At 49.3% G+C, this 115,343-nt stretch carries 98 protein-coding genes and 1 pseudogene (2 of these 99 running past the window's edge); 81 read left to right on the top strand and 18 right to left on the bottom strand.

Translation table 11 applies throughout. The annotated features are described in order from the left end of the window. The 13 genes from V3C10_20155 to V3C10_20095 all read left to right on the top strand — a co-directional run. Positions 1-167 carry the final stretch of a TRAP transporter substrate-binding protein gene (locus tag V3C10_20155; GenBank protein ID WVP61590.1) on the top strand. 925 nt of this gene lie to the left of the window's left edge, so the window shows 167 of its 1,092 coding nt (coding positions 926-1,092); the start codon falls outside the window, past its left edge; it ends in the stop codon at positions 165-167. Between the two features lie 38 nt (positions 168-205). Further along, positions 206-724 (top strand): TRAP transporter small permease, encoded by a 519-nt coding sequence (locus tag V3C10_20150; GenBank protein WVP61589.1) that lies wholly within the window; start codon positions 206-208, stop codon positions 722-724. Then, entirely contained in the window at positions 721-2,001 is a 1,281-nt protein-coding gene (locus V3C10_20145) for a TRAP transporter large permease (protein ID WVP61588.1), read from the top strand. Before V3C10_20150 ends, V3C10_20145 begins: the two co-directional genes overlap by 4 nt. 22 nt (positions 2,002-2,023) lie before the next feature. Then, positions 2,024-3,145: a 4-hydroxybutyrate dehydrogenase gene (locus V3C10_20140; GenBank protein ID WVP61587.1), complete on the top strand. Its 1,122-nt coding sequence runs from the start codon at positions 2,024-2,026 to the stop codon at positions 3,143-3,145. Positions 3,146-3,219: 74 nt separating this feature from the next. Beyond that, the gene (locus tag V3C10_20135) at positions 3,220-4,239 is read left to right on the top strand and encodes a M14 family metallopeptidase (GenBank protein WVP61586.1); all 1,020 of its coding nucleotides are present in this window, start codon (positions 3,220-3,222) and stop codon (positions 4,237-4,239) included. Between the two features lie 199 nt (positions 4,240-4,438). Beyond that, entirely contained in the window at positions 4,439-4,723 is a 285-nt protein-coding gene (locus V3C10_20130; protein WVP61585.1) for a hypothetical protein, read from the top strand. Between the two features lie 152 nt (positions 4,724-4,875). Continuing rightward, positions 4,876-6,210 (top strand): Sapep family Mn(2+)-dependent dipeptidase, encoded by a 1,335-nt coding sequence (locus V3C10_20125; protein ID WVP61584.1) that lies wholly within the window; start codon positions 4,876-4,878, stop codon positions 6,208-6,210. A 36-nt stretch (positions 6,211-6,246) separates the two neighbouring features. Continuing rightward, complete coding sequence (locus V3C10_20120; GenBank protein WVP61583.1) at positions 6,247-7,335, top strand: dipeptide epimerase; 1,089 nt, start codon at positions 6,247-6,249, stop codon at positions 7,333-7,335. Between the two features lie 81 nt (positions 7,336-7,416). Then, on the top strand, positions 7,417-8,724 hold the full coding sequence (locus V3C10_20115) for a Na+/H+ antiporter NhaC family protein (protein ID WVP61582.1): 1,308 nt from the start codon (positions 7,417-7,419) through the stop codon (positions 8,722-8,724). Between the two features lie 12 nt (positions 8,725-8,736). Further along, positions 8,737-9,522: a serine hydrolase gene (locus V3C10_20110; GenBank protein ID WVP61581.1), complete on the top strand. Its 786-nt coding sequence runs from the start codon at positions 8,737-8,739 to the stop codon at positions 9,520-9,522. 245 nt (positions 9,523-9,767) lie between these two features. Further along, complete coding sequence (locus V3C10_20105; protein WVP61580.1) at positions 9,768-10,088, top strand: DUF3870 domain-containing protein; 321 nt, start codon at positions 9,768-9,770, stop codon at positions 10,086-10,088. A 1-nt stretch (position 10,089) separates the two neighbouring features. Then, entirely contained in the window at positions 10,090-10,848 is a 759-nt protein-coding gene (locus V3C10_20100; GenBank protein ID WVP61579.1) for a threonine/serine exporter family protein, read from the top strand. Further along, a complete protein-coding gene (locus V3C10_20095; GenBank protein ID WVP61578.1) occupies positions 10,845-11,303 on the top strand; it encodes a threonine/serine exporter family protein in 459 nt (152 codons plus the stop codon). Before V3C10_20100 ends, V3C10_20095 begins: the two co-directional genes overlap by 4 nt. A gap of 63 nt (positions 11,304-11,366) precedes the next feature. On the opposite strand, the gene V3C10_20090 is transcribed toward V3C10_20095, so the two are convergent. The 4 genes from V3C10_20090 to V3C10_20075 form a co-directional block, all read right to left on the bottom strand. Further along, entirely contained in the window at positions 11,367-12,362 is a 996-nt protein-coding gene (locus tag V3C10_20090; protein ID WVP61577.1) for an MBL fold metallo-hydrolase, read from the bottom strand. 1 nt (position 12,363) lies between these two features. Beyond that, entirely contained in the window at positions 12,364-13,722 is a 1,359-nt protein-coding gene (locus V3C10_20085; GenBank protein ID WVP61576.1) for an MATE family efflux transporter, read from the bottom strand. Positions 13,723-13,755: 33 nt separating this feature from the next. Then, positions 13,756-14,187, bottom strand: coding sequence for a MarR family winged helix-turn-helix transcriptional regulator (locus V3C10_20080; GenBank protein WVP61575.1), 432 nt, complete (start codon positions 14,185-14,187; stop codon positions 13,756-13,758). A 650-nt stretch (positions 14,188-14,837) separates the two neighbouring features. Next, entirely contained in the window at positions 14,838-15,779 is a 942-nt protein-coding gene (locus tag V3C10_20075; GenBank protein WVP61574.1) for a 2-hydroxyacid dehydrogenase, read from the bottom strand. Positions 15,780-16,175: 396 nt separating this feature from the next. On the opposite strand from V3C10_20075, the gene V3C10_20070 reads away from it, so the two are divergent. Continuing rightward, entirely contained in the window at positions 16,176-16,877 is a 702-nt protein-coding gene (locus V3C10_20070) for an RraA family protein (GenBank protein WVP61573.1), read from the top strand. 233 nt (positions 16,878-17,110) lie between these two features. Here V3C10_20070 and V3C10_20065 read toward each other — a convergent pair. The 3 genes and pseudogenes from V3C10_20065 to V3C10_20055 form a co-directional block, all read right to left on the bottom strand. Continuing rightward, positions 17,111-17,674 (bottom strand): annotated as a pseudogene (locus V3C10_20065) (DUF6282 family protein). An 84-nt stretch (positions 17,675-17,758) separates the two neighbouring features. After that, positions 17,759-17,962 (bottom strand): substrate-binding domain-containing protein, encoded by a 204-nt coding sequence (locus V3C10_20060; protein WVP61572.1) that lies wholly within the window; start codon positions 17,960-17,962, stop codon positions 17,759-17,761. Positions 17,963-18,032: 70 nt separating this feature from the next. Next, a complete protein-coding gene (locus V3C10_20055; GenBank protein WVP61571.1) occupies positions 18,033-19,316 on the bottom strand; it encodes a Zn-dependent hydrolase in 1,284 nt (427 codons plus the stop codon). 343 nt (positions 19,317-19,659) lie between these two features. Between V3C10_20055 and V3C10_20050 the strand changes: the two genes are divergently transcribed. The 9 genes from V3C10_20050 to tuf all read left to right on the top strand — a co-directional run bounded on the left by V3C10_20050 (position 19,660) and on the right by tuf (position 28,527). Beyond that, positions 19,660-20,805: a hypothetical protein gene (locus V3C10_20050; GenBank protein ID WVP61570.1), complete on the top strand. Its 1,146-nt coding sequence runs from the start codon at positions 19,660-19,662 to the stop codon at positions 20,803-20,805. A gap of 111 nt (positions 20,806-20,916) precedes the next feature. After that, entirely contained in the window at positions 20,917-21,381 is a 465-nt protein-coding gene (locus tag V3C10_20045) for a cupin domain-containing protein (protein WVP61569.1), read from the top strand. Continuing rightward, positions 21,382-22,362 (top strand): GNAT family N-acetyltransferase, encoded by a 981-nt coding sequence (locus tag V3C10_20040; protein WVP61568.1) that lies wholly within the window; start codon positions 21,382-21,384, stop codon positions 22,360-22,362. A gap of 53 nt (positions 22,363-22,415) precedes the next feature. Further along, positions 22,416-23,063: a class I SAM-dependent methyltransferase gene (locus tag V3C10_20035; protein WVP61567.1), complete on the top strand. Its 648-nt coding sequence runs from the start codon at positions 22,416-22,418 to the stop codon at positions 23,061-23,063. 10 nt (positions 23,064-23,073) lie between these two features. Next, positions 23,074-23,607 (top strand): GNAT family N-acetyltransferase, encoded by a 534-nt coding sequence (locus tag V3C10_20030; GenBank protein ID WVP61566.1) that lies wholly within the window; start codon positions 23,074-23,076, stop codon positions 23,605-23,607. A gap of 359 nt (positions 23,608-23,966) precedes the next feature. Beyond that, the gene (gene rpsL / locus V3C10_20025) at positions 23,967-24,386 is read left to right on the top strand and encodes a 30S ribosomal protein S12 (protein WVP61565.1); all 420 of its coding nucleotides are present in this window, start codon (positions 23,967-23,969) and stop codon (positions 24,384-24,386) included. 180 nt (positions 24,387-24,566) lie between these two features. After that, positions 24,567-25,037, top strand: a complete 471-nt coding sequence (gene rpsG / locus V3C10_20020) for a 30S ribosomal protein S7 (GenBank protein ID WVP61564.1) — start codon at positions 24,567-24,569, stop codon at positions 25,035-25,037. Between the two features lie 15 nt (positions 25,038-25,052). Beyond that, positions 25,053-27,173, top strand: coding sequence for an elongation factor G (gene fusA / locus V3C10_20015; protein WVP61563.1), 2,121 nt, complete (start codon positions 25,053-25,055; stop codon positions 27,171-27,173). Positions 27,174-27,333: 160 nt separating this feature from the next. Then, on the top strand, positions 27,334-28,527 hold the full coding sequence (tuf, locus tag V3C10_20010) for an elongation factor Tu (GenBank protein ID WVP61562.1): 1,194 nt from the start codon (positions 27,334-27,336) through the stop codon (positions 28,525-28,527). Positions 28,528-28,905: 378 nt separating this feature from the next. On the opposite strand, the gene V3C10_20005 is transcribed toward tuf, so the two are convergent. Next, complete coding sequence (locus V3C10_20005) at positions 28,906-30,057, bottom strand: PucR family transcriptional regulator ligand-binding domain-containing protein (protein WVP61561.1); 1,152 nt, start codon at positions 30,055-30,057, stop codon at positions 28,906-28,908. A gap of 247 nt (positions 30,058-30,304) precedes the next feature. Between V3C10_20005 and V3C10_20000 the strand changes: the two genes are divergently transcribed. Continuing rightward, on the top strand, positions 30,305-31,384 hold the full coding sequence (locus V3C10_20000) for a DUF917 domain-containing protein (GenBank protein WVP61560.1): 1,080 nt from the start codon (positions 30,305-30,307) through the stop codon (positions 31,382-31,384). A gap of 15 nt (positions 31,385-31,399) precedes the next feature. Continuing rightward, positions 31,400-32,767 (top strand): cytosine permease, encoded by a 1,368-nt coding sequence (locus V3C10_19995; GenBank protein WVP61559.1) that lies wholly within the window; start codon positions 31,400-31,402, stop codon positions 32,765-32,767. Positions 32,768-32,991: 224 nt separating this feature from the next. Here the strand turns inward: V3C10_19995 and V3C10_19990 are convergent, their stop codons facing one another. The 4 genes from V3C10_19990 to V3C10_19975 all read right to left on the bottom strand — a co-directional run bounded on the left by V3C10_19990 (position 32,992) and on the right by V3C10_19975 (position 37,057). Further along, complete coding sequence (locus tag V3C10_19990; protein WVP61558.1) at positions 32,992-34,068, bottom strand: substrate-binding domain-containing protein; 1,077 nt, start codon at positions 34,066-34,068, stop codon at positions 32,992-32,994. A gap of 144 nt (positions 34,069-34,212) precedes the next feature. Next, positions 34,213-35,118, bottom strand: a complete 906-nt coding sequence (locus V3C10_19985; GenBank protein ID WVP61557.1) for an SMP-30/gluconolactonase/LRE family protein — start codon at positions 35,116-35,118, stop codon at positions 34,213-34,215. 17 nt (positions 35,119-35,135) lie between these two features. Continuing rightward, the gene (gene dgoD, locus V3C10_19980; protein WVP61556.1) at positions 35,136-36,284 is read right to left on the bottom strand and encodes a galactonate dehydratase; all 1,149 of its coding nucleotides are present in this window, start codon (positions 36,282-36,284) and stop codon (positions 35,136-35,138) included. Continuing rightward, a complete protein-coding gene (locus V3C10_19975; GenBank protein WVP61555.1) occupies positions 36,281-37,057 on the bottom strand; it encodes an SDR family oxidoreductase in 777 nt (258 codons plus the stop codon). Before V3C10_19975 ends, dgoD begins: the two co-directional genes overlap by 4 nt. A 525-nt stretch (positions 37,058-37,582) precedes the next feature. On the opposite strand from V3C10_19975, the gene V3C10_19970 reads away from it, so the two are divergent. The 10 genes from V3C10_19970 (at position 37,583) to V3C10_19925 (ending at position 51,202) form a co-directional block, all read left to right on the top strand. Then, complete coding sequence (locus V3C10_19970; protein ID WVP61554.1) at positions 37,583-39,097, top strand: sugar ABC transporter ATP-binding protein; 1,515 nt, start codon at positions 37,583-37,585, stop codon at positions 39,095-39,097. 28 nt (positions 39,098-39,125) lie between these two features. Further along, positions 39,126-40,127 (top strand): ABC transporter permease, encoded by a 1,002-nt coding sequence (locus tag V3C10_19965; GenBank protein WVP61553.1) that lies wholly within the window; start codon positions 39,126-39,128, stop codon positions 40,125-40,127. A gap of 45 nt (positions 40,128-40,172) precedes the next feature. Continuing rightward, complete coding sequence (locus tag V3C10_19960) at positions 40,173-41,258, top strand: substrate-binding domain-containing protein (protein WVP61552.1); 1,086 nt, start codon at positions 40,173-40,175, stop codon at positions 41,256-41,258. A 283-nt stretch (positions 41,259-41,541) separates the two neighbouring features. Then, positions 41,542-42,330, top strand: coding sequence for a creatininase family protein (locus V3C10_19955; GenBank protein ID WVP61551.1), 789 nt, complete (start codon positions 41,542-41,544; stop codon positions 42,328-42,330). A 14-nt stretch (positions 42,331-42,344) separates the two neighbouring features. After that, on the top strand, positions 42,345-45,686 hold the full coding sequence (locus V3C10_19950) for a DUF5107 domain-containing protein (GenBank protein ID WVP61550.1): 3,342 nt from the start codon (positions 42,345-42,347) through the stop codon (positions 45,684-45,686). Positions 45,687-45,699: 13 nt separating this feature from the next. After that, positions 45,700-46,710, top strand: coding sequence for a DUF5107 domain-containing protein (locus V3C10_19945; protein WVP61549.1), 1,011 nt, complete (start codon positions 45,700-45,702; stop codon positions 46,708-46,710). Continuing rightward, positions 46,707-47,369 (top strand): bifunctional 4-hydroxy-2-oxoglutarate aldolase/2-dehydro-3-deoxy-phosphogluconate aldolase, encoded by a 663-nt coding sequence (locus V3C10_19940; GenBank protein ID WVP61548.1) that lies wholly within the window; start codon positions 46,707-46,709, stop codon positions 47,367-47,369. The genes V3C10_19945 and V3C10_19940 overlap by 4 nt, the downstream gene beginning before the upstream one ends. Next, a complete protein-coding gene (locus V3C10_19935) occupies positions 47,369-48,397 on the top strand; it encodes a 2-dehydro-3-deoxygalactonokinase (GenBank protein ID WVP61547.1) in 1,029 nt (342 codons plus the stop codon). Before V3C10_19940 ends, V3C10_19935 begins: the two co-directional genes overlap by 1 nt. A gap of 531 nt (positions 48,398-48,928) precedes the next feature. Beyond that, positions 48,929-50,371, top strand: coding sequence for a DUF2812 domain-containing protein (locus V3C10_19930; GenBank protein WVP61546.1), 1,443 nt, complete (start codon positions 48,929-48,931; stop codon positions 50,369-50,371). Positions 50,372-50,392: 21 nt separating this feature from the next. Next, a complete protein-coding gene (locus V3C10_19925) occupies positions 50,393-51,202 on the top strand; it encodes an MBL fold metallo-hydrolase (GenBank protein WVP61545.1) in 810 nt (269 codons plus the stop codon). 48 nt (positions 51,203-51,250) lie between these two features. Here V3C10_19925 and V3C10_19920 read toward each other — a convergent pair whose 3' ends face one another. After that, entirely contained in the window at positions 51,251-51,895 is a 645-nt protein-coding gene (locus tag V3C10_19920) for a Crp/Fnr family transcriptional regulator (GenBank protein ID WVP61544.1), read from the bottom strand. Positions 51,896-52,053: 158 nt separating this feature from the next. Between V3C10_19920 and V3C10_19915 the strand changes: the two genes are divergently transcribed. From V3C10_19915 to V3C10_19890, 6 genes are all read left to right on the top strand, one after another. Next, positions 52,054-52,956 carry a DMT family transporter gene (locus V3C10_19915; protein WVP61543.1) on the top strand — a complete coding sequence of 301 codons (903 nt, stop codon included), beginning with the start codon at positions 52,054-52,056 and terminating at the stop codon, positions 52,954-52,956. A 19-nt stretch (positions 52,957-52,975) separates the two neighbouring features. Further along, entirely contained in the window at positions 52,976-53,773 is a 798-nt protein-coding gene (locus V3C10_19910; protein ID WVP61542.1) for a GNAT family N-acetyltransferase, read from the top strand. Positions 53,774-54,150: 377 nt separating this feature from the next. Beyond that, the gene (locus tag V3C10_19905; protein WVP61541.1) at positions 54,151-54,360 is read left to right on the top strand and encodes a FeoA family protein; all 210 of its coding nucleotides are present in this window, start codon (positions 54,151-54,153) and stop codon (positions 54,358-54,360) included. A gap of 47 nt (positions 54,361-54,407) precedes the next feature. Further along, positions 54,408-54,638 (top strand): ferrous iron transport protein A, encoded by a 231-nt coding sequence (locus tag V3C10_19900; protein ID WVP61540.1) that lies wholly within the window; start codon positions 54,408-54,410, stop codon positions 54,636-54,638. Positions 54,639-54,742: 104 nt separating this feature from the next. Further along, positions 54,743-56,929 (top strand): ferrous iron transport protein B, encoded by a 2,187-nt coding sequence (gene feoB, locus V3C10_19895; protein WVP61539.1) that lies wholly within the window; start codon positions 54,743-54,745, stop codon positions 56,927-56,929. Positions 56,930-57,185: 256 nt separating this feature from the next. Next, a complete protein-coding gene (locus tag V3C10_19890) occupies positions 57,186-57,605 on the top strand; it encodes a FeoB-associated Cys-rich membrane protein (protein WVP61538.1) in 420 nt (139 codons plus the stop codon). Positions 57,606-57,705: 100 nt separating this feature from the next. Here the strand turns inward: V3C10_19890 and V3C10_19885 are convergent, their stop codons facing one another. Further along, a complete protein-coding gene (locus V3C10_19885; protein WVP61537.1) occupies positions 57,706-59,031 on the bottom strand; it encodes a YjiH family protein in 1,326 nt (441 codons plus the stop codon). Positions 59,032-59,305: 274 nt separating this feature from the next. On the opposite strand from V3C10_19885, the gene V3C10_19880 reads away from it, so the two are divergent. After that, a complete protein-coding gene (locus tag V3C10_19880; protein ID WVP61536.1) occupies positions 59,306-61,117 on the top strand; it encodes a sensor histidine kinase in 1,812 nt (603 codons plus the stop codon). A gap of 28 nt (positions 61,118-61,145) precedes the next feature. Here the strand turns inward: V3C10_19880 and V3C10_19875 are convergent, their stop codons facing one another. After that, positions 61,146-61,826, bottom strand: a complete 681-nt coding sequence (locus V3C10_19875; protein ID WVP61535.1) for a response regulator transcription factor — start codon at positions 61,824-61,826, stop codon at positions 61,146-61,148. Between the two features lie 772 nt (positions 61,827-62,598). Between V3C10_19875 and V3C10_19870 the strand changes: the two genes are divergently transcribed. The 9 genes from V3C10_19870 to V3C10_19830 all read left to right on the top strand — a co-directional run bounded on the left by V3C10_19870 (position 62,599) and on the right by V3C10_19830 (position 74,424). Further along, positions 62,599-64,719, top strand: coding sequence for an ADP-ribosylglycohydrolase family protein (locus V3C10_19870; GenBank protein WVP61534.1), 2,121 nt, complete (start codon positions 62,599-62,601; stop codon positions 64,717-64,719). A 132-nt stretch (positions 64,720-64,851) separates the two neighbouring features. Then, positions 64,852-65,745 (top strand): ribokinase, encoded by an 894-nt coding sequence (locus V3C10_19865; protein WVP64674.1) that lies wholly within the window; start codon positions 64,852-64,854, stop codon positions 65,743-65,745. A gap of 115 nt (positions 65,746-65,860) precedes the next feature. Next, positions 65,861-66,904 carry a LacI family DNA-binding transcriptional regulator gene (locus V3C10_19860; GenBank protein ID WVP61533.1) on the top strand — a complete coding sequence of 348 codons (1,044 nt, stop codon included), beginning with the start codon at positions 65,861-65,863 and terminating at the stop codon, positions 66,902-66,904. A gap of 548 nt (positions 66,905-67,452) precedes the next feature. Continuing rightward, positions 67,453-68,382, top strand: coding sequence for an ABC transporter permease subunit (locus tag V3C10_19855; GenBank protein ID WVP61532.1), 930 nt, complete (start codon positions 67,453-67,455; stop codon positions 68,380-68,382). Between the two features lie 2 nt (positions 68,383-68,384). Continuing rightward, on the top strand, positions 68,385-69,269 hold the full coding sequence (locus tag V3C10_19850; protein ID WVP61531.1) for a carbohydrate ABC transporter permease: 885 nt from the start codon (positions 68,385-68,387) through the stop codon (positions 69,267-69,269). 97 nt (positions 69,270-69,366) lie between these two features. Then, complete coding sequence (locus tag V3C10_19845; GenBank protein ID WVP61530.1) at positions 69,367-70,902, top strand: extracellular solute-binding protein; 1,536 nt, start codon at positions 69,367-69,369, stop codon at positions 70,900-70,902. Between the two features lie 120 nt (positions 70,903-71,022). Beyond that, positions 71,023-72,012 carry an ADP-ribosylglycohydrolase family protein gene (locus tag V3C10_19840; protein ID WVP61529.1) on the top strand — a complete coding sequence of 330 codons (990 nt, stop codon included), beginning with the start codon at positions 71,023-71,025 and terminating at the stop codon, positions 72,010-72,012. A gap of 272 nt (positions 72,013-72,284) precedes the next feature. Next, positions 72,285-73,136, top strand: a complete 852-nt coding sequence (locus tag V3C10_19835; protein ID WVP61528.1) for a DNA adenine methylase — start codon at positions 72,285-72,287, stop codon at positions 73,134-73,136. After that, a complete protein-coding gene (locus V3C10_19830) occupies positions 73,120-74,424 on the top strand; it encodes a hypothetical protein (protein WVP61527.1) in 1,305 nt (434 codons plus the stop codon). The genes V3C10_19835 and V3C10_19830 overlap by 17 nt, the downstream gene beginning before the upstream one ends. Before the next feature lie 15 nt (positions 74,425-74,439). Here the strand turns inward: V3C10_19830 and V3C10_19825 are convergent, their stop codons facing one another. Further along, positions 74,440-74,934: an S-ribosylhomocysteine lyase gene (locus V3C10_19825; protein WVP61526.1), complete on the bottom strand. Its 495-nt coding sequence runs from the start codon at positions 74,932-74,934 to the stop codon at positions 74,440-74,442. Positions 74,935-75,965: 1,031 nt separating this feature from the next. Further along, positions 75,966-76,880 carry a hypothetical protein gene (locus V3C10_19820; GenBank protein WVP61525.1) on the bottom strand — a complete coding sequence of 305 codons (915 nt, stop codon included), beginning with the start codon at positions 76,878-76,880 and terminating at the stop codon, positions 75,966-75,968. Positions 76,881-77,310: 430 nt separating this feature from the next. Between V3C10_19820 and V3C10_19815 the strand changes: the two genes are divergently transcribed. From V3C10_19815 to V3C10_19755, 13 genes are all read left to right on the top strand, one after another. After that, on the top strand, positions 77,311-77,562 hold the full coding sequence (locus tag V3C10_19815) for a hypothetical protein (GenBank protein WVP61524.1): 252 nt from the start codon (positions 77,311-77,313) through the stop codon (positions 77,560-77,562). Positions 77,563-77,734: 172 nt separating this feature from the next. Further along, positions 77,735-78,481, top strand: coding sequence for a hypothetical protein (locus V3C10_19810; GenBank protein ID WVP61523.1), 747 nt, complete (start codon positions 77,735-77,737; stop codon positions 78,479-78,481). Between the two features lie 64 nt (positions 78,482-78,545). Beyond that, positions 78,546-78,908, top strand: coding sequence for a hypothetical protein (locus V3C10_19805; protein WVP61522.1), 363 nt, complete (start codon positions 78,546-78,548; stop codon positions 78,906-78,908). Positions 78,909-79,219: 311 nt separating this feature from the next. After that, positions 79,220-79,486 carry a hypothetical protein gene (locus V3C10_19800; protein WVP61521.1) on the top strand — a complete coding sequence of 89 codons (267 nt, stop codon included), beginning with the start codon at positions 79,220-79,222 and terminating at the stop codon, positions 79,484-79,486. Positions 79,487-79,558: 72 nt separating this feature from the next. Further along, complete coding sequence (trpS, locus tag V3C10_19795) at positions 79,559-80,563, top strand: tryptophan--tRNA ligase (GenBank protein WVP61520.1); 1,005 nt, start codon at positions 79,559-79,561, stop codon at positions 80,561-80,563. 94 nt (positions 80,564-80,657) lie between these two features. Continuing rightward, entirely contained in the window at positions 80,658-81,557 is a 900-nt protein-coding gene (locus V3C10_19790) for a fumarylacetoacetate hydrolase family protein (GenBank protein ID WVP61519.1), read from the top strand. A gap of 11 nt (positions 81,558-81,568) precedes the next feature. Continuing rightward, on the top strand, positions 81,569-82,810 hold the full coding sequence (locus V3C10_19785) for a MerR family transcriptional regulator (protein ID WVP61518.1): 1,242 nt from the start codon (positions 81,569-81,571) through the stop codon (positions 82,808-82,810). Positions 82,811-83,468: 658 nt separating this feature from the next. After that, a complete protein-coding gene (locus V3C10_19780; GenBank protein ID WVP61517.1) occupies positions 83,469-84,995 on the top strand; it encodes an ABC transporter substrate-binding protein in 1,527 nt (508 codons plus the stop codon). Between the two features lie 32 nt (positions 84,996-85,027). Continuing rightward, on the top strand, positions 85,028-86,971 hold the full coding sequence (locus tag V3C10_19775) for a S9 family peptidase (protein WVP61516.1): 1,944 nt from the start codon (positions 85,028-85,030) through the stop codon (positions 86,969-86,971). Between the two features lie 40 nt (positions 86,972-87,011). Then, on the top strand, positions 87,012-87,980 hold the full coding sequence (locus V3C10_19770; protein ID WVP61515.1) for an ABC transporter permease: 969 nt from the start codon (positions 87,012-87,014) through the stop codon (positions 87,978-87,980). Beyond that, a complete protein-coding gene (locus tag V3C10_19765; protein ID WVP61514.1) occupies positions 87,973-88,875 on the top strand; it encodes an ABC transporter permease in 903 nt (300 codons plus the stop codon). The genes V3C10_19770 and V3C10_19765 overlap by 8 nt, the downstream gene beginning before the upstream one ends. 17 nt (positions 88,876-88,892) lie before the next feature. Beyond that, positions 88,893-89,894: an ABC transporter ATP-binding protein gene (locus V3C10_19760; GenBank protein ID WVP61513.1), complete on the top strand. Its 1,002-nt coding sequence runs from the start codon at positions 88,893-88,895 to the stop codon at positions 89,892-89,894. Then, entirely contained in the window at positions 89,887-90,855 is a 969-nt protein-coding gene (locus V3C10_19755; protein WVP61512.1) for an oligopeptide/dipeptide ABC transporter ATP-binding protein, read from the top strand. The genes V3C10_19760 and V3C10_19755 overlap by 8 nt, the downstream gene beginning before the upstream one ends. A 43-nt stretch (positions 90,856-90,898) precedes the next feature. Here the strand turns inward: V3C10_19755 and V3C10_19750 are convergent, their stop codons facing one another. Continuing rightward, positions 90,899-92,230 carry an FAD-dependent oxidoreductase gene (locus V3C10_19750; protein ID WVP61511.1) on the bottom strand — a complete coding sequence of 444 codons (1,332 nt, stop codon included), beginning with the start codon at positions 92,228-92,230 and terminating at the stop codon, positions 90,899-90,901. Between the two features lie 352 nt (positions 92,231-92,582). Here V3C10_19750 and V3C10_19745 point away from each other — a divergent pair, with 352 nt between their 5' ends. The 17 genes from V3C10_19745 to V3C10_19665 form a co-directional block, all read left to right on the top strand. Then, on the top strand, positions 92,583-93,773 hold the full coding sequence (locus tag V3C10_19745) for a carbamoyl phosphate synthase small subunit (protein ID WVP61510.1): 1,191 nt from the start codon (positions 92,583-92,585) through the stop codon (positions 93,771-93,773). Next, on the top strand, positions 93,760-97,062 hold the full coding sequence (carB, locus tag V3C10_19740; protein ID WVP61509.1) for a carbamoyl-phosphate synthase large subunit: 3,303 nt from the start codon (positions 93,760-93,762) through the stop codon (positions 97,060-97,062). Before V3C10_19745 ends, carB begins: the two co-directional genes overlap by 14 nt. A 31-nt stretch (positions 97,063-97,093) precedes the next feature. Beyond that, entirely contained in the window at positions 97,094-98,704 is a 1,611-nt protein-coding gene (locus tag V3C10_19735) for a CTP synthase (protein WVP61508.1), read from the top strand. A 13-nt stretch (positions 98,705-98,717) separates the two neighbouring features. Next, positions 98,718-99,899 carry an LL-diaminopimelate aminotransferase gene (locus tag V3C10_19730; GenBank protein WVP61507.1) on the top strand — a complete coding sequence of 394 codons (1,182 nt, stop codon included), beginning with the start codon at positions 98,718-98,720 and terminating at the stop codon, positions 99,897-99,899. A gap of 542 nt (positions 99,900-100,441) precedes the next feature. Beyond that, positions 100,442-101,596, top strand: coding sequence for a mandelate racemase/muconate lactonizing enzyme family protein (locus V3C10_19725; GenBank protein WVP61506.1), 1,155 nt, complete (start codon positions 100,442-100,444; stop codon positions 101,594-101,596). Positions 101,597-101,637: 41 nt separating this feature from the next. Further along, positions 101,638-103,017, top strand: a complete 1,380-nt coding sequence (locus V3C10_19720; protein WVP61505.1) for a sodium:solute symporter family protein — start codon at positions 101,638-101,640, stop codon at positions 103,015-103,017. Between the two features lie 87 nt (positions 103,018-103,104). Further along, the gene (locus V3C10_19715) at positions 103,105-103,917 is read left to right on the top strand and encodes an enoyl-CoA hydratase-related protein (GenBank protein WVP61504.1); all 813 of its coding nucleotides are present in this window, start codon (positions 103,105-103,107) and stop codon (positions 103,915-103,917) included. Between the two features lie 21 nt (positions 103,918-103,938). Further along, the gene (locus V3C10_19710; protein WVP61503.1) at positions 103,939-105,234 is read left to right on the top strand and encodes an acetyl-CoA hydrolase/transferase C-terminal domain-containing protein; all 1,296 of its coding nucleotides are present in this window, start codon (positions 103,939-103,941) and stop codon (positions 105,232-105,234) included. Between the two features lie 254 nt (positions 105,235-105,488). Then, positions 105,489-106,718: a lactate racemase domain-containing protein gene (locus V3C10_19705; GenBank protein ID WVP61502.1), complete on the top strand. Its 1,230-nt coding sequence runs from the start codon at positions 105,489-105,491 to the stop codon at positions 106,716-106,718. Between the two features lie 56 nt (positions 106,719-106,774). Continuing rightward, a complete protein-coding gene (locus tag V3C10_19700) occupies positions 106,775-107,983 on the top strand; it encodes an aconitase X catalytic domain-containing protein (protein WVP61501.1) in 1,209 nt (402 codons plus the stop codon). Between the two features lies 1 nt (position 107,984). Continuing rightward, on the top strand, positions 107,985-108,386 hold the full coding sequence (locus tag V3C10_19695; protein WVP61500.1) for a DUF126 domain-containing protein: 402 nt from the start codon (positions 107,985-107,987) through the stop codon (positions 108,384-108,386). Positions 108,387-108,627: 241 nt separating this feature from the next. Further along, a complete protein-coding gene (locus tag V3C10_19690; protein ID WVP61499.1) occupies positions 108,628-109,308 on the top strand; it encodes a GntR family transcriptional regulator in 681 nt (226 codons plus the stop codon). 22 nt (positions 109,309-109,330) lie between these two features. Beyond that, positions 109,331-110,296, top strand: a complete 966-nt coding sequence (locus V3C10_19685; GenBank protein ID WVP61498.1) for a D-2-hydroxyacid dehydrogenase — start codon at positions 109,331-109,333, stop codon at positions 110,294-110,296. A gap of 134 nt (positions 110,297-110,430) precedes the next feature. Then, on the top strand, positions 110,431-111,342 hold the full coding sequence (locus V3C10_19680) for a LysR family transcriptional regulator (GenBank protein ID WVP61497.1): 912 nt from the start codon (positions 110,431-110,433) through the stop codon (positions 111,340-111,342). Between the two features lie 241 nt (positions 111,343-111,583). After that, complete coding sequence (locus V3C10_19675; GenBank protein WVP61496.1) at positions 111,584-112,663, top strand: TAXI family TRAP transporter solute-binding subunit; 1,080 nt, start codon at positions 111,584-111,586, stop codon at positions 112,661-112,663. A gap of 97 nt (positions 112,664-112,760) precedes the next feature. Beyond that, positions 112,761-114,686 carry a TRAP transporter permease gene (locus V3C10_19670; protein WVP61495.1) on the top strand — a complete coding sequence of 642 codons (1,926 nt, stop codon included), beginning with the start codon at positions 112,761-112,763 and terminating at the stop codon, positions 114,684-114,686. 48 nt (positions 114,687-114,734) lie between these two features. Further along, positions 114,735-115,343: the 5' portion of an NAD(P)-dependent oxidoreductase gene (locus V3C10_19665; protein WVP61494.1), read on the top strand. Its footprint extends 354 nt past the window's final position; only the first 609 of its 963 coding nucleotides appear in the window; the start codon lies at positions 114,735-114,737; the stop codon falls past the right edge of the window.

Raw genomic sequence — 115,343 nt, 5'->3', positions numbered from 1 at the left:
CCGAGATCGAAGCCGAGGGTGTTGAGGTGAACGAGGTCACCGAAGAAGACTACCAGCGCTTTGTGGAAAAGGTAGAGGCATATTGCTACGATAAAATGCGCGAAGATATCGGAGCAGAAGTCTGGGATCAGTGTGTAGCGTGGCTTAAGGAGTACCGCGCCCGATAGATTAATCCATTCCGCTGTGCTTTTGATAGGAGGGTTGTATGAAAAAAATATACCAAATTTATAATCAGATCGAAAGGACAATCCTGGGACTGATTTTGATTGTGTTGATTTTTATGGGTTTTATTTCTGTGGTCTGCCGCTTTGTCCTCAGGGTGCCTCTGGCCTGGGCGGAGGAATTTATGCTCTTCTGCATGGTATGGATCGCATATCTGGGAGCCAGCGCCGCAGCGAACGAGCGTAAGCATGTCCGGGTCGGCCTCTTTGTCGGATTTATGCCGAAGCCGGTCCAGAAAGTGGTATCTTTGCTCGCTGATATCCTGTGGGTAATCTGCGCCCTGTTTTTAATCTATTTGGGATATATCGTCACTTCTGGATATATTGCCCATAAGGCTGCGTCTCTGGGCGGAGGGTATCCCTATTGGATTGCATCAATTTCGATTCCCGTCGGCATGATTTTGATGTCAATCCGCGTCATTCTTGCCATGGTGGATACAGTGCGCGGGAAGAGCGATGAGCGCTCAATCGAAGAAATCATTAAGGAGGAGACTGACGCATGAATACGGCATTGATTCTCGGACTATTTTTTATACTTATCATTTTGAAAGTGCCTGTAGCCTTCGCCCTGGTTCTTTCCTCGATTATCAGCTGCTTTATTCTGCAGTTGGCTCCGCTCAGCACAGTTGCCGCGGCTGCCATGAACTCGCTGTTTTCTTATCCGCTGCTGGCAATCGCCTTTTACATTTTTGCCGGTTCGGTCATGACCCGCGGAGGAATCTCCAGAAAACTGTGCAAATGGATCGATACAATGTTTGGACGGTTTACCGGTGGACAGGGTATGGTCACAATCGTGACTTCCGCTTTCTTTGCCGCGCTTAGCGGCTCCGCCTCCGCCACCTGTGCTTCTATCGGTTCCATGATGGTGCCTGAGATGGAAGAGCAGGGGTACCGTAAGCCCCAGGCTCTGGCTATTGCTGCTGCGGGCGGCGTCATCGGCCCCGTAATTCCGCCCAGCAACATGTTCGTACTGTACGGCGTTGCGTGCGGCGTGGGTGTGGGCGAGCTGTTTTTAGCCGGCATTGTCCCTGGTATTTTAATGGCTGTGTTCCTGTGCATAGCTGTTTCCATAACTGCAAGAGCGGAAGGGCTGAAGGGCAGGGGCAATAAGTTCAGCATCTCTGCATTCCTGCACACACTGTATGACGCAAAGTGGGCGATTATGGTTCCCGTAATCATTCTGGGCGGTATCTATTCCGGTGTTTTCACACCGACGGAGGCCGGGGCCGTTGCCTGTGTCTATGCCATAATCGTGGGCCTGCTCATCGAACGGACGTTGAATCTTAAAAGCCTGCTGGACTGTGCTGCAGAAGCTGCCATTACCAGCGCTACCATTTTCATTCTGCTTTCTGCCGCAGGTATTTTTGGCAAGATTATGACACTGGCCCAGGTACCCCAACAGTTGTCGGCAGCGATACTTTCTGTTTCACAAAACAAGTTCGTTGCCCTGATGCTCATCAATCTCCTTCTGCTGTTGATTGGCTGTATTATGGACGGCGGCGCCGCACTGGTCATTCTGGCGCCCCTGCTGCTCCCCGTTGCGGTGGCCATGGATATCAACACGATCCAGTTCGGTATCATCCTGTGCCTGAACCTGAGCATCAGCGCAATTACGCCTCCGGTAGGCACCTGCCTGTTTGTCGCGTCGGTCATGGGCGAAATGCCTTTGGAAAAGATAGCGAGGGAGATTCTGCCCTTCCTGATTGCCGAGGTGTTAGTGCTGGTGGTTGTCAATGTGTTTGAACCGGTCACACTTGCCCTGGTAACCCTGTTGAGGTAGGGAAGAGACAAAGGAGGATAACATGGTTCAGATTTTAATGAGGCCGGAGCTGCACAAGTTCGGAAGCTGTAAGGAATTTGCCGAAGAACTGCATCTGTGCGGCGAAGACCTGGTACTTACCAACCAATATATTTACGAGCCGTATTTTGGGAAACTCGGTCTGGATGTAAAGCTGGTTTATCAGGAGAAATATGGAGCTGGGGAGCCCACGGATGTTATGACGGAGCAGATTATCGCGGACGCCGCGAAACTGGGCGGGTACAGGCGTATCATCGCCATCGGCGGCGGGACAGTCATTGATATCGCCAAGGCCATGGCGGTCGGTTCTCAGGACGGGAACATGGACGGACTCTACAATTCCATGCCGGATCTTAAGAAAAACTGTGAGCTGATTATTGTGCCCACGACGTGCGGCACCGGAAGTGAGATGACCAATGTGGCTGTATTCAGCCGGACCAGGATGGGGACGAAGATGGGGCTGGTCGGCGAGGCGATGTACGCGGATAAAGCGGTTCTGATTCCGGAGCTGCTAAGCGGCCTGCCCTTCGGTGTTTTTGCCACCAGTTCCATCGATGCGCTGGTTCACGCGGTGGAGTCCTGTCTCTCACCAAAAGCCACCGTGTACACGAAGACCTTTGGGTATCAGGCCATCGAGATGATTCTCTCCGGGTATCAGAAAATGGCAGAGTGCGGCCTGGAAAGCAGGAATGGCCTGCTGGAGGATTTCCTGACTGCTTCGAATTTTGCAGGCATCTCCTTCGGTACCGCAGGCTGCGGGGCGGTGCATGCCATGGCATATCCTCTGGGTGGAAAATACCATGTACCTCACGGGGAGAGCAATTACGCCATTTTTACCGGAGTGATGAAAAATTATATGGAACTCAAATCAGACGGGGAGATCGCCGTAATGAACAGCCGGCTTGCCGGACTGCTTAACTGCGGCAAAGACAATGTATACGACCGTCTGGAAGACTTGCTAAACCGGATTTTACCGAAAAAGAAACTGCGCGAATACGGCGTCACCGAGGAGGATTTGAGTGCGTTTTCAAAGAGCGTGATGGAGACCCAGGGCAGGCTGATGGCCGGCAGTTTCGTCCCGCTGGACTATGACCGCGTGCTGAAAATCTACACAGAGCTCTACTAAACCGGGACGGTGTACGGCGAAGAATCATTGAAAAGCAAATAAATAATTATAAATATGAAATGGAGGAAACAACAATGGATATTACAGATTGCAAGGATTTCAATTACGAGGATTTGGTGAAAGAGAGAGGCACGAAGAAGTTCGGTTATGTTAACATCGCCAAGAAGGTCGATGGATCGGATGTCCGCATTCCGTACATGGTCGTGACCGGCGCCGAGGAAGGTCTGACGATTCTGGTGGAGGCCTGCTGCCACGGTGACGAGCAGGAGGGAACCGAGGGGCTGATTAAGCTTTACAAGGAGCTGGATCCCATGAAGCTGAAGGGAACTCTGGTGGGCATTCCGGCCCTCAACCTGGAGTCATTCAATGCCGGTGACCGCAGCGCCCCGCAGGATTGGTCCCATCAGGATATGAACCGCTGCTTCCCGGGAGATCCAAGCAGTTTCATTACAAAAAAGGTTGCTCACTACTATTGGGAGAACTTTGTCAAGAATGCAGATCTCTCCATCTCGTTCCACGGCGGCGGAAATCACCTTTGGATCGAGCCTCTGTCTCTGTACCCATGCGGTTCCGATCCGAAGCTGAATGACATGGTCAGGAGGATGGCTTATGCCACAGGAACGAAGCTGATTTGGATCGAAACCATGGAAAGCACCGAAGGCTGCGGATTCCAGGAGTCGAATGCCTATGCGGACGGCGTGGCCAGTATCACCGTAGAACTGGGCGGCCAGTGCATCCGTCATGAGCACAGGGATGAAATGGTTGCGATGGCGGCCGACACCATCAGAAACGTAATGATGGAGTTTGATATGCTGGAGGGAGACGTTCCCTATATCGACGAACACATTGAGATCGAGACGCTCTACCTGCATACCCTGGACGGCGGCTTCCACAAAGTAAAAGTAAAACCGATGGAGTTTGTCAAAGAGGGCACCGTGTTGTCGGAGATCGAGGATCTGTTCGGCAATAAGGTGAGCGAGATGATAGCTCCCTTTGACTGCTACATCTGTTCCTATTGGTGCTACCCTGTAATCCAGCCGGGCAACTGGGGCTTTATCCTCGGCAAGCCGCTGCATCCTGAAAATATCCGATAGTAACACTGAAACAAGAATACGGCCAATACTACAGAACTTTCCGCCTGACACCGTTTTTAAATGGTGCCGGGCGGAAAATGTTTGCCTGGCAAGGAAGAAGTCTTCATCATCCTCAATGGCTGGCTGGCCTCCGTTGCTGTCGTATAAAGTCTGATATCCATCCGGAAAAACAGATTTTGTCAAAATCGGGAAAAATAAATTGTCAAATATTTCAGAAGAATTGACAAGCCTGTTTTTTTATATTATACTTAACCTGTGGTTAATCACTTACATAAGACAGCTTACGAAAGATAACTTACAGAAGAAAAAAGCAGAAGATACCAAAGAACAGCATCAGAAAGTACATAAGAACTACTCAGGTACAGAAGACAGAAAGCTACACCAAGCGTTCACAAAAGACAAAAAGTACAAAAGACAAATTTTCAAAATACAAAAGATAAAGCACAAACCAAATACAGATGAAGAGCTGCTTCATTTTGTATGATATAGCAATCACTATATTGGAGCAAATGAAACCCAGCAAAGAACAGGTAATCCTGTTTTTTGCTGGGCTTTTTTTCGTCCTGCCGGGAAGTGACCGGGGGATGCCATCATGTGCCAGAGTGATTTTCAAACACGCTCTGGGAAGGAGGGAACTTGAAATTTGAAGAATTGATCTGCAAGGATTCGGATGCGATGATCCGCGATCTGAAGAAGCTGATTGCCATCAAAAGCGTAGGACAGAAAGGGGAGGGCGGATATCCTTTTGGAACCGGGGTTCACCGGTGTCTTAAAGAATGTCTTTCCCTGGCGGAAAAGATGGGATTTCAGACCGCCAATATCGACAACATGCTCGGATACTGTGAATACGGCAGCGGAGAAGAGATGACGGCTGTGCTGGGACATCTGGATGTGGTTCCGGAAGGGGAGGGCTGGACGCGTCCTCCCTATGGAGGGGAGGAAGAAAATGGGCGCATTTACGGACGCGGAGCCATTGACGACAAAGGCCCTTTGATAGCCGCCATGTATGCTCTGAAGGCGGTAAGAGAGTCGGGGATCCCACTTAAACGCCGGGTCAGGATTTTCTATGGCCTCAATGAGGAGACCGGCAGCGCCGACATGAAGTATTATCTGTCCCACGGAGGCGAGGTTCCCGTCATGGGATTTACACCCGATGGGGAATTTCCCTTAATCAATGGGGAGAAGGGCATTGTCAACGCAGTCTATGAAAAGAAGATTCCACAGAAGGAGCCGGTATCCGGTAAAGGAATACGAATCCTGGAAATCCATGGGGGCACGGCGGTCAACGTTGTACCGGCCCTGGCGTCCGCCGTCATAGAGGAAGACGGAGAGACAAAAACAGTGTGGGAGGAGGGGACGGGAGCCCACGCCAGCATACCGCATAAGGGCGTCAATGCCGTTGGTAAGCTCCTTGCAGGGCTGGACGGATTGGAATCAGGAGGAAAACTGCATGACACCATTCATTTTCTTGCTGAAAGATTTGGAACGGAATGGGACGGACAGAGCGCGGGAGTGAAATGCTCCGACGCTGTTTCAGGGGATCTGACCCTGAACCTGGGAACCATCGCCTATGACGGGGAGACGCTCCGCGTCGGGTTCAGTATGCGCTATCCCGTGACCCTGGACTTTGAAACCTGTGGGCGGAAGCTGGAAGAGCTGATGCACGGGGCGGGATTTGCGACAGCGGAACTGGTACATAAAAAAAGCCTCTATATGGAGGAGGACAGCCCTCTGGTGAAAATCCTTTCATCCGTCTACGAGGAAGTGACCGGTTTTTCCGGAAAACCCAAGTGCATCGGAGGAGGCACATATGCCAAGATGATGCCGAATATTCTGGCCTTTGGCCCCGTATTTCCCGGGGATCCGGTCTGTGAACACGAACCGGATGAGTACGTGGAGCGGGAAAAATTAATCCGCGCCTGTACGCTCATGGCACATGCAATCAGCCGGATGGCCGGTGAAGAAGATTAACATGGCGACATAAAGAAAACAGAAAGCAGGGAGAACATGAAGATAACAGAGATAAGAACAGGCACGCTGTCGGTGCCGCTCCATGTGCCGTTTAAAACGGCGCTGAGAACCGTGACCCATGTGGAGGACATCATCGTTGAGGTCCACACCGATACGGGAAATACCGGATATGGGGAGGCGCCGCCTACCGGGGTGATCACGGGAGACACCAGGGGGAGCATCCTGGGAGCAGTTAACGAGCATATGAGGCATCTCCTGATCGGGCGCGAAGTAGATGATTTTGAGTCGCTGCTGAAGGACCTCAATGCCTGTATGGTCAAGAACAGCAGCGCCAAAGCCGCGCTTGATATGGCGCTATACGATCTGTACGGCCAGCTCTACGGCATACCGGTGTACAAGCTGCTCGGCGGCTGCAGGGATACCATCCGGACCGATATCACAATCAGCGTGAATTCCCCGGAACAGATGGCGGAGGACACAAAAACAGCGCTGAAACGCGGGTATGACTGCCTGAAGATTAAAGTTGGAAGCGACCCGTCCATGGATGTGGAGAGGCTCCGCGCCGTGAGGGAGACGGCGGGGAAGGATATCTGTATCCGGATCGACGCCAACCAGGCGTGGACACCCAGAGAGGCGGTAAAGCTTCTGAACCAGATGCAGGAATACGGTCTGGATATCGAGTTTGTCGAACAGCCGGTAAAGGCCGCCGACTTCGAGGGCATGAAATATGTAACGGAACATTCCTGCATTCCGGTGCTGGCCGACGAGAGCGTATTTTCACCTCAGGACGCCGTGAAAATCATGCAGATGCGGGCCGCCGATCTGGTCAATATCAAGCTGATGAAATGCGGGGGAATCTACAATGCGCTGAAGATAGCTTCGGCCGCCGAGATATACGGCGTCGAGTGTATGATCGGCTGCATGCTTGAGACCAAGGTAAGCGTCAATGCCGCGGTCCATCTGGCCTGTGCAAAACAGGTAATTACGAAAGTCGATCTCGACGGTCCCGTACTCTGCAGTGAAGATCCCGTAATCGGAGGAGCCGTATTCAACGAGAAAGAGATCCGTGTAAGCGGCAGACCGGGAATGGGGATTGAAGGAATCAGGGGAGTTGTATATCATTAAAAATGCCGCCAATCAAGTGACAAAGCACAATAAAATGTATTGAGACTGATCAGATAAAGAAATGTCTTTAAGGAGGATACTATGGAATCTACAATGATATTTGGAATTTCACCCATATTTGCATTGCTGCCGTTAATTATTTACATCATACTGGCGTTTAAGGATATCAACCCGGTGCTGAATGTGGTTATCTGCGTTGTGTTAAGCGCAATCATGACAAAACAGCCGTTTTCCGCCATGGGCGGCGTGCTGGCCGACTCCATCGGCTCATTCCTGGGCATGATTGGATTCATTATCATGCTCGGTTCGGCTCTGGGGGCCGTGTTAAAGGAAACCGGCGTTGCGGAATTCCTGATTATGGCCCTGATGCATAAAATCGGCATTGACAGTGAGAAGAAGGCAATCATTGCATCGATGATTACTTCTATCGTGGTTGTGGCTCTTCTCGGAACACTGGCCGGAGCCAATGCAATCATCGCGCCGCTGATTATTCCGCTGGTGGCGATAATTGGACTGACGCCGTCCACAATGGCGGCGGTACTGATGGGAGCGGGAATCACGGGCCTTTTTATCGGGCCGTACTCTCCCCAGGTGGTGACGATTATGTCCCTTACGGGCATGACATACGGAAATTATTTTATCCAGGTCGGCCTTCCCGTGGCGGCGCTCTGCTGGATCACGACATTCGTTTGTTCCATCAGAATCCAGAATAAAACGAGAAACGTGTATAAATATGAGGACGTGGAAGAGGCAAAAACAGATTATTCCGCAAGTCCGGAAGCGAAACGCGCGACAGCCGTATTTTTTGCCTGTATGGTACTTCTGATTGGTTATGGAATCTACCTTCAGTCGGGATCTTCCTATGCGATCCTGGTCATCTCCGTGACGGCGATTATCACCGGTCTTGCAGGCGGAATTCATCCCGACAAGCTGTTCGACGTCATGATCGAGGGCGCCAGCAGGATGATGTGGCTCTTTATCATGTTCGTATTATTTACTCCGTTTATCGGCTTTGTTTCCGAGGCGGGAGCATTTGATGCGCTTGTAAAATTGATCGAGCCGCTGCTCCGTTCCAACAGTAAAATTATTGTTTCTTTAATCACCGCGCTGACGGGAATCTTCGGCGTGGGCGGAGCCGCTGCGGCACAGTCGGTTGTTATGGACAGCATGTTTAAAGAACTTGTAAATAATATCGGAATGTCCACGGGACTTTGGGCAACCGTACTGCTGGTAGGCTCCCAGATTACATCCTTTGCCTATCCCGAGGCGGACATGCTGGGACAGATGGGACTCGCCCGCTCCAAGGATCTGAAGAATATGGTGAAATTCGGCGTCACGATCACCATCGTTACGATTATCTATGTAGGCGTACGCGCAATTTTCGGATAGGGGAGAAGAAGGATGACATACAGGGAGAACCTTTTAAGAAAGATAAACGAATATACCGAATCACAGAGCGGAACGATTTCCGTCTCATTTTACGACCTGAAAGAACAGGACGGATTTTCGATAGACGGCGGCCGGCGCGTTCCCTCCGCCAGCACGATCAAGCTGGTTATCATGGCGGAGCTGATGCGCCGCGTCCGCAGGGGAGAACTGTCGCTGGACGACAAAATTACCGTTACCGAGGAGATGAAGACGGGCGGCGACGGAATACTTAAGGAACTGGCTCCGGGACATTGCTTTACGATAAAAGAGATTATGACGCTGATGATTATTATCAGTGACAATGAGGCTACCAATATCCTGATAGAAATGCTGGGAATGGACGGCATTAATAAGATGGCGGGGGAACTGGAACTGAAAGAGGCCTCGCTGGGGCGGAAGATGATGGATTCCGAGGCCAAAAAGCAGGGGCGTGATAATTACATCTGCGCCGACGACATTGCCCTGATTCTCAGGAAAATCTATACGGGAGACTGCGTGGACGGTGAGGCCAGCGCTATGATGCTTGATATCCTGAAAAGGCAGCAGCAGTCCGGCCGCCTCCAGCTCTATCTGCCCGAAGAGGTGGAGGTGGCGCACAAGTGCGGAGATCTGGATTTCCTGGAAAATGACGGCGGGATCATCCTGCTTCCGGATCATCCCTACATTCTTGTGATCCTTACCAGCGGGATGCCGACAAATAAGGACGGCAGAGAGGCAATCGGCAGAATATCCAGGATCGTATACGAGGAACTTTCATAGGCCGCGCGGCCTGTGTGGAAAGTCAGGAATATTTATGGAGGCAGCCGCAAATGAAGTTTATTTGCGGCTGCATTTCTTGACAGGAAAATGATACCTGCCGTATAATAAATAACAGTTCAGCTATGATGCAATCCGCGAGGCGTTTTCGCAGAGTTCTGTGAATATCACGAGTTATGCGGAGCGATGCGACGCATACTTTAAACTGCTGTTCGCGGACAGTATACAGTTTAATGGGGGTAGGGGAGATGAATCAGGAGGAGACGGTGTACATCATCGGTGAGTCCAGGACGAACCTGGATAATGCGATTACAAAGGTCTATGGGACATTCTACATTGCCTTTGAAATCATACCGGAGACAGAGGAGATTGTGGACGTGGACTGTTCACGGACTCTGGAGCTGACAAAGGATTTCATACGGAGGCTGTTTCTGGGGAAAAGAATAGAACTCGATTCGGAGAAAATTGAGGCGGAGGTTAAAAGACGGTATTTTGGTTCATCGACAAAGGCGATCATCGTCGCTTACCGTGATGCACTGAAACGTTTTCAGAAGATTAAGGAATCATAATATGACGAATGAACAGATACTGACCTGTGCGATCAATATAGGGGAACAGCTTCTGGTGAACGGTGCGGAGATCAGCCGTGTGGAGGATACCATCAGCCGCATCTGCAGGGCATACGGGGTGCGCCAGAGCCATATTTTTTCCATTGCCTCCTGTATCATAGTCTCTCTGGAAACGGCAGATGGCGAATGGATTACCCAGACGAGAAGGATCCTGAATTACGGGACCAATATGTATAGACTGGACAGGCTGAACAACCTGTCCCGGAAAATCTGCGCCGGGCGTCCGTCCTGGGACACGGTGGAAGAGGAGTTTGAGGCAATTGTGCAGAGCAGGGAGTATTCCCCTGCGGTACAGGTCGCGGTCTGCGCGATGGTGGCCGCCGCTTTCACCATTTTTTTCGGGGGAACCTTAAGAGACGGGCTCGCCGCCGCCTTTGTCGGAGTGCTCTTAAAAATGACACTGTTCGGCCTGCAGGCCATGAAAATGAAACAGATTTTTTCCAATATTATCTGTTCCATCCTATCGGGTCTCGGCTGTATCTTTGTATGCTTTGTGGGCCTTGGGCGGAACCTGGATGCAATCATGATAGGAAATATCATGCTGCTGATTCCGGGAGTCCTTCTGACAAACTCATTCCGCGACTTCATCAGCGGTGACATGATCAGCGGCCTTCTTCACTTTTCAGAGGCGATCATCACGGCAATCTGTGTGGCCGGCGGATTTATCATTGCGATTATCCTGACGGGAGGCAGCTTATGAGAGATGCATGTTTTTCAATCGCCGCATCCTTCTTCGGATCGCTGGGCTTTGCCATTCTTTACAACACCAGAGGCAGGCGAATCCTGATTTCCTCCCTCGGAGGAGCCGCTTTCTGGGGACTCTACCTGGTCTTTTTTCACTATGTGCAGAATGACTACCTCGGCTTCTTCACCTCAGCCATCCTGATCACAATCTACGCCGAGATATGGGCCAGAATATTAAAAACACCGGCGACCACGGTCCTGATGCCGACGGTCATTCCCTTCATCCCGGGAGGTGCTCTCTACTACGCCGTAAGCGCGGCCCTGAAGATGGACATGCCCGTCTTTGCCGAAAAAGCCCGCTCCGCCCTCGGCCTGGCGGTAGCCCTGGCAGCCGGGATCATGGTCGTGACATCACTTCGCGGACCGGTGGATATGCTGTTAAAAATGGCAAACAGCAAAAGACGTAACTAAACAAACAGGGAGCTGTCACTGAACCGTGACATGCTCCCTTTATCTTTCGTCAGGCGCCTTCTGTCAGGCATCCGCCCGGTACCTCCAGACGCCGTCCTCAAAATAACGGCTGATTTTTCCAAGTTTCTCCAGATGATCCACGTGAGCCATGCATTCCCCTACTGCAAACCACTTTTGGGCCGCGGGAAATTCCTCCCAGCTGTTTGCCCGGATCTTCCAGCGCATTTTTCCGGTCAGCTCATAAATTGTCATATCCGGTTTTTCCTTCAGAAGTTTTATGACCTCCTCCAGACGTTTTTCATGGTGAAGCAGAAGCTGTTCAATCCTCTCCCCATAATTTCCCGTCTTCCTGTGACCCGGGAATGCAAAAACCACCGGATACTTCTTTGCTTTCTTCAGGCTGTCCAGATAATTACCCAGAGAGTCCTCCACACCCAGCCAGGATGTAATATTTGGAGAAATGTCAAACAGGATATGATCTCCTGTAAACATAAAACGCTGATTTTCTTCCCAGAACATCGCGTTGCCGGGCGTATGTCCGGGCACGGAAATCATAGTCAGGCTGTATGGACCGGCCTGAATCTTATCGCCTTCATGCAGCGGGCAAAAGCGTCCGTCCAGTGCATCCAGTTTATAGCGGGACGCCGGATTAACCGCCTCTGTTTCATTTAACAGCTCCTCGGGGAAACCGGCCTCCAAAAACTGGCGGTGGCGGAGCAGACTCCGCTGCGGAAGAAATCCCTCCTGTAATACCTTGAAATCCGTCTCGCTGATATAAATCCGTCCGTCCGGGGCCGCTGCCTCCCTGGCAAGTCCGGTGTGATCCGAGTGGAGATGCGTGAGAAGCACATCGATCCGGCTTGTACTGCTGCCGGCTTCTTCAATGCCTGCCATCAGCGCCTCCCGGCATTCCGGACGGCGGAATCCCGTATCAATTAGAAGATCCCGCTCCCCGCCCCGGATCAGGTAGCTGTTGAGCTCCCTTAAGGGATTCTGAGGCAGCGTGACGCCCAGCCTGAATATATTTTCTTTTATCTGTTCAACCGCATGCTCTCCCATATCAGAATTCCTCCTCAGCGCCGTTGCGGTGCGACATTGCCTTAAACAGCCAGAAACAAATGATAATGCCCAATATAATTGATAAATAATCGGCCGCAGGCTGCGCATAAATTACACCGTCCAGTCCAAACATCCGGTTCAGCATAAATACGAGAGGGATAAAAATCAGGCCCTGACGGCAGACTGTAAGTACCAATGACGGAAGCGCCTTTCCCATTCCCTGGATTGTGTTGATACAGAGAAAGAGAATGCCGATAAACGGGCCGGAAAGCTGAAGGGCAATGACCATCTGGATTCCATAGGCGATAACCTCGGGATCGTTTATAAATACCTGGATCAGAGTCCGGCGTGCAATCATCATGATAATCGTCAGCACCGTACCCATGATCACGGCGCAGATACCGGTAAAACGAAAGACCTGCATCAGACGCTTTTTATTTCTGGCTCCGTAATTATAACCAATCAGCGGCTGGATGCCGGCACAGAGGCCAATCTGAAGAAGCACAACCAGCATATTCGACTTCATCGCCACGCCCATGGCGGCAACCGGAGTGTCTCCGTATCCTACCAATGCCAGATTTAAAATAATATTGGCAAAGCTCATCAAAATATTATTCAGGGATGCCGGAATTCCAATCGAAGCCACGCCGGATGCGATCCGTCCGCCCATCTTAAAATCCTTAAGCTTAATGGAGAGGGAAGATTTTTTCCTGAGGAAATAGACAAGATAAAAGGCGCTGGCCGCGATATTTCCGATAACGGTGGCAATGGCTGCGCCGCTTACACCCCAGCCCAGTCCCAGAATCATAACCGGATCCAGTACGATATTGACCACGGTACCAATCAGATTTCCAATCATTGATTCCCGGGCTGCTCCCTCGCCCCGGAGAATGTTGCCGAAGGCAGTGGCGAAGATGATAAAGGGGCCTCCAAAGGAGATGTAGGTCAGATACTGTCTGGCATACTCAATTGTATTCGCGCTGGCTCCTATCAGCTTCAGAATCAAATCCATTGCGGCTATAAAGAGCACCGCAACTATTACGCCCAGGCCGAGAGAGCCGTAGCAGCAGAAGGACGACAGGTTCCTGGCCCGATCCATCCGCTTTTCTCCCAGCGCCCGCGATATGGCGGAGCTTCCGCCGATACCGAACAGGTTGCCCAGCGCCATGTAAATCATAAAAACCGGTGTAGCCAGAGAAACGGCCGCCACCTGAAGGGGATCTCCGGTCTGTCCGATAAAGAATGTATCGGCCATGTTATAAATAACTACCACCAGCATGGAAATCATGGTGGGGACAGCCATGAGGGCTACCGCTTTGGGGACCGGCGCCTCCTCAAATAATTCTCTGTTTGTGTTCATGTAAATCATTCTCCTTTTCGTTGCCTGCAATAACTACTTGATATTTTCTTCCAGCTTTCTTATCGTGCTCGTAAGCTGATTAAGCTCCTCCCGGGATATTCCGGACTGAAGCTCTGCCTCAAACCGGTTCAGACGGTCGATCATTCTCGCCCGTGCCTCGGCTCCCTTCTCCGTCACGACCAGCTTTTTTAACCTGGCGTCATAGGAAACCGGCTCACGGCGGATATATCCGTTGCGCTCCATCAGCTGCAGAGTCCGGCTGGCCGTGGAGCGGCGGATTGAAAATTCCTTTTCAATATCCCTCTGCATGATATCCCTTCCCTGCGACTGAATTAAAAAGTGCAGAACCCAGTCCTGATTCGCGGTCAGCGTCTCCCCTTCCTGGGCCGACATCTGATTGATTCTGCGGTAAATAAGATTGGATAATACGCGGATTTCAAATCCGACATGGGTGTTTACTGTCATCTTTATTTCCTTCCTGGATGCTTATTTCATATATTTAAAGAGATAGGGCCTGTTCCGGGAGCGGCCGCCTGCGCCTTAAATCAATCCGAATCAGCTTTTCCGCCCCTGGCTTTACTGAAAAGATGTAAGCACCCTAACATTCTAAACGAACATATATTCTTTGTCAACTCCGTTTTTCAATCGGGCAGCAACCGGGAGCCATCCCTTTGCACCGCAAAGCGTATAAAAGAGAAAGGAACCGTGAGGTTGATTAAAGTACAAAAAAACGGACGAAATCCCTTAAACAGGGGAGCCGTCCATTTTTTATCCATAAAAACAAGGGTATCGTTCCATCACTTTATTTTGTGATTTAGCGATACCCTTCCGCTTATTCATCAACAATAAAATACAATCCGCCAAAAGGGCAGTTTATAAGCAAGCAGTGGCCGCGACAATACCTCTCCCCCATTTGGCGGAAGAGACAGTCAGCCGATGCCGGAATGACGGACGGGCCGATCCCTGCCTGAACTTCAGTCCCATCAATAAATTATGCGGGAAAGTTTTCTCCCGGATTTCCCCTCACCACAACCTCACATAGGGACTGAAGACACAACCAATCCCTAACTCACCCCGTCCGCCATCCATCCATCAACGTCCTTCCCCCAACTAAATCACATCACATTCACAGGCGTTCCATCCACCCATTTCGCCACATTTTCAAACACAATCACAGCCCTCTTCACCAGCGCTTCTTTTGTAGCAAACGCAATATGAGGCGTCGCAATCACATTTTTCGCATTCAGCAGCGGGTGATCTTTTTTCACCGGAGGCTCATTTTCAAATACGTCGATTCCGGCTCCGGCGATCCGGCCGGCATTCAGCGCTTCGGCCAGGGCCTCGCTGTCCACTACAGGGCCGCGGGCCGTATTAATCAGGATTGCCGTTTCCTTCATCCTGGCCAGTTCTTCTTTGCCAATCAGGCCCTTTGTCTCCGGCGTAAGCGGTGTGTGCAGTGAAACAATGTCGCAGGTGGGGAGAAGTTCATCCAGGGAAACATATTTGATTCCCTCAATTTCTTTCACCGTTCTGCTGTATGCATATACTTCGCAGCCAAAGGCCTGTGCAATCTTTGCCGTGCGCAGCCCGATGGCGCCAGTTCCCACGATACCAAACTTCTTGCCTTCCAGCTCAAAGCCGACAAGGCCGTCTTTTGTTCCCTCTTTTCTGACCACATCATTGCATGGGATGATATTTCTGTAAAGTGCGATGACCATGCCAAATACAAGGTCGGCTACGGCTACGGTGGAATATCCGGCACAGTTGCAGACCATGACGCCGTTGTTGCGGCAGTGATCCATGGCAATGTGATCAACTCCCGTAAATGCGACGGACAGGAGCTTTAAGTTTTTGCATCCGTCGATTACTTCGCCGTTCATCGGAAGGTTGGACACAACGATGATATCAGCGTCTTTGCCTCTCTCAATCAATTCCTGCGTACCTGTAACGCGGGTGTCGTAATATACGATCTCCAAATCCTTCGGAAGCGCTTCGCGCGCCATGGACAGGAGCTTTTCCTGCGGGACTCCAAGAGGTTCAATGATAACAAGTTTCATAATAACAGATCTCCTTTCGCGGCTCTACTTATAGGCTTGAAAAACGTCAAAATTCGTATCATAACGGCGTTTTTGTAAAGTTAAAATAACTCTTTACGGAGGACGGAAAGCCGAACCGCGTGATGGCGGCCGGACGTGTCCGCCGGTAAAAGAATTATGCTTTTATGATACCACACAAACGTCTTTTTGTGGCGGCAGATTTTACGGATTACTAAAATTTATCAGAGATGAATGTGGAAGGTATAATGATTTTTGACATGCTGGAAATTTTAACAAATTTTTATTGTTAACTTGGCTTGTTTTTCTTTGTTTGATTTATGAATATGCCTAGATTAGAATGAAATTAAGAAAAAACATAGCTATGGAAATCGATTAAAAATACAGGAGGAATTAAAAATGTCAGTGGGAAAAAGAATTTACTTAAAGAGAGAAATGCCGGATCCGGAAATTATGGAAGAGTTTAAAAGTATTCCGGCATCAAATACAGCGGATGTGATGGGCCGTAACTGTGCCATGAATCCCAGAATTAAGCTCGTGAGCAGTCCAAAAAACCAGATGATGGTGGGACCGGCTTATACGATAAAGGGCAGAGCCGGCGATAATCTGGCGCTTCACGCGGCGCTGAACTTCTGCGAAGAGGGAGATGTGCTGGTTGTTTCCAATGAAGAGGATAATACCAGAGCCCTGATGGGAGAGATAATGATGGCCTATTTAAAATATACGAAAAAAATTGCCGGAATTATTCTGGACGGCCCTATCCGTGACATCGATGAAATCGGAAAATGGGATTTCCCTGTTTACTGCACCGGCACGACACCGGGAGGCTCATATAAGGAGGGGCCAGGTGAAATCAACGTTCCAATTTCCTGTGGCGGCATCAGCGTGAATCCGGGAGACATTATTCTGGCGGATCCGGATGGAGTGATTTGTATTCCGAGAAAGGACGCGGCTGTGATTCTGGAGGAGGCAAAGAAATTTCAGGCTGCCGATGAGAAAAAACTGGAGGCGGCGAAGAATGGAACGGCGAACCGCGGCTGGGTTGAGAAGTCCCTGGAAGAAAAAGGATTTGAAATTATCAATGATGTATACAGACCATAATGTGACGGAAGAATAAGAAATACCGGGAAGAAACGATAACAGCCAGGGCGCTGACGCGGCAGCGGTATCAGAGAAGTAAAACAGCTGCAACGCAAAAGAGAGTAATAGAAAAAGATATAATAAATTAAGGAAAAGAAAGAGCCGGGTATGGCATACAGACACCCGGTTCTTTCTTTATATTTATGTAGATTGATTATAGTAAGATGCCGTTGAATAAAGGGTTGATTTCCGCCCTACCCCTGCAGCAGTTCTTCCGGATTGCGGCGTATCATGAGATCCAGTTCCTCCGGTGTAATCCCGTGCTCTAAAAGACCATTTGCATACAATTCCATGCCCTCGTCGGAGAAGGGGGACTCTGTCTGCCCGAAATCCGTGGTCAGGTAGATGTGGGAAGCGCCGATCCCATGGATTTGTGCGGTTAAATCCTCCCAGGAGGTGCGGTTATAGTAGGTAGTAAAATAAGAGTGTTCAACAACGGCTCCCATCGAAACGCATTCCCGCTGCTCTTCAAGGGAATAACGGTTGGCCGGGTTATCCGCATGGGTAATTACCATTCTTTTTATTCCGCAGCGGCTGGCCTCGCGCAGCAGTATCATTCCTTCCGCAGGACCTAGATGACCGGTACAGAGAATCATGCCATACTGTTTTACGGCTTCAAAGATTTCATACACTTGAGGCAGCAGCCGTCCGTCCCCGTCCAGGACAGAGAGGTAAGAGGAAAGGTCACAGCCGGTATCATGTCCGCGGCGAAAAGACTGGTAGCAGCGGGCATCCAGTGTAGGAAACCATAAAAAGCGTCCCCCCGGCCTGTCCGCAGCGTTCTACCGCAACAGGATTCAGCCCTCCGGCCTGCCGGTTCAGCACGAGACCGCCCACGACGGTTAATTACCGTTGAACAGCATCGCTTCCATTTTTTCGGAGGTTTCATGGACCAGTTGAATATGAACATGGGGCCATTTCTGATAAAAGCGGGGGAGAATCTTGGGAAGACAGATCTGGCCGCGGTAGGTGGGAATCCCTCTTTCGTTGGTAACATGAAGCTCCTTTGCCAGCTCTACAAAATAATAAAGGCTGATTAAGTTCATATAAATTCCTCTTATCTTTCCGTAAGTGTGCCATCAGCCGGCGGGAGGAAAGAACCGGCTGTTATGAAACCTACCGGGAGGCAGCTTTTACGACAGTCCGGAGCAGCACATCGGCTCCGTCGCTAACCTGCCGGTAATCGGTCCATTCCTGTGGACAGTGGCTTCTTCCGCCCCTGCTTGGGACAAAAATCATGGCCAGAGGGCATATCCCTTTGAAATTCATGGTGTCGTGTCCGGCTCCCGATAAAAGATGCATGGAGGATAAGGACAACTCATCGGCGGCCTCCTCAATCAGCTTTTTCAAGGTTTCATCCATCATCGCAGGCTCCGCCTGGAGATTCCTTTTAATCTCGAATGACAAATCTGGGAAGGCCCCGGCGCTTTCCCGCAGACTTTCCCTAAAGGTTTCCATGACCCTGCCTATTGATGATACGTAGGGGCTTCTGCAGTCTGCGGTAAACCGTACTTCCGACGGAACGACATTGGCGGACTCCGGAACCGATTTGATACAGCCAAAGGTGACGACTGTTCCGTCACCGAGCGCCACCGCTTTGTCGGTGGCGGCGGAAATAGCCTTTGCCGCAGCTGCCAGGGCATCCGCACGCATCGCCATCGGGGTGCTGCCTGCATGGTCGGCTCTCCCTTTAATCAGGATATCAAAGCCCTCCAGACTGACGATTGCATCTACAATACCGATATCTTTGCCGTTTTGTTCCAATACGGGCCCCTGTTCGATGTGCAGTTCAATAAAGGCTGCAATATCGTCGGGCCGCATTCTGGCATTTCCTATTTCATCGGGATTCAGGCCGTAGTTTTCCAGTGCCTGGTATAGCGAGACTCCGTCCGCATCCTTAAGGGTTTTCAGTTCATCTGTGGAAACACCGCTGCATATGGCCCTGCTTCCAAACAGGCCTCCGCCGAATCTTGCGCCTTCTTCCTCCGGCATGGCGATAAAATCAATAGGATGACAGGGAGTAAAGTTGTTTTCCCCAAGTATCCTGGCGACCTCTATCGCCGCGCATACGCCGGCCTGACCGTCAAAATTGCCTCCGTGGAATACGGTATCAAAATGACTGCCCGTCATGATAACGGGCTTATCCAGTTTCCCGGGATAGCGCCCGATGAGATTGCCGGCCGCGTCCTCGCGTACCTTAAGACCGGCCGCCTCCATTTCGTTCCTGATATAATCCCGGGCCAGGGCGAATTCCCTCGTATAGGAGAGCCTGGTACAGCCGTCACCGGGAGTCATGTTAAATTCGGCCAGGGATTCCAAATCATGCCGTATCCGTTCTATTTTACATCTCATATTGTATGCTGCCGGTGGAAGGAGTCTTCCAGCGGTTTTTCCTTTCATATTTATATTTGGTGCCTCCTGATATCTGCAAGCTTTAATCAGCATCCGGTTTCTCTTTGCTCTCTGCGGCGGATACGAAAAAAGAATAGGCAGGATTATAGGAGTATAAGGATTTCTGCAGTGAATTTCTGTTGAGAATACAGAAACCGTAATATGCCGGTAAAAAACGATTCTATAAAAAATTATACCACATATCCGCCTGTGGAGGGGATATCATGATTCATAATTTTGTAATCAGGTATTTCTTTATTTATAGTAGCTTATTTGAATAAAGTTATGTAGAATAGAAGTTAGGTATCGGGATTTATTAGGACAGCAAATTTGAAATTAAGGGGGGATTCCTATGAAAAAAATATTATTAGCCGCAGCGCTTTCAGGATGTCTTATGAGTACGGCGTGTGCCGGCAGCGGTGTTTCTGATACGGTGCCCCAGTCCACATCGGGAGCAATAGCGACGGTGCAAACCTCGGGTTCCGGTAAAGAGAGTACCGGAAGCAGTACGGCAGTAACGGATACCAGTACGGCAGCGATGGATATGCAGCACGCCGTTACTTCCTATTATGAAGGCCAGAGCTCACGGGCTTATAAGATGCTGCAGAAATCAATTTTTAAGAACCTGATAGGCGGCTGGACGGAAGAGGGAATCTCAAATCCGGTCTGGAATTATGACAGTTTTGCCCGCTATGAGGTTCTGAACCGGGATCTCACCGGGGTTGAGAAAGATGCAGAGCTTTATTACTGCACATTTTCGGCCGACAATGGGAAATGCGGTTACGGCGTATTGGCCTACCATGGGGAAGGCATGTCGAGGGTAAAGGTGGTGGAAACATCATACCTCTATGATCTTCAGGCCAATATGGAAGCAATCTCCGACGCACTTGGAAAGACGGAACTGGATCCAGCAACGGCCAGGGCCGTGCGTGTGGAGGTAAATGGAGCGGCCGCGGGAGAAGCTGAAGAAGCGATTCGGATCTCCGATGATAAGGGCCACGACTATCTCTATTATTTTTCAGATTCATCGTTAAAACCGGCGGAGGCAATTCGCACAGGCGCGGTGTCTGAGGTTGAGAAAGCTGTTGGAGGCCAGGAACAGGGGAACAAAAAGCAGAGTTATTATAATGAATTTGAAAGTAAATCAAAGGGAGATGCATACCTCCTGAAGGGCATTATCCATCAGAATCAGGATAAACGCGGCCTGGTGCGTGTGGAAGCGCCCAAGGGGACGGAGATTTCGGTGAAAGGCAGCATGGTAAGAGAGAGCGGTGAAATCAAGCTTGTTTACAGAGATTCCGACGGAACCATTACCGTCCTGGCCGAAGGAAAAGGGGACGGAACCGGGGAACACGCCATTGATATGACCGTCAAGGTAAAAGACGGGAAGGGAGACTTCTATTTTGAGGGAGACGCCGCCGTCTATCAGTTTGAGCTGTCCCTCGGCCTTAATAAGGAGATAAAGTATTATCTGACCGGGAATAATCCGATACAGTAGGAGGAAAACCTTCCTGCGGCGGAATTTTTTCCATTCATGACAGAGAATGCAGTGAGTGCCGGAGAAAACAGGAACCAGAGTGAGAAAAATTTATTTTAAAGGAGACAATATATGAATTATATAGGAAATATTAATCAGATACCGGACGGATTTACCATGAGCGACAGCGTGGGACTGGTTACGAAAGAGCTTGGCAAAAGTGTGGGAAGTGAAAAGATTTATGTAAATCTGGACAGTGTGCCTGTTGGGGCGTACAGTACTAAATATCACAGCCACACGCAGCAGGAGGAGTTCTTCTATGTCCTGTCGGGAAAGGGGACACTCCGGTTTAACGATACCGAACAGGAAGTGACGGCAGGTGATTTTATTGCAAAACCGTCGGGAAAAGAAATTTCCCATACATATTATAATTCGGGTTCGGAACCGCTGCTGATACTTGATATCGGGACGGTTGAAAAGGAAGATACGTGTTACTACCCCGATGACGATGTCTATCTGCATAAATCAAACGGAAAGAGCCATGCATTCAGGGGAATTGTGTTCCTGGAAGACTGGACATCGGAGCCGAATCTGTGATTGAGCGGAGAAGAGACGGAAGAGAGGAGACTGGAAGTGATGACACCGGAAGAAATGACGCTGGAATACAGAAAAGCCGTGAAAGAAGATGCATCACAGATAACCGGCCTGGTACAGGAGACAATTAAAACGGTCTATCCAAAGTATTACCCGGAAGAGGTGGTGGGATTTTTCTGTGAGCTCCATTCACAAGAGTCGGTCGGCGAAGACATCAATGACGGAAATACCTGGATTCTTTATGAAGGACAGCGTCCGGCAGGGACAGGAAGCCTCCGGGGAGACCACATTACCAGAGTTTATGTCCATCCCGATTTTCAGGGAAAGGGATATGGCAGCTTTATTGTAAGAAAGCTGGAGAAAGAGATCTTTTCAAAGTATGACAAGGTATTTCTGGATGCGTCCCTCCCGGCCTGCCGATTGTATGAGGCGCTTGGATATAAAACGTTGAGGCACGATAAATGGCTGGTTGGGAACGGTGTGGCGCTGGTATATGAGATAATGGAAAAAGGAAGACATGAATCGGGAGCGCTGGTGAGGACCTGGGATTACCGGGACAGAGACGGTGAGTTAACCGAGAAACTGTTTCAAATATGGAAAAAGTCGGTGAAGGAGACCCATCTGTTTCTGTCGGAACAGGAGATAGGGAAGATAGCCGGATATGTGCCGGAAGCGCTCAAAACGGTGCCTTATCTGATGACCATAACGGATGAGAACGGCGCGCCTGCCGGTTTTATGGGAATCTCGGAAAGAAAGCTGGAAATGCTCTTCTTACTGCCCGGGGCGAGGGGGAAGGGACTGGGACACCGCCTGATCCGGTATGCTGTTGAGAAATACGCCGTGAATGAGGTGTGCGTCAATGAACAGAACCCACAGGCCAGGGGATTTTATGAGCATGAAGGATTCAAAGTTTACAGGAGGACGGAGCACGACGGGCAGGGAGCTCCGTATCCGCTTTTATATATGAAGCTTCAGGAACCGTAAAAAGGTTTTAAATATTTATGAAACAAAAACAATAGGAGAAGGGGATTAGTAAAATGAAACAGGAAGAATATGCAGAGAATGAAGCGTACTGGAACAAAAGGTCGGAGATATTTGACACGCAGATTTTAAAAACCTACGAGGATGCGTACAGAAAGACCATCGACAACACCAAAAAATACCTGAAAGAGACGGACAAAGCGCTGGATATCGGCTGCGGCACCGGTGTGACGACGATCGAGCTGGCCGGCAGTGTGGCGGAGATGACGGCTGTGGATACGGCGCCGGAGATGCTTCGCCAGGCGGTTGAAAAGACAGAAAAAGCGGGCGTTCATAATATCAAATATATGCAGGGCGACATGTTTATGGAAAAACTGGAACCAGGGACTTTTGACACGGTAATGATTTTTAACGTGCTTTTATACATGCCGGATCAGGACGCAGCGATGAAACGCCTCAAAGAACTGGTGAAACCGGGCGGCTATCTGGCGGTGGCGGCCGATTGCCTGAAGCACAGTTTTACAAAAGAAGCAATTCGGAAATGGTACCGCAGCCACACCGGTAAGATGCCGTTTGTGGAATTCTACTCACCGGAGAGCCTGGAGAAGATGATTGAGGCGTACGGGTTTGAGATAGTGGAGAGGGAAAAATTGTTTCTGCATCCTGTGAACTACTTTTTAGTGGCGAAACGATGCGCAGATTAAAGGGAAGGCAGTGAAAGGCAGAATCATGCGCGATTATTTTATGGAGACGGAACGAATCGGATTTTCACATTGGAAATCCGAGGACAGGGAGCTGGCGGCGCTTCTCTGGGGAGACCCGGATGTAACCCGCTATCTCTGTGCAGACGGAAGATTTACAAAGGAAGAGATAGAACAGCGGCTGGAGACGGAAATCAGCAATTTTGAAAAATATAAGATACAGTATTTCCCCATGTTTGAGCGAAACAGCGGAAAACTGATAGGATGCTGCGGACTGCGTCCCTTTGAAGACGAAACAGAGATTTTCGAAACGGGATTTCATCTGCGGAAAGAGTTCTGGGGAAAAGGGCTGGGCGAGGAAGCCTCCCGTGCGGTTACGGCCTATATGCCCACGGTTATAAAGGTAAAAGAACTGAGGGCGGGCCACCATCCGGAGAATGCGGCATCGGCGAAACTTTTAAAGAAGCTGGGATTTGAGCATATCGGGGACGGCTATTATCCTCCGACCGGGCTGCGCCACCCCTGGTACAGGAAAAACATAGAATAGTAGAGACACCGGGCTTCTAAAATACGGCAGTTCACAGCAATGTTTTAAACTTTGAAAGTGCAACAAATTCAAAGCAAAACCACGGCTGTGACTGCCTTTTGCGATCTAAAATAAAAAAATGAAATGAATATTTTCCCTCCATATTGTCAATAATCCATTCAGATTTCATGTTCTGTGGCCGGATACCGGAAAAAACATGATAAATACGCCGAAAAAGCCGGATTTTTTTACATTTTATGCCTTGACACAAATTGACAAACTGATTATAATAAGTAGGCGTGTAAAAATGCAATGATTTTTGTACGTAAAAATATCAGCTTTTAAAGCAACCACAGACAATATCACAGGAGGTGAAAAGGATGCCAACATTCAACCAGTTAGTAAGAAAAGGAAGACAGACATCTGAGAAGAAATCTACAGCACCGGCTCTGCAGAAGGGATACAACTCTTTACAGAAGAGAGCTACCAATATCTCTGCACCGCAGAAGAGAGGTGTGTGTACAGCCGTTAAGACTGCTACACCTAAGAAACCTAACTCAGCTCTGAGAAAGATCGCCAGAGTACGTCTTTCCAACGGAATCGAAGTAACAAGCTATATCCCAGGTGAGGGACACAACTTACAGGAGCATAGCGTTGTTCTGATCCGTGGCGGTCGTGTTAAAGACTTACCAGGTACAAGATACCATATCATCAGAGGTACTCTTGATACAGCAGGCGTTGCTAACAGAAAACAGGCCCGTTCCAAATACGGCGCTAAGAGACCGAAAGACAAAAAGTAATTAAACGTTAATTTAGGTAAAATTCGTTAGAATTTAGTGCCGGACTTTGATATTGACCCTGTAGGTTGCAGGTAATCATAGATTCGAGCGCGAACGCACATTGTATGCGAGTACCTAAGATCTAATGAAACGCTTCGGCCCGTTTCCGGAGCTGGAGCAGATATTAAGGAGGGAAGTAACGTGCCACGTAAAGGACATACTCAGAAAAGAGACGTATTAGCAGATCCGCTTTACAATAACAAGGTTGTTACCAAGTTAATCAACAACATCATGTTAGATGGTAAAAAGGGTGTTGCCCAGAAGATCGTATACGGCGCATTTGACCGTGTAGCAGCTGAGACAGGTAAAGAGGCTGTAGAAGTATTCGAAGAGGCTATGAACAACATCATGCCTGTACTGGAAGTTAAGGCAAAACGTATCGGCGGCGCCACATATCAGGTTCCGATCGAGGTTAAGCCGGAGAGAAGACAGGCTCTTGCGCTTCGCTGGATCACTCTCTACTCCCGTAAGAGAGGCGAGAAGACTCAGGAAGAAAGACTTGCAAAAGAGATTCTGGATGCTTCCAACAACACAGGCGCATCTGTAAAGAAGAAAGAAGACATGCATAAGATGGCAGAGGCTAATAAGGCATTTGCACATTACAGATTCTAATAGGAGGAAAAAGCTTTGGCTGAAAGAGAATATCCATTAGAGAGAACCAGAAACATTGGTATTATGGCTCATATTGATGCCGGTAAGACCACTACTACGGAGCGTATCCTGTATTACACCGGTGTAAACTATAAAATCGGTGATACACATGAAGGTACAGCTACCATGGACTGGATGGCTCAGGAGCAGGAGAGAGGTATCACCATCACCTCTGCAGCTACCACATGTCATTGGACTCTGCAGGAATACTGCAAAGAAAAGCCAGGCGCTCTGGAACACCGTATCAACATTATCGACACTCCAGGACACGTTGACTTCACAGTTGAGGTTGAGCGTTCCCTGCGTGTACTTGATGGCGCTGTAGGTGTATTCTGTGCAAAGGGCGGTGTAGAGCCACAGTCCGAGAACGTATGGCGTCAGGCCGACACTTATAATGTACCTCGTATGGCATTCATCAACAAGATGGATATCCTGGGTGCAGACTTCTATGGAACTGTAGAGCAGATTAAGAACAGACTTGGTAAGAATGCCATCTGTCTGCAGCTCCCAATCGGTAAGGAAGATGAGTTTAAGGGAATTATCGACCTGTTCGAGATGAAAGCATACATCTACAACGACGACAAGGGCGAGGATATCTCCGTAATTGATGTTCCGGACGATATGAAAGACGACGCTGAACTGTACCGTACAGAGCTGGTTGAGAAAATCTGCGAGCTGGATGACGAATTAATGATGCAGTACCTTGAGGGTGAAGAGCCTTCTACAGAGGAACTGAAGAAAGCATTAAGAAAGGCAACATGTGAGTGCCTCGCTATCCCGGTTTGCTGTGGTACAGCTTACAGAAACAAGGGCGTTCAGAAATTACTGGATGCAGTTATCGAATTCATGCCTTCACCGGTAGACGTTCCTTCTATTAAAGGAACCGACCTGGACGGCAACGAAGTGGAGAGAAAATCTTCCGATGCTGACCCATTCTCCGCACTTGTATTCAAGATTATGACAGACCCGTTCGTTGGTAAACTGGCTTATTTCCGTGTTTACTCAGGTACTATGAACTCCGGTTCTTACGTACTGAACGCAACAAAGGGCAAAAAAGAGCGTGTAGGACGTATCCTTCAGATGCATGCGAACAAACGTCAGGAGTTAGATAAAGTTTTCTCCGGCGATATCGCAGCAGCAATCGGATTCAAGTTCTCCACAACAGGTGATACAATCTGTGACGAACAGCATCCTGTAATCCTGGAATCCATGGTATTCCCGGAGCCGGTTATCGATATCGCTATCGAGCCTAAGACAAAAGCAGGACAGGATAAGATGGGTGAGGCCCTTGCAAAACTTGCAGAAGAGGATCCTACTTTCCGTGCTTATACAGATAAAGAGACAGGACAGACGATTATCGCAGGTATGGGCGAGCTCCATCTTGAAATCATCGTTGACCGTCTTCTCCGCGAGTTCCACGTTGAGGCCAACGTAGGCGCTCCTCAGGTAGCATACAAGGAGACATTTACAAAGGCAGTAGACGTAGACAGCAAATATGCAAAACAGTCTGGTGGACGTGGTCAGTACGGACACTGTAAGGTACGTTTTGAGCCGATGGACGCTAACGCTGAAGAGACATTCAAATTCGAGTCTGCCGTTGTCGGCGGTGCTATTCCGAAGGAATACATTCCGGCTGTAGGCGAAGGTATCGAAGAGGCTGCAAAAGCAGGTATCCTTGGCGGATTCCCGGTACTGGGCGTTAAAGCTACTGTATATGACGGTTCCTATCATGAGGTCGATTCCTCTGAGATGGCATTCCACATTGCTGGTTCCATGGCATTTAAAGATGCTATGCACAAAGCAGGAGCTATCTTACTTGAGCCGGTTATGAAGGTAGAAGTAACAATGCCTGAAGAGTATATGGGTGATGTTATCGGTGATATCAACTCCCGTCGTGGCCGTATCGAAGGAATGGAAGATATCGGCGGCGGAAAGCTTGTAAGAGCTTACGTTCCGTTATCCGAGATGTTCGGTTATTCCACAGACTTACGTTCCAAGACACAGGGACGTGGTAACTACTCCATGTTCTTCGAGAAATACGAGCAGGTACCGAAGAGCGTTCAGGAGAAAGTTCTGGCTGCAAAGTCAGACAAATAAAGAGAAAAACAAATCGTTGTAAACTTTCCAGGCAGTGAAGAAACTGCCCGGAAAGTAAATAATAGGCTTGAAAAACATGCTCTGATCGAATATAATTAGAGACAGCCTAACATAAATTATGAAGCCCCTGATGGGTGCAAATTAAGGAGGACGTTATAAAATGGCAAAAGCAAAGTTTGAAAGAAACAAAACGCATTGTAACATTGGTACCATCGGACACGTTGACCATGGTAAAACAACATTAACAGCTGCTATCACAAAAACTCTTCATGAGAGATTAGGTACTGGTGAGGCTGTTGCATTTGAGAACATTGATAAAGCTCCGGAAGAGAGAGAGCGTGGAATTACAATCTCTACATCTCACGTTGAGTACGAGACAGAGAACAGACACTACGCACACGTTGACTGCCCAGGCCATGCTGACTATGTAAAGAACATGATCACTGGTGCTGCACAGATGGACGGCGCTATCCTTGTAGTAGCTGCTACAGATGGTGTTATGGCTCAGACAAGAGAGCATATCCTTCTTTCCCGTCAGGTAGGCGTACCTTACATTGTAGTATTCATGAACAAGTGTGATATGGTTGACGATCCAGAGCTTCTTGAATTAGTAGAGATGGAGATCCGTGAGCTTCTTAACGAGTACGAATTCCCGGGCGATGATACACCAATCATCCAGGGTTCTGCTTTAAAGGCTCTTGAAGATCCTAAGAGCGAGTGGGGCGACAAAGTTCTTGAACTTATGGCTGCAGTTGACAGCTATGTTCCGGACCCAGTTCGTGAAACAGACAAACCTTTCCTTATGCCAGTAGAGGACGTATTCTCTATCACAGGCCGTGGTACAGTTGCTACAGGCCGTGTTGAGCGTGGTACTCTTCATGTATCCGATGAAGTTGAAATCGTTGGTATCCATGAAGAAGTTCGTAAAGTAGTTGTAACTGGTATCGAGATGTTCCGTAAACTCCTTGATGAGGCTCAGGCTGGTGATAACATCGGTGCTCTTCTTCGTGGCGTTCAGAGAACAGAGATCCAGAGAGGCCAGTGTCTCGTTAAACCAGGTTCTGTAAAATGCCATAAGAAATTTACAGCTCAGGTTTACGTTCTGACAAAAGACGAGGGTGGCCGTCATACACCATTCTTCAACAACTACCGTCCACAGTTCTACTTCAGAACAACAGACGTTACAGGTGTTTGCGATTTACCAGAAGGCGTTGAGATGTGTATGCCTGGTGACAACGTAGAAATGACAGTTGAACTGATCCATCCAGTAGCTATGGAGCAGGGACTTCGTTTCGCTATCCGTGAAGGCGGACGTACAGTTGGTTCAGGTAGAGTAGTTTCTATCATCGAATAACAATCGGTTATAAAACCGAGGTGCGATAAATTTAATTGAGCGGAATCCGGGAAGGAGCTTGCTCATTTCCGGATGGTGTTCAGTTGAATTTATCATAGCGCTGTTAAGCGCGGCTTCTTGTGCGCAAAGTGGACAAGAAGAGGCACCGCTCCATATAGATATACCCGTACCCGTTCTATGCAGGTACATTGTGTCCAAGCGTAAGATAACCCCAGAGATTTCGGTCTCTGGGGTTTTTCTGTGTGCGCCTGGCGGCGCGCGTTTCCCATCTTACATTTCCGGCTCTGCATTCTCCGACCCAATGTTTTTCGCCCGGAGTTTCCCCTTCAGCGTTCCCCTCCGCTCAATTGTGCCTCAGGTTCCTTATCCCCTGCCCTCTTATTCTTCCGAGAATTTTTCCACATTCCGCGCCTGAAGCGCCAGCGCAACCTGTTCAATAAACTTATAATGGGAATGTTCCATGCCCAGCAGGCTTTTTGCCTTATTAATCCGGAAACGGATAGTATTCTCATGCTGTTTCATCCTGACGGCGGCCGCCTTATAATCGCCGTCGCAGGCAAGGTAAGTCTCAATTGTCTCAATCAAATCCACATTGTGGCGTTTTTCATACCCGATAAGAGGCTCCAGCGTCATTGTATAAAATTTCTTTAAGGCCGCATTGTCATGAACTGCCATCAGCAGGTTATAAATATGCAGATCATCGAAATAAGTGACATTCTGTTTCAGCATCATACCGATCTTCAGGGAAGAGCAGGCCTGGCGGATACTTTGCTGGAAGTCGGAGGCATTCTCAAAAGGACCGCTGATTCCGGCGGAGTATCCGGCGCAGTAATAGGCGAAGAGTTTCCGGATTCCGGGCAGAGCGGCTTCAAACTCCGTGTGCTCCTGATAATTAAAGATGAGAAACCCACCGTTCTGGTACCGGCGCAGACGCAGCTGATACTGTGTCTTTAAATCGGATTGGAGGCTGTAGAATCTGCGGCTGTTCAGCGCCGGAAGATGAAAACACAGGGTAATATATTCCCTTTTAAAAATCGGGTTGACGTACTTCCCGATTTCCAATATTTCCGAAAGGGAAAGAGTTTCATACAGCAGACGGTTCAGCTTATTTTCAAAGAAAAGCTCGGACTGTTCGGTCATCAGCAGCTCCGAGATATCACGTATCAAATCGCCATAAGGGACATTGCTGCTGATTTTTATAACAGGATAATGATTCTTTTCCGTCAGCTCCAGGATATTCTCCGGAAATTCCGTCAGATACTCATTTGTCACAATACAGCAGGAGCTGCCGCTCGTTACATAAAAATAAAAGGTATCATACAATTCTTTTTCATCGTCCTTCACCGAATAAAGGCTCCTGATGTACAGATCCCCTTTCAGCGCCAGGCTGTATTCCAGATCATTAAATTTTATGGGACAGTCGGTAAAGTTAACCCTTGTCACCTCGCGATCCAGGCCGCCTGCGCCGGAAACGATCTCAGAGTCTTTTAGCAGGCTTAATTCCAGAATATCACGAACTGTTATGCTCATAGCAATCCCCCGTTCCATTTGTGCTAATCATAGGTATTCTATTCCCATTATACATGAAAAACGGGGTGCAAACCAGAGTACAGAATATGCATTGTGAAATTTACAATGAAATTCCGGTTGAACTTGTACTGCACTATAATGAAGTGCTAAAGGATGACTGTTATACTGATACCATCAAAGAGAATCATTGATGAGAGACAAAGCGTTAATGAAAAGAGAAGAGTAAATGAAAACGGAGGGGTAAGAAATGAGAAAACTGGATTATCAGCAGATAAAAGATATCCTGACAGGATGTACCATTCTGGGTACGGGGGGAGGCGGTTCACTGCAGAGCGGAATGGAAGCGGTGGAGAAAGAATGGAACGGTGGAAAGGAGTTCAGGCTGCTGGAATTTGACGAGATTGAAGATGAGGCCTGGTTTGCCAATCCCTACTTCTGCGGTTCAATCATGCCGGAGGGACAGGAGGTGGAGATCACCGGCGAGGAGATTCCGGCTGCCGTGACGGCCCTCGAGGAGCATATGGGCATTACTTTCGACGGCCTTGTTTCCATTGAGTACGGCGGAGGCAATACAGGTGAGGCAATGGCCGCCGCCGCCCATCTGGGAAAATATGTGGTGGATGCGGACGCAGCCGGCCGCGCGGTTCCGGAACTTCAGTTTTCCACCTATTATGTCACGGAACAGCCCATCACGCCGTTTTCGGTCACAACGCAGTATGGGGATGTTGTGATTGTAAAACAGGTGGAGAGCGACGCCAGAGCGGAAGCGCTGTCGAGGTTCATGGCCGTTGGTTCTGATAATCTGGTGGGAATGGCGGATCATCCAATCCGGGGCAGGGAGCTGAAACACTCGGTAGTGCCCTCGGCTCTTACCTATGCAGAGAAGGTAGGAAAGGCCAGAAGACAGGCCTGCGAAGAGGGAAGGGATCCTGTTGCGGCTATCCTGGGCGCAGCGGAGGGAAAGCTCCTCTTTGAGGGAATTGTGACGGGAGAAACTGCCTGGGAAATCAAGGACGGCTTTACCCTGGGCGATATTTATCTGCAGGGGCAGGGTGAGTTTAAAAACTCTCTGGGAAGAGTTTGGTATAAGAATGAAAATATGGTATTCTGGATAGATGAAGAGGTGAAACTGACCTGTCCCGACTTAATCTGCATTGTGGAGAAGAAGACGGGAATGCCCGTGACAAATCCCAACTGTAACGAGGGGATGGAATTGTGTGTCCTGGGATTTAAGTGTCACGAACTTTGGAGAAGAGACAGGGGAATGGATATTCTGAATCCGCGCTTTTTCGGATTTGATATGGACTGCAGGTTCTTAGATGATTGAGAGGGGGATATACGGATGAGTGAAACAATCAGGGAAAATTCATTAGCGGAACTATTTAACGATTACGAGAAGACACCGGTTCCTCCAAAAGCCAGGCAGACCTGGTTTGAGCAGGGAATGGTATGGCTGGGTTCCGGTTTCGGCCTGAGCGGCCTGGCAACGGGAGGCTTACTCGCCAACGGGTTATCATTTAAAAACATGCTGCTTGTCAGTGTGCTCGGCTCCTTGATTATTATGGTCCTGGGGATTTTAAACGCTGCGGTAAGCACACATACGCATCTGTCCACTTCGTTTACCGCCAGAAGGCCCTTTGGCAGGCAGGGAGCAAAGATTATCGGTATCATCCTGTGCTTCTCCAACTTTGGCTGGTATGCGTTCCAGGCGGATTTGTTCGGCAATACGGTTTCCTCTATTATCAGGGAAATGAAGGGAACCGCAATCAATCCTGTCATTTTCACAATTATAGGCGGACTGGCCATGTCCCTGACCGCGATTATGGGATTCAAGGCAATTAAAAAGCTGAGTGAGATCGGGCTTCCGCTCTTATTTGTCTTATGTATTGTCGCCGTATGGAAGACGGCCGGCATCATCCCGATGAACAGCATCATCGAGGCGGGTCCCGTAGGGGAGCCGATCACAATTCCGATGGGCATCTCCATCGTAGTGGGCAGCTTTGCGGTAGGAATTGCGATGATAGGCGACTTCAGCCGTTTTTCCACCACAAAGAGGGACTGCGCAATCGGAGTGAGCATCGGCCATTTCTGGGGATACATTCCGGTGCTGATGTGCGGAGCTTTCTTCAACTACGCCTTCCACAACTGGAATATCGTGGAGATCATGATAGAATCTCTGGGGCTTGGATTCTTCGGCGCAATCGTGCTGATTATCGGCCAGTGGACTACGAATGACAACAACCTGTATACAAGCGTTTTGGGACTGATGAATACGCTGGACGGCGTAGTGAAAATTTCCCGTATGAAGCTGACCTTTATCGTGGGCATTATCAGCACAATGATAGCCGGACTGGGCGTATACAAATATTTTGTAACTTTTTTAAGCCTGCTGGGCGTGTTTATTGCTCCGATTACGGGGATTCTGATAGCCGACTTCTATCTGTGCAACAGAAAAAGCTATGACAAGGAAGGCGACGGCGGCGTGGAGGGCTGCAAATACGGCGCGCTGGCCTCCTGGGCAATCGCTTCCTTTGTCGGAATAACAATGACGGCAAAACCGGTGGGGCTTGGCTGGTTTACATCCGTTGGCGATATTATTCCGACTCCGATTGTATGTATTATTGTTGCGGTTCTCTGTTATTGTACGGCGGAAAAGCTTTCTGTTAAACAGCGGGGAACTTTGCAGGATATATTGCCGGTAAAAGAATAGAACCGTCTGGTGTTGTATGGCATTAACGGAAAAATAACAGGAAAGAACCGGTGTGAGGAGTAAAAAGAGTACGGTTGAGACGGTTTGTAACTATAGTTGGCAGACGGTATAGTATGACCCTGCTGAAGCGTTTTAAACTTCAGCAGGGTCATACTATACCATTTTATCGATGCCGCTTTTTAGTGCGTCCGCAGGCTCACTTTGCGTTTCGTTTCACCGGGCCGTTATAAAAGATCCACCCCGCTCACCTTAATAAAAGGAAGAGTCTCTTTTACAATAATACTGCATTCCGTCGTGCAGATCGGCTGGGTGACCGTGCGTTCTTTACTCAAAACCTCGTACAGCATACAGATGGCCTGATACCATTCGGAAGCCGGCTTCTGGTACAGAGAGGCGGCGATTGTTCCGTTCTGTATATAGCGGTACATATTAGAGGTATATTCGTGTCCGAATAAAAGAATTTCTCCACCTTTGCCTGCGTCTTCCACGGCTGCGGCAGCCTGTTCGATCAGGCCGTTGGTCACATAGATGGCATTCAGGCCGGGATAGTTCGCAACGCAGTCGGAAGCAGCCTGATAGATGTTGCGGTAGACGCTTTCCTCCGAATCGTCGGACTCCACCGGAATCACGCGCTGAACCTGGATATCCAGTCCTTCCTGGTTGATCTTACTGAGAAAGCCGGAGATCCTCTGCTGTGTGCCGTTAAAAAGTGCGTTAGGGGAGAGGATGGCGGCATGACAACGGCCGGGTACGTACAGGCTGACCAGTTTGGCGGCAAGCCTTCCCAGTGCGAAATCGTCAGGTCCTACGAAAAAGGTGCGCCGGCCGCCGACCGTATCATTAATCACGGTGGCGTAAGGAATATCCTCGGGAATGTGTTCGTCAATCTGGCCGGAAGTACCGTCGTCAACTGCGGTTAAGACAATTCCGTTCACACCCTCCGTCAGCAGCCGGTCGATGGAAGCGATCTGCGCTTTAATATTATACGCCGGAAATGAATCCACAACCAGTTTGACGCCGAAAGCTTCCAGTTTGGAGCAGGCGTACTGGATGCCGATCTGCGCTTCCTGCCAGAAATCACGGTCCACCATTGGGTAGGTAATGCCCAGGGTAAGGGGATTCTTTCGTGAGACCAGGGCGCGGGCGATCTGGCTGGGGCGGTAATTCAATTGTTCAATAGCCTGAAGTACGGCCTCTTTATTTTTGGCAGAAACGCGCCCTCTGTCATGCAGAACCCGGTCTACCGTGCCGATGGAGACGCCGGAAATTCTGGCAACATCTTTTATCGTTGGATGCAGCATATTATATAACTCCTAATTGTCATTTTTGAGTGCTTGAAATACATTGATTATACAGGATTTTGGCCTAAAAGTAAAGAAAGCGGAATAATGCCGGCTCCTATTTGTACCGGGGAGTTACTGTTTACTCGGGATGTATTCCGCGTGTTATTGTTCACAGCCCAATGCGGTGTGAATAGTAAACACCAGGTATTCCGATTTCCCGCAGCCGGCTCCGTCCAGCAGATAGGAGGGGCCTCCCGGAAAGGCCGCAGGAGGCTCTCCGGCTCCGATGGAAGCGGAGGTTACAAACAACTGATCCATGTTTGCTCCTCCAAAACAGACGCTGGATACCTGGGAGGCATCCAGGGGATAACGGCAAAGTATATTGCCGTCTGGGGAAAGCTTCAGCACACAGCCGCCTCCCCAGATGGCAGTCCAGATATTCCCCTGTGTGTCTACGGTCATTCCATCCGGCACTGCCTGAGGATCGGAAGCCTGATAAACGACGCCGATTTTTTCTGGCACATTCTCCGGTTTATAGCGGTAGGCGGTGATTGTTCCCGGTTCCGAGTCAGTATGGTAAAAGACGGTTCCATCGGGAGAAAAGCCCATGCCGTTGGAAATCTGTAAGTGATTCAGAAGAATATACGGTTTCCTGCCCGGTTCGAAGCAGTACAGCGCGCCGTCCTTATTATTTTCTCTTTTACTTCCGGCCATGATGCGCCCGTCCGGTCCGCAGATGGCATCGTTAAAACGTTCTCCCTTTATGAAGGGGATATCGCGGGGAACCTCCCAGAGTTTATGCAGAGCAGTGTCGTATTTGTCCCCGGTCCAGGAGGACAGAAATATTCCCCGCTCTGTAAACAGCAGGAGATCCCAGGATGATGTAAACAGGAAGGCGCCTGTCTGGTACGGCGTTTCCAATACGGGATATGCCGGTTTTTGGCCGGAGGCCGGGACGGCATAGATTATCCCATTCACGATATCAGTCCAGTAAAATTCTTCCGTATCGGCCCTCCACATCGGGTTTTCACCCAGAGTGCAGGACGGTGCGTCTATCGTACGAATCAATGCGTTTTTCCTCCTTTCTACCATTCGGTTACGCTGCCGTCCGGCATGTGATAGATTGGATTCTTCCAGTGATGTTTTTCCCTGGAGGCGGCTAAAACTGCCTCCTCATTGATCTCAAGCCCCAGACCGGGTCCCGTGAGCGCATGTACAAAGCCGTTTTCATACCGGAATACGGAAGGATCTCTTACATAGGTTGTAATTTCCGTCCCCTGGTTGTAAGCCATATTAAGGCTCTGTTCCTGGAGACATGCATTAATCGAGGTGAAGTCGATTTGCAGGCAGGAGGCCAGCGCGATCGGACCCAGCGGACAGTGGGGAGCCAGGGCAATATCGCAGGCTTCCGCCATGGCGGCGATCCGGCGGACCTCGGAGATTCCTCCGGCGTGGCTCAGATCCGGCTGGATAATATCTACGTATCCGCTATGGAGCATACGTTTAAAATCCCATCGTGTATAGCAGCGTTCCCCTGTGGCTAAGGGAATGTGAGTGCAGCCGTGCAGTTCTGCAAAGGCTTCCTCATTATCTATCAGAACCGGTTCTTCGACAAATAGTAGTTTAAAAGGTTCCAGCTCATGCAGCAGCGTTTTGGCGGTGGATTTATGGGCGCGTCCGTGAAAGTCGATGGCAATGCCGATGCCGTATCCCACCGCATCGCGGATTGCCTGGACCTTTGCCAGCAGTGCGTCGATCTGGGCGGAATCATTGATCCAGCCTATCTGATCCACACCGGTCATCTTGATATTCCGGAAACCGTGGGCCACGCGGTCTTTGGCACAGGCGGCAGCCTCTTCGGGGGTACCGGAGTCAATCCAGCTGTAAACTTCCATTTTATCCCGTACCTTTCCCCCTAACAAATCATAGACGGGAGCGCCGAAATATTTTCCGCGGATATCCCACAGAGCCTGGTCGATTCCGGATAAGGCGCTGGTTAGGACAGGGCCGCCGCGGTAGAAGCCGCCCCGGTATATGGTCTGCCAGATATCCTCGACCTGTCTGGGATCGGAACCTTTCAGCAGAGGAATGAGTTCCTGGACGGCTGTCTCCGTTGTATCGGCCCGCCCCTCCACGACGGGTTCGCCCCATCCGACAAAGCCGTCATCGGTCTCGACACGCAGGAAAAGCCAGCGGGGAAGGACGTGATATGTATCTATTTTGGTTATTTTCATACTAACTCCTCCATCGGTTCGTAATCGTTCTCGGGCAGGATTGGAAGCAGGGACCCTCCATCGATGGTGACACAGTTTCCTGTCATATAGGCACAGGCGTCTGAGGCCAGAAATGCGATAATTCGGGCAATTTCTTCCGGCTGGGCAAAACGTTTTAACGGGATTTTAGGAGCAGCCCGGTGGATGGGATCCGACTTATCCCAGCCGACGTCGGTGTAGCCCGGGGCGGCGGTAATAACGCGGATTCCGTAAGGAGCCAGTTCCATGGCGGCATTCCTGCCGAATTTGGTCAGGGCAGCTTTCGTAGGGGCGTAAATGTTGGCGTTGGGCCAGCAGCCGTCGGCATGGTTGGAGGAAATGTTGATAATCACCCCGGATTTATTCTGACTGATCATGTTTTGTGCCGCGCGCTGAGTACAGAAGAAAGCGCCTTTCCAGTCCGTCCGGGTGATTTCTTCCCACTGCTCTTCGGTGACCTCTAAAAATGGGTAAAATTTGCTGATACCCGCATTGTTGACCAGCAGGTCAATAGAAGGGAATTCCTCAAAAAATGAATCAAACATCTGGTTCAGCTGTTGAAAGTCTGAGACATCGGCGCAGATAGGGACGGCTTTCCCACCGTATTCGCCGATGATCCGGCAGACCTCCATAGCTCTTTCCCTGCTGTGGAAGTAATTCACCCCAACATCATAGCCGTTTTTAGCGAGTTCAATGGCGATGGCCCGGCCGATGCCACGTCCTGCTCCTGTAACGAGAGCTGTTTTTCTGTACATAACAAACCTCCATTCTGATTGTGACTGGCAAAGTGTTAACGATAACACTTTTAACGTTTAAAAAATGTGATGATAATAAAAATAGCGGATATAAGCCCGATTCATCACAATATGTTAATGGTATTATACGAATAATATAGATTTATGTCAAGGAAAAGCAATCTTTTCACTTCGTTAATTAACTGACGGTATAAAGGTATTGAGATAAAAATTAGATAAAAAAGGCAAAATACACAAAAAACAATTGACAACTATTATTCAAAAAGTTATAATCACAACATAAAGTGTTAACGAACACACAATAAAATTGAGAAAGTTAACTAAAAATATTGGAAAGAAAATGGTTTATAGGTGCAGATGGCACAACAGATAAAGCGATGTAGGCCGAATCAGAGGATGAGACCGAATCAGAAGCGGAGGCGGGGTAAAACAGAGGAATGAAACCACAGCATACAGCACAAGAAAAAAATAGATAGACGAAAAGACAGAATTATAAAGCAAAAGTCAAAGGAGGTGGCGGAAACAGTGGATACCTATGTGGAATTCAAACACATCAGCAAATACTTCCCCGGAGTTAAGGCGCTGGATGACATCTGTTTTAAGGCTGAAAGCGGCGAAGTATATGCCTTTTTAGGCGAAAACGGAGCGGGAAAGTCAACTCTGCTGAAAATCCTGAACGGCGATTATCAGCCGGACGAAGGAGAATACATTATTGACGGACAGGCCAGGCATTTCAGCTCCCCTCAGGAGGCAATCGCAGCGGGAGTGAGCGTTATCTATCAGGAACGTCAGATTTTAATGGAGATGACCGTCGCGGAAAATGTATTTTTAGGCTCCTGGATCAAGAAGAACGGGATGGTGGATTTTGAGACGATGAACCGGCGCACGAAGGAGATAGCCGGGCGGTTTGGGCTTCATTCAATTGAACCGGATGCCAAGGTAGGAACGCTCAGTATCGCCCATCAGCAGATGGTGGAGATTATGAAAGCGGTTAACCGGGATTCCCGGATTATTGCATTTGATGAGCCTACCGCCAGCCTGAGCGATGATGAAATTGAAATCCTGTTCCGTATTATCAGGGAGCTGCAGGCGGAAAAGAAAATTATATTTTACGTGTCCCACAGGATGAATGAAATTGAACAGATTGCCCAGAAGGTAGTGGTTTTTAAGGATGGAAAAACAGTGGATCTGGTGGAACGCGATAAGGTGAGCAATGACGAGCTGATACGGATGATGGTGGGGCGTCCCCTGGGGAGTATCTTTGATTCCCTGCCGCGCAATACGGATTTCGGAGAAACCGTGCTTGAGGTGAAAAATCTGACAACCGCCTTTGTGAAGGATATCTCCTTCCGGATAAGGCGCGGCGAGATACTGGGTTTTTCCGGTCTGGTAGGTTCTGGAAGAACCGAGATTATGCGCGCCATATTTGGAATTGATAAGGTACTGTCCGGTGAGATTCTGATGGACGGTAAAGCCATTTCTCCCCGGTCGCCGAAACAGGCGGTCGATTTGGGAATTGCACTGGTTCCCGAGGACCGCAAGGAACAGGGGATTCTGCCGAATATATCGGTCAGGGGCAATATCACGGTGTCCGTGCTCAGGAGCTATTGTAACAGGCTTGGCGTGCTGAATGAGGCAGGGGAGCAGGAGACGGCGGACGGAGATATAAAGAAATTTAATATTAAGACGCCGGACAGTGAAAAACTGATCGCCCAGTTGTCGGGAGGAAACCAGCAGAAGGTAATTCTGGCCAGGTGGCTGGAAACGAAGCCGAAGGTGCTGATCCTGGATGAGCCGACAAAGGGAATTGACGTGGGCGCGAAGTCGGAATTTTATAAGATTATCTGCGAATGTGCCAGGGACGGTATTGCGGTGATCGTGATTTCTTCGGAGCTGCCGGAGATCATCGGCCTCAGCGACCGGGTGATTGTGGTAAGGGAAGGCCGTATCAGCGGTGAGATTTTAAGAACGGATGCTACCGAGGAACATATACTCGCTTATGCAATGACGGATAAGACAGGAGAACGGGCTGTGGTGTAACCGGAAGGCCTGATATATGGGGGTAAACATGGATCATTTTATGACGAAACTGAAAAAAAGCGACTTTGCGGAAAAGATCAGCCTGATCATTGCGCTTGCACTCCTCGTGGTTGTATTTTCCGTATTTAATAAGAACTACCTTACAGTGCAGAACTTTATCAATATTCTGGTGGCCTGTTCCCTGACCGGGTTTGTGGCGATTGCAGAGACGAATCTGATCATTGCCAACCAGATTGATTTATCGGCCGGGTCGGTGGCGGCTTTTGCCGGCGTGCTTGGAGCCGTTTTGGTAAAGGCAGGTTTTCATCCGGTTCTGGCCATACTGGCCGCGGTGCTGGCCGGGTGCGTGATCGGGGCGTTTAATGCGGTAGCCGTGAATTTCCTGAATCTGCAGCCGTTTATTGCGACGCTGGCCACGATGTCCATCGTGAGGGGATTTGCCTATATTATCTGCGGCGGCAAAGCGGTAGCCGTCAGCAGCCAGATGTTTATTAAGTTCGGCACATTCCGGCTGTTTGGAATTATTCCTCTGCCGGTCATTATATTAATTGTGGCGTTTCTTGTGTTTGGATTTGTGCTGAAAAAGACATTTTTCGGCCGGAGCATCTACGTACTGGGAGGTAATCCGTACGCAGCCCGCCTGGCCGGGTTAAGTCCCATGCTGATTCGTTTTAAACTCTATATTATGTCGGGAGGGCTGGCAGCCCTGGCCGGAGTGCTTTTGGCGGCCAGGATGAATTCGGGGCAGCCTTCGGCCTGCAACGGTCTGGAATTTGACGCGGCTACGGCGGCGGTACTGGGCGGCACGGCGTTCACCGGCGGCGTGGGGACCATGCTGGGGACATTTATCGGCATGCTGATCTTACAGTGCTTTAATACGGGTCTTGTCATGCTGAATGTGCAGGTTTTCTGGCAGAACGTAGCCCAGGGTTCCCTGCTTGTAGTGGCGCTGGCATTCGACTTCTACCGTAAGAGAATGAGGAGTAAAAAACTGTTGGAGGAGAGTATGAAGGTTACTGCTCAGCCCTGATGCTGAGATAAACATATCATATTATGAAAAAAAGGAGAGAGTAAAATGAAGAAAATGCAGATTGCAAAGATGGCGGCAGCGGCAGCAGCGTTCAGCCTGCTGACGGCATGCGGAACAAGCCAGACGGCCGGCACGGCGGCGCCGGAGACAAAGGCGGAGGCGGTGGAAAGTACCGCAGCAGAGGATACGAAGGCAGCGGAGGAAACACAGGACGGTACAAAAGAGAATTATGTCATTGCCGGTATTTATAAGATGGGAGACGCTACCTGGTTCATCCAGGAGGGGAAGGCCTCCCAGGAAGTAGTGGAAGCGGCAGGCGGAACATGGAAGTATATGGATGCCAAACAGAACGGCGCCACCTATATGCAGATGATTGACAACTGTATCGCAGACAAGGTGGACGGCGTACTGGTGTGCCTTCCGGATCAGAACCTGAGCCAGACGACGGTGGATAAATTAAAGGAAGCCAATATCCCGGTAATTGCAGTGGATGATGCGCTTCAGACGGAGGACGGCACCCTGCTTGCGCCGTGGGTTGGAATCGACGGATATAATATCGGCGCGGCAGTAGGCGAATGGGCCGCCAAGTATATAACAGAGAACGGACTTGATAAGGATGATACGTTTGGCGTGATGCTTCTTACGGCGGACACTGTTTCAAGCTGTGTGCCGCGTACGGAAGGCCAGCTTGCCAAGTTAAAAGAGGCGATTCCGGACTTCCCGGACAACCGTATCTTTAAGGCGGATCACGACACCAGCACGGAGCAGGGCAACACGGCAGCTTCCACGGTTATTACAGGCAATCCCCAGATTAAAAAATGGCTGGTGTTAGGCGTTTCCGACGAAGGCGCCCAGGGCGCGGCCCGGGCACTGGAAGCGGCCGGACTTGAAAAAGATTCCGTATGCGTAGGACTCGGCGGATATCTGGCTCCTGACGAATTTGCAAAAGAGAATTCCCCATTCAAGGCGGCGGCATATTTTTCCGCAAAGGGCGTTGGCGGAACAGCGGCTCAGGCCATGCTGGATTACCTTCAGAACGGAACCCCGATTCCGGAAAAATACGCGGTGGACGCTGTGATTGTGGAACCTGGCGACGATCTGGCAGCCATTATGCCGGAGTATGTGAACTAGAGTCTGTTTCTATCCGGCCGGACAGCAATGTCTGAGCGAATAAAAACAGGTCGATATACCACTAAGGACAGGTCAATAGAAAGTACGCTGCGGCGTACTTTCTATCGTTACAGTTCAGCCTTCGGCAAAACTGCAACAAAAGATGCACAGAAACGGCAAAAATGCCGTTTCGCGCCGCATAACTCGGGATTTTCACGAAAAACAGGTGAAAACACCTCGCGGAATGCATCAAGGCTGAACTGTTCCTTTCTATCTTTTCAGAGCCTGACGGAAGGTGAATAAAATGAATATAATCAAGTTTGAAGAGATGATCCCGTCCCGGCTTGAGGCGGCGAAGAGGGAAAAACCGCTTGTTTACCTGCCGGTCGGGTCGATGGAATGGCACGGTCCCCACATGGGAATGGGGATGGATACGGCAAATGCCTATGAAGTGGCAAAACGGTCCGCCGCCCGCACGGGAGGGACGGTCTATCCTCCCCTCTACATCGGGACGGAAAGCCCCAGAACGCCGGAAACGCTCCGGAAACTGGGCTTTCAGGGAAATGAGCAGATTACGGGGATGGATTTCCCCGGGAACGCGGTAAAGAGCATGTACTGGCCGCCGGAGCTGTTTGAGGCGGTAATCCGCCAGCATATAGAGTTTCTATGCCGGATGGGATATAAATTAATCGTTTTGCTGAACGGCCACGGAGCGGACCGGCAGATAGAGATTTTGGAGCGTCTGTCGGAAGAATATACGGAGCGGGGGAAGGTCCGCGTTCTTACAATCCTGGCCCTGTTTGACGGCTGCGGGGTGGGAATCGGACATGCAGGACTGGCGGAGACTGCAATTATGCAGGCGGTATGCCCGGAGGGGGTGGATTTATCGGCCCTCCCGCCAAAACCGGAAAAGTTATATAATACGAAGTTTGCCATTGTAGACAATGAGACCTTTATAAACGGACCGAATGAGGATTACAGTGTGCGCTATGATCCGAGAGATTCCACGGCGGAGCTGGGAGAGCGTCTGCTGGAATTTGCGGTTCTGCAATGTACCGCCGTTGTATCAGAGGCCATTGAGAATTTGAAATGACAGGAGGAAACGTCATGCTGGAACAAGTGCTGCGTCATGTGGAGCAGGGAGTCCGGATATGGGAGCAGGAAGTGATCATCCCGACCTACCAGGTGGGAAAGCCGGACAAGAATCCCATGTTTCTGGAAAAACGGGTGTATCAGGGAAGCTCGGGAAAAGTATATCCCCACCCGGTGATTGATAAAATTACGGATGAGAAGAAGGACCAGTCTTACAAGGCTCTCTGCCTGGAGAACCGGTATCTTTTTGTCATGGTACTGCCGGAACTGGGAGGCAGAATACAGCGCGCCTACGACAAGACAAACAAATACGATTTTGTTTACTATAATCACGTCATAAAGCCGGCGCTTGTCGGTCTTACCGGGCCGTGGATCTCGGGCGGGATTGAGTTCAACTGGCCGCAGCACCACCGTCCCAGCACCTTTGATCCGGTGGATTATAAGCTGACTGAGTCGGAGGACGGAAGCTGCACCATCTGGGTGGGGGAGATTGAGAATATGTTCCGCACCAAGGGAATGGCAGGGTTTACCCTGTTTCCGGACAAGGCCTATATCCGGATTGACGCGCAGCTTTTTAACAGGATCAGTGTGCCGCAGACCTTTCTCTGGTGGGCCAATCCGGCGGTACCGGCCGGCGATGATACGCAGTCGGTCTTCCCTCCGGATGTCCACGCGGTGATGGATCACGGAAAAAGGGCCGTATCGCGTTTTCCTGTTGCAACGGGAACCTATTATAAGCAGGATTATTCGGCCGGCGTGGATATTTCCCGCTATAAAAATATCCCCGTTCCCACCTCTTATATGGCGTATCATTCCGATTACGATTTTGTTGGCGGATACGATCACGGAAAAAAAGCCGGAATTCTGCATGTGGCGGACCACCATATCGCGCCGGGAAAGAAACAGTGGACCTGGGGCTGCGGAGATTTCGGCAAGGCATGGGATCGGAATTTAACGGATACAGACGGACCTTATATAGAGTTAATGACGGGGTGCTATACCGACAACCAGCCCGATTTTTCATGGCTGGCGCCTTATGAGGAGAAGGTATTCACCCAGTATTTCATGCCTTATAAAGATGTGGGAATGGTAAAGAACGCCACACATAAGGCGGCGGCCGGCCTGGAGATAACGGATGGAACCGCCCGGTTTACCGTGTACGCCACAGCGGTTTATCCGCATTGCACGGTGACGCTGACGGCGGAAAACGGAACGGTTGTCCTTTATCACGCCGAGACGGATTTGTCGCCGGTGCAGACGTTTGCGGATGAGGCTCCCACAGGCGGACATGCGCCGGAGGCGATTACTCTGACGGTTTGTGACAATACCGGCGGCGAGCTTGTTTCCTATACCCCGGAGAGTAAGGAGATCCCGAAGATTCCGGACCCGGCCGTCCCAATTCCGGAGCCGGAGGCGGTGAGGACCAATGAGGAGCTGTTTTTAGCCGGACAGCATATTGAGCAATACCGTCACGCCACGTACCGGCCGGAGGCATATTACAGCGAGGGGCTGCGCCGCGATCCGACGGATGCCAGGATAAACTGCGCCTACGGAAAGCTTCTCATGGGACAGGGGCAGTTTTCGCGGGCGGAAAAATATCTGGAGAGAGCGGCAGAAAAACTGACGCGTCTGAATCCCAATCCCGGCGACGGAGAGCCGTTCTATCTTCTGGGAGTTTGCCGGAAACTCATGGGAAAACTGCCGGAGGCATACGACAGCTTCTATAAGGCGGTCTGGAATGACGCCTGGCAGTCGGGCGGATTTTACCATATGGCCTGTATCTGCGCGATGGAGGGAAAATTCGGGGAGGGGCTGGCCCATGCTGAGCGTTCCCTGAGCACAAAAGCCCATAATCTGGAGGCCAGGACGCTTAAGACGGCGCTGCTTCGGAGGCTTGGCAGAACAGAGGAGGCGGCCGCCGCGGCAAAGGAAACGCTTTTAATCGACGGAATGGATTTTGCGGCCTGCTATGAGCTGTGTCTGATAAATAGGGACGGGGAGGGCAGAAAAGCCCTGGCGCAGCGTCTCTCTGTGAGTCCCAACTGGACCATTGAGCTGTCGCTTGAATACAGTGACGCCGGTCTTTACCGTGAAGCGGAGGATATTCTTGGTCTGCCGTGTGAATTGTGGGGGGACAAGATATATCCGCTGATCCACTACCACCTGGCTTATGTCTGCAAAGAAGCGGGAAAGGAGCAGGAGGCGGAGAGATACCGTCTGGCAGCGGCCCTGGATGATGCCGCTTACTGTTTCCCGCACCGCCTGGAAGATTTGATTGTCCTTCAGAGAGCCGTGGAGGAAAACCCGGAGGATGCAAAAGCATTTTACTATCTGGGAAATCTCTGGTATGACAAGAGACAGTACGAAGAAGCGGTAACTTGCTGGGAGAAGAGCCGGGAACTGGAACCCGGTTTTGCCACGGTACACCGCAATTTGTCACTGGCGTATTACAACAAAATGGATCGGAAACAGGAGGCGGCGGAGGAACTAAAAAGGGCGTTTGAACTTGATCCGTCCGACGCCCGGGTGTTCATGGAGCTTGACCAGCTCTGTAAAAGAATGGGAGTAACGCCGGAGAAACGGCTTGCCGCTTATGAGGCCCATCTGGATGTGGTGACGGAGAGGGATGATCTGTATCTGGAGTATATTACACTCTGCAACTACTTTGGAAGACATGATAAGGCCCTGGAATTAATTGAGGGCCGCCATTTTCATCCATGGGAGGGCGGAGAAGGCAAGGTACCGGCTCAGTATGTCTGCGCGGTATCGGGTCTGGGAAGAGCGGCCCTGCGGGCCGGGGATGCCCCGGGGGCGCTGGAACTGTTTAAACGGGCGCTCTGCTATCCGCATAACCTGGGTGAAGGAAAACTTGCGGGGGCGCAGGAAAATGACATCTATTATTATATGGGAAAAGCATATCGGGCGATGGGAAAAGAGAAGGAAGCGGAGGAATGCTTTCTCCATGCGGCCTCGGGCCTGTCGGAGCCGGCCGGGATGATGTATTATAATGACCAGCCGCCGGAAACAATCTTCTATCAGGGCCTTGCGCTGGCCGCGCTGTCTAAAAAGGCGGAGGCGGACGGAAGGTTCCACCGGCTGATCGACTATGGCGAGACGCATCTGGATGATCATGTGACGATCGACTATTTTGCCGTTTCCCTGCCGGATTTAATGATTTTTGAGGATGATTTGGACCGCCGTAACCGGGTGCACTGCCTGTTTATGCGCGGCCTGGGCCTTCTGGGCAAACGGGAGACAATGGAAGCGGAACGCTGTTTTGCCGAGGCTGAGGCGCTTGACATAAACCATCCGGGCGTGCATCTGCACCGGGAGCTTTTGAGGACCGGAAACTTTTAAGGATGGGGATCGAATGATGGATCATGCAAAGGAACCGGCCGGATGGGCCGATAAAGTAAAGCAGATAGAATTTTTTGGGGAACCGGCCTGGGAACTGAACAGTGAACGGTTAACCTGCATCGTTTTCCCAGGCCACGGAGGAAAAGTATTGTCTTTAAAATCCAGGGAAACCGGATTTGAATTATTGTTCCAGAATCCCAGGAAGGACTTTAAAAAGGCGGAGCCGGGAAGTCCGTTTGAGGAATTTGAGGCTTGCGGCTTTGACGACGCATTTCCGTCGATTGATCCGGGATTCGTTACCATAGGCGGACGGGAGGTGGCTTATCCGGATCACGGTGAAATCTGGTCTGCCGGGTTTGACTGCCTGGCAGACGGAGAGGGACTTTGTTTAAGCTATCAGAGTAAAATACTGCCGTACCGGTATGAAAAACGCCTGTCGCTCCGCGGGGATACGCTGCATTGCAGCTACCGGATAGAAAATCTGGGCAGGGATGCTCTTCCCTGTATTTGGGCCTGTCACTGCCTGGTTGTCTATATGCCGGATATGCGGCTGGTATATCCGGCTGGGACGAGGGAGATCGAGGCGGTTCTGGATTCGGGGCATCTCGGTCCGGCCGGGACGGTTCACCAATTTTCCCACTCGCCGGAACCGGGTGCCTGGGATTTTACCCGGGTGCCGGGAGCGGAGACGGAAGGAATGGAGAAATATTACGTGCGGGGAGAGGTAAAGGAAGGAAAATGCGGTTTTATCTATCCTTCGGCGGGGATGGCGGCAGACCTTAAGTACGATGAGAAAGAGCTGCCCTACCTTGGATTCTGGATTACAACGGGGGGATACAGGGGCGATAAAAACTGTGCATTTGAACCGGCCAGCGGCTATTACGACAGCATCGGGACGGCCGCGGCCAATGAACGCCTGCGGGTGCTGCAGCCGGGAGAAGTGATGGCGTTTGACCTGGAAATCCGGTTGTATCCGTGGAAACCGGGATGGCAGATGGGGGAGGGAAGGAGAGAAATCCGTTGAAGAGAGAAGAAATGATTCGTGTGGTTGAGGAACACAAGCTCATCGCGATTATGCGCGGAGTGGAGAAGGCGCGGGCGGTACCGGCTGCGGAGGCAATGTACCGGGGCGGCATCCGCTGTCTGGAGGTAACGTTCAACCAGAAGTCGGATACCAGGATTGCAGATACAAAAGAGATCATCTCTGAGCTGAAACGAAGCTTCGGCGGCCGGATGCGGATTGGCGCGGGGACCGTCATGTCGGCCGCTGAAGTTCAGGCGGCATATGAGAGCGGGGCGGAGTTTATCCTGGCGCCCAATGTGAACATATCCGTGCTGGAAGAGGCGGATCGGCTGGGGCTTTCGTCCGTCCCCGGAGCGCTTACCCCGTCGGAGATTGCCCTGGCATATGAACACGGCGCCGCCCTTGTGAAGCTGTTCCCGGCCGGCAATATGGGGCTTTCGTACTGCAAAGCAATTTTTGCACCCGTAAATCATATCCCGATGCTGGCAGTAGGCGGGATTGGACTACATAACCTGACCGATTATCTGCGGGCCGGATTTACCGGGGCCGGGCTGGGCTCATGCCTTACGGATGCCAGGCTGATTCAGGAAGAACGCTACGAGGAGCTGGAAAAGCTGGCCGGACAGTTTGTGGAAAAGGCACGGGAAGCGGGTGGCTGATGAAGAAGTATACAATCGCGATCGACGGAGGGACGACTAATACCAGAGCCGTTCTCATCGACGGAAACCGGGAATTCGTTGCGGCCGAGATGTCCCGGACGGGAGTAAAAGATACGGCCGTGGATGGCCATAACGGGAAACTGAAGGAGGCGGTCAGAACCTGTATTCACCGTCTGGTGGAGAATCATCTTACCGGTTTTGACGAGGTGGAGCAGGTGATTGCCAGCGGAATGATCACGTCCGGCTCCGGCCTGTATGAGATTCCGCATGTGACGGCTCCGGCCGGAGCCCTTGAGCTGGCAGGGCGGATGCGGGAAGTTCGGATCGAGGATGTATGCCCGCTTCCAATCCTGTTTATCCCCGGCGTGAAAAACTGTAATGCTCCGCTTACAATGGATCATTACCGGACAATGGACATGATGCGCGGCGAGGAAGTGGAGAGCATTGCCGTATTGGAGGCGTATCCCAAGGGCAGGCCCTGTCTGCTTGTATTGCCCGGTTCTCATATGAAGCTTGTGGCAATGAATGAAAAAGGGCAGATCAGCGGCTGCCTTACCACGCTCAGCGGGGAGCTGCTGTCAGCGGTGACGCATCACACGGTCATTGCCGATGCGGTAGGGAACGGTTTTGTGGAGCCGGATGCCTATGATCTCTCAATGGTGCTTGAGGGCAGCAGGGCGGCGGCAGCGGCCGGTTTTTCCCGTGCATGTTTCCAGGCCAGAATTTTGAATCAGTTTGTGGAGCCGGATCACCGGAAGATTGCGTGTTTTCTTCTGGGAGCCGTTTTGCAGAATGATATCGAAGCGCTGAAAAGGTCCGGGAGGCCCTGGACGGACTGTGACGTTCCCGTTATTGTCAGCGGGAAATTCCCGCTTGGAAGGGCATTTGCGGATTTGCTGAGAGAGGACGGCTATTATAAGGATATCCAGGAATTTTATCCCGATTCGAAGCTCCCGCTTTCGGCTCTGGGCGCGCTGATTGTGGCGGATGCGGGCAGGGGAGCCCATGTTCGGGATACTTACGTTTAATAAGATATAAAATGATATAAAATATTGAAAGATGGTTGGGAAAGAGTGAAAAGCTTATCCCGGCCATTTTTTATTGAGTGGCAATGAAAAGTTCGCGAAGCGTGCTTTTCGTTGTTGAGTGGCAATGAAAAGTTCGCAAAGCGTACTTTTCGTTGTTTCATAGGACACCTATGCTATAAAAAGCCATCCGGGCAGGATGCGCACTCGAGCGAAACTGTAAGAAATTCACTCTTTTTGTAAGGATCTTCCAGCAGCCCGGTATGATAAGATAAGAGTAGAAGAAGGATGTGCTCAGAAGTAATATCCGGTTACTATTCACAGCCGTTATTCCGCGAGGTGTTTTCACGCGTATTTTGCGTGAAAATCCCGAGTTGTACGGCGCGAAACGGTGCTTTTTACCGTTTCTGTGCATCGCGAAGCGTGATGCTGTTTACAGAACTGCGTTTTTTTGCAGGGCTGTGAATAGTAACAATATCCGGAGTAATAAGGGTGGATTTTCATGCGTCTGAAATACAGAAAGGAGGACTCCATATGTCCGGACTGGTAAAAGATTATGACTCATTCCGCATTCCGTACAGCCTTACGGAGACGGAACAACTGGAACGCTTTTTTGAACGGAAAGCGGCAGAAGGCTATCTGATTAAGATGCTCTCCAATTTTGGCCAAAGAGGGGATTTCCTGATGACGGCTCAGGGGAAATACCATTTTTCAATCGGAATATACGGTAAGAAGGTGACAAAGGAAGAGGAAAAGACGGAGCAGTTTTTGGAGTTTCGGCAGCGGTGGGAGGAGAGCGGCTGGATTTATGACGCGGCGCTTAAAAACCTCGTGGTTTTCTACAGTAGGGAAGAGGAGCGTCCCACTGTGCCATACACGGTATATCCTCCCTGCTGTCCGGAGGGACCACGTGAAGTGACCGTAAAAGAGGAGAATAAGGCCCTGCTTGGCATGGTCCTGATGAATTTACTGCTGGCGATTCCCTACCTGTTCCTCTTTGCCATCAATCCGATTCGCCGAAATCATCATTATGAACCGTTGGAGTTCGTGTCCTGCCTTTGTATCGCTCTTACACTGTTCTGGATTTGGGAGACTCCCGCCGCCGCGACGAAGCTCAGACAGAGGGAAGCAAAACGGTACCGGAGAGAGACGGGAAGCGTTCCGGAATTCTATCTGTTTTGGGATGAGATGACGCTGAATACAGTGGGAAGCATGGTGGTCGGTATCATCGGGATTACCTGCGGACTGAAGAGTCTGGCATTCAGGACTACGGCTCTTTCTGCGGCGGCATTTCTGGTGACGGCGGTATATATGATATTTCTGTATCAGGAATATAAAAAAAAGAGGGATCGGAATTATGGCGTGAAGCGTTTTATTTCCATAATACCGTCCCTGCTGCTGATTGCGGCGTTCTGCTTTTATCCGTACCAGGGAACGTACCGTTACGCGCCCTCGGGTGCGGACTGGCTCATGGGGAGCACGGCGCAGGAGCGGGAAGTGATTTCCCTGGGACTGGGACCGGAGGAGCTGGGATGGGGAGAAGAGGAATACAGTTTCTATATCGACACATCCAATATGGCATGCCGGTCGGAGCGGGTTATCTTCTACAGGCAGGATACGGAGGATGCGCGGGATATAAGAAAAGAGGATTACGAAAAAAACAGCAGATATATAGGGACGGTTCAGGCCGAATTAAAAAAAGAAACATATCTGAACCTCTATCTCAAACAGAAGAAGCTGTCCCTTGATGGCGGCGTTCTGCTGGACACGAAAGGAGAAATGAAGTACTATCTTACTCAGACGGCCAAAGAAATCATAGGGGTGAGCGGAGAAAAGGTGGTCATTTATTTTCTCAATACCTATGATGAGCGCTCGTTTAATCCTCAGGACGGAAAGCTTCTGAAGGAACTGGAAAGACTGGAAGAAAAACAACAGAGCGCCGAAAACGGATCCGTCAGGGCAGCGGCGCAATCATAAGACAGGGATGGTTTTAATAAGATGGAAATCAGGGTATTAGCAGACAATAATACGTATATCGATCAATATTTTCTGGGAGAACCGGCAGTCAGCTATTATATAGAAGCAGACGGCTGCCGCATCCTCTTTGATACCGGTTATTCTTCGGCATTCATCTCGAATGCGTCGAAGATGGGAATCGAACTGGAAGCAATCACGCATCTGGTGTTTTCGCATGGACACAATGATCATACGAGAGGTTTTTGTTGGCTGGCGGAGAAGAATGATTTAAGGAATGTGGAAATCATTGCACATCCCGGGTGTTTCGACGAGAAGACGGATGAAACCGGCCTGGATATCGGTTCGCCCCTCACGGAAGACGAGGTGAGGAGGGCAGGCAGATACAGACCGAGCGCCGCTCCGTATTTTATTACTGAAAACTGTGTCTTCCTGGGGGAAATCCCGCAGAAGAATGATTTTGAAACGAGAAAACAGATTGGAACCTGCAAAATACGGGGAATAAAGGAGCGGGATTATGTGATGGATGATTCGGCGCTGGCGCTGAAAACGGATCAGGGCCTTTTCATTGTCACGGGCTGTTCCCACAGCGGGATCTGCAACATAACGGAATATGCGATGGAAGTTTGCGGCGAGAGGCGCATTGCCGGAATTCTGGGCGGTTTCCATCTGTTTGACACGGACAGCCGGCTGGAACGGACGATAGAATACCTTGGGAGGCTGAATGTAAGTTCCTTCTACCCCTGCCACTGCGTTTCCTTCAGGGCCAAGGCGAAAATGAACGAGGTTCTTCCCGTTGAGGAAGTGGGAGTAGGGCTTAGGATTGTTTTGTGATTTAACTGCCGTGAGGCGGCAGTCTTTCACCGCCGCGGGCGGAACTGGTCAGGGGAAGAGACTTTCCAGGCCTGTTCGGTCTGTGACGGTGATTTTGCGGTATCCCAGGCCAATGTAGCCGAGACCGCAGAATTCGTTCAGGATTTTTGTCACGGTCACGCGGTTCAGTCCGACACAGATTGCCAGCTCCTCATGGGAATAGGGCAGGGTGGAACCGATGATGCCCTTGTCCGGATTCGGGTATTCCGTTTCTTCCAGAAGAAAACTGGCCACCTTCTGCCGCCGGTCATAGAGTGTCAGGCGTTTTACCTGACTGCAGAGGTGGTTGCAGGAATCGGTGAGAAGCTGAAACAGAATGAGGCACAGTTCCTCCGATTTCATCAGGTACGGCATAAGGCTCTGGGCCGTGCATGAGATAAGAGTCACTTCATTGACCGCGCTTACCGTGGTGGGACGGGAGGATTGGGACAGGAAGGAGGAATCTCCTACGAGACGGCCCGCCTCCATGACGGCGAGTGTAATTTCCCTGCCGTCGTCGCCCATATAGTAGATCCGGACGCGGCCTTTTTTGATCAGGTAGATGGTTCCGGCCGGTTCGCCCTGCATATAGACGATACCGCCGGGAGGAACCGTTCTTGTGATTCCGGCCCGTTCAAAATAGAAGAACAGGGACTCCGGTACTTTTATCATCATTTTTTTCCTTTCCGCTTTTCCTTTTCGCGCATCATTTATTACAGTTTAGCCGAAGGCCGGACTGTAACGGATTCTGTGATAATTGTAGCATAGATTACAGTTTGTGAAAAGCCCTTGCGTTATACTGTAAAGCAGTAATAACAAAAGGGAGAACGGGGATGAAGAAAGAGTATATGATGGCGGGGGGAACCATTATTCTGTGGGGAATGATGCCGCCTTTTGCAAAACTTTTATTAAACGGACTGAGCAATGAGAAAACGGTATTCTTAAGCTCTCTCATTGCCTTTATATTTCTGGCTGCCGTCAATCTGGCGACGGGAAAAGGTAAAAAATTTTTAGAGTACGGGGTAAAAGACTACGTGAAAATGGCTGCCCTTGGTTTTCTGGGAAAGTTCATGTACTCGGTGCTCTATTTCTATGGGCTTTCCGTACTGACCGCCGGTGACGCCTGTATAGTCAATTATCTGTGGCCGGTTATGACCGTGATATTTTCCTGCCTTTGGCTGGGAGAAAAATTTACGGTCAGAAAGAGTATGGCAATCGCCATCTCGTTTACCGGTGTCGTCCTTGTGGCGTCCAAGGGGAGTCTGGCCGGGCTTTTGGGCGGAAATCTGAAAGGCATATTAAGCTGTGTCCTGGCGGCGGTCTGCTATGGGGCGTTCAATGTTTTGAATAAGAAGGACAACAGGGATCAGTTTGTCAGCATGACGGTCTATTTCTTCACGGCGGCGCTGTTCTCCGGAATCTGGTTCTTCGCAAAGGGAGAATCCGCTGCCCTGACGGGGGTACAGACGGCGGGGATCATCTGGCTTGGAGTCTTTATGGACGCCGCGGCATTTCTCATGTGGGCCCTGGCCCTTCAGAAGGGGGACACGGCCAGTTTGTCAAATTTTGTTTATATTACACCATTCATGGCAGTCCTGTTTTCGGCTCTGTTCCTGAAAGAGGAGATTGATATCTATTCCGTGATCGGCCTGATGTTTATCGTGGCAGGTATTTTCGTGCAGATGGGGCTCTCCGGCAGGAAATCCAGTTCGCGGGGGCGGGAGAGGGTTGCCTGAATTTAACTGGGGAGAAATCATGGCTATCTATCATATAACGGGTGAGAACCTTAAAAAATTGGAACCGCTGTACCTGGGATGGGAAGAGACGATGATATGGTCGGTTCTTCAGGGAGAAATGGGCAGCGCCTGGGCGGATTCCCTCACGGAGCCGCGTTCGGCCAGGCTGGCGATTGCGGATTTCAGCTTTCTGGCGGGAGAGCCTGCCGGGGAACTGGCTGAGTTCTGGCCGGAGGAGGCCGCTTCCGGCTTCACGATCATGGTTCCGGAGAATGAAGCATGGTCGGAGGAAATCCGGCGGATCTATGGGGAAAATGCAAAGCAGATTGTGCGCTATGCGATCAAAAAAGAGCCGGATATCTTTGACCGGGATAAGTTAAGAAAGATGGCTGCCGCGCTTCCGGCCGGCTATGAGCTGAGGATGATGGACGAAGCGGTTTACCGCATGGCCCGGGCGGAAAAATGGTCGGAGGATTTATGCTCCCAGTTCCCGGACTGGGAAACTTACAGAAAAAGAGGCCTGGGAACGGCCGTTCTGCATGACGGCATTCTTGTGGCGGGGGTATCCTCCTATACGGTATATCTGGGCGGAATTGAGATCGAGATAGACACGAAGGAAGAACACCGCAGAAAAGGCCTTGCCCTGGCGGGTGCTGCCAGGCTCATTCTGGAGTGCCTGGACAGGGGGCTTTATCCGGGCTGGGATGCACAGAACAGGGGTTCACTGGCGCTGGCCGAGAAGCTCGGATACCACTTTGAGCGGGAGTATACGGCGTTTGAGGTATACAGGCCGCAGAGGGTTACTGTTCACAGGTAGTATTCCGCGAGGTGTTTTTTGTGAGTGGAGCGTAGCGAAAGTCACAGAAAACCCGAGGGTTGCGGCGCGAAACGGCGTTTTTTGCCGTTTCTGTGCATCGCGCAGCGTGTTACTGGGCACGGAGTGAACAGTAACCGCAGAGGATCGCCGGAGCATTGGCAGTAGAGTGGCAGGGCAATGATTACAAGACAGAAAGAAGATAGAAACGGGGACACAAAATGCAGTGCTCTGGAAGATAGTGGAAAAAAATCTCAAAAAGAGATTGACAATAAAGTTAGTATGTGCTAACCTTATCAATGAGTTAGATATAACTAATTTTGGTTTGTCAGTCCTAATGTTATGCACGAAAGGGTGATGACATGGAAAGGGAGGTAAGTATGCCGATTTCTATGGGTACGGTTGGATCATCTTACACAATTAAGAAGGTGAGCGGTAATACAGAGGTGCGCTCCCATCTTCAGTCTATGGGATTTAATGAGGGAACTCCGGTCAAGCTGATTACACAGTTAAACGGTGATGTAATCGTCCACGTGAAGGAGTCCAGAGTGGCAATTAATAAAGAACAGGCCCGTCATATCCTGGTCTGACCGGGAGGACGGTTTTAGAGAATGAATGGTAAGGAAGGAGCACTGTCATGACATTGAAAGAAGCAAAAGTGGGTTCCACTGTAAAGGTGGTCAGGATCCACGGAGAAGGCGCCTATAAGCGACGCATTATGGATATGGGAATTACGAAGGGGAGCGAGATCTTTGTCAGAAAAGTAGCGCCTCTCGGAGATCCGGTTGAAGTTACAATCCGGGGGTATGAGCTTTCACTGCGTAAGGATGATGCTGATTGCGTGGATATCGAGGAGGTAAGCGCCTGAGACACGACGGCATAGTATTTTGCCGGATGGTTAGTTATGAATAACCTTTGTTTGAATGAGTAGTTCCGTTAATATCATTGCAAGAATGGCAGGAGGATGAAAAAATGGCAATACATATTGCATTGGCAGGAAACCCGAACTGCGGTAAAACAACCATGTTTAACGCGCTGACGGGAGCAAATCAGTATGTCGGAAACTGGCCGGGGGTAACGGTTGAGAAGAAGACGGGAAAATTGAAAGAGGGAAAGACGGGGGAGGAAGTCAATGTAACCGATCTTCCGGGTATCTACTCCCTGTCCCCTTATACACTGGAGGAAGTCGTATCCAGAGATTTCATTTTAAAGGAAAAACCGGATGTCATCGTAGACATGGTGGATGCGACTAATATTGAAAGAAACCTTTATCTGGCGACACAGCTTCTCGAGACCGGAATTCCGGTGGTGATCGCCCTCAACATGGCCGATCTGATGAGAAAGAATCATATCATGATTGACGTAAAGACATTGTCAAAGAGGCTGGGGTGCCCGATTGTGGAGACGTCTGCGCTCAGAAAAACAGGCCTTAACGAGGTTGTGGAGACGGCAATCCACCAGGCAAAAGCATCAAAGACGCCGGAAGTACAGGCGATTTTCGGCAACTGGGTCGAGACGAGAGTAGAGCAGATCGAATCGGAGCTTCCTGCCGGAATCCCGGAGGGAGAAAAGAGATGGTACGCAATTAAACTTCTGGAACAGGACAACAAGGTCCTGGAACAGTTTGGGCTGGAGAAAGACAACCGGTATTCCAATTATACAAAAGAACTGGAAAACGAGTATGATGACGACGCTGAATCCGTAATCACGGATCAGAGATATCAGTACATACAGAAACTGATTGAGGACACCGTAAAGAAACCGGCGGCTAAAATGAGCGTTTCTGACCGGATTGACAGCATTGTGACGAACAGAATTCTGGGTATTCCGATTTTCGTGCTTGTTATGTGGGGCGTTTACTACGTTTCCGTGACAACGCTGGGAACCTTTGTAACAGACTGGACCAATGATACCTTTGTAGGAGCCGTTCAGGGCTGGGCCGGCGGCCTGCTTGAAATGGCAGGGGCGTCGGATCTGATTATGAGCCTTGTGGTGGACGGAATAATAGGCGGTGTGGGAGCCGTTCTCGGATTCGTTCCTCAGATGGCCATCCTGTTCCTCTTCCTCTCCATCCTTGAGGACTGCGGCTACATGGTCCGAATTGCATTTGTTATGGATCGTGTGTTCCGTCATTTTGGACTTTCGGGAAAGAGCTTTATCCCACTGCTGATTTCTTCCGGCTGCGGGATCCCTGGAATTATGGCAAGTAAAACAATTGAGCAGGACAATGACAGAAGGCTTACGATCATGACCGCCACCTTTGTTCCCTGCGGCGCCAAACTTCCTGTAATCGCACTGATGGGCGGCGTTATGGCAGGACATCTGTCGGGCAGCGCCGTCATTGGCGGGATGATGGCTCCGCTGATGTATTTCCTTGGTATCGGCGCGGTGCTTGTCTCGGCTATTATGCTGAAAAAGACAAAACCATTTTCCGGAAAACCGGCTCCGTTTGTTATGGAACTTCCGGCTTACCATATCCCTTCCGCCAAGACGGTGCTCCTCCATGTGTGGGATCGTCTGAAGGGATTTATCATCAAGGCAGGTACCATCCTGTTCCTGGCCTGCGTGGTTATGTGGGTATTATCGACCTTTGGCTTTGAAAATGGGGCCTTCGGCATTGTGGAAGATTCTTCTGCATCCCTTCTCTCCATAATTGGCGGCGCAATTGCCATTTTGTTCCGTCCGCTCGGCTTCGGCGAGTGGCAGCCGGTTGCGGCCTCCATTTCCGGTTTTACGGCGAAAGAAGCGATTGTAAGTACAATGGGTGTTCTGGCCAATGTGTCGGAAGAGCTTTCAGAGGATCCGGATGCGGTTGCGATGGCGATCCAGACATGGTTCCCGTCCGCGGTTGCGGCATTCTCCTTCCTGGTATTTAACCTTCTGGATTCTCCGTGTCTGGCGGCAATTGCCACGATGGCACAGCAGTTCCAGTCCAGAAAATGGTTCTGGTTCGCAATTCTTTACCAGAACATCTTCGCTTACGTAGTTGCGCTCTGCATCTATCAGTTGGGCGGCCTTGCCGCCGGTGTTGTTGCATTTAACGCTTGGACGGTTATTGCATTAATCTGCCTGGCATTCATGCTCTACATGTTGTTCAGGCCGGATCCGTACAAGGCGCAGAAATCCTATTCCAGAAGTTCCGTGGAAGCTGCTGCATAAGCAAAGACAGGTAAGTCTCAGCGTTTTCAGGATACGTTTTAAAGGGAGAAAAGAGATGGGAGATTCATCCGGATCAATGTTATATGCCGTTGCCGGTTTCCTGATTTTATATTTTGCCGGAGTGATAATCTATAAAGTATATGATATAATAAAAAGGACAATCGGCAGGAATTTGAAAAGACAGCGGAAGTCCTGACGGCACAGACAAAGGTAACAGAAACGTAATCACACAGAGTAACAGAAAAGAGGATGCGGTATGCAGGCTATCGATATTATCATTTTAACGGTTGTGGCGGCGCTGCTGTTCCTGGCACTCCGCTCCACCCTGAGGCATTACAGCGGTAAGGGCGGCGGTTGCTGCGGCTGTTCCGGCTGCTCGGGGGGAAGTTCCTCCTGCAGTATGCAGAACAGCGTAAAGACCGTTCAAAGCGCCAGGGAGTTCACCGGAGGAAACAGCCTTTCTAAAACTCTTCAGATTAACGGCATGCACTGCAGTACCTGCAAGCAGTCCGTGGAGAGCGCTTTGAGCCATGTAAACGGCGTCATCTGCGCAGATGTGGATCTAAAGGCAGGTACAGCCGAAGTGTTCATGAAGGAGGAAGTGACGGACTCAAAGCTTAAGGAAGCAGTGGAAAATAAAGGATTTGAAGTGAAGGAAATCCGAAAGGCGGGCTGACCGCGGATTCGGAACCGTAAAAATACCGGCGGTACGGAAAATTTCCCATACCGCCGGTATTTTTATGAATAGGATGATGTCCCGGTTTTAACAAATCCGGCTAGAAACGGAACAACAGGAAGACTACCGGTGTTGCCAGAATGAGTGACAGCACGACTCGTTCAAACCAGATAATCAGTATATCTTTAATGCTGAGTTTGATATCGGTTCCGAGGATACACGGAATGGATGCCGAGAAGAACAGAATCTCGGAAACACACACGATAGCGATCACAGCCTGGGAAGCCGGAGAACCTGCGGCTACGATGTTAGCCGGAAGGAACATTTCGGCAAGGCTGATGGCGCAGCCCTTGGCGACCATAGCAGCCTCAGAGCCAAAGCCCAGCAGCATGGCAAACGGAAGGAATAAATATCCCAGAATATCAAATACAGGAGTGAAAGCCGCAAGTACAAGGCCGAGGAAACCGATTGCCATCAGCGTAGGCCCGATGTTGAGCGCCATATTGAGTCCGTCGATAAAGTTTTTCACAAGGCCGTCAACAAATTTCGGCGCGCGTGCACAGGCACGTAAACCTTCATCCACGGCAGTGGACACCAGTTTTCCTTTTTCAACCTTCGGCTCGGGAATGACTTCCATATCGTTATAGCCCTTATCCGATTTTTTGCAAAGCGGATAGATGCGGGTAGTGATGGCGGTAACCACAAAGGTGATAATCAGGGTAGCCCAGAAATACAGGTTCCAGTGATCCATCAATCCCAAGGTTTTTGCAACCACGATCATGAAGGTGGCGGACACGGTGGAAAAACCGGTAGCAATGATGCTGGCTTCTTTTTCGGAGTAAAATCCTTCTTTATAAACGCGGTTTGTAATCAGAAGACCTACGGAATAGCTGCCTACGAAGGAGGCCACCGCATCGACTGCGGAACGCCCTGGAGTCTTCCAGATTGGACGCATAACCGGTTTCATGAATACACCGATGAATTCCATGAGGCCGTAATTGATCAGGAAAGAGAGGAATACGGCTCCTACGGGTACGAGGATTGTAACCGGGATTACTACTTTGTTAAATACGAACGGCAGCATGTCGGGAGTGTGGAAGCTCTCCGGTCCCCAGCCGAAGATCGCCATGCCTACGACACCGATGCCGATTACTTTAAAGATTGAAAAGATGGTTGTTACCACGTCTTTGTTCCAGGTTTTGCGAACGAATGGGAGGATTGCTCCCACAACGACAACCAGTCCCGCATAGACCACCTCAAAGTGAGGGATGGAGCGGAGCGCCGTCACAATATGATCGATGGGAATTGATTTTTTACCGCCTACACTGATTGTGATGAAGAACATAAAGATGCCAATCAGATTTAACAGGACGAATTTCATTACGTTGGAGCTGCTTCTTGAATTGTCAGTCATTTTCTTTTCCATGTCTGTTTCCCCTTTATCATTATTTTTCCGATACGTATCAAGTGAATAAAGTATAACATAAATAAAGTCTAAAACGTTTTTTTACACAATATTAACAGCCGTTGTCTATCATAATGACATTATCTTATATGAAATGTACATAAATCTATAGGAGATTCATGGTATAATTGGGCAAATAGTAGTAAAGAAGTTAAGAATATGATAAAATCGAAGGGACAAACCGGAAAAATAGGAAATGAAAACACCCTAAAAAAAGAAAAAGGACTGGTCCGTGATGAAAATGAACCTGAAGAACAAGATTACATTGAATATCTGTATCATTGTTATTTTATCCCTCGTTGTCATGTGCACTTCTCTCTATGCAATGTCTGCTTCGATTCTGAGTGAGGATTCCAATACATTTACCGAGGTCCAGATTTTAAGGGCCCAGGAAAAAATAGAACTGCAGGTGGATAAGATACGCCTGGAAACACTGGCCCTGTCCAAAGATCAGCGCGTCAGGGATTTTTTCAAGGGGAAGCTTAAAACGGAGGAAATGAACCGCTATCTCACGGATGAGATGGAGGTCATGAACCAGGAGGCGGAAAGCTATTATTATAAAGATCTTTTCTGCGTGGCCCTGGACGGCGTCATCACCTCATCGACGATGCCCAACGCTATGTATGTGGATCTTTCGAGCAGAAAATATGTCCAGGAGAGCTTAAAACGCAGTACGACGGCGACAAGCGATATTCTGATTGCCCTGACCGACCAGGCCAGCATCGTTAATACGACACATCCTGTATTTGACGAGGATGGACGGATGCTGGGACTGTTCGGAATTGCTATCCGGGCGGAGAAGTTTGTCGGTTTCATTAAAAACTTTGCCATTGGGGAAAACGGCTATTTCTCCATTGTCGATTCGAACGGGCTGGTGCTGTCCCACCGTGATCCGGCGCTGATTGGCCATCCGGCCGATGAAGTGCTGCCCTTTTTCTCCGAAATGAACGGGGAGGAACCGGGAGAAATTTACAAGCATGTGGACCATGACTATGTGTGCTCCTACAAGAAAATGGATCAAAATGACTGGGTGCTGTATACGGTGATGCCGAGGCGGGAACTGGCTGCGAAATCGCTCCAGCTTTTAAAGTCCGTTATCATATTCGGCACGATTATATCGGGCTGCGCCATATTTGCCAGTATCTATTTTTCCAACAAAATTTCGTCGCCGATCGACAGTATCACGGAATATATCAACAGTGCGGAGAGTGGGAATGATTTTCTGGGAAATTCGATCAGCGAGACGATAGAAAATGTGAATACGAATGTGTTTGCCAAGGAGGCCCATGCACTGATTCAGAAGTCCAGGACACTGACGGCGTCCCTGGAGATGAAATCCTATCTGACGGCGCGTTTCCTGTCCGCCTTGTCCCACGACATCAGAACGTCCCTGACCCTGATTAAGGGATATTCAAAAGGGATACTCTCGGGCCTGGTGGAAGACGAGGAGACGAAGGAGCGGTTTATCCAGGAAATATACAGGAGCGCCGACACGCTGGAACGGATTTCCTATGATGTGCTGGACAGTACTTATGAGGCGCAGAACAGCGAACAGATTAATAAGGAGACCGTCTATGCGGAAGAATTCTGTGAATCGCTCTACCAGACGGCCCAGGCCTATGTGGAGAATTCCGACCGGCTGTTTGAGGGGAGCCTTGAAAAGGTGAGCGGCAAACTGTTTATCAGCGATGTGAAGATTATCCGCGTGTGGCAGAATATGCTGAGCAATGCGGTGAAATATTCTGCGCCCTATTCAACGGTTACGGTCCGCATTGCGCTTGAAAACGGGCAGTTTCTGTTCCAGATAACGGACCAGGGAATGGGAATCAGCGAGGAAGAGCGGGAGTATATCTTTGATATGTTCTATAAAGGGGATCCCTCACAGAAGGAGAGTTATGGACTGGGGCTTTACGTATCCAAACGGATCCTGGAAGCACACGGTTCCAGACTCTGCTTTGAATCGGAGCCGGGAAAAGGAAGCACATTCTGGTTTACGCTCCCGGCCGTGGCGGATACAAAAGCAGACGCCTCTGAGGCAGAGGCGTAATGGCGAGGGGGCTCCTGTACGCCCAATATTACCGCAGTTCGGCTTCAAACATATATCCGACGCTGCGGATGGATTTGATGAAGCCCTCCCCGCCGCCCAGCTTCAGGCGGAGACGTTTAATGTAAGTATTTACGATATTTTCATCATACAGATCGCTTTCCCATACGTCGGCCAGTATCTGTTTTCTGCTGACCGCGGTGAAAGCGTGATCGACCAGGTAGACAAGCAGACGGAACTCCGTGTTGGACATGCGGATCTCCTCGTTTCCCTTTGTTACCCGGTATGCGCTGCGGTATATCTTGTAATCCTCAAATTCGATTGGAGCTTCCATGGTGCGCGAGGCCTTAAAACGTTCCACCCGCCCGATATGGGCGCGCACCCTGGCCAGCAGTTCCACGGGATCGAACGGTTTCACAATGTAATCATCGGCTCCGGCGCCCAGGGCCTGTACCTTGTCGAAGGAAGCGGCATTTGCGCTTAACATGATAATCGGAACGTTGCTGAGCTGCCGGATGCGGCGGCACACTTCGACGCCGTCCATTCCGCGCATATTGATATCCAGGATAATGAGATCCACGGTTTCGTCAAACAGTGCCAGGGCGTCCTTTCCGTTTTCAGCACACAGGGTCAGAAAACTATACAGTCTCATATATTCTTCCAACATTTTTACGACTCGCTTGTCATCATCTACAATCAGGATTTTTTTCATTGGCGTGTGATTCCCTCTCAGAACATTATTTTCGTGATGCTATAATCTTATTATAGGAAGGATGGGGAGGGAAAGCAAGGGGAGGTTGAAAAATGAGGGGGCTTTTGCAGGGGGATGGACTGGGGAGGATGGGGGTGAGGTCTTCAGTCCCAGGCGAGGATGGTTGCGGAGGGGGGGAATACGGGTAAAAAAATTCCTACGGGGACTCGCTTGCGCTTGTGGAATGCGAAGCGGCTGCTAACCTCGTATAAGACCTCGGTAAGCACCGTCGGATTCCAAGGTCCCCTGCGGAATATTTTCACCCTCCTTCCCCCGGGCAGGTTGTCGATGGGACTGAAGACCCAGCGAAGGGGATCGGCCCCAGTCCGTCGGCCCTGCAGAGGCCGGTGGCCTCTTTTTCAAAGGGAGAGGAAGATAGGGCAGAGGAATTAGAAAATAGTAGAAAGGCAAAGGAGCAGACACACAAAGCAGAAGACACACGAAGCTAGCAGCCGCTGCGCATTCCACAAGCGGGAGCGAGTCCCCGTAGGAATTTTTTCGGCTCGGATTCCCCGTCCTGCCAATCCCCTTCGCCCGGGACTGAAGACTCACTTTCCCTGCCTCCCATCCCAATACCACTTCTTCCTGCCGCATCCTCATTTCTCCCATCCCCCAGAAGAAACATTTCTGCTTGCAATCTATTTACGGATCCAGTATAATTAGAGTAACCGGTTTCTCTATGAAAAGTTCGACTAATTATTACAGTGTGCAAGTGCGCAGGAGGGCATAAAAAATGGTGAAAGATTATCTGGAAAAAGTGTATTCGGGATTTCTGGGAATGAATATCGGAATTCGTCTCGGAGCTCCGGTGGAGCCGACTATCTGGAGTTATGACAGAATACGGAAGACTTATGGAGAAATCACAGATTACGTGAAGGAATTTAAAAATTTTGCAGCCGATGATGATGCCAACGGCCCTGTATTTTTTATCAGGGCTCTCTATGATGATGCAAAAGACAGGGAGCTTGTACCGCAGGATGTTGCCAGAGCCTGGCTCAATTATGCCAGGGAGGGCGTCGGCATGTTCTGGTGGGGCGGCTATGGAACAAGTACCGAGCATACCGCTTACCTGAACCTGAAGAACGGCATCGAAGCGCCCCAGTCGGGTTCTATCGAGCAGAACGGGCTGATTCTGGCGGAACAGATCGGAGGCCAGATTTTTATCGATACATGGGGACTGGTAAATCCCTGCAATCCGAAGAAGGCCGCGGATTACGGCGAGGCTGCGGCCAGCGTATCCCACGGCGGGGAAGGCGTGCTGGGAGCCAGATTTTTCTGCGCAGCCATCGCCAGGGCATTTGAGTCAGACGATATTTTTGATATAATGGAGACAGGGCTTGCCGAGATTCCAAAGGACAGCTTGTATCACCGGGTGGCCGATGCGGTTCTCGATTTCTACCGTGCCCATCCGGAGGAGGAATCATGGCGCGACTGCTACCAGATGCTGGTGCGCGACTGGGGATATGACAAATACCAGGGGGTATGCCATATTATTCCCAATGCCGGAGTCTGCTTTATGGCGATGGCCTATGGCAAAGGACATTTTGACAGAACCGTTGAGATAGCGACAATGGCAGGCTGGGATACGGACTGCAATGCGGGCAATGTGGGCACGGTTCTCGGCGTGGCCTGCGGACTTAAAGGCATTCCGGATCGTTACAGGAAGCCGATTAACGACGGAATTGTGTGTTCCAGTATTTCAGGATATCTGAATATCCTCGACATACCGACCTTCTCAAAGGAGCTGGCACTGCTCGGTTACCGCCTGGGAGGAGAGGAGGCTCCGGCAGAACTGGCGGGAAGCTTTAAAAACGGGGAAGTCCATTTTGACTTTGAACTGCCGGGCAGTACCCACAATATGCGCCTTTCGGATCCATTCTTCTGCGCCCTGTCCCATTCGCAGGATCAGGCATACAGCGGCAACGGCTCCCTTAAAATCCTGGTGGACCGCATGGTGCGCGGAGACCAGTGCAAGGTGTTCTACAAACCGTTTTATACAAGAAATGATTTCTCGGATGAGAGATACAGTCCTGTATTCTCCCCAACCGCATATCCGGGACAGAAGGTAACGATGAAACTTTACCTGGATCAGTGGGAGGGGTGGGAGACGCTCGGAATCGCCCCTTATGTACATACGGTTTATGGAAAAGAAAATCTGCTTCAGGGCTATATCAAACTTATTCAGGAACAGTGGATCAGCGTCGAATTCACGATTCCCGATGTGGACGGCGACATTGTGGATGAGGTCGGAATTGTGATTGAGGGATATTCCCCTTCAAAGAAAAAGAGCCTTGGCCTTATTTATCTGGATGACTTTACGATTAGCGGGCCGTCGGCTTACACGATTGATATTAAAAAACAGAAAAAAGAATTCGGCTGCGTCACACCGTTCTCCACCGATCACGGGGCATGGGACCTGTATGGCGGCACGCTTAACCTGATGCGTAACGAGGAGGCCTTTGCCTATACCGGAAATTATTACAGTACGGATTACAGAGTTTCTGCGTCTGTTACGCCGCGTCACGGCGCATCCCACCTGATTATCGCAAGAGCGCAGGGCGCAAAGCGTTTTTACGGTGCAGGTTTTGATGAGAAGGGAAAGGCCGTATTACTCAAGAACGACTTCGGTTTCCGGACGCTGGCTGAGTGTGATTTCCCGTGGGAATATGACAGAGAATACAGAATGGAGATGGAATGTATCAACGGCCGCATAGAATTTAAAATTGACGGAAAGAAGGTTCTGGAAGCGGAGGATGACGGGTTTGCAAACGGAATGTTCGGTTGCGGTTCACTGAAGACTGGGCGCACTTCCTATGCGGACTTCGCCTACGAGGATATACGTGAAGAAGTTTGAGGAAAACAAGGGGAAATAAAAAACATGTAATTCATAAAACAGTATCATAAATAACGGAAAGGTCAGGCTGATGTCCACGGGAATGCTGATTTTGGAGTGCGCAGCAGCCAGGAGAAAGGTTTGGGTGTAAGGATGAAAATATTGAATTTTGGTTCCCTGAATATTGATAATGTCTATACCGTGGATCATTTCATACGTCCCGGTGAGACGATGAGTTCCCTTGGGATGGAAGTCTTCTGCGGCGGGAAAGGACTGAACCAGTCTATCGCCATGGCACGTGCAGGGGCACAGGTCTGGCACGCAGGCGCCGTGGGCAGGAATGACGGAGATAAACTGCTGGAACTTCTGGCGGAATCCGGCGTTAATACAGAATTTGTGCGTAAGACGGACGGAGTATCAGGCCATACGATTATCCAGGTGGATAAGGACGGACAGAACTGCATCATTTTGTACGGCGGTGCAAACCAGGAAATCACGTCCGGCCAGATAGATGAAACGCTGTCTCATTTCGGGGAGGGAGATATCCTTCTGCTTCAGAACGAGATAAACGGACTTGCCGGGCTGATCGAAAAGGCATCGGAAAAGGGGATGAAGATTTACCTGAATCCTTCTCCTGCAACAAAGGAACTGCTGGAGCTGCCGTTAGAACTCGTGGACTGCTTTATCCTGAATGAGGTGGAGGGAGCCGATATCTGCGGACAGGAGGCTAAGGAGGAGGAAATTCCGCGTCTTCTGCGGGAGAAATATCCACGGGCTGTGATTCTTCTGACGCTCGGCAGCAGGGGATGCATTTATTACGACGGTGAAAACCGCTATGAACAGCCGGCTTTCCGTGTCAACGCGGTTGATACGACGGCGGCCGGTGATACATTTACAGGGTATTTTATTGCCTCGGAAGTAAAGGGGAACACGGTGCCAGAAGCTCTCTTGAGGGCAACAAAAGCCGCGGCCATTACCGTAATGGGAAAAGGGGCTGCGCCTTCTATTCCCTGGGAAAAGCAGGTAGAAGAAACGGAATTGCCTTAGCGTGTGATGCATCTCTTGCAAAAAAACAAGCTTCACATACTCGGGACAGCCCTGAAAAGCCGTAAGGCGGAGCGCCTGCGGCTGCTTAAGTCTTAAATCAGGCGGGGGAATGTATATGGAAACAAAGACAAAATACAGCATTTCACAGATTGCGGAAATCTGCGGCGTATCCAAGGCGACCGTATCCAGGGTAATTAACAACAGCCCGTGCGGTGTCGGCGAAGCCACGAAAGAGAGGGTGCGCAAAGTAATAGAAGAACTGAATTACAGGCCCAATGCTCTGGCCAGAGGGGTTGCGGTGTCGAGATCCAGGATGATAGGAGTGATAGTTCCGGATGTATCCAACTTTTTCTATCCGAAAATTATCAGGGGAATCAGTGATTACCTGGAGAAAAAGGATTATTCGGTCATTGTCTGCAACTCCGACTACAATCCGGAAAAAGAGGCGGGGTTACTTATGTCGCTCGTGGATAAGAGGGTGGACGGCGTGATCCTCTGTTCCGGTATTTCCAACAAGGCGTTTCTGGAGCAGTACAGAAAGTATCAGGTGCCTTTGGTACTCCTTGGGCGTACCTTCGACAGCAGCGTGAGCGATGCAAGCATCACGGGTGACAACGTGAAAGGTTCCAGAAAAGCGGCTTCCTATCTTCTGCGTGGCGGAAACAGACGCATTGTTTACGTGGAAGGAAATACGGAGCTTTCCGGTTCCAAACAGAGGCTGCAGGGGTATAAGGAAGCGCTCAGGGAACATGGAATTGAGTTTGACAGGAAACTGACGCTTTCGGGAGAATATTCCATTGAATTCGGGCGCAGGGCGGCAGAAGAGCTGTTAGAAAAAAAGGTTGAATTTGACGCAATTATGACGGGCAGCGATTTGATTGCGATCGGTGTCATCTCCGGGCTTCTCGATGCGGGGAAGAAGATACCGGAGGAGATAGAGGTCATGGGCTTTGATAATATCGAGCTGGCGGAAGTGTTCCGCCCGGCCCTGTCTACCGTCTCCAAACCTCACTATGAGATGGCGCAGCATCTGGCAAAACAGATGATACGGATTATTGAGGGAGAGGAAGTGGGACTCAGCCATATGGTGGTGGAGCCTACCCTGAAGCTGCGCAAAACAACAAAGGCGCGGGATTATGATGCGGAATACGAAAAATAAACGTGAATAAGACATACGGACAAAGAAATTTAATAATGAAACTCAATTTGAAAGATACAGGGAGCAGAATTTCCGGAAGGAAAGATTCGCTTCCTGTATCTTTTTTGATTCATAGGAAATTACGTCCTATGAATCAAAAAACGCTCCGCGAGGATGCACATGCCGCGCGGAGGTAAATAGTCGTTGGAGCAACCGCGCGGCAGCGCAGGAATCCCGCGGGCGGGATTCTTTGTCCCATCATAGGACGCCTGCCATGCTGAAAAGCGCTTTTACAGTGGAAAATCAAGTAAGAGTTAACATAAATAGCCAAATAATAGGAAGAATTAGGAAAACGGTTTATCTAAAATAAAGAGAGTACAGAGTGGTAAAGAACAGGCTTTTCCAGGGAAAAACCAATAAATAGTGCAATATGCTAAAAAACACGGGTGGTAAATTTAATAAAATATACAATTGATATCAAAGATTAACTGTGTTATAATACCAATTAGAGAGAAACCGGTTACTTAAAATTACAGAAATGTACAGTGCGTAGAAAAGGGGGAGCCTGTATGCAGGCAAAGGTAGAAAAGAAAACAGGAAATAAAAATAAAACGCTGCAGAGAATGTGGAAAGACAGGGTACTTTACCTGATGCTGGCGCCCACGATTATCTACTTCCTGATTTTCAGGGTATGGCCCATTATCAACATGAGGCTGGCCTTCTGCAATTACAAGGCCAAGGGGCCGTGGGAATTTGCGGGGCTTAAGTATTTTAACATGATATTCAAGTCGTCCACATTTATGGAGATTTTGAGAAACACGCTGATTATCAGCTTTATGAAGTACATATTGCTGTTCCCGTTTTTTGTGATTTTCGCATTGCTTTTGAATGAGATACGGTGCGGAAAGTTCCGGAAATATGTTCAGGTTGTTTCCTATATGCCGCATTTCCTTTCATGGGTTGTTATCGCGGGTATCTGGATTTCCATGCTGTCGGTTTCGGGCGGCGCGGTAAACCAGATCATGGGCTGGTTTGGAATCGACCCGGTTGACTTTATGACGAATAAGGGAGCAATCCGATGGGTTCTGTTTTTCTCGGAGGGATGGCGGAGCCTTGGATGGGATTCCATCGTGTATTTCACGGCAATCCTGGCTATCAGCCCCGACCTTTATGAGGCAGCCACCGTGGACGGCGCGAAGAGGACGGATATCATCCGTTACATTATCCTGCCGGCCCTGATTACACCGATGACTACAATGTTTATCCTGAATCTGGGCTTCTTCATGACAGCCGGATTCGACCAGGTATTCAACTTTACAAACCAGTCCGTCAACAGTGTGATTGATATTCTTGATACATATATATATCGTATTGGACTTGAAAGCGGCCAGTATTCCCTGGCGACGGCAGTAGCACTGATTAAAGGCGTAGTCGGAGTTTTCCTGGTTCTGGTTACTCATCTTGTCTCTAAAAAGATGACTGGGAAAGGAGTGTGGTAAGAATGAGAAAGAAAAAATTCAGCATTTCACAGCTGCTTCTTACGATTCTTATGCTGTTCCTCACGCTGACTATGATTGTACCGCTTTTACACATTCTTGCCCGTTCGCTCTCCGACCCGCTTCAATCGGCCGGGATGAGCAGCCTGGAGGTATTGCCGAGGGGCTTTTCGCTGATTAACTATCAGGTTCTGTTCAGCAACAAGACGTTAGTACCGTCGATTTTTAACTCAATTTTCATAACGGTAGTCGGTACATTTTTAAATATTGTACTTACGGCTCTGGCGGCGTATGTGCTGACACGTCCGGGATTGGTAGGAAAGAGAGTTCTTATGGTTTTCTTCATCATCATGATGCTCTTTGACCCGGGAATTGTTCCTGAGTACATGACAGTGAAGAAAATAGGCCTGATGGGAAGCCAGTGGTCTGTGATTCTCTGTATGGCGGTTAACGTATATTATCTCGTTATCATGATGCGTTATTTTGAAGATGTACCGGTTTCCCTCTGTGAGGCGGCAAAAATTGACGGTGCAGGCCATCTGAGGATTCTGTTTTCCGTAGTTCTGCCCCTGGCAAAACCGGGAATTGCGACATTGACTATGTTCTACGGCGTGACAAGATGGAATGAATATTTCCGTTCGGGAATCTACATTTCTTCTATCAAGAAGGTGCCGCTGCAGGTAATTCTCCGTAAATTTATCGTGGACAGCGATGTTACCACGATCATCGGCACGCAGAACCTGCTGAACTACAACGACCTGGCAAAAATTGATTATACGGCGCTTCAGTATGCGACAATTGTGATTGCCGTTGTGCCGATTCTGCTGATTTATCCGCTGGTACTTAAGTACTATACCAAGGGAATCATGTCGGGCGGAGTTAAGGAGTAAAGACAGGGAACGGCTTCGGCCGTTTGCACGCGGCATTCACAGGCTGCCGCACACAAAAGGGATGCAAATAAATTAATCATAAAATGGAGGAGAAAAAATGAAAAAAGCATTGGCACTGATTATGGCAGCAGCGCTTGCAGGGACCAGCCTCGCGGGGTGTGGCGGCAAAGCGGAAGAGAAAACCACGGATACCAAACCGGTGGAAAACGCAGCAGAGAACGGGGGAGCCGCACAGGCGGAGGGAACATCGGAGTGGCCTGCTATCGGTACTGCGGATTCACCCGTGGAAGTAAAAGTAATGATTAAAGATGTTTTTCCGGATGAAGAGGATGTACAGCTCTTAAGAGAAGCGATTAATGAGAAAATGGCAGCCCACGGACAGTATGTGGATTTACAGTTTTTAGAGCCGCCGGCAGGAAGCTATGCAACGGCAGTTCCGATTGCCATGATGAACGGTGATGTGGAAGCTGATCTTATTTACTTCCAGGGCGGAGACCTGGCGCTGGCACAGCAGGGGCTGTTTGAAGATTTAACCCCTTATGTAGAAAAATCCACATTTGTGAAGAGCATTATGACAGATGTGAATAAGACCCGTATGGCAAATTATCCGTACCTGATTTGGCTGGCTCCATCCAGAATCCAGATTCCGGCGATGAGAAAAGACTGGGCGGAACAGCTTGATTCTTATGAAAAATTAATCGCAGACCCAACCGTAGACAATTACTACAACCTCTTTAAAGAAATGAAAGATAAAGGCCTTGTAGAGTACGCATTTACGGCAGATGGCAGCACCGCCCGTCTGGACAGTATTTTCAACCAGGCATTCGGCGTAACAGGAACCATTGTAAAAGAAGACGGAAAGTGGATTTTCAGCAAAGAAAGCCAGGCAGAAAAGGACAAACTGGAATTCTATGCAAAACTTTATAAAGACGGTCTTCTGGACCCAGAGTATCTGACCGATACCTGGGACACAATGGAGCAGAAATTTTACGAAGGAAAAACAGGAGTGATTGCCGGCACACTTCCCTCCACACAGATTTATGATAATAAGATGCGCTCTGTAAACGGCGAAGAATCGGAACTTGTCATTCTTCCTCCGGCAAAAGGTGTGGCACAGGGGTACAGAGCAGAAGACGTAACAAAAGAAGAGCGCGGTTTTGCAATGAATATCGATTCTGAGAACAAAGATGCGGCGTGGGCGGTCCTGGAATTCATGGCAAGCCCTGAAGGAAGAATCTTAGATAAAGTTGGCATTGAAGGCAAACATTATACAATCGAAGACAACAAGATTGTATTTACCGACAGATGGCCTGAATGGTGGGCACGCTTCTGGGATACGACAAACAACTTTGACCCGCAGGATCCGTCTCTTGCACAGCCTGTACTTACAACGGTAGGACAAAGTGCGTTTGACAATCTGGAAAAATATCTTGTACAGGATGTCAATATTCTGATTCCGGAAGAGATGACACCACAGTGGGATGCAATGAATGGATATTATAATGAGTATTCGGCAGACATTGTAAGAGGCGTAAAATCGATCGACACATTCAGTGAGATGAAGACAAAATGGGAAGAAGCAGGCGGAAATGAATTCGAAAGCCTTTTAGTTGAAAAGCTGGGCAATCCGTGATAGCTGGGCAATTCCTGTAATTTAAAGCGGATAAATAGCATTAAAAATAACTAATTTATAGCAGGTAATAGCAATATTGATTGAAAAATAAGCGGCAGAGGTAAAACAGGAGGATGACAAATGCTGACAAGAGAAGAGTTTAAGAAAAATCCGGAGCTGGTATTCGACAAGGCCTATGGTTCCTTATCGGGGCTGGCAATCGGAGATTCTTTCGGAGATGCTTCAAGAAAGCAGGAAAACCGTGAAAATTATGCCATTACAACCGATTTTAACAGCAAAGCATCATGGAGTACAGATGATACAGAGTTCGCACTGCTGACGGCCAAAACCCTGATTCGCTGCGGCGGAGAGCTGACATCGGAGGAAGTGGTTAAATCCTGGCTCGAGGATGTGGCAATACAGGATGAATTTAAGCGCGGCGGAGCCAGCGAGATTGAAGCAGCCAATAATTTAAGAAGAGGTTTCCGTCCTCCTCTGTCCGGTAAATATAATGCGTTCCATATGAGTGACGGTTCTGCAATGCGTATCGGGCCGATCGGTATCGTATGTGCAGGTGATCCGGAGAAAGCAGCGGCAATGGCGAAGATTGAGTCGGAAGTCAGCCATTTCCGTGACGGCGTATGGGGCGCACAGGCGGTGGCTGCCGCAGTTTCCGTAGCCATGGTAGACGGCAGCATGGATGAGATTCTGGACGCTGCAATGAACGTGATTCCGGAAGAGTCCTGGCTTCACTATTCCATGAACCATGCATTTGAACTGGTGGATTCCGTGGACGGACATATTTTCGACGTATGGATGCAGCTTCACGACGACCTGCGCACCAGCACCTGGGCCACGACGGCGGAAGCCATCCCTTCTGCATTTGCCTGCCTGAAAGCAGTCAACAAGGATTTCAGGACCGGTGTTGTAGTAGCCGGGAACTTCGGCAGGGACGCAGACACCATCGGGGCAGTAGCCGGAACAATTCTGGGCGCCAAATATGGAGCTAAGGCAATGCCGGCCGCATGGATTGACAAGACCAGGTTCCCAACAGGAACATGCCTGACATTTACGAAGGGAATTGATATCAGGGACTATGCTGAGAAGCTGGCTGAAATTATTATGAAATAAAAAAACAGGGGAAATTTTCAGTGAACCGCGGAATCGCTGAAGGTGAGTACAGCCCCCGTCCATTGGCAGAGAATGATTTGTGCCGGTGGACGGGGGCTTTTTAGCAGCTGCGGCGTGAAATGCAGACAAATGGTAAATATTTCAAGGATCCGGAAGGATACCGATTATTACCTGCAGATTTTGCAGGAAATAATTGCAGGAAATCTTTGCTTTCTCACCCGATAGCGGTTATAATAGAAAAAGAATTTTCAAACATACGTACGGAGGAATCTATGTCCACAACAGACCCAGCGGTAACCCCCATTTTGAAATGGGTAGGCGGCAAACGTCAGCTTCTTGAGACGATCGTGCCGCTGATACCGGAACACACAACATACTATGAGCCGTTTGTCGGCGGAGGGGCGGTGCTGTTTCACACACAGCCCGGCAGAGCGGTGATCAATGACTCGAATGCCGAACTGATTAATATATACGAAGTGATCAAAGCGCAGCCGGAGGAGCTGATTGCCTGTCTGGAGCGTCATAAAGAGAAGAACAGCCAGGAATATTTTTATGAAGTGCGTTCGTTAGACCGCGACAGGGAGAAGTATGAGACAATGCTTCCGGTGGAGCAGGCAGCCAGGATTATCTACCTGAATAAGACGTGTTACAACGGCCTTTTCCGGGTGAACCGCGCCGGAGAGTTTAATTCCCCCTGGGGAAGATATAAGAATCCCAATATCACGAATGAGGCGACGATACGGGCGATGAGCCGCTATCTGAACAAGGCGAAGGTGACAGTTCTCTGCGGGGACTACAGGGAGGCTTTAAAGGGAATCAGGAAGGGGTCATTTGTATATCTGGATCCGCCCTATATGCCGCTCAGCACCTCGTCCTCTTTCACCGGATATACTGCGGCCGGATTTGGGGCAGAGCAGCAGAAGGAGCTTAAAAAGCAGTGCGATTTGCTGAATAAGAAAGGAATCCGTTTCCTGTTATCCAACTCCTGCTGTGATTTTATCGAAGATTTATATAAAGATTACACCGTGGAGCGCGTGGCGGCCAAGCGTACAATCAACGCAAAGGCGGACAAGCGCGGAGCCATCGATGAAGTGCTGGTGAGAAACTATGAGCTTGATAGATGATAAATGGAAGCTGCTCTTTGACCGATATGAGATAGAGAAAAAGGTGTCGGAGAGCGGCCCTTTTTGTATTACGGCCGATCAGATCCGGGAATATAAAGAACCGAGGCTGATGACAAAGTTTGATACAAGGGAGTCTCTGCCCTCTGTGTTCGGGAGCCGTCTCGGTATCCTGCCCGTGACAAGGGGAAGCTATGTCATAGGAGAGTTTGATCTCTACGCCGATTTCCCAGAAGCCGGAGACGGAGTAAGCGGGAAACGCCCGGGTAAAGTGAAGAAAGCGGCGATCCCGGACTATTATGAGACGATTGATATCAATGACATCCGTTCGGAGGCGGGCGCGATCAACGTGATGGGAATTTCCGGAATACTGGATGATTTTCTGGGAGGGGCAGGCTTTAAACAGACTGTCTCCGGCCGCATGGCATCCGGTAACTTTTCGTTTCAGGTAAATCCCGTAAAATCCGCGGCGAAAGCCGGAGGCTGGCAGCTCACAGTCAACAATTCCCAGGTGGAGATAGACGGAGGGTTTGAGGACAGGGATACCTTCGCCGTGATAGAGGGAAAGAATGTCGTGCACAGTAATTTTCTGGTCCGTCAGCTCTATTACCCATACAGACTGTGGAGCGGGAAACTGGCAAAACCGGTCAGGCCCGTCTTTATGGTCTATTCCAACAATATTTTCCGGCTGATGGAGTATGAGTTTACGGATCCGTTCTGCTATAATTCCATCCGCCTGATCAGGGAAGGACAATACAGCCTGGAGGATACCGATATTTCCGCCGCGGACTTAAGAGACGCATGGGAACGCACTGCGGTAAAACCGGAACCGCAGGTTACATTTATCCAGGCCGACAGTTTTGAGAAGGTAATCTCGTTGGTGGAGCATTTGAATGAAAGCCCCCTTACACCGGCTGAGATAGCGGAAGTGTTCGGGTTCCGGGAACGCCAGTCGGATTATTATTTTAACGCATGCAGGTATCTGGGGCTGGCAGTGAAGGAGAAGGACGAGGACAGGACGGTCAGGGTGACGATCAGCCCTCAGGGGAAAAAACTTTTGAAACTGAATTATAAGGCCAGGCAGATCCGCTATGTAGAGCTGATCCTGGAACACGGTATTTTCCATGAGCTGTTTGAAACGGTTATGAGAAGTGGAGAGATTCCCGATAAGAAATATATTGAAAAAAAGATACTGGAACAGAATCTTTGCAGCAGTAATGTGGCGGGGCGCAGAGCCTCGTCGGTGAGCGGCTGGCTGAAATGGATGACCGGGCTGGTACAGCAGAACTAAAAAATCCGGGAGCGGTTAAGCTTCCGGATATATTAATCTGCTGTCGTCGATGCCTTCCAGCACTTCTCTCAAAAATTTGTCAGCCAGGTATTTTGCCATTGGAAGATTCATATCGAGATAGTTTCCGCAGTCCTTTGCGCAGGCTCCCGGAACCTCTCCCTCAAAGTCGGCGATAAAAGTAAACATCCCGGTCATAAGCGGCACGATATCCGCAGAACTGAAGTCCCCGGCCAGCAGCAGGTAAAAACCGGTCCGGCATCCCATCGGCCCAAAGTAAATGACGCGATCCCTGAATACCTCGTGATTTCTCAGATAGGTGGCTCCCAGATGTTCAATCGTATGAATCTCGGCGGTATTCATGACGGGTTCATAGTTGGGGCGTGTCATTCTTATATCAAAAGTGGTAATCACACTGTCCCCGGCCTTGTCTTTCCTGGAAACATAGACTCCAGGCAGCAGCTTTAAATGATCGATGGTAAAGCTGGTTATTTTGTTCATAATCTGATCCATGATAAAAACTCCTTTCGAAAAAATCCGGTGTTATGAAAAATGTCTCTACACTTTTATCCAAAGCTTATTTGTAAAAACCCTCTACATTCTAACAGAATCGTATATGATGCGCAAGGCAGGGATTTAGTTGAGATGTGAGGACGCCTCTGTAAGGCGGCGGACGGGGGAGTGGGAGGGTGTGTATGAGTCTTCAGTCCCGGTTTATAGGGTGTGGTGGGGGGAATCCAGGAGAAAAAATTCCTACGGGGACTCGCTTCCGCTTGTGGAATGCGCAGCGGATGCTAGCTTCGTGAGAAACCTCAGCAAGCACCGGCGGATTCCAAGGTCTCCCTCCGGAAAGTTTTCTCCTTCCTTCCCCGGGCAGTTTGTCGACGGGACTGAAGACTCAGCGAAGGTTGTTGCCCCGTCCGCCGGCTTCAGGGCTGATTGTCTCTTTCGCCAAGTAAGGGGGAGGTATTGTCGCAGCCACTATGTAGTCGTGAATCTTTTACCTTATGAAGGTATTCCAGGCTGTATTCAGAGAAAAATTCAAAGCTAAATTTAATGATGAATCAAATAATTCAATGGTTATTCAAGGATAGGTCAGGTGCCAAAGCTCAGATTCATCAATTGAATACCATACAGAAAATCACTTGACAATATAGAGTGGCATTCTCCTGAAATTCGAGGAAATGTAGTGGCAGCGACAATACCTCCCCCCTTGAAGGAATAAGAACAATGCAGCGGCCGCAGGCCGGGGTAAGGGATGGTGAAAACCTTCGCGTCTTCAGTCCCGGGTCATAAACTTCCCGTGGGGAATCCGGGAGAAAAAGATTCCGCAGGGAACCTGGGAGTTCATCGGCACTTACCGAGGTTTATCACGAGGTTAGTGTCCGTTATGTACTCCAAAGAGCGCAAGCGTTTCCCGCAGGAACTTTTTCTGCCCGGATTCCCCACCCGCGACAACTTAACGCCCGGGACTGAAGACTCACCTCCTCCCCTCACCATCCCGCCCCCCGGCCGTCCCGGCCGCGTTCTCATTCCTCACCCCCTTATTTTTTAAGCTCTACCGTTATTCCCTCCGTATCCCTGGTATCCTGCCGGATAAGTTCTCCCGTTTCCTCATTCCTCTGATATATCGTATAGGACATTTTCCAGGTCATATTGTGGAACCGGTTGGCTGGAAGGCGTTCATCCCGTGATTCTTTTAAATAAATTATGTTATATACATCCGCCGATGTCCCCGGATACAGCAGAACCCAGTCTGAGGATTGAAGGGATTCATCTATTTCGGGCGTCTTTCCGTTAATCGCCATGTTGTAGGTCCGGAGTGAAATGACATGGTCACCGGTATTTACCACGTTTGCATTGAATGCATAAGCGCCTGGAAAGTTTTTCAGGGAGGATTCGGCAGTAACTTTCACGTTTTCGTCGCTGTATATTTCAGTTCCCTCAAACGGCGTGAGGGCTGTTTCAGACGGATGCTCCGTTTGTGTAAAGCCGGGAAGAGTTGTGTAGGTGCGTCCGTCTTTTTTGTATTTCATGAAAAAGGAAGCACCCAGGGAATTGATATTTTTGATGCGCTGGGAGGTAAAGTAAAATTCACTGATGGAAACAGTGAGCGTCTTGCTGGAACCCGGAGCGATATCACCTGTGAAATCGGGGTTAACACCGACACTTTGGCCGTTGATATAGAAGTATCTGTTTGTCACGCTGACCGTCTCGCCCGATCCGTTTTCCACCAGAAAGCTGATATCCAGGGATGGCGTTGAAAAATAATCATTTACTTGCCATTCCGATGGGGTTATAACCACTCCGTTGTGTTCGGCTACAGGCGTTTTTACCAGTTTATTATCCTTGATGCAGGTATTGATATCCTCCGCAAAGGACGGAATGCACAGGGCAACGGTAAACACATACACAAAAAACCACATTACAATCGATTTAGAACTGCTTAATTTCTTCATAATTCTGTCCCTCCCCGCGGCGGTAAAACGGCACATATCTGGTTTTCAGTTATTTACAGTTTATCACAGCGGCGCAGCTCCGTCCATGGTATTTACATGACTGTCCGCCTTATGAAAGGCGGCAATTTTTACAGTACACAGAAACGGGAAAAGGGGCCGCTTCGCGCCGCACGGTGGGGACTTTTTTCTTGTAATTCTACCCCCGTTATGCTACGATAAAATTAAGCAGAGCTTTGATTATTCTATTTCAAATCTTAACATTCTTATGCCTTATATGGCATTCAAAAGACTCTTTGCTTAACGATCCAATACATCAGGCAGGGAGCCCCGGCTTGACAATCCGGGAATTGTGGTAAAGGATGAAAGGATCCTGAAACTGGATGAAATCGTAACCGAAGTGAAACAGTCAGAAGAATGGGAGGCTGTTAGGATGAGTATATTATCTGTTGGAATTGAGCGGGGCCGTGAGGAAGGATTAAGACGCGGCCGGGAAGAGGGTCTGAAATCAGGGCGTGAGGAAGGGATACGAAGTAAATTAAAGGAGCAGACCGCACGGAAACTGGCGAAAGGAAAGACCGCGGAAATCATAGCGGAGGAGCTGGAAGAAGAGCTACCAGTGATTGAGCAGATAATCCGGGAACTGAATGGGGAACAGGAGAACATGAATCAGCAGATGAAATAGAAAAGGATGAACGGGTCAAAGCGCCGTCACCCTCCCGGTTTATGGGAGTTGGGCGGCGCTTTGACTCGTTTATCAGAAGCCGTCTGTGGGTAACAGCTGAAATATGGTTGTAACAGGAAAGTTCTGGTATAATGGCAGAGGAATGATTGCAGCAGTGGAAGGGAGAATCAGAATGGGATTTTTCAAAAAGACACAGAAAAAGAAACAGGCCGCCCCGGTGGAAAGAAAATCTGTATTTGACGGCCGGACAATCGATACGGGTAACTGGAAGCAGGTTTTTTCGGCCTGTCTGGGGAAAATGATGGCGGTTCAGACGGCCTGCAGTGACCTGGTGGTGCGGGGACAGGACTGGAACGTGGACTTTGAATCCGGATTTATCAGTTTCGGACAGGATAAGTACCCAATCCAGTTTATAGGAAGCGAATCTGCCTCCTCCGGCACTTGGCTGTGGGGATGGGAAAATATAAATGGTTTTAATGAAACGATTTTAGAAACAGCGGAGGAGACAAAGCGGAAAGGCAAAGCGTGGGGGCTGGAACCCCTTACCATTGCTGAATTCGAGCTGGACGACACCTTCAACGGGCATAATCTGTCAATTGCCGCCTGCGGTATATCGGACCGTGAGCTTTGCTATTACCGAGGCCCCCATGCCGGAGGAGCCGTTTTTATAGCTTTTGGCAATGTCCCCAAGGAAGTGTTTGCCCCTGTCGGCATGGTTAAGTTTACAAACCTGACGATGCAGTGCATCCAGCAGTTTGCCGTTGATCACAAGATCTTCGTTGAGAGTTTTCTAATGTGGAACGGGACTGCCTACGAGAAGACGGAGAGCCGATTTACCGCGCATTTTGAACAGGATCTGGCGATTGAGTTTGAAGAGGCAGGGGGATTTTTCAGAATCAGTGGCATTAAAACGTTATAAGGGAGTTAGTTGAGATGCGAGGACGCCTCTGTAAGACGGCGGACGGGGGAGTGGGAGGTTGGATATGAGTCTTCAGTCCCGGTTTGTAGGTTGTGGTGAGGGGGAATCCAGGAGAAAAAATTCCTACGGGGACTCGCTCCCGCTTGTGGAATGCGCAGCGGATGCTAGCTTCGTGAGAAACCTCAGCAAGCACCGGCGGATTCCAAGGTCTCCCTTCGGAACGTTTTCTCCTTCCTTCCCCGGGCAGGTTGTCGACGGGACTGAAGACTCAGCGAAGGTTGTTGCCCCGTCCGCCGGCTTCAGGGCTGATTGTCTCTTTCGTCAAGTAAGGGGGAGGTATTGCCGCGGCCACTATGTAGTCGTGAATCTTTTACTTTATGAAGGTATTCCGGGCTGGATTCAGAGAAAAATCCAAAGCTATATTTAATGATGAATCAAAAAATTCAATGGTTATTCAAGGATAGGTAAAGCTTCAAAGCTCAGATTCATCAATTGAATACCATACAGAGGGCATTCTCCCGTAATTCGAGGAAATGTAGTGGCAGCGACAATACCTCCCCCCCTGAAGGAATAAGAACAAATCAGCGGCCGCAGGCCGGGGTTCGGGATGGCGAAAACCTTCGCGTCTTCAGTCCCGGGGTATAACCTTCCTGTGGGGAATCCGGGAGAAAAAGATTCCGCAGGGAACCTGGGAGTTCATCGGCACTTACCGAGGTCTTTTCGAGGTTAGTGTCCGCTATGTACTCCAAAGAGCGCAAGCGTTTCCCGCAGGAACTTTTTCTGCCCGGATTCCCCACCCGCGACAACCTGCAGGCCGGAACTGAAGACTCACAACCTCCCCTCACCATCCCGCCCCCCGACCGTCCCGGCGGCGTTCTCATTCCTCAATTAAATCCTTATTTTATGGCCAAACAGCCACGCAAACAAACGGAAAATCAAATCCCCGTCTTGCAAGGCAATGGCTTCTGTATTATAATGAGAAGGTATTTTCAGAAAATAAGATAATCACGATAGAAAACATAATACAAAATAAATTGCATTAAACAGCAGAAATTTCAGTAAAAGGAGATAGATTATATGTTAGACGGCAAGAGAACATTATTCAGCGGCATGCAGGCGACAGGAAACCTGACACTTGGCAATTATCTGGGAGCGCTTAAGAACTGGGTCAATATCAGCGACGACTACCAGACATTTTTCAGCGTAGTGGATATGCATTCCATCACGGTGCGCCAGGATCCGGCTGAACTGAGGAAAAGAGCCAGAACACTTCTTACACTTTATATTGCGGCCGGACTCGATCCGGAGAAGAACTGCATCTATTATCAGTCCCATGTGACGGGACATGCGGAGCTGGCATGGATTCTGAACTGTTTTACCTATATGGGTGAGCTGAGCCGTATGACCCAGTTTAAGGACAAGTCCGCCAAACATGCGGACAATATCAATGCCGGTCTTTTTACTTATCCGGTGCTGATGGCGGCGGATATTCTGTTATACCAGGCGGACGTGGTTCCGGTGGGAATCGACCAGATGCAGCATCTGGAACTGACAAGAGATATTGCCATCCGTTTTAATAACATTTATGGTGATGTATTTACCGTGCCGGAGGCATATATTGGAAAAGCCGGAGCCAAGATCATGAGCCTTCAGGATCCGTCGAAAAAGATGTCCAAATCGGATGAGAACCCGAACGGAAGCATCTATCTGATGGACGACCCCGATACCATTATCAGAAAATTTAAACGTGCGGTAACCGACTCCGAGGCTTGTGTGCGCTACTGTGACGAACAGCCGGGAATCAAAAACCTGATCGATATCTACTGTGCATGTACAGGGAAAACTGCCGCGGAGACAGAGAAGGAATTTGACGGAAAAGGTTACGGCGATTTCAAGCTTGCGGTGGGAGAATCTGTTGTATCTGTCCTGAAACCGCTTCAGGACCGGTTCGCCGATCTCTCGGGCAATAAAGATTATATTGACGGCGTAATTAAGGGCAATGCCGAGAAGGCCCAGTATTTCTGCAATAAGACACTTCGGAAAGTACAGAAAAAAGTAGGCTTCCCGGAACGAATCAGATAAGTAGGTTTCAAAGGCGAAGCTGCCGGCCTCTTCCACTTAACAGGATGGGGCGGCAGCTTTTTGGAAATGCATTTTTGTAAACGGAGGAAATGAGATGAGAGTTTTGACGTATCAGATAGATGACAGGGAGAGGCTGGGAATTCTGAGTAATGATGATCAGTGGATTTACCCTGTGGAATCCATAGGGATGGAGTATCGTGACATGAAAGAACTGATCCGGGAGATCAGTGAGTCGGAGATCCAGTTGGCGGAGCATATTGCCGGCAAGCAGCCCTATGAAGCGGAGATTAGAGGGGCCACTCCTCTGGAGGATGTGAAACTCCTGGCTCCGATCCCGGATCCGGATCAGGACATCATATGTCTGGGGGTCAATTATATCGATCATCTGAAGGAGAGCAGCGACTTCCTCAAAGGGGCGTATTCGGAAGAACAGGAATATGCCGTCTATTTCGGCAAAAGAGTAAACCGTGCTTCGGGTGACAGGGAAACAATCCCTTCCTATCCGGGATTGGTGGACGGTCTGGACTACGAAGCGGAGCTGGCCGTCATCATTGGGAAAGACGCGAAAGACGTGCCCGAGGAAAAGGCCGGAGAGTACATCTTTGGTTATACAATTTTAAATGATGTCAGCGCGAGAAATATGCAGGATCGCCATGGACAGTGGTATTTTGGAAAGAGCCTGGACGGATTTACACCGATGGGCCCATGGATTGTAACGGCGAATGAGTTCGAATTCCCGCCAAAGCTCGGAATCAGTTCCAGGGTAAACGGTGAGCTCAGGCAGGACGCCAGCACGGGCGATCTGATATTTGGCATCGCACATATCATCAGTGAGCTTTCGAAAGGAATGACGCTGAGGGCGGGAACGATTATCTCAACGGGTACGCCGGCCGGAGCGGGCGTTGGGTTTAAGCCGCCGAAGTATTTGAAGAAGGGTGATTCTGTGGAATGCAGGATTGAGAAGATTGGGAGCCTGACGAATACGATTGGGTAGAAAGGAGTCCCATGAAAATCGGAGAGTTTTCCACCCGCGGTGAGATATCAAAAGATACCATCCGCTATTATGTTGAAGAGGGCCTTCTGATTCCGGATATGGCGGACGGCCATATGAGCTTTTCACAGCGGGATATAAATGATCTTGACTATATCAAAAAGTGTAAAACACTGGGGTTTAATATCCGTGAAATCAAGTTCATGATGGCGATTACGCGTACTTCCCATCTGACGGAGAAAGATGCCGTCCACGATTATTACGATATGCTGGAAAAAAAGAAAGCCAGCCTCTATGAACAGATTGACTCGTTAAACACCTCCATCCGTCTGATTGATGAAAATATTCATAATCTGGATCAGCAGATCTGTCTGGAAAAGAAAAGGCTGGGAGTACCGTTAAAGGCATTGTCTCTTCTGGCCTGCCCGGAGTGCGGAGGCAGTCTCTCCCTGAACCAGGCACAGCTTACGAGTAAATACGTGTATGAGGGAATCCTTCAGTGCGACTGCGGATATCAGGTGAAAATTCACGACGGAGTAGTCATTACGGGCAATCATTACCGGGGTGAATACGATCATCCCGATTTCAGCTACGGCGGCCATTATGACAATGTCAGCAGAAATTTTGTTACCTATTTGCAGAAAAGCTATGATTACGTACGAACCCGTCTGAAGAGTGAGGACTTGAAGGATAAGGTAGTACTCGAAACCAACCTGGACGGGTATGTTTTTTTATACCGGAATTTTTCGTATCTGAAAAATGACTGTATCTATGTGATGATTGATAAGTTTGAAGAGACGGTCAACCTGTTTAAACAGCGGACGGAACGGCTGGGGCTTGATCTTGATATCCTGTTCATCGCGGATGCTTCTGTTAAATATCCTTTGAAAAAAGGGTGCATCGATTATTTTATCGACTTTTTCGGAGAAGATGAATTCCTTTTGTATCATCCGAGGACACTAATCGAGATGGCCGATGCCTATTTTTCGCCCTCCCTCTGCGCATTCGGTGCATACATGAGCTATGACGCAAATTCAAAATCCATTGCCCGTGTACCGCAGTGTTATCCGGAATGTTCACCGGATGCTTACAGCGGCCATGCCGTAAGGGAAGGATATGGGAAAGCGGGATTTTCTTTCGAGGAAACCGAAACAGGAATTATGACGGAGACCTATCAAAAGTACCGGTACCAATGCCATGTAAACGGTGATGCTCTTCATATGCACTGTTTTACGGCAAAAAGAAGTAACACTTAGTTCTATATTGTGCAGACCGGTATAGGCCCGGCAGGGGGTGCACACCATAAAATTGTTACAATTAAATCAAATGTCGGATCATCGCGGGGGTAACCCCGCGATTTTTTTGCGTTTCAATCAAAATTTGCAGGAGGGAGGGAGCCAACAGTAATATTATAGGTATCATGCAATTTGTACTTTGATTTTTTCATCTATATAAAGAAATGGTATTCATAAAAGTGATCATGAGCCGGGACTCATGGTCACTTTTTACAGTATAAAAAATGCTCCTATAATAAAAAATGCCCTTCGGACAGAATATGCCCTCGGGCGAAGATATAATATGCCGGTATGCGGCCGGGCCCGGGATTCCATCCCGCCATATACCCATATCGGAGCGCACAGTGCAATATCAATTGAAAAAATTCTTTGTGCGATATATTTAAAAGTAGAATACTCAACTGACAATATTGATGAAAATTTATCAGATAATAATGTATTTTTGTAATAATAATAAAATATAATAGGTTGACAAATCATACTAGAGAGAATATAATCATGAGTATAAAACAAACGTGATTATATTCTCGACATAAACAGCGTGATTTTATGTGGAGCCGATATTGATGTTCCGCAGTAAATTATATTATGAAAAGGAGAATTCAAAGGAGGAAGAGAGATGAAAAGATTACTTAGTATTGCTATGGCGGCTATGTTGGTTCTGGGAGGCTGCTCAAAACCGGAAGCCACTGCCCCGGCCCAGAATCAGGCGGCAGGAGACAGTAAGTCTGACAGCAAATCTATTTCGATCAGACTGGTATCTATCCCGAACACATTGGACTGTTATGCAGCAGGAACCATCGATTGCGAGGAAATTTCGAAACTGCTTTATGATTTGGTATTAGAGCCGGATCCTGAGACGGGAGCTCCGCTTCCAGGCGTCGTGAAGGAGTGGGAGACACCGGATGATCTTACCGTAGTGCTGACCATGGGAGAGGGTTACATGTTCCAGAACGGGGATAAAGCGCTGCCGGAGGACCTCATTTATTCCATCGAACAGAACAGGGAACATTCACTGGGCGGACATGCATTTGGAAGTATTAAGAGTATGGAAGCCGAGGGAGATAATAAGGTAATTATTCATCTTGAATCTCCATTCGTAGATACGGTAGCTGCTCTTACAAGCGTTTATCTGTACGACAAATCTTACTGTGAATCTGCCGGAGACGACTGGGCTAATAAGCCGAACGGCACTGGACCATATAAGTTAAAAGAATATGTTCCCGGTTCAAAAGTAGTTCTGGAAGCCTGGGAGGATTATCCTTTTGAGAAATGTTATATGGATGAATATACATTCCTTTGCATGGAAGAGGATTCCGCTGCCTATATTGCCCTGGAGTCGGGGGATGTGGATGCCACGGCTATCTCTATCGCCGATTACGAGCGCGCATCAGAAAATCAGGCAGTTACTGTTTATGAAGGGGATACGATAACCTTATACCAGGTATGGATGAATGTTTCCAAGCCGCCGTTTGACAATCTGAATCTTAGAAAGGCCATGGCATATGCATATAATCGGGAAGGATTTTTAGCCCTGAATAAGCTGATGACCGCATCGGACAGCTTCGTTCCGAAGCAGGCGGAATTCTACTATTCAGCTCCTAATGTGATTCATTACGATTTAGATAAGGCCCGTGAACTTCTGGAGGGAGAAGGTTACACACCGGAAAACCCGCTTAAGATTGAACTTATTACATATGCCGGTGAGAAGACAAGACAGGCTTATGAAGCATACCAGCTGGAACTCAAACAGATTGGTGTAGACATGGAAATTACGACCATGGAATTCGGCGCTTACCTCGATAAGATGTATAAGGGCGAATTTGAGGTGATTTCCGATGACTGGTCGATTTCTCCGTTCCTTATGAACTATATGGCGATGTTATATTCCGGTTCTCATGGAGATTATAACGGAACTTTCTTCACGGATGAGCGGTGCGATGAACTGTATCACATTGCCGCAGGATCGGCAACCAATCCTCAGATCGGCCTGGACGCAGCAAAAGAATTGCAGGAAATTGCATGGGATCAGGTACCGTTTATCCCGACATTTTCACCTAAGATGTACTTTGTTGCGGATAAAGATATAAAAGGAGTTGAACTGCAGAACAACGGCAGGCCCGTTTTAAGAAAATTGTGCCGGTAACCGGGCAGGGCATAGGGTATGGGAGGACGAGGATGAGACTGATTCATGCGGATAATATGGATTTAATCAAAAGCATTTCAGACCTGTGTATATCGCCGGATGGAAAATTTCTGGCATTCTGCCTGGAAAGTGCATGTGTTGAAGAAAACAGATACCGTTCATTTCTCTATTCTTACGAACTGAGCAGCGGCCAATTGCATTGCCTGGACGGCCATGATACAATTCGGAACTGTTTTTTTGACCAGAATGGGATGGTGATTTATACATGGGATGAGCCAGAAGACAGTGCATTATCCCAGAGTACGAAGTTTTGGGAAGCGGATCCCGTATCCGGGGCAACAGGGGAGGCTTTCAGCCTGCCCCTGCCCCATGCGCGGGCAGCTCTTCTTGAGGGAGAGCGGCTTGTGATCAGTGCGGTCTGGGATCTGGAACTCGAGAAGTTAAAAGCCGCCGGGGATGAGAGAGCTGTTATGGCCCACCTCAGAGGCGAAGTAATCGTATGCGATGAATATCCGTACCGGATAGATGGACAGGGCTATGTAAACAAGAAACGGAACCGGCTTTATGAGTACAACCGCGGGGACGGTTCTCTGGTGCCTGTTACACCGTCGGATTTCCAGACGCATGATTACGCTGTGGATGAGGGCCGGTTGTATGTGCTGGGAGAAGCGTATCAGATCAGCACGGCACAGCAATACTCTGTATACAGCTGGGAAAACAGGCAGTTTCGGCTCAGCGCAATGGGAGACTGTATGTTTGCGGCTCTGGCTGTGTCGGGCGATCGGATTTTTACGGTCACCGATACTCTGCCCGACGACGTAAATTCCTACATTTATACGGCAAAAGGCGGAGACAGAAAACTGGACGCCAGATTCAAAACCCAATATACACCGTTTAACCTGATTTCGACTGATTTTTCCAGAGGAACCGGCCGTGAGTTCGTGGCATCAGGCGGCAGCCTGTATTATACGATGCAAAACAGAAGAGGCGTTGGCCTGTATCGCAGGAATGGGAATAAAGAAGTACGGATTTCACCGGAAGGAATCGATATCCTGCATTTTGTTATCTCTGCAGATGGCCGTATCTTTGCGGCGGGGCTGCCGGAACTGGGCGGGGCGGAGATTTATGAGATATACCCGGACAAGGCGGTTCAGCTTACGGCGTTTCATGAATCCGGACTCAGAACATTTGATTTGTCGAAACCGGAACATCTTGTTTTTACAAGCAGCGACGGCAGTGAGGTTGACGGCTGGGTGGTTCCTCCCGCCAATTATGTTCCCGGGAAAAAATATCCCGCAATCCTGAATATTCACGGAGGCCCGCAGCTCCGCTTTTACGGAGGCTTTAATTTTGCACATCAGGTCTGGGCAGCCGGAGGATACTACGTTATGTACTGCAATCCTCACGGAAGTATAGGGGATACGGCGGAGTTCAGCAACCTGAGAAAGAGATACGGCACAATTGATTATGAAGACATTATGAAGTTTGTAGATATCGTGCTGGAGCGGTATGAAGCGATTGATGAAAAAAGAATGGGGGTCACGGGCATTTCTTACGGAGGTTTTATGACAAACTGGATAGTCACGAGAACCAGCCGCTTTGCAGCCGCTGTTTCCCAGTCAGGAATTTCGGACTGGATAAGCCTCCATGCTACGGATGATCTTCCGGGATTCGACCTGACCATAGCGGGAAGCTATCCGTGGGATGATATCCGTGAACACTGGAGGATTTCTCCGCTTGCCTATGCGGGCAGGTGTTCGACTCCGACCTTGTTCATCGAGTGCGGAGAGGACTACAGGTGTCCGGTCGATCAGGGACTCAGTCTGTATCAAGCGTTGATTACACAAGGAATTCCATCACGCACCGTGATTTTGAATGGAGAAACGCACTGCGTATTCCGGTTGGGCAGGCCATGGTCCAGACTTAAAATTATGCAGGAAACAGCGGAATGGTTTGACCGGTATATACCTGGTTAGATGGGGGCTTCCACATACCTGCAAGGAGGTATCGATTAGTATGACGAGATATATAATGAAACGGCTATTGCAGATTATCCCGATTGTAATCGGGGTGTCGATATTAGTATTTACCATGCTCAGCTTTGCCCCTGGTGATCCGGCGAGGCTGGCGCTGGGCGTCAATGCAACGCAGGAGCAGCTATATCAGTTTAAAGAGGAACGGGGACTCAATGATCCCTATCCGGTTCAATATATTAATTATGTGAAAAAAGCGGTGAGAGGGGATTTAGGAGAATCCTATATTTCAAAACAGCAGATATCGGATATGGTGAAGCTGCGTCTGCCGAATACGCTGAGGCTTTCACTTACCGGAATTGCACTGATTGTAATTGTGCAGATCCCTTTGGGAATTGCGCTGGCTGTGAAGCAGAATACTGTTTTTGACAATACAATGAGGATTGTGACGCTGATTCTGGCATCCATGCCTGAGTTCTGGCTGGGGCTGATGCTGATGCTGCTTTTTTCCGTAAAGCTTAAATGGCTGCCGTCCACCGGATTTGACAGTATCCGGCACATGATTATGCCTGTCATCTGTGCGTCCACTTATGGATGGGCATCCGGGTCCAGGCTGACAAGAGCCTCGATGCTGGAGGTAATACGGCAGGACTATATTAAGACGGCCCGGGCAAAGGGGCTGGACGAAAAGGTGGTAATCCGGAAACATGCGCTTAAGAATGCCCTGATGCCGACGATTACTTCCATCGGAGTCTCGGTTGGGTTCTGTTTTGGAGGTTCGATTGTAATCGAGCAGCTGTTCAGCATTAACGGAATGGGAAAAATGCTGGTAGAAGCGCTTCGGCAGAAAGATATGCCGGTTATCATGGGCGGAGTTATTATTATTGCCATATTGATAGCCCTTACCAATCTGGTTACGGATTTGGCATACGCTGCGGTGGATCCGAGAATTCGTTCCCTTTATGTGAAGCCAAAGAAAATACCACATAAGGAGGCGACGAATCATGCTTAAAAATACAGACACGAAACAGGCTGCCGGCACCGGGAGGAGCAAGAGAAGGCACAGTCCCGGTTATAATGCATGGGTTAAGTTCAGACGCAACAAATCTGCTGTCGTCGGCCTGATGATGCTTTTGGTTATACTGGCAATATGCATTACCGCACCTCTTTATCTCAGCTATGAAAATGATGTTCTGAAAGCCGACTATTCGATGATACGCCAGTTCCCGGCGCCGGGGCATCTTTTAGGGACCGACGAGCTGGGGAGAGATTTGCTTGCCAGACTCCTCTGGGGAGGAAAAACTTCCATCACCATCAGCGTGGTGTCGGTTCTGGTGTCAATGGTAATCAGCCTGTTTCTGGGCTCTCTGGCCGCCTATTACGGCGGTACAACCGATGCCCTTATCATGAGAACGCTGGACGTAATCATGGCAATACCGACGACGCTCCTTATGATTACTCTGGTGAGCATTATGAAGCCAAGCGCATTTAACCTTACGCTGGCTCTGGGGCTCAGCTTTGTACCTGGCGATACACGTTTTATCAGAGCCCAGGTGCTTACGGTGAAAAATAATGAGTATATTGAAGCATCAAAAGGGCTTGGGGGTTCGGATTTCTGGATCATACTCAAACACATTATCCCCAATGCAATAAACCCGTTAATTTCTCAGTTCGTACTGTATGTTGGAACCGGCATTGTGCTGATAAGCTCCATGAGCTTTATCGGTTTGGGAATTCAGCCTCCGGCGCCTGAGTGGGGGACGATGCTGTCCGGCGGCCGTGAATTTATCCGTGACTGCTGGCATCTTACCGTATTCCCGGGCATTGCGATAGTGCTGACGGTAACGGCGCTGACGCTGATGGGAGATGGACTCAGGGATGCCCTTGATCCGAGAATGAAGCGATAAACAGCGAGGTACGCGAAATGGACGAAAAATTATTATTAGACATTAAAGATTTAAATGTAAAATTTTATACGGATAACGGGGTAGTACATGCCATCAATGACGTCAGCCTCTCTCTCGAGGAGGGAAAGACGCTGGGGCTGGTAGGAGAGACCGGAGCCGGGAAAACGACGCTTGCTCTGTCAATCCTGAACCTGATTGACAGCCCGCCGGGCAAGATTGAAAGTGGCAGCATCTTTTTTGAAGGAAAAGATCTTCAGAAAATCAGCAAGGAAGAGTATTTGAAAATCAGGGGGAAAGAAATTTCCATGGTTTTCCAGGATCCAATGACTTCCTTAAATCCGGTATATACGGTAGCGGATCAGATAAGCGAGGTGATTTCTGCACATCAGCAGGTCAGCAAGCACGAGGCAAAGGTGAAAGCGATTAAAATGCTGGAGACCGTGCGGATTCCGGCAGAACGGGCCTTTGAGTATCCGCATCAGTTCTCAGGCGGGATGAAGCAGAGGGTTGTTATTGCCATAGCGCTTGCCTGCAACCCAAAACTTCTGATTGCCGATGAGCCGACTACTGCACTGGACGTTACGATCCAGGCCCAGGTGTTGGAGCTGATGGCGGAACTGAAGGAAAAAAATAATACCTCTATGATTATGATTACTCATGATATGGGAATCGTGGCGGAAATCTGTGACACAGTGGCTATCATGTACGCAGGGGAAATCATTGAATACGGAAGTCTGGAACAGATTTTCGAAAATCCGCTGCATCCGTATACCAACGGGCTTTTTGGGTCAATTCCTGACATTACGAGCGACGCGGAATATCTGTCCCCCATTGAGGGGCTTATGCCGGATCCAATGAATCTTCCGGAGGGATGTAAGTTCCATCCACGGTGTAAATATGCGGATCAATGCTGTTCCTCCAGAAAACCCAAGTATATCGATCATGGGAACGGCCATTATGTTAGGTGCCTGATCTATGAAAATGCCATTCCGGCGAAGGAGGTAAAGAAATATGAGTGATGGATATATCAGGGTAGAAGGCCTGAAAAAATATTTCAAAGTCTCCTCCGGAACGCTGCATGCGGTGGACGGTCTGGATTTTACGATTGAGAAGGGTAAAACCATCGGGATTGTAGGGGAATCGGGATGTGGGAAAAGCACGGCTGGGCGCCTGATGTCCATGTTGCTTGAGCCTACGGCGGGGTCGGTGTTCTTTGACGGGTGCGATATCACAAAACTTAAAAAGAAAGAAAAACTGGCTTACAGACGCCGGATCCAGATGATTTTCCAGGATCCGTATTCTTCACTGGATCCACGTAATACAATTTATGAGAATATTGCAGAACCATTCTACATTCATGATTTTTTTCAGTCCAAGGCGGAGAGGGATGAAAAGATATTTGGAATGATGGAGCTTGTTGGCCTGGCCGAACGTTTTGCCGATTCTTATCCCCATGAGATGGACGGCGGCCGCCGGCAGCGTATCGGGATTGCCAGGGCACTTGCCTTAAATCCGGAGTTTATTGTGTGTGATGAGCCGGTTTCGGCACTGGATGTTTCAATTCAGGCCCAGATATTAAATTTACTTAAGAAATTACAGAAAGACTTTAATTATACTTATATGTTTATCACCCACGATATGTCGGTTGTTAAACACGTTTCGGATGATATTCTGGTCATGTACCTTGGCCAGATGGTGGAAAAGGCGCCAAGTAAGGTTTTGTTCACTTCTGCAATGCATCCGTATACACAGGCTTTACTTCTGGCAATTCCGGTGCCGAAGATTGGGGCGAAAAAAGAGAGGATCCTTCTGGAAGGAGAAATTTCTTCCCCGATTGATCCAAAACCGGGCTGTCGTTTTGCGGCGCGCTGCCGGTATGCCACCGAACGCTGCCACAGAGAAGATCCACCGATTACCGATCTTGGAGAGGGTCATTTTGTCAGATGTTTTCGCGTATGCGATGGAAATCAGAATGACTAAAATGACTGTAACAGCATCCGGCATATCCGCAACAGAGAATGCATTACCTTCGCTTTAATTTCAAATCCCCTGTCGCCGGATTATCAATCAGATGCCCGTCCGAATCAAAGCGGGATCCGTGGCACGGGCAGTCCCAGGTATGCTCCTGCTTATTCCACTTCAGGGCGCATCCCAGGTGTGGGCAGCGGGGACTGGATATGGTCAGAAGATTCATTGTCGCCTCCAGCGCATTGGCGGCGAGCTGCGGCCGGAGTATGGTTCTGGATGGTGAGAACAGGGAGGCATAGGGGGAATCCTGTTCCGTTATAAGAGTGGTGAGCACCATAGCGGACACCATGGAGGAGGTCATGCCCCATTTGTTAAATCCCGCGGCGACATAAAGATTCGGCGTGCTTTTCGAATAATGCCCGATGTATGGAACATTGTCTAACGTCATGCAGTCCTGTGTGGCCCAGTGGTATTGTTCATTGGAACCTGGATAATATTTCGAGGCAAACCGGCGGAGCTCTTCCCAGCTTCCGCCGGTTTTTCCCGTACGGTGGCCGCCTCCTCCAATCAGAAGAAGATCGTCGTGGTTTCTGAACGACATTCCATTTTGCGCCTGATCGACATACATCCCATCTAAATCCGGAGCATTTTCCAGTGCAATCACATAAGAGCGGTGCTGGTACATCTTCAGGAAATAACTGCCGTGCTTATTGATAAACGGAAAATGCGTTGCAACAATGATTTTATCCGCTGTGATGGCGCCGCTGTCCGTGCGCGCTGTGCAGCCTTCCAGTTCCTGTACCTCGGTGTGTTCGTAAATATTCAAATCTTTGGCAATTGCATTTACGAATTTAAGCGGATGAAACTGCGCCTGTCCTGTAAAGCGGACAGCTCCGGCCACCGGGAAGGGGAGGGGAAGCTGATGAACCGATTCCGCAGGAAAGTTCAGTTTCTGGAGGGCATCCAGCTCCTCGGCGATTACCCGGGGATCGTCCAGAGAATAAACATAGGCGTCTTTTCTTTCAAAATCACATTCAATCCCGCTGCAGAACTCCGCAAATTTTTTTACGGCCTCCTGGTTGGCGCGTAGATACAGGTCCGCTTTTTCCGTCCCCAGGCTTTTGAGCAGCTTGTGATAAACCAGACCATGCTGAGAAGTGATTTTAGCGGTAGTGTTTTTCGTGATTCCGCTGCAAACCGTATCCGCCTCAACCAGAACATAGTCCACACCGGCCTGTCCAAGCATGTAAGCGCACAAGATTCCGGCCATGCCTCCTCCGATGATAAGAACGTCGGTTTTTATATCTTTTTTTAAGCTCTTAAATTTCAAAACAGAAGATGTATCGCTCCATACCGATTCATGCCGGTCGCTGCCGCTTTTTCCCATATAATGTTCGTGCCTCCTTACAAATGAATTTCAATTAGAATGCCCATTCCTCACCGGTTTGATTCCTGATAATGGGGACAGCGATAAGAAATTCCGTCAGTTATTTGACTTCCGCACCGCTGCACTCACAAAAAACACCTCGCAGGATACTGCCTGTGAACAGTAACGGCCAGAATTTGCTAAGAAAAAAATATTTTTACATATTGACGCAGAAATCTGCCTATGCTATAATTCACCAGAAATGAACAAGGGCGTTCATGAGGTTTGGCCTCATGGACGCTTTTTTGTTGCAGTTTGGCCCGAAGGCTGGGCTGTAACGAATAATCAGGCGTAAGAGAGGAATGGTGACAGGATGGAAAGAACGGTATATCTCCTTTTGGAAAATGGCGAATACTTTGAGGGAAAAGGATTCGGCGCCTCTTTAGACGAAGTGGCCGGAGAAGTGGTATTTACGACGGGAATGACGGGATACCTTGAGACAATCACCGACCCCAGCTATTTTGGACAGATTGTCGTGCAGACATTCCCGATGATCGGCAATTACGGCGTGATTCCGCAGGATTTTGAAAACAAAGAAGTGCATATATCGGCTTATATCGTAAAAGAATGGTGTCAGGACCCCTCCAACTTCAGGAGCAGTGGTAATCTTGACACTTTTTTTAAGGAAAGAAATATTCCCGCCGTTTACGGAATAGATACCAGGAAGCTGGCAAAGACTATCCGTGAAACGGGTTCCATGAACGGAAAACTGACGGTAAAGCAGCCGCCGTATGCAAAAGAGGAACTGGAAGAAATAAAGAAATTCCGCATCCGGGATGCGGTTGAAAATGTAACGCCGGTGGGAAGCAGACTGATTAAAACCGGAGGAGAAACAAAATACAGGGTTGCCCTCTGGGATTTCGGGGCGAAGGAAAATATCCTCAGAGAGCTGACAAAGAGGGGCTGTGATGTATACGACATTGCGGCGTCCACCACGGCGGAGGAAATCCTTGCGCTCGCTCCCGACGGAATCATGCTGTCCAACGGACCGGGTAACCCAGAGGACAATGTGTCCGTGATAGGGGAACTTAAAAAAATTGCAGAAACAAAAATTCCGATTTTCGGCATCTGTCTGGGACATCAGCTTCTGGCTATCGCAAGAGGAGCAAAGACCGGAAAAATGAAATACGGCCACAGGGGAGCAAACCAGCCGGTCAAGGATCTGGAATCGGGCCGCGTCTATATCAGCAGCCAGAACCACGGTTATGAGGTGCTGAAAGAATCACTTCCGGAAGGGGCCGAGGAGACGTTTATCAATGTGAACGACGGCACCTGCGAGGGAATTACTTACCGCGATATCCCGGCGTTTACCGTGCAGTTCCATCCGGAGGCGTGTGCGGGCCCGAAGGACACGGAAGTCCTGTTCGGCCGTTTTATCAGCATGATGAAGGAGTACAAAGAGAAAAACGGGGCAGAGAAAACAGGAGCCGCCGTAGGAGATAACGCAGCAGATAGAGATAACGCAGCGGATACAGAGAAGGAGGAATGGCATGCCGTTAAATAAGAATTTGAAAAAGGTGATGGTAATCGGTTCCGGGCCGATTGTTATCGGGCAGGCGGCCGAGTTTGATTATGCGGGAACCCAGGCATGCCGTGCACTCAAGGAAGAGGGCCTGTCCGTCGTTCTGGTCAATTCCAATCCGGCCACGATCATGACGGACAGCGCTATTGCGGATCACGTTTACATTGAGCCGCTGACACTGAACGTGGTGAAGCGGATTATAGAAAAAGAAAAGCCGGACAGCATTCTCTCCACACTCGGAGGCCAGACCGGACTGACTCTTTCCATGGAGCTGGCGAAAGAAGGTTTCCTTAAAAGCCACGGCGTCACTTTGCTGGGAGCCTCTCCGGAGACGATAGACAAGGCGGAGGACAGACAGTGTTTCAAAGACACGATGGAGGAGATCGGCGAACCGATGATTCCGTCCGAGGTTGTCCGGGCGGTGGACGAGGCATTAAGCTTTGCGGCAAAAATCGGATATCCGGTGATTGTGAGACCGGCCTTTACGCTGGGCGGAACGGGAGGCGGCATCGCAAAGTCGGAGGAAGAACTCCGTGAGATTGCAACAGCGGGCATAAGGCTTTCCCCTATCGGCCAGATTCTGGTGGAGCGGTGCATCGCAGGCTGGAAAGAGATTGAATTTGAGGTAATGCGGGACGGCGCCGGCAATGAGATTACCGTCTGCTCCATGGAGAATTTCGACCCGGTCGGAATCCACACCGGCGATTCGATTGTTATCGCTCCGGCAGTTACCCTGGCGGACCGGGAATACCAGATGCTCCGCTCCGCAGCCCTGAATATTATACAGGCTATGGGAATTGAGGGCGGCTGCAATTGCCAGTTTGCGCTGAATCCCGAGAGCTTTGAATATGCGGTAATTGAGGTGAATCCGCGTGTTTCCAGGTCATCGGCCCTGGCCTCCAAGGCCACCGGCTATCCGATCGCCCGCGTGGCGACGAAGATTGCAATCGGCTACCGTCTGGATGAGATTCCCAACGAGGTCACCGGGGAAACCATGGCCTGCTTTGAACCGGCCTTAGATTATGTGGCGGTTAAATTCCCGAAATGGCCGTTTGATAAATTCGTTTACGGACGGAGAAAACTGGGAACCCAGATGAAGGCCACCGGTGAAGTGATGGCGATCGGAAGAAACTTTGAACAGGCGCTTCTTAAGGCGGTCAGGGGAGCGGAGATTTCCCAGGAGAGCCTGAATATGGACAAGATGGAACGTCTCTCAGAAGAAGAGCTGAAGGAGAAAATTCTTTCCCAGGACGATGAACGGATTTTTGCCATTTACGAGAGCATGAAACGGGGAATGACGGTAGAGTGGCTCCATGAACTGACTAAAATCGACGAATGGTTTTTAAATAAATTGCTCCATCTGCTGGTATTAGAGCGCAGGATGCAGAACGGCGAATTTACCGAAGAACTCCACAGGGAGGCCAAACAGTACGGATTTTCCGACCGGGTGATTCAGGAGATGACGGGGCTTGCAAAAATCCGCCATATTCCGGCGTGCTACAGGATGGTGGACACATGCAGCGCCGAGTTCGCGGCAAGCACACCGTATTTTTACGGTTCCTACGGGGAAGAGGATGAGGCGGAGCCGTTTATCAGGGAGCATTCCACGGGTAAGCCGGTCGTCATGGTCTTTGGCTCCGGTCCAATCCGCATCGGCCAGGGAATTGAATTCGATTATGCCTCCGTGCACTGCGTCTGGTCCTTAAAGCGGGCGGGATACGAGGTGGTCATCGTCAACAACAACCCGGAGACGGTATCCACGGATTTCAATGTGGCGGATCGCCTGTATTTTGAACCTCTGACGCCGGAAGATGTGATGGATATTATACGCGTGGAAAAACCGGCCGGGGCCGTCGTAGCCTTCGGCGGACAGACCGCCATCAGGCTGACGAAATGCCTGGTCGAAAACAACATTCCGGTTCTTGGGACGCCGCCGGACAGCATCGATATGGCGGAGGACAGGGGGCGTTTCAATGCCCTGTTAAAAAAACTCAATATGAAACAGCCGTCCGGCGATACGGTTTATACGGAAGACGAGGCCGTCGATACGGCGTGCCGCCTGGGTTATCCGGTGCTTGTGCGCCCCAGCTATGTATTAGGCGGCCAGAACATGATTATTGCTTATAACGACGACGATATACACGAATATATGAAAATTATCCTGGCCCAAAGAATTGAAAATGCCATTCTGATTGACAAGTACCTGATGGGAACGGAGCTGGAAGTGGACGCCATCTGCGACGGAGAGGATGTACTGATTCCCGGAATTATGGAACATATCGAACGGGCCGGAGTCCATTCGGGCGACTCTATTGCCGTATATCCGGCGTTTATGCTGACAGAGAGCCAGAAGGACCGCCTTGTGGATTACTCCATCCGTCTTGCGCTTTCTCTGGGGACAAAGGGACTGATTAACATCCAGTATGTACTTCATGAAGACAGGATTTACATCATAGAAGTTAATCCGAGATCTTCGCGCACCGTCCCATACATCAGCAAGGTGACGGGTGTTCCGATGGTGGATCTGGCAACCAGAATCATGATGGGAGAGACGTTAAAGAATATGGGGTACAGGACGGGACTTTATCCCTCCTCCCCTTACTACGCGGTTAAAGTACCGGTATTCTCCTTCGAGAAGTTGTCCGACGTAGACACACAGCTGGGACCGGAAATGAAATCCACCGGCGAGGTTCTGGGTATCGCCGGAACGATGGAGGAGGCTCTCTACAAGGGAATGACGGCGGCCGGTTATTCGATGCAGAGAGACGGAGGTCTTTTAATCAGTATCCGTGATACGGACAAGGGAGATTTAAAAGAGCTTGCAAAAACGTTTGTTTCCATGGGATTTCCCATCTATGCCACGGAAGGGACGGCCAGAAAACTGAACAGCGCGGGCATCTCTTCTACGATTGTGAAAAAACCGAAGGAAGCAAAAGAGGGAGAGGAGACAACTATCTCAGTGATGGAAAAGGGCCTGGTAAGCTACGTTCTTTCCACATCGGCCACCGGCCGCCAGCCGGGGCGGGACAGCGTAAGGCTCCGGAGAAAAGCGGTGGAACTGGGGATTCCCTGTCTGACCTCCCTAGACACGGCGGCGGTCCTGGCGCTGAGTCTGGAGAGTAAATACGATGAGAACAATGTGGAGCTTATTGATATTGCCCATATCACCCACAGCGCTTACGGGACCGGAAACATCAATGAACGGAAGGAACGGGCGGAACGGATGGAGGACATCCGGATTCCGGGATATGTGCTTCAGGGGCATGAATAACAGAAGATAGAGTAGAGAGGAGAAATGGAACATGGCAAAATTTATCTTTGTGACAGGCGGCGTCGTATCGGGACTGGGAAAGGGGATCACGGCGGCATCCCTGGGCCGGCTTCTGAAGGCAAGAGGCTACAAAGTAGCGGCCCAGAAACTGGATCCCTATATCAATGTGGATCCGGGGACAATGAGCCCTTATCAGCACGGTGAGGTATATGTGACGGAAGACGGCGCCGAGACCGATCTGGATCTGGGCCATTATGAGCGTTTTATCGATGAAGATTTAAACCGTTTTTCCAATCTCACAACCGGAAAAGTATACTGGAATGTGCTGAACAAGGAGAGAAAGGGAGAATACCTGGGAGAGACGGTCCAGGTAATTCCCCATATCACCAACGAGATTAAATCATTTATTTATTCCGTACAGGAAAAAACGGATGCAGATATTGTCATTACGGAGATTGGAGGCACTACCGGTGATATTGAATCCCAGCCGTTTCTGGAGGCAATCCGCCAGGTGTCCCATGAGACTGGAAGGGGAAACTGCCTTTTTATCCATGTCACGCTGATCCCCTACCTGGAATCCTCCGGAGAACATAAATCCAAACCGACCCAGCATTCCGTAAAACAGCTTCAGTCCTTTGGTATCATGCCGGACATCATTGTGACGAGATGCGACCGCCCGGTGGAGCCGTCTATTTTGAAGAAAATCGCTCTGTTCTGTAATGTGAAGGAAGACTGCGTGATCGAAAACCTGACACTCCCCGTGCTCTACGAAGCGCCGATGATGCTTGAAAATGCCGGTCTCGCTGAGATTGCCCTGCGGGAACTGGGAATTGCCGAAACGCCGGAGGAGTGCGATTTAACCGAGTGGAAAGAGATGCTTGGGCGCATTAAAAACAGCGCCGGTGAAGTGACGGTTTCCCTGGTCGGCAAGTATGTTAAGCTGCATGATTCTTATCTTTCCATTGCGGAAGCGCTCCGTCACGGCGGATGGGAAAATGGAGTAAAAGTTTCCATCAACTGGATCGACAGCGAGAGCCTGACACGGATGACCGCGGCCAAACTGCTGGCTGGTTCGGATGGAATAATCGTACCGGGAGGTTTTGGAATCCGGGGCACTGAAGGAATGATTGTGGCCGCTGAATATGCAAGGAGCAATCAGATTCCTTTCTTCGGCATCTGCCTGGGAATGCAGATCGCGGCTATCGAATTCGCCAGAAATGTGCTGGGATATTCGGACGCCAACTCAAGTGAGTTCGATCCGGCAAGCGCCCATCCGGTCATCGCTCTGATGGAAGAGCAGGTGGGCTGTGAGGATATGGGAGGAACGATGCGTCTGGGGGCCTATCCGTGTCAAATAACACCGGATACAATGATGGAAAAGGCATACCATGCCCGGCAGATCGAGGAGAGGCACCGCCACCGCTATGAGTTTAATAACCGTTACCGCGATGAATATGTGTTGAACGGAGCCGTATTTTCCGGCCAGTCACCGGACGGGAGCCTGGTGGAGGCGATGGAGATACCGGGGCATCCGTTTTATGTGGGAGTCCAGTACCATCCGGAATTCAAAAGCCGCCCCAACAGGGCACATCCGCTGTTTCGGGAGTTTATAAAAGCGGCGGCAGCAGGAAAAAACAGATAGAGGAGGAGAACAAATGAAACTGAATGCAAATTACAGAAACCTGGCTGAGAGCTACCTGTTTTCCACAATTGCCGGAAAGGTGAAGGACTACACCGCATCTCATCCGGGGGCAGAGATAATCCGTATGGGAATCGGTGACGTGACCCTGCCAATCTGTGAAAAGGCGGCGGAGGCATTTTCGCGGGCGGCAATGGAGCAGGGGAATGCAGAGACATTTCACGGCTACGGCCCGGAACAGGGATACGATTTCCTCAGGAATACCATCCGGGATTATTATGGCGGCTTTGGCGTGAAAATCGGAGCGGATGATGTTTTTATCAGCGACGGGGCTAAAAGCGATCTGGGAAATATTCTGGATCTCTTCGATGAGGATAATACGGTTTTAATTCCGGACCCGGTGTATCCGGTCTATATGGATACGAACGTGATGGCGGGAAGAAATATTGAGTACCTGGATGCCAATGTGGGCAACGGGTTTCTTCCCCTGCCTGAAAAAGGGCGGAAGGCCGATCTGATTTATCTCTGTTCGCCGAACAATCCCACCGGCGCCGTGTATAATAGAGAACAGCTCAAAGAATGGGTGGATTTTGCAAATGAACAGGGGGCGGTAATTCTTTTTGACGCCGCTTATGAGTCATTTATCCTGGAACCGGATCTTCCGAGAAGTATTTTTGAGATCGAGGGTGCCAAAACGTGCGCAATCGAATTCTGTTCCCTGTCAAAGCTGGCCAGCTTCACGGGAACACGCTGCGGTTACACGGTGATTTCCGATGAGCTTATACGGGAGGGAATGTCCATCAGAAAAATGTGGCTCCGCCGCCAGACAACGAAATTTAACGGCGTTTCCTATCCGGTCCAGAGAGCGGCCGAGGCGGCTTTTTCCCCGGAAGGATTAGAAGAATGCCGGAAACATCTCGACGTTTACCAGGAAAATGCCGGGGTGATAACACAGACGCTGACCGAACTTGGAATCTGGTATGTCGGCGGGAAGAATTCCCCCTATATCTGGCTTCAGTGCCCGAACGGGATGAAATCCTGGGATTTTTTCGACGAGCTGTTAGATAAAGCCCATGTGGTCGGAACTCCGGGAAGCGGGTTTGGAAAGAACGGAGAAGGATTTTTCCGGCTGTCCGCCTTTGGGACACTGGAAAATACCAGAGAGGCGATGGCGAGATTGAAAAGAATGTGGAGATAAAAATACATCACGGATAGGAAGAAAATAGACCGGAAGCACTTCCAATGAGAGAAAGCTGCTGAAACCGTTTAGACTGTACGTCTGGTTTCAGCGGCTTTTTTGCGTATCAGGGGAGGTTAAATAGTTACTGTTCACAGGCAATATTCCGCGAAGCGTGTTATTGTTCGCAGCACAGCTTCTTTTAGCTGGGGTGTGAACAGTAACGTTAAATAAGAACTGTTGGTATAAAAGGATGATTTAATAAACTATTATCTATTGACATTGGAGTACAAATATGTATAATCAGATTATACAAGATTAGCGAGTAAAAAAATACCTATAAAAAAGGTATAGATAAATTTGACATGACTGTCTGAAATTTGGGAAGGTTTGAAAAACAGAGTTGAGGAGGTGAACGATGTAGGAAAAGCAGAAAGCAGAAAGGAGAAAAGGGAAGTAAGAATGTAAAGCAAAAGGGAGGTGATGGAAGAGATGGTTGAGGCCGGTTTATGGCTAACGGTACAAGTGGATTGTGTATTGACGATGAGTCGGGAGAGTGCCTAATGAAAATTACAAATATTACATATGATTGTGTGGAAGTCCCATTTCCACAGGAGTTTCATCCTACCTGGTATCCTGGTAAAACAGAAAAGGGACAGGTAATCTTTGTTGTCCGTGTCCACACGGACGAGGGAATAACCGGTTATTCCTGCATGGAAGCCCCTCATGGAATACTGCCTATTGTCTGCGAGACAATGGAGTATGCCAAGACGATGGTGGTGGGGGATTCCCCATTTGATATTGAGAAGCTGATGCTGAAATTAAGGAATGTTGCCCGCATTGCCACCCGCCCCTGGGTGATTGAAAATGCCTGCTGGGATATTATCGGCAAGGCGGCAGGCCTGCCGGTTTACCAACTGCTCGGCGGCTGCCGGGATCGGATTCCGGTCTATGCGGCCTGGGGAGAGATCCGTTCCAATGAACAGCGGAAAGAGGATGCCAGGCATCTGGTGGAAAAGGGATTCAAGGCGGTCAAGATCCGCTTTTCGAATGAGAAGATGCGGGATGATATCGCCATTCTGGAAGCAGTCCGCGACGCAGTAGGGGACAAGCTGGAAATTATGGTGGATGCCAATCAGGGAACAGCCTGCGAACGGAATAACGGAGGTTTCCCACCGGTCTGGAGCTATTCGAGGGCCAGAGAAACGGCACGGGAGATGGAGCAGCTTAACTGTACATGGCTGGAAGAACCTCTGTGGCGATACGATTTTGACGGACTGGCAAGGCTGAATGACGAAGTTGATATTCCCATTGCAGGAGGGGAAATTAACATCGGCATACCGGATTTCAAAATTATGCTGGACAAAGGATGTTATGATATTTTGCAGCCAAACTGTACGATGAGCACTGGCATCAGCTATATCAGAAAGATTGCCGCAATTGCCGATAGTTACGGTAAAACGGTAAATCCGCATGCGTATATTCCGGGAATGGGCGTTCTTCAGACCATGCACCTGGTGGCGTCTTATCCAAACTTTACATGGCTTGAATACCCCTGTGATTCTCCTACACTTACTCCGGAAGCGTTCCAGGGGGTATTAAAGGAAAATTATCTGGTAGACAAGACCGACGGATGTATCCCAATGCCGCAGGGGTCTGGTTTTGGCATTGATATAGATGAAGAACTGGTAAAGAAATACAGCGTTATGAAACGGTGACAGGGGAAGGGTTCATTAGAAGAGAATAAGGAGGAAAAACTATGAGTACATTGACATTAATGGTAGTGGTACTGGTTGTTTATCTGGCGGCTATGCTGGGAATCGGCTTCCTTGGAAGGGGGACGGCGGACAACTTTAAGGATTACGTCACAGCGGCTAAAAAAGGTACCCTGCTGATGGTTTGCGGTTCCTATATAGGTTCGCACATCGGAAATGGTGTTGTTGTAGGCGGAGCCGAGTATGGAGCTCAATATGGAATTGGAGGAGCCTGGTTCGGTGTGGGCGCTTCCCTTGGATATATTGTATTTGCTTTTGTTGTTGCACGTAAACTGTACCGGGCGGACGCCCTGACGATCTCGGACGTTTTAAACCAGAGATACGGAAAACGTATTACCGGTACGATTTATGCGGTTGTTAACTGTTTCGCCGCCATGAGTATTATGGCCGGCCAGATTATAGCGGGCAGGAACCTGTTTTCCTACCTGGGCCTCAACCCGGTGCTGGGAGCAACTCTTGTCTGTATCGTTGTATTTATCTATGCAACCGTGTCGGGCCAGTGGGGTGTTATGATGACGGACGTAATACAGTCAATCGTAGTAGTGGCTTGTACGCTGCTGGCGATTCTGTATATGGCGGTAACAGGAGGATTTGGAATTATGAAAGAGGTTCTTCCGGCCAGCAGCTGGTCTATCATGCCGTTTGGAACAGAACAGTGGGTTATGATGTTGTTCCCATCTATGCTCTACGGCCTGGTATCCTGCGCGTCGTTCCAGAGAAATATTTCCGCAAAGGATGAAAAAACAGCCGTTTTATCTGCACTCTGGGGAGGACTTCTGCTTCTTCCGTTTGTCATTCTCCCTGTTCTGATTGGCATGTATGGACGGGCTCTGTTCCCGGATGCACCGGCCAGTAGCATCATGTTCCAGGTTATGCTCGAGGCATTTCCTTCATGGCTGGCGGCTATCCTGATTGCCGCACTGGTGGCTGCCGTTATGTCCACTGTGGATTCCCAGTTGATTTACATTACAGCTTCCTTTACAAACGATATTTACGTTGAGTACATTAACCACAAAGCAGATGATAAGACATTAAACCGGATCGCCCATGTAGTTACGTTTGTTGTAGGGTGTGTAGTTTTGTATCTGGCTTTGAATGCAAAAGAGATTATCTCCATGTTGTCCTATGCTTATACGTTCCTCTGTGCAGGAACTCTGGTTATGTTTGTCGGAGGAATTTTCTGGGGCAAGGCAACCAGGGCGGGAGCAGTTTCAGCAGCGGTAGTCGGAATCTTCTTTGTGGTACTTTACAAATTCTGTGGGGTTAACCTGCCGTACTCATCCGTATTCCCGATTCTGCCGTCCGCTATTGCATTTGTAGTTGTGAGCCTTCTTACCCAGTCACAAATGAAAACGGACGCTTAAAGAGGAGGGGCACACTTCGCGGAATACTGTCTCTGAATAGTTACAATAAAATACAGGATAGATAATAATTTGAGAGGAGATTGAACAATGGAAGAAGTTTTACTGTATGAAAGAGTGGGAAAAGTCGGAAAAGTGATTTTAAACAGGCCGAAAGTGCGCAATGCGCTGAACCGTGAACTTGTAGAAGGTCTGGGCCCGGCGATGCGTCAGGCGGACGAAGATCCCCAGACCAATGTGATTGTACTGTGCGCTGCCGGAGATAAAGCATTCACGGCAGGGTTTGATTTAAAAGAAAGTATCAGCAGCCCAATCGTGAATGTACCGGAGCGCAGAACGAATACACTGATGGAACTTAACAACTGGCGCACCATCTGGGAGGCGAAAAAGCCGGTGGTCGCATCGGTTCAGGGATACTGTATTGGCGGCGGTGTGTGGATGACGCTGATGTGCGATATGATTATTGCCTCGGAGGATGCAAAATTCGGCGAGCCTGAGCTGAAATATTCCTATGCAAACGACGTGCTGATCGAACCGTGGAAGATGACGATGAACAAGGTAAAGGAACTGGCTTTCCTGGGAGATTTCATGTCGGCTCAGGAGCTGCATGCGGCTGGTGTTGTCAACAGGGTGGTTCCATTAGAAAAACTGGAGGAAGAAACCATGAAACTGGCAAACCGTCTGGCCGAACAGCCTCCGGAAGCGATTCGCATGGTTAAATACGAAATCAATAAAACCTATGAGATGATGGGCATACGCAATGCGATGGATTTTGCGGCTGAAATCTTCAATCTGTGCCGCATCAATCAGGTACAGGAGCAGTCGGAATTCAATAAAATTGTAAATGAGCAGGGCCTTAAGGCCGCCCTGGCCTGGAAAGAAGCTCAGGAAGAGAAAAAATAAAATACTGTATGGAGGAGTCAGATGGCACTTTGGCAAGACTTGTATAAAGAGAAAACGATCACGGCCCAACAGGCCGCCGATATGATAAAAAACGGCGACCGAATTATGACGGGCAACAGAGACTGCCGCGCAGTGCTCCGGAAGGTGATGGAACGCCGTGATTTGCAGAATGTCTACTATTACGCTCCGATTATCAATTTTATGATGGAAGCAGAAAATCTGGGAAAAGGCTTCAGGCCGTCCACAAGCTTTTTAAACGGAAGCTCCCACCAGTATTTCTACGAAGACCGTCTGGACTACATACCAGGTGAATACTGGCTCTATGAAAAAATTGCCTCTGAAGGGCTGAACTGCAATGTGGCGTTTCTGGAAGTTACAAAGCCGGATGAGCACGGATATGTTTCAATGGGAACTTGTACCGATTTTATCCGTCAGGCGTGCAAAAATGCGGAACTGGTAATTGCGGAGACCAACACGGAATTTCCTTTTATCCATGGCAGTAATGTTATTCATATCAGCGAACTGGATTACATTGTAGACGAGGGGGAAAACTATCCGCTTCTGGTAGTGCCGGTTGACAATGACGGGGAGAATGCAGAAGTCTACCAGTCTATCGGCGGATATCTGTCGGAACTGATTCCGGATGAAGCAACCATCGAGGTAGGCCTTGGAAGACTCAATGCCGCTTCACTTATGTATCTGGAGAATAAGCATAATCTGGGGGTGCACACGGAAGTTTATGGAGACATCCTGATGAGGCTGACGGAAAAAGGGATTATTACCAATACCAGAAAGAGCGACAGGCCGGGGAAGGCCGTGTTCACCCAGATGGTGGGGACTCCTGAACTTTTTGACTGGTCGGATCACAATCTGGGCCTGGAAATCAACTGCTGCCAGGATGTGCTGAACCCGGGGACAATATACCGCCAGAATAAGATGACCGCAATTAACAACGCCGTGGAAATTGATTTGATGGGACAGGCCAATGCAGAGTTCCTGAAAGGGAAACAGTACAGCGGTCTGGGAGGCCTGTGTAATTTTGCTTCGGGAGCGGCGGCCAACCTGGAGGGGAAATCCATTGTTGTTCTGGAATCGGCCACCCGAAACGGAAAATATTCAAAAATCACCCCATCATTTAAACCGGGAACGCCGGTCAGCCTTCCGAGAACAGCCATTGAATATGTGGTCACCGAACAGGGAGTCGCAAAACTGGTTGGAAAGACACCGCCTCAGAGAACCAGGGAACTGATACGGATAGCACATCCCAAATTCCGCGAAAAGCTTACATTTGAGGCACAAAGGTTAGGACTGATATAATTAATTCTCTATATGAAAAGAGACGGAGAGGAAAAATCATGGGATTTCCTCTCTGTTTTCTCTCCTTTCACAATTATGGGGGTGAAGTGTAGAAAATGAAGAGCGTTCACAGAATATTCTGTGAACTATTTTCGAAAAAATAAGAAATATTGTTTGAATTTTCCGTTGACATTCAATTTTAAATATGTATAATTGGATTATACAAGTGTAATAAAATTCAAAACAAGATAAAATTGAAGAGGAAGGAGTGGCGTATGCCGATTTTATTAGAGGAAGATTATTCCTATCCCCGTCCTGAACTGTACCGGGTGCAGCAGATATTTGACAGGACTGCATTGCCGGAAGTGGAAGCGGCTCTGGAACGTGAATTAGCAAAAGAGAGCATTGCAGCAAAAATCCACCCGGGTATGAAGGTAGCCGTCGCAGTCGGAAGCCGTGGAATTAAGAATCTGTACCTGATTGTAAAGACAGTGGTAGAGGACTTAAAGGCCAAAGGAGCCAGTCCTTTTATTGTTTCGGCCATGGGAAGCCATGGAAATGGTACGGAAGAAGGGCAGAGAGAAGTTCTTACAAGCTACGGAATTACGGAAGAAAATCTTGGAGTCAAGGTAGTCACGACGGTGGATGTCAACTATCTGGGTATGACCCCATCAGGTAAAAAAGTCTATTTTGACAGGGCGGCCATGGAGGCCGATGCAATCATTCCCATCAACCGTGTCAAGCTGCATACGGATTTTGTAGGAGATTTACAAAGCGGATTGTGTAAGATGCTGGTGATTGGGCTGGGTAACCAGATAGGCTGTTCCTCCATTCATGAGGAAGACCCTGATGAATTTGCAGCGATTATAGAGGACGCCGCCGGACTCATTCTTGAGAAATGTAAAGTAACCTATGGGATTGCGTCAATTGAGAATGCGTATGATGAGACGTTCATGGTGGAGGCAGTTCCTGCTGAAGGATTGATAGAACGGGAGAAAGAGCTGGTTAAGATCGCCAGGACCAAAATGCCGATATTAATTCCGCCTAAAATCGATGTACTGATAGTGGAGGAGATTGGAAAGAACATCTCAGGGGCCGGTTACGATCCTAATATATTAGGTAAAAGTTCTGTACTAAAGCAATTCTGTCTCCCGGTTCCGGAAATTAAGCGAATGGTTTTATTGGGAGTTACACCGCAGTCGCATGGGAATGCCATAGGAGTTGGGCTTTTTGACGTGACGGTAAAGGAGGTATTTGAGCAGCTGGACTATGAGGCCATGTATGCCAATGCCGTTGCCTGCCGGTGTATCGAGGACTGCCGTGTGCCGTTAGTGGCGGCCGATGAGGACGAAGCGGTCCGCGTGGCAATCAAGTGTATTAGAAACGTAGAAAAAGAACATCTGCGCATTGTAAAGATTAAGAATACACTGGAGCTGGAATATATCGAAGTTTCAGATGCCGTGTTGAACGACATCAGGGAAGATGAAAGAATCAGGATAGTATAAACGGATTAATCCGTCAAATAAAATTATAAAAAGAAAAAATTAAGGAGGAGGTTTTTATGAAACTGACACAGGAACAGCAGGATATGCTGGATGGAAAGTATGGGAAAGGAACCGCATACGCCATGAAGATTCAGGTGGCCATCGGTGAGTGCTTTGACGCTCCAAGGATGGTGCCGATTACAAGGGCTCACGTGGCGCTTTCCAATCAGGAAGCCGATTTGTGGTTCTGCGAAAAATTACTGAGCGAGGGCGCGAAGTGCCGTATTGCCCCAACCGTCAATCCTGGATTCTGCTATGACTTCTTTACAAAGAGAGATATGGTGGATCCGAAATTTGCCGACTTAATGCAGAGAACCCATAATGCCTATAAGGGAATCGGAGCTCAACTTACATATAACTGCACGCCGTATATTGACACGAATGTTCCAATGTATAAAGAAGTGATTGCATTCTCAGAGTCCAGTGCAACTCCTTACGTCAATTCGGTATGGGGGGCGAGAAGCAACCGTGAGGGAGCCAACAGCGCGCTCTGTGCTGCCGTAACCGGTTTTGTACCGGAATATGGTCTTCTACTGGATGAGAACAGAAAAGGCAATATTCTCGTAGAGGTAGAAGCCGACATGAAGACGGCCTACGATTACCATATCCTGGGTATGTTAGGGAAGAAGATTGGTGAGGGAATTCCAGTATTCACCGGACTTCCCAAAGAAACCATCACGAAGGAAGCGCTCAGGAACCTGGGAGCAGAACTGAATACATCGGGAGCCTACGGCATGTACCATATCCTCGGCGTAACACCGGAGGCGCCGGATCTCACGACCGCTTTCGGCGGCAAAGAGCCGGAGAGAAAGGTGGTAATCACAAACCAGGATATGGAAGATATCCTGGAAGAGATTTCCCTGGAAGGAAACCGCCCCATCGATTTTGTCATGTTTGGATGTCCGCATTTTACACTGGATGAGGTAAAACATATTGCCGAAAAGATCGAAGGAAAGAAACTGGAAAAAGAAATGTGGATCTTAACCTCCAGCCTTGTAAAAGAAATGGCGGAGAGGATGGGATTAGACGAGATTATTACGGAAGCAGGCGGATTTATTGTGCCGGATTCCTGTCCGGATCAGCCATGCTGGCGCCATCTGAACGGAAAAGTGGGTGTAACGGAGTCTCCGAAGTGCGCGTACTATCCGCAGAGAAGAGGGATCCACTTTGTCATCCGCGATTTAGATACATGTATAGAAGCGGCATTAACAGGGGAGGTAAAATAAAATGAAAAAATACAGCTGCCATAAAATATCGGAAGGTTCTGCAGAGGCGGAGGCAATCGTTTCAAAGGATCACATTATGTTCTATCTGATGAACCCTGAAACAGGGGAGGTTATTGAGAAGGCCCACGATCTGGAGGGAAGATCGGTGGCAAAGAAAGTGCTGATATTCCCGGGTGGAAAGGGAAGTTCTGTAGTTCAGGCAGATGGTTTATACCAGCTTAAGATGCATCAGAACATGCCGGCTGCGATGATTGTGCAGTTCCCGGAGACCGTTCTTGTATCGAGTGCCATTATCATGGAAGTGCCGATGGTGGATAAGGTTGACCCGGCTTTTTATGAGGATGTAAAGGATGGGGATATAATCAGAGTGGATGCCGATAATGGAATTATAGAGATATTGTAGTTTTTAGAATTATTTCCAATAATGTTGTGTACTGTTTATTAGAGCCACAATAATAGTCAAAACTGTAAACAATCATGATAAGACACCTTTTTAAGCAGAATGTATTTTCAAACACGCTCTGGACAGGTGTCTTATTTAATAGTAAAATGATCATAATTAATCAGGCGTATGGATACCATTTTTAATTTGTATTGTTATTGCCGAAAAGATTTATAAAATTTTCAGACAAGGAATTATGTGAATGGGCGAACAGAAGAGTTTATTAAGAAAAACGCAGAAGCCGAGCTACGTACAGATGGCTTATGATGGAATCAAAAATCTGATTATTGAAGAGGAGATAAGCCCGGGTGAGTTATTAAGTGAGAATCAGCTGGCCGCTTATCTGAACATGAGCCGGACACCTGTGAGGGAGGCGATACGCCGCCTGCAGGCAGAGGGATTCCTGGAATCCAGGAAAGGTCTGGGAACCTTCTTAAAGCCACTCACATCAAAGGATGTAAGAAATATATATGAGGTCAGGGAGGCGCTCGAATTAATTGCCTGCGAGACTTCGATTTTTCAGATTACCGACGAAGAGATAGAAGAAGTAAGGAGCAGCCTTCAGTCCCTACTTGACCGGCACGCAGCCGGTGAAGAGATAGACAGGATGGAATTCAGCAAGCTGGACAGTCAGTTTCACGATTTGATTGTCCAGAAATCAAATAACGGATATATTAAAATCCTGATGGATCAGATTTATTTTAATGTAGATCGCTACAGAGTTATTTCGTACAGTATATCCCTCGATTTGGAGGAGAGCACGAAACAGCACCTGGATTTGCTGGACTGTCTGAAAGAGAGGGATCTTCAGAAATTGAAGACGGCGCTCAGCGCGCACCTGGAATGGTCCCTGGAACTGCTTTTGAAACATCTGGAGCTTTAGCGCTGTAGAAAGGAAGAGAGCAATGAAAATTGTAATATTAGACGGATATGTAAAGAATCCGGGTGATTTAAGCTGGAAGCGTTTTGAGGAGCTGGGAGAATTAAGGATTTATGACAGGACTCCCGCCGACGATGTGGATTTAATTATTGAGAGGATAGGAGATGCGGAGGCTGTATTGGTATCCAACGTACCATTGACCGGGAAGGTAATTGAAAGTTGTCCCTCTATCCGTTACATCGGTTTATTGTCAACCGGATATGATGGTATCGATATTGCCGCGGCCAGGGAGAAGAATATCCCTGTATGTAATATCCCGACCTATGGAACCAACTCGGTTTCCCAGTTTACGATCGCTCTGCTGCTGGAAATTTGCAGCCGCGTCGGCCATCACGGAGACGCCGTGAGGGAGGGAAGATGGGGGAATCAGCCGGATTTCTGTTTCTGGGATTACCCGCTTATTGAGCTGTCGGGAAAAACTATGGGTGTTGTAGGCTTTGGACGGATTGGACAGAGGACGGCCGCCATCGCCGCTGCAATGGGAATGAAGATTCTCTATAACGACGGTTTCAGGAAGCCGGAACTGGAGAACGAGAATGTGAAGTTTGCGGAGCGGGAAGAACTGTTACGGGAATCCGATGTCATCGCTCTCCATTGTCCGTTATTCCCGGATACCAGGGGAATGATCAACCGGGAGACAATCGCAGGGATGAAGGACGGAGTCATTCTGCTGAACAGTTCCAGAGGAGCCCTTATTGTGGATGAAGACCTCGCCGAAGCGCTGAACAGTGGAAAAGTGTATGCAGCAGGCCTGGATGTCGTCTCGGAGGAACCGATATCCATGGAGAATCCTCTGCTTACTGCGCAAAACTGCATCATCACCCCGCATATTGCGTGGGCGGCCAAAGAGAGCAGGGCAAGACTTCTGGAGACAGCGGCTGATAATCTGGCGGCTTATGCGGCCGGAAAGCCGGTAAATCAGGTGAATTAAGAACAGAGCAGTAATAAAGAAAAGAGCATCAATAGAGAAAAGAGGAGCAATATGGCCAAAAGCCGTTTGCTCCTTTATTGAAGGCGGTGACCTGGCCGGGGAGTGTGCGGGCAACGTTTTGGGAGGTGGTTCGGATGGATATAAAAGTTCTTAAATATTTTGTACAGGTTGCCCGGGATCAGAGTTATACGCGGGCTGCGGAGCGCCTGTATCTGTCCCAGCCGGCATTGAGCAAGCTGATAAAGAAACTGGAGCGGGAACTGAAAGTGCCGCTTTTCCGGGTTCAAAAGAGCGGAGTTTATTTGACGGACTATGGGGAGCAGTTTTATCAGCGTGTCGTGCCAATCATTGCGGAGTTTGACTCACTGTCCGCCTTTGTTGAGACCATGCATTCGGCGCCGGTTGGGAAACTGAAACTGGGTGTTACCCCGATGATAGCATCTCTTTATGTGGTTGACATTGTGACAAATTTTAACAGACAGTGGCCGGATATTGAATTACAGCTGATAGAGGATGGGAGCCGGAGGCTGAGAAAGATGCTTCTTGACGGCAGTTTGGATCTGGCCCTCGGGATTACAGGGGAATCCTTTCCGGAACTGGAGGATACCGTCCTGTTTGAGGATGAGATGGTTGTGATTGCATCCGTAGAAAATCCGCTGTCCCGGTATCCGTGCGTTACATTCGAACAACTGGAGCATCAGAAATTTAATCTTTATACTTATTCATCCGCTTTGTCCCAGCAGATTACAGAACGCTGTGTGAAGGCCGGATTTATCCCAAAAGTGAATATATCCAGCTCCAAGGTCAATTTTATGCTCCAGATGACGGAGTGCGACAGGGGAATCTGCATTCTGCCACGTCCCTATGCCGTACAGAGTCATTTAAGTCCCGGGGTGACAATTATTCCCTTAAAGGAGAGATTCCCGTGGGAGGGAACTCTGATGCAGAATAAAAATACGTACAAAACTTATATTATTAAGCTGTTTGAGCGGTTTGTAGTGCAGTATTTTGAACAGAGAAGACAGCTGCAGGAGACAGACGGATAACAGAATAAAGGAAAAGAACAGATGGAACTTCCGGGCAATGACGGCCGGAGGTTCTTTTTTTATACCGAAACCGTTGCTTTCCCGATCCGGATGCATGTTTATAGACTTATGACAAAAAGTTATAGTTCAAATGATTTATAGATCGTGTACTTATAAAACATTGTAATATATGATTTAACTACATAAATCATTTTGGCTTATTTTGGTGAGTCAGGCAAACGCTATAAGGAGGGGAAAACACATGAAAAAAACAGGTACTCGGATTTTTATGTTAACTATTTTAGCAGCAATGCTCGGCGGGTTAAGCGGCTGTGGGGGCTCGGGAAGCGCTTCGTCGGCGAAAACCGATGCGGAAACTACGAAACAATCGGCGGGGGAACAGGGGGCATCCGGGGAGACAACGCTTGAAAAGACGGATTTAACATGGGGAACCGGCACCCTGGGAGGCACGATTCAGCTGATGGGGACAGCATGCGCTTCCGTTCTTCAGGAGAAGATACCGAATATGACCGTCACGGTACAGGCAACAGGCGGTTCCATTGAGAATTGCCGTCTGCTGTCTTCCGGTGACATTAACATTGGACATACCACACAGATGTATGACGCCTATGTGGGACAGGGGCCATTTGCGGAGGACGGAGCCAATGATAAAATCCTTGCGCTGATGGATTTGTATGATGTAGAGAGCGTGGCGATTGTACTAGATAAGAGCAGTATCCAGTCACTGGAAGATTTGCAGGGAAAGACCGTAGTCCTGGGGCCTTCCGGTTCCGGAATCGCATCGATGGCCACGGCGCTTATGTCGGCCTATGGCTACGATGACAGCAACTGTAAGATGCTCAATCTGGCCAATGATCAGGCTGTGGACGCACTGAAAGACGGAACCGTGGACATGATTTGGGGCTTCTGCAGTGCGAAAGTACCCGCGTCCTATCTGGAATCACTTTATACGACGGTTGACTGCCGGGCGCTCCCTCAGGATCCGGAAAAAATTGAACTGGCCTGCAGCAAGAGCAAGGACTTTTTCCAGTCCGTCATTGCGGGCGGAACACTGCCGTTTGTAGAAGGCGATTACGTTAATATGGCTGCTCCGGCTGAGCAGTTTGCTTCTGCGGCGATGAGTGAGGAAGTTGCCTATACATTTGTAAAAACAATCTGTGAAAATGTAGATTCACTGGAGAGCTACTATGCCCCCGCTAAATGCATTACCGCTGAAAACGCACTTCACGGCCTGCCTAAAGAAGTACCGCTCCATCCGGGCGCCGCAAAATATTTTAAAGAGGTGGGTGTATGGGATGACGCTTATACAATCGGCCAGTAAAAAGGGAACCGGGTAAAGGAACCATATTATAACGGGAAACCCGGACCGCCGGACCGGATGTCCGGGTTTTTCACCAGATTAAAGAAAGGAATTTTACATGGAAAACAAAATAAGCAAAATTGCAGGTAAGATTTTTCCTGTTGCGGCTTTTGCTATGAGTGTTTACCATCTCTGGCAGGTGATGATACCGACCATGGATCCCACCAAGCATATGGATATCCACCTTGCTTTTGCACTGGCGCTGGTATTTTTGAGCGCAATGACAATCAAAGAAGATAAGAATCCGCGCCGCGTGTATTTGTCACAAATAGCAAGCATCTGCTTTTTAATAATGGCCCTTGTTTCCACCGCCTATATCTTTGTAAACTTTGAAGCTCTGCTGAACAGGGCGGGCAGATACACGGGAATGGACACCATCATCGGACTGCTTATGATTTTGGCCGTCCTGGAGGCCACGCGGCGTACCTATGGGCTGCTTCTGCCGGGGCTGGTTGTTATTTCCCTGCTGTACGGACACTTTGGGAAATTTCTGCCAGGACTTTTTCATCACGGTGGATACAGCTGGCCAAGGCTGATCGCCAGCGTTACCACATATCTGTATGGAATTTTTGGAACGGTCCTGAATGTTTCGGCCACCTATATTGTTCTGTTCATGATTTTTGGAGGCCTGCTGGAATCCAGCGGCGCGGGACAGTTCTTTATTAATATTGCGATTGCCATCGGCGGAAAAACACGTTCCGGCGCGGCGCAGGCAGCGGTAATCGGAAGCGGCCTGGTTGGTTCCATCAACGGAAGCGCCGTGGCAAACGTGGCCTCCACCGGCACATTTACAATCCCGATGATGAAGGACAGGGGATACGAGCCGCATTACGCGGGCGCCATCGAGTCGGTCGCATCGACAGGCGGCATGATTATGCCTCCCGTCATGGGAGTCGGAGCCTTTATTATGGCCGGGATTATCGGAGTTCCCTACGCTAAGATTGCACTCTGCGCATTGCCGGCGGCGCTTATGTACTATGTAACGACAGGAATTTCCGTACATATGCGCGCACTGCGCTGCGGATTCAAACCTCTTCCGGACGAAATGATTCCGGATAAGAAGAAGCTGATGAAGGAGGATGGAATCTTCTTTCTCCCACTGCTGGCAATTATTGTCCTTTTGATTTCAGGAACCTCGGTAATGCGAAGCGCATTTCTGGGCTGCGTGATACTGGTCATCTGCTATGCGGTGAAAAATTCGCTGCACAACCCGAAATTTATTTTCACCCGTCAATTCTGGGGATTTTTATACAACGGCCTGGTAAGCGGGGCCAAAAGCGCTATGACGGTTGCAGCGGCCTGTGCGGCGATGGGAATTGTCACACAGATCTTCGTCATGACGGGTCTTGCCATGAATATTGTATTCTTTATTAAAACACTTTCCGGCAGTGTGGGCCTGGTTGCACTGATTCTGACCATGGCGGTGACAATCCTGTTCGGTATGGGGGTCCCGACGACGGCCGCTTATGTTCTGGTGGCATCCCTTGCCGGCAGTGTCCTGGTGGAACTGGGATTTGACAAGCTTGCCATCCACCTGTTTATTTACTATTATGCGGCTCTGGCAAACATCACGCCGCCGGTCGCCAGCGCAGCCCTGGTCGCCTCGAAGATTGCCAAGGCAGACTATTTTAAGACCTCGGTCACGGCCACAAGGCTGGGACTTCCCGGATTTATACTGCCGTTTATGTTCGTATACCACCAGGAACTGCTGCTGCAGGGAAATGTACTGTCGATTGTTTCTATCATATTCTCCAGCTTTGTAGGTCTGTTCTGCATGTGCGCCTGTTTTGAAGGATTTGTGTTCCGCAAACTGAATCCGCTGGAACGGATACTGATGGCGGTCTGCGCAGTCTGCGGCATCTGGCCGGGAATCAAGACCGATCTTATCTGTTATGCGATATTCATTGTGGTGATAGGCGGCCAGTATATACAGAGCCGGAGACTGAAGAAAAACAAGACGTTGACTACTGATGATGTTGATTGATGAACCAGTCAATGAATTTGAATGAATATAGGAAGGAGTTGTTATAGAATGAGAGCATTAATTATTGACCGGGTTTCCGAGGTGATCGCCACGGGGCTGCGTGAACGCGGAGTAGAGGTGGATATTAAGATTCTGCCGGCTGTGGACGAACTGAAAGAACTGCTCCCGGATTACGACCTTTTAATTATGCGCGTTGATCCGAAAATAGGCAGGGAGGTACTGGATGCGGCGGCGAAACGGGTTAAGATGATAGCGGTCTGTTCAACGGGAACCAATCATATCGACCTGGAGTATGCGGCGCAACTGGGAATCCGTATTCTGAATGCGCCGGGTATCAACTGCAATGCGGTAGCGGAGCTGACGATATCAAAAATGCTTGATTTATCCCGTTTCACGATGGAAGGGGACCGAGAGGTACAGGAGGAACGCATCTGGAACAAATACAAGTACACCGGCCATGAATTAAAAGGCCATGTACTTGGCCTTGTGGGCCTCGGAAAAATCGGAAGCCGGGTTGCCCATCTGGCGCAGGCCTTTGACATGAAGGTGTTAGCCTACGATCCTTATGTGGATGCAGCGGCAATGGAGGAAAAGGGTGTTACCAAAATCGAAACGCTGGGAGAACTCTGCGCCGCCTCCGATTACATAAGCGCCCAC

This window comes from [Clostridium] symbiosum, from assembly GCA_036419695.1.
In the GTDB taxonomy this organism is placed as follows: domain Bacteria; phylum Bacillota; class Clostridia; order Lachnospirales; family Lachnospiraceae; genus Otoolea; species Otoolea symbiosa_A.
This window is presented reverse-complemented; position numbering and strand designations above follow the sequence as displayed.

Bases quoted from the DNA above. Each gene is read 5' to 3' on its own strand.
- V3C10_20150 (WVP61589.1), top strand. From the start codon at position 206: ATGAAAAAAATATACCAAATTTATAATCAGATCGAAAGGACAATCCTG.
- V3C10_20145 (WVP61588.1), top strand. From the start codon at position 721: ATGAATACGGCATTGATTCTCGGACTATTTTTTATACTTATCATTTTG.
- V3C10_20140 (WVP61587.1), top strand. From the start codon at position 2,024: ATGGTTCAGATTTTAATGAGGCCGGAGCTGCACAAGTTCGGAAGCTGT.
- V3C10_20135 (WVP61586.1), top strand. From the start codon at position 3,220: ATGGATATTACAGATTGCAAGGATTTCAATTACGAGGATTTGGTGAAA.
- V3C10_20120 (WVP61583.1), top strand. From the start codon at position 6,247: ATGAAGATAACAGAGATAAGAACAGGCACGCTGTCGGTGCCGCTCCAT.
- V3C10_20115 (WVP61582.1), top strand. From the start codon at position 7,417: ATGGAATCTACAATGATATTTGGAATTTCACCCATATTTGCATTGCTG.
- V3C10_20110 (WVP61581.1), top strand. From the start codon at position 8,737: ATGACATACAGGGAGAACCTTTTAAGAAAGATAAACGAATATACCGAA.
- V3C10_20105 (WVP61580.1), top strand. From the start codon at position 9,768: ATGAATCAGGAGGAGACGGTGTACATCATCGGTGAGTCCAGGACGAAC.
- V3C10_20100 (WVP61579.1), top strand. From the start codon at position 10,090: ATGACGAATGAACAGATACTGACCTGTGCGATCAATATAGGGGAACAG.
- V3C10_20095 (WVP61578.1), top strand. From the start codon at position 10,845: ATGAGAGATGCATGTTTTTCAATCGCCGCATCCTTCTTCGGATCGCTG.
- V3C10_20090 (WVP61577.1), bottom strand. From the start codon at position 12,362: ATGGGAGAGCATGCGGTTGAACAGATAAAAGAAAATATATTCAGGCTG.
- V3C10_20085 (WVP61576.1), bottom strand. From the start codon at position 13,722: ATGAACACAAACAGAGAATTATTTGAGGAGGCGCCGGTCCCCAAAGCG.
- V3C10_20080 (WVP61575.1), bottom strand. From the start codon at position 14,187: ATGACAGTAAACACCCATGTCGGATTTGAAATCCGCGTATTATCCAAT.
- V3C10_20075 (WVP61574.1), bottom strand. From the start codon at position 15,779: ATGAAACTTGTTATCATTGAACCTCTTGGAGTCCCGCAGGAAAAGCTC.
- V3C10_20070 (WVP61573.1), top strand. From the start codon at position 16,176: ATGTCAGTGGGAAAAAGAATTTACTTAAAGAGAGAAATGCCGGATCCG.
- V3C10_20060 (WVP61572.1), bottom strand. From the start codon at position 17,962: ATGAACTTAATCAGCCTTTATTATTTTGTAGAGCTGGCAAAGGAGCTT.
- V3C10_20055 (WVP61571.1), bottom strand. From the start codon at position 19,316: ATGAAAGGAAAAACCGCTGGAAGACTCCTTCCACCGGCAGCATACAAT.
- V3C10_20050 (WVP61570.1), top strand. From the start codon at position 19,660: ATGAAAAAAATATTATTAGCCGCAGCGCTTTCAGGATGTCTTATGAGT.
- V3C10_20045 (WVP61569.1), top strand. From the start codon at position 20,917: ATGAATTATATAGGAAATATTAATCAGATACCGGACGGATTTACCATG.
- V3C10_20035 (WVP61567.1), top strand. From the start codon at position 22,416: ATGAAACAGGAAGAATATGCAGAGAATGAAGCGTACTGGAACAAAAGG.
- rpsL (WVP61565.1), top strand. From the start codon at position 23,967: ATGCCAACATTCAACCAGTTAGTAAGAAAAGGAAGACAGACATCTGAG.
- tuf (WVP61562.1), top strand. From the start codon at position 27,334: ATGGCAAAAGCAAAGTTTGAAAGAAACAAAACGCATTGTAACATTGGT.
- V3C10_20005 (WVP61561.1), bottom strand. From the start codon at position 30,057: ATGAGCATAACAGTTCGTGATATTCTGGAATTAAGCCTGCTAAAAGAC.
- V3C10_20000 (WVP61560.1), top strand. From the start codon at position 30,305: ATGAGAAAACTGGATTATCAGCAGATAAAAGATATCCTGACAGGATGT.
- V3C10_19995 (WVP61559.1), top strand. From the start codon at position 31,400: ATGAGTGAAACAATCAGGGAAAATTCATTAGCGGAACTATTTAACGAT.
- V3C10_19990 (WVP61558.1), bottom strand. From the start codon at position 34,068: ATGCTGCATCCAACGATAAAAGATGTTGCCAGAATTTCCGGCGTCTCC.
- dgoD (WVP61556.1), bottom strand. From the start codon at position 36,284: ATGAAAATAACCAAAATAGATACATATCACGTCCTTCCCCGCTGGCTT.
- V3C10_19975 (WVP61555.1), bottom strand. From the start codon at position 37,057: ATGTACAGAAAAACAGCTCTCGTTACAGGAGCAGGACGTGGCATCGGC.
- V3C10_19965 (WVP61553.1), top strand. From the start codon at position 39,126: ATGGATCATTTTATGACGAAACTGAAAAAAAGCGACTTTGCGGAAAAG.
- V3C10_19960 (WVP61552.1), top strand. From the start codon at position 40,173: ATGAAGAAAATGCAGATTGCAAAGATGGCGGCAGCGGCAGCAGCGTTC.
- V3C10_19955 (WVP61551.1), top strand. From the start codon at position 41,542: ATGAATATAATCAAGTTTGAAGAGATGATCCCGTCCCGGCTTGAGGCG.
- V3C10_19950 (WVP61550.1), top strand. From the start codon at position 42,345: ATGCTGGAACAAGTGCTGCGTCATGTGGAGCAGGGAGTCCGGATATGG.
- V3C10_19945 (WVP61549.1), top strand. From the start codon at position 45,700: ATGATGGATCATGCAAAGGAACCGGCCGGATGGGCCGATAAAGTAAAG.
- V3C10_19935 (WVP61547.1), top strand. From the start codon at position 47,369: ATGAAGAAGTATACAATCGCGATCGACGGAGGGACGACTAATACCAGA.
- V3C10_19930 (WVP61546.1), top strand. From the start codon at position 48,929: ATGTCCGGACTGGTAAAAGATTATGACTCATTCCGCATTCCGTACAGC.
- V3C10_19925 (WVP61545.1), top strand. From the start codon at position 50,393: ATGGAAATCAGGGTATTAGCAGACAATAATACGTATATCGATCAATAT.
- V3C10_19920 (WVP61544.1), bottom strand. From the start codon at position 51,895: ATGATGATAAAAGTACCGGAGTCCCTGTTCTTCTATTTTGAACGGGCC.
- V3C10_19915 (WVP61543.1), top strand. From the start codon at position 52,054: ATGAAGAAAGAGTATATGATGGCGGGGGGAACCATTATTCTGTGGGGA.
- V3C10_19910 (WVP61542.1), top strand. From the start codon at position 52,976: ATGGCTATCTATCATATAACGGGTGAGAACCTTAAAAAATTGGAACCG.
- V3C10_19905 (WVP61541.1), top strand. From the start codon at position 54,151: ATGCCGATTTCTATGGGTACGGTTGGATCATCTTACACAATTAAGAAG.
- V3C10_19900 (WVP61540.1), top strand. From the start codon at position 54,408: ATGACATTGAAAGAAGCAAAAGTGGGTTCCACTGTAAAGGTGGTCAGG.
- feoB (WVP61539.1), top strand. From the start codon at position 54,743: ATGGCAATACATATTGCATTGGCAGGAAACCCGAACTGCGGTAAAACA.
- V3C10_19890 (WVP61538.1), top strand. From the start codon at position 57,186: ATGCAGGCTATCGATATTATCATTTTAACGGTTGTGGCGGCGCTGCTG.
- V3C10_19885 (WVP61537.1), bottom strand. From the start codon at position 59,031: ATGGAAAAGAAAATGACTGACAATTCAAGAAGCAGCTCCAACGTAATG.
- V3C10_19880 (WVP61536.1), top strand. From the start codon at position 59,306: ATGAAAATGAACCTGAAGAACAAGATTACATTGAATATCTGTATCATT.
- V3C10_19875 (WVP61535.1), bottom strand. From the start codon at position 61,826: ATGAAAAAAATCCTGATTGTAGATGATGACAAGCGAGTCGTAAAAATG.
- V3C10_19870 (WVP61534.1), top strand. From the start codon at position 62,599: ATGGTGAAAGATTATCTGGAAAAAGTGTATTCGGGATTTCTGGGAATG.
- V3C10_19865 (WVP64674.1), top strand. From the start codon at position 64,852: ATGAAAATATTGAATTTTGGTTCCCTGAATATTGATAATGTCTATACC.
- V3C10_19860 (WVP61533.1), top strand. From the start codon at position 65,861: ATGGAAACAAAGACAAAATACAGCATTTCACAGATTGCGGAAATCTGC.
- V3C10_19855 (WVP61532.1), top strand. From the start codon at position 67,453: ATGCAGGCAAAGGTAGAAAAGAAAACAGGAAATAAAAATAAAACGCTG.
- V3C10_19850 (WVP61531.1), top strand. From the start codon at position 68,385: ATGAGAAAGAAAAAATTCAGCATTTCACAGCTGCTTCTTACGATTCTT.
- V3C10_19845 (WVP61530.1), top strand. From the start codon at position 69,367: ATGAAAAAAGCATTGGCACTGATTATGGCAGCAGCGCTTGCAGGGACC.
- V3C10_19840 (WVP61529.1), top strand. From the start codon at position 71,023: ATGCTGACAAGAGAAGAGTTTAAGAAAAATCCGGAGCTGGTATTCGAC.
- V3C10_19835 (WVP61528.1), top strand. From the start codon at position 72,285: ATGTCCACAACAGACCCAGCGGTAACCCCCATTTTGAAATGGGTAGGC.
- V3C10_19830 (WVP61527.1), top strand. From the start codon at position 73,120: ATGAGCTTGATAGATGATAAATGGAAGCTGCTCTTTGACCGATATGAG.
- V3C10_19825 (WVP61526.1), bottom strand. From the start codon at position 74,934: ATGGATCAGATTATGAACAAAATAACCAGCTTTACCATCGATCATTTA.
- V3C10_19820 (WVP61525.1), bottom strand. From the start codon at position 76,880: ATGAAGAAATTAAGCAGTTCTAAATCGATTGTAATGTGGTTTTTTGTG.
- V3C10_19815 (WVP61524.1), top strand. From the start codon at position 77,311: ATGAGTATATTATCTGTTGGAATTGAGCGGGGCCGTGAGGAAGGATTA.
- V3C10_19810 (WVP61523.1), top strand. From the start codon at position 77,735: ATGGGATTTTTCAAAAAGACACAGAAAAAGAAACAGGCCGCCCCGGTG.
- V3C10_19805 (WVP61522.1), top strand. From the start codon at position 78,546: ATGAGTCTTCAGTCCCGGTTTGTAGGTTGTGGTGAGGGGGAATCCAGG.
- V3C10_19800 (WVP61521.1), top strand. From the start codon at position 79,220: ATGTACTCCAAAGAGCGCAAGCGTTTCCCGCAGGAACTTTTTCTGCCC.
- trpS (WVP61520.1), top strand. From the start codon at position 79,559: ATGTTAGACGGCAAGAGAACATTATTCAGCGGCATGCAGGCGACAGGA.
- V3C10_19790 (WVP61519.1), top strand. From the start codon at position 80,658: ATGAGAGTTTTGACGTATCAGATAGATGACAGGGAGAGGCTGGGAATT.
- V3C10_19785 (WVP61518.1), top strand. From the start codon at position 81,569: ATGAAAATCGGAGAGTTTTCCACCCGCGGTGAGATATCAAAAGATACC.
- V3C10_19780 (WVP61517.1), top strand. From the start codon at position 83,469: ATGAAAAGATTACTTAGTATTGCTATGGCGGCTATGTTGGTTCTGGGA.
- V3C10_19775 (WVP61516.1), top strand. From the start codon at position 85,028: ATGAGACTGATTCATGCGGATAATATGGATTTAATCAAAAGCATTTCA.
- V3C10_19770 (WVP61515.1), top strand. From the start codon at position 87,012: ATGACGAGATATATAATGAAACGGCTATTGCAGATTATCCCGATTGTA.
- V3C10_19765 (WVP61514.1), top strand. From the start codon at position 87,973: ATGCTTAAAAATACAGACACGAAACAGGCTGCCGGCACCGGGAGGAGC.
- V3C10_19760 (WVP61513.1), top strand. From the start codon at position 88,893: ATGGACGAAAAATTATTATTAGACATTAAAGATTTAAATGTAAAATTT.
- V3C10_19755 (WVP61512.1), top strand. From the start codon at position 89,887: ATGAGTGATGGATATATCAGGGTAGAAGGCCTGAAAAAATATTTCAAA.
- V3C10_19750 (WVP61511.1), bottom strand. From the start codon at position 92,230: ATGGGAAAAAGCGGCAGCGACCGGCATGAATCGGTATGGAGCGATACA.
- V3C10_19745 (WVP61510.1), top strand. From the start codon at position 92,583: ATGGAAAGAACGGTATATCTCCTTTTGGAAAATGGCGAATACTTTGAG.
- carB (WVP61509.1), top strand. From the start codon at position 93,760: ATGCCGTTAAATAAGAATTTGAAAAAGGTGATGGTAATCGGTTCCGGG.
- V3C10_19735 (WVP61508.1), top strand. From the start codon at position 97,094: ATGGCAAAATTTATCTTTGTGACAGGCGGCGTCGTATCGGGACTGGGA.
- V3C10_19730 (WVP61507.1), top strand. From the start codon at position 98,718: ATGAAACTGAATGCAAATTACAGAAACCTGGCTGAGAGCTACCTGTTT.
- V3C10_19725 (WVP61506.1), top strand. From the start codon at position 100,442: ATGAAAATTACAAATATTACATATGATTGTGTGGAAGTCCCATTTCCA.
- V3C10_19720 (WVP61505.1), top strand. From the start codon at position 101,638: ATGAGTACATTGACATTAATGGTAGTGGTACTGGTTGTTTATCTGGCG.
- V3C10_19715 (WVP61504.1), top strand. From the start codon at position 103,105: ATGGAAGAAGTTTTACTGTATGAAAGAGTGGGAAAAGTCGGAAAAGTG.
- V3C10_19710 (WVP61503.1), top strand. From the start codon at position 103,939: ATGGCACTTTGGCAAGACTTGTATAAAGAGAAAACGATCACGGCCCAA.
- V3C10_19705 (WVP61502.1), top strand. From the start codon at position 105,489: ATGCCGATTTTATTAGAGGAAGATTATTCCTATCCCCGTCCTGAACTG.
- V3C10_19700 (WVP61501.1), top strand. From the start codon at position 106,775: ATGAAACTGACACAGGAACAGCAGGATATGCTGGATGGAAAGTATGGG.
- V3C10_19695 (WVP61500.1), top strand. From the start codon at position 107,985: ATGAAAAAATACAGCTGCCATAAAATATCGGAAGGTTCTGCAGAGGCG.
- V3C10_19690 (WVP61499.1), top strand. From the start codon at position 108,628: ATGGGCGAACAGAAGAGTTTATTAAGAAAAACGCAGAAGCCGAGCTAC.
- V3C10_19685 (WVP61498.1), top strand. From the start codon at position 109,331: ATGAAAATTGTAATATTAGACGGATATGTAAAGAATCCGGGTGATTTA.
- V3C10_19680 (WVP61497.1), top strand. From the start codon at position 110,431: ATGGATATAAAAGTTCTTAAATATTTTGTACAGGTTGCCCGGGATCAG.
- V3C10_19675 (WVP61496.1), top strand. From the start codon at position 111,584: ATGAAAAAAACAGGTACTCGGATTTTTATGTTAACTATTTTAGCAGCA.
- V3C10_19670 (WVP61495.1), top strand. From the start codon at position 112,761: ATGGAAAACAAAATAAGCAAAATTGCAGGTAAGATTTTTCCTGTTGCG.